Annotated in this window: 101 protein-coding genes and 1 pseudogene (2 of these 102 running past the window's edge); 12 read left to right on the top strand and 90 right to left on the bottom strand. The window is 48.4% G+C overall.

Annotated features, from left to right (window positions below):
* Positions 1-921, top strand: the 3' portion of a protein-coding gene (locus tag HP399_RS08310; RefSeq protein WP_173618758.1) for an AraC family transcriptional regulator. The gene continues 726 nt to the left of window position 1, outside the view; 921 of the gene's 1,647 nt are visible here — the last part of the coding sequence; its start codon lies beyond the left edge, outside the window; it ends in the stop codon at positions 919-921.
* 50 nt (positions 922-971) lie between these two features.
* Here HP399_RS08310 and HP399_RS08305 read toward each other — a convergent pair whose 3' ends face one another.
* The 7 genes from HP399_RS08305 to HP399_RS08275 are packed head-to-tail and all read right to left on the bottom strand — an operon-like array spanning position 972 to position 8,740.
* Complete coding sequence (locus tag HP399_RS08305; RefSeq protein ID WP_173618759.1) at positions 972-1,760, bottom strand: DeoR/GlpR family DNA-binding transcription regulator; 789 nt, start codon at positions 1,758-1,760, stop codon at positions 972-974.
* A gap of 25 nt (positions 1,761-1,785) precedes the next feature.
* Entirely contained in the window at positions 1,786-2,949 is a 1,164-nt protein-coding gene (locus HP399_RS08300) for a saccharopine dehydrogenase family protein (protein ID WP_173618855.1), read from the bottom strand.
* Between the two features lie 19 nt (positions 2,950-2,968).
* Positions 2,969-4,087, bottom strand: coding sequence for a 2-aminoethylphosphonate--pyruvate transaminase (phnW, locus tag HP399_RS08295; protein ID WP_173618760.1), 1,119 nt, complete (start codon positions 4,085-4,087; stop codon positions 2,969-2,971).
* A complete protein-coding gene (phnX, locus tag HP399_RS08290) occupies positions 4,084-4,878 on the bottom strand; it encodes a phosphonoacetaldehyde hydrolase (protein ID WP_173618761.1) in 795 nt (264 codons plus the stop codon). The genes phnW and phnX overlap by 4 nt, the downstream gene beginning before the upstream one ends.
* A 3-nt stretch (positions 4,879-4,881) precedes the next feature.
* On the bottom strand, positions 4,882-6,591 hold the full coding sequence (locus HP399_RS08285) for a putative 2-aminoethylphosphonate ABC transporter permease subunit (RefSeq protein ID WP_173618762.1): 1,710 nt from the start codon (positions 6,589-6,591) through the stop codon (positions 4,882-4,884).
* 5 nt (positions 6,592-6,596) lie between these two features.
* Positions 6,597-7,646 (bottom strand): putative 2-aminoethylphosphonate ABC transporter ATP-binding protein, encoded by a 1,050-nt coding sequence (locus HP399_RS08280; protein WP_173618763.1) that lies wholly within the window; start codon positions 7,644-7,646, stop codon positions 6,597-6,599.
* Between the two features lie 17 nt (positions 7,647-7,663).
* The gene (locus HP399_RS08275) at positions 7,664-8,740 is read right to left on the bottom strand and encodes a putative 2-aminoethylphosphonate ABC transporter substrate-binding protein (protein ID WP_173618764.1); all 1,077 of its coding nucleotides are present in this window, start codon (positions 8,738-8,740) and stop codon (positions 7,664-7,666) included.
* A gap of 231 nt (positions 8,741-8,971) precedes the next feature.
* Between HP399_RS08275 and HP399_RS08270 the strand changes: the two genes are divergently transcribed.
* Positions 8,972-9,310: a pentapeptide repeat-containing protein gene (locus HP399_RS08270; protein WP_173618765.1), complete on the top strand. Its 339-nt coding sequence runs from the start codon at positions 8,972-8,974 to the stop codon at positions 9,308-9,310.
* A gap of 88 nt (positions 9,311-9,398) precedes the next feature.
* On the opposite strand, the gene HP399_RS08265 is transcribed toward HP399_RS08270, so the two are convergent.
* From HP399_RS08265 to HP399_RS08175, 20 genes are all read right to left on the bottom strand, one after another.
* Positions 9,399-10,091 (bottom strand): aspartate/glutamate racemase family protein, encoded by a 693-nt coding sequence (locus tag HP399_RS08265; protein WP_173618766.1) that lies wholly within the window; start codon positions 10,089-10,091, stop codon positions 9,399-9,401.
* Positions 10,092-10,097: 6 nt separating this feature from the next.
* Positions 10,098-10,985, bottom strand: a complete 888-nt coding sequence (locus tag HP399_RS08260) for a sugar nucleotide-binding protein (RefSeq protein ID WP_173618767.1) — start codon at positions 10,983-10,985, stop codon at positions 10,098-10,100.
* Positions 10,986-11,136: 151 nt separating this feature from the next.
* Positions 11,137-11,664, bottom strand: coding sequence for a hypothetical protein (locus tag HP399_RS08255; protein ID WP_173618768.1), 528 nt, complete (start codon positions 11,662-11,664; stop codon positions 11,137-11,139).
* Positions 11,665-11,826: 162 nt separating this feature from the next.
* On the bottom strand, positions 11,827-12,114 hold the full coding sequence (locus HP399_RS08250; RefSeq protein ID WP_173618769.1) for a barstar family protein: 288 nt from the start codon (positions 12,112-12,114) through the stop codon (positions 11,827-11,829).
* Positions 12,115-12,231: 117 nt separating this feature from the next.
* Positions 12,232-12,555 carry a YxiJ family protein gene (locus HP399_RS08245; protein WP_173618770.1) on the bottom strand — a complete coding sequence of 108 codons (324 nt, stop codon included), beginning with the start codon at positions 12,553-12,555 and terminating at the stop codon, positions 12,232-12,234.
* Positions 12,556-12,627: 72 nt separating this feature from the next.
* Positions 12,628-12,795 carry a hypothetical protein gene (locus HP399_RS08240; RefSeq protein ID WP_173618771.1) on the bottom strand — a complete coding sequence of 56 codons (168 nt, stop codon included), beginning with the start codon at positions 12,793-12,795 and terminating at the stop codon, positions 12,628-12,630.
* 361 nt (positions 12,796-13,156) lie between these two features.
* A complete protein-coding gene (locus HP399_RS08235) occupies positions 13,157-13,642 on the bottom strand; it encodes a hypothetical protein (protein WP_173618772.1) in 486 nt (161 codons plus the stop codon).
* A gap of 14 nt (positions 13,643-13,656) precedes the next feature.
* Positions 13,657-19,227: a polymorphic toxin-type HINT domain-containing protein gene (locus HP399_RS08230; protein WP_228088482.1), complete on the bottom strand. Its 5,571-nt coding sequence runs from the start codon at positions 19,225-19,227 to the stop codon at positions 13,657-13,659.
* A 738-nt stretch (positions 19,228-19,965) separates the two neighbouring features.
* Entirely contained in the window at positions 19,966-20,526 is a 561-nt protein-coding gene (locus HP399_RS08225) for an SLOG family protein (protein ID WP_173618773.1), read from the bottom strand.
* Positions 20,527-21,162: 636 nt separating this feature from the next.
* Positions 21,163-22,116: an MBL fold metallo-hydrolase gene (locus tag HP399_RS08220; protein WP_228088481.1), complete on the bottom strand. Its 954-nt coding sequence runs from the start codon at positions 22,114-22,116 to the stop codon at positions 21,163-21,165.
* A 38-nt stretch (positions 22,117-22,154) separates the two neighbouring features.
* Positions 22,155-22,439: an arginase family protein gene (locus HP399_RS08215; RefSeq protein ID WP_228088480.1), complete on the bottom strand. Its 285-nt coding sequence runs from the start codon at positions 22,437-22,439 to the stop codon at positions 22,155-22,157.
* A gap of 87 nt (positions 22,440-22,526) precedes the next feature.
* Positions 22,527-23,285: an amino acid ABC transporter ATP-binding protein gene (locus HP399_RS08210; RefSeq protein ID WP_173618775.1), complete on the bottom strand. Its 759-nt coding sequence runs from the start codon at positions 23,283-23,285 to the stop codon at positions 22,527-22,529.
* Entirely contained in the window at positions 23,285-23,959 is a 675-nt protein-coding gene (locus HP399_RS08205; RefSeq protein WP_173618776.1) for an amino acid ABC transporter permease, read from the bottom strand. The genes HP399_RS08210 and HP399_RS08205 overlap by 1 nt, the downstream gene beginning before the upstream one ends.
* A 20-nt stretch (positions 23,960-23,979) precedes the next feature.
* Positions 23,980-24,810 carry a transporter substrate-binding domain-containing protein gene (locus tag HP399_RS08200; protein ID WP_173618777.1) on the bottom strand — a complete coding sequence of 277 codons (831 nt, stop codon included), beginning with the start codon at positions 24,808-24,810 and terminating at the stop codon, positions 23,980-23,982.
* A gap of 233 nt (positions 24,811-25,043) precedes the next feature.
* Positions 25,044-26,414, bottom strand: a complete 1,371-nt coding sequence (locus HP399_RS08195) for a sigma-54-dependent transcriptional regulator (protein ID WP_173618778.1) — start codon at positions 26,412-26,414, stop codon at positions 25,044-25,046.
* Entirely contained in the window at positions 26,392-28,428 is a 2,037-nt protein-coding gene (locus HP399_RS08190; RefSeq protein WP_173618857.1) for a transporter substrate-binding domain-containing protein, read from the bottom strand. Before HP399_RS08190 ends, HP399_RS08195 begins: the two co-directional genes overlap by 23 nt.
* Before the next feature lie 349 nt (positions 28,429-28,777).
* On the bottom strand, positions 28,778-29,152 hold the full coding sequence (locus tag HP399_RS08185; protein ID WP_255653941.1) for a DUF2272 domain-containing protein: 375 nt from the start codon (positions 29,150-29,152) through the stop codon (positions 28,778-28,780).
* Positions 29,079-29,234, bottom strand: a complete 156-nt coding sequence (locus HP399_RS31120) for a DUF2272 domain-containing protein (protein ID WP_370642734.1) — start codon at positions 29,232-29,234, stop codon at positions 29,079-29,081. The genes HP399_RS08185 and HP399_RS31120 overlap by 74 nt, the downstream gene beginning before the upstream one ends.
* 2 nt (positions 29,235-29,236) lie before the next feature.
* The gene (locus HP399_RS08180; protein ID WP_228088479.1) at positions 29,237-29,398 is read right to left on the bottom strand and encodes a hypothetical protein; all 162 of its coding nucleotides are present in this window, start codon (positions 29,396-29,398) and stop codon (positions 29,237-29,239) included.
* A 256-nt stretch (positions 29,399-29,654) separates the two neighbouring features.
* Positions 29,655-31,574, bottom strand: coding sequence for an endonuclease/exonuclease/phosphatase family protein (locus HP399_RS08175; protein ID WP_173618779.1), 1,920 nt, complete (start codon positions 31,572-31,574; stop codon positions 29,655-29,657).
* 483 nt (positions 31,575-32,057) lie between these two features.
* Between HP399_RS08175 and HP399_RS08170 the strand changes: the two are divergent.
* Positions 32,058-32,246 (top strand): annotated as a pseudogene (locus HP399_RS08170) (tyrosine-type recombinase/integrase); the annotation flags it as partial.
* A gap of 362 nt (positions 32,247-32,608) precedes the next feature.
* On the opposite strand, the gene HP399_RS08165 reads toward HP399_RS08170, so the two are convergent.
* From HP399_RS08165 to HP399_RS08135, 7 genes are all read right to left on the bottom strand, one after another.
* Positions 32,609-33,061, bottom strand: coding sequence for a nucleoside deaminase (locus HP399_RS08165; RefSeq protein ID WP_173618780.1), 453 nt, complete (start codon positions 33,059-33,061; stop codon positions 32,609-32,611).
* A 27-nt stretch (positions 33,062-33,088) separates the two neighbouring features.
* Entirely contained in the window at positions 33,089-34,039 is a 951-nt protein-coding gene (gene arcC / locus HP399_RS08160; RefSeq protein ID WP_106655556.1) for a carbamate kinase, read from the bottom strand.
* An 18-nt stretch (positions 34,040-34,057) separates the two neighbouring features.
* On the bottom strand, positions 34,058-35,539 hold the full coding sequence (locus HP399_RS08155) for a cytosine permease (RefSeq protein ID WP_173618858.1): 1,482 nt from the start codon (positions 35,537-35,539) through the stop codon (positions 34,058-34,060).
* Between the two features lie 81 nt (positions 35,540-35,620).
* On the bottom strand, positions 35,621-37,045 hold the full coding sequence (locus HP399_RS08150) for a YlbE family protein (RefSeq protein WP_007726589.1): 1,425 nt from the start codon (positions 37,043-37,045) through the stop codon (positions 35,621-35,623).
* A 2-nt stretch (positions 37,046-37,047) separates the two neighbouring features.
* Positions 37,048-38,592, bottom strand: coding sequence for an acyl-CoA synthetase FdrA (gene fdrA / locus HP399_RS08145; protein ID WP_173618781.1), 1,545 nt, complete (start codon positions 38,590-38,592; stop codon positions 37,048-37,050).
* Positions 38,574-39,485 carry an oxamate carbamoyltransferase subunit AllH family protein gene (locus HP399_RS08140; protein WP_173618782.1) on the bottom strand — a complete coding sequence of 304 codons (912 nt, stop codon included), beginning with the start codon at positions 39,483-39,485 and terminating at the stop codon, positions 38,574-38,576. The genes fdrA and HP399_RS08140 overlap by 19 nt, the downstream gene beginning before the upstream one ends.
* Positions 39,486-39,493: 8 nt before the next feature.
* Positions 39,494-40,102, bottom strand: a complete 609-nt coding sequence (locus HP399_RS08135) for an ankyrin repeat domain-containing protein (protein WP_064202704.1) — start codon at positions 40,100-40,102, stop codon at positions 39,494-39,496.
* Positions 40,103-40,318: 216 nt separating this feature from the next.
* Between HP399_RS08135 and HP399_RS08130 the strand changes: the two genes are divergently transcribed.
* A complete protein-coding gene (locus tag HP399_RS08130) occupies positions 40,319-42,013 on the top strand; it encodes a PucR family transcriptional regulator (RefSeq protein ID WP_173618783.1) in 1,695 nt (564 codons plus the stop codon).
* A gap of 117 nt (positions 42,014-42,130) precedes the next feature.
* Here the strand turns inward: HP399_RS08130 and HP399_RS08125 are convergent, their stop codons facing one another.
* The 4 genes from HP399_RS08125 to HP399_RS08110 all read right to left on the bottom strand — a co-directional run bounded on the left by HP399_RS08125 (position 42,131) and on the right by HP399_RS08110 (position 44,165).
* The gene (locus tag HP399_RS08125) at positions 42,131-42,745 is read right to left on the bottom strand and encodes a PH domain-containing protein (protein ID WP_173618784.1); all 615 of its coding nucleotides are present in this window, start codon (positions 42,743-42,745) and stop codon (positions 42,131-42,133) included.
* 78 nt (positions 42,746-42,823) lie between these two features.
* A complete protein-coding gene (locus tag HP399_RS08120) occupies positions 42,824-43,171 on the bottom strand; it encodes a DUF1801 domain-containing protein (protein WP_173618785.1) in 348 nt (115 codons plus the stop codon).
* A gap of 97 nt (positions 43,172-43,268) precedes the next feature.
* Complete coding sequence (locus HP399_RS08115) at positions 43,269-43,826, bottom strand: nitroreductase family protein (RefSeq protein WP_173618786.1); 558 nt, start codon at positions 43,824-43,826, stop codon at positions 43,269-43,271.
* 81 nt (positions 43,827-43,907) lie between these two features.
* The gene (locus HP399_RS08110; protein ID WP_173618787.1) at positions 43,908-44,165 is read right to left on the bottom strand and encodes a hypothetical protein; all 258 of its coding nucleotides are present in this window, start codon (positions 44,163-44,165) and stop codon (positions 43,908-43,910) included.
* Between the two features lie 70 nt (positions 44,166-44,235).
* Here HP399_RS08110 and HP399_RS08105 point away from each other — a divergent pair, with 70 nt between their 5' ends.
* Positions 44,236-44,616 (top strand): RidA family protein, encoded by a 381-nt coding sequence (locus HP399_RS08105; RefSeq protein ID WP_007726574.1) that lies wholly within the window; start codon positions 44,236-44,238, stop codon positions 44,614-44,616.
* 61 nt (positions 44,617-44,677) lie between these two features.
* Here HP399_RS08105 and HP399_RS08100 read toward each other — a convergent pair whose 3' ends face one another.
* From HP399_RS08100 to HP399_RS08050, 11 genes are all read right to left on the bottom strand, one after another.
* Positions 44,678-47,203, bottom strand: coding sequence for an SEL1-like repeat protein (locus tag HP399_RS08100; RefSeq protein WP_173618788.1), 2,526 nt, complete (start codon positions 47,201-47,203; stop codon positions 44,678-44,680).
* A 142-nt stretch (positions 47,204-47,345) separates the two neighbouring features.
* On the bottom strand, positions 47,346-48,083 hold the full coding sequence (locus HP399_RS08095; RefSeq protein WP_173618789.1) for a PIG-L deacetylase family protein: 738 nt from the start codon (positions 48,081-48,083) through the stop codon (positions 47,346-47,348).
* Positions 48,084-48,093: 10 nt separating this feature from the next.
* A complete protein-coding gene (locus tag HP399_RS08090; protein ID WP_173618790.1) occupies positions 48,094-49,110 on the bottom strand; it encodes an N-acetylglucosamine kinase in 1,017 nt (338 codons plus the stop codon).
* Complete coding sequence (gene argH, locus HP399_RS08085; protein WP_173618791.1) at positions 49,110-50,618, bottom strand: argininosuccinate lyase; 1,509 nt, start codon at positions 50,616-50,618, stop codon at positions 49,110-49,112. Before argH ends, HP399_RS08090 begins: the two co-directional genes overlap by 1 nt.
* A 110-nt stretch (positions 50,619-50,728) precedes the next feature.
* Positions 50,729-53,260, bottom strand: a complete 2,532-nt coding sequence (locus HP399_RS08080; RefSeq protein WP_173618792.1) for an NEW3 domain-containing protein — start codon at positions 53,258-53,260, stop codon at positions 50,729-50,731.
* A 120-nt stretch (positions 53,261-53,380) separates the two neighbouring features.
* Positions 53,381-55,900, bottom strand: a complete 2,520-nt coding sequence (locus tag HP399_RS08075; protein ID WP_217367667.1) for an NEW3 domain-containing protein — start codon at positions 55,898-55,900, stop codon at positions 53,381-53,383.
* 53 nt (positions 55,901-55,953) lie between these two features.
* Complete coding sequence (locus tag HP399_RS08070) at positions 55,954-57,681, bottom strand: ABC transporter permease (RefSeq protein WP_173618794.1); 1,728 nt, start codon at positions 57,679-57,681, stop codon at positions 55,954-55,956.
* 14 nt (positions 57,682-57,695) lie between these two features.
* Positions 57,696-58,772, bottom strand: a complete 1,077-nt coding sequence (locus HP399_RS08065) for an ABC transporter ATP-binding protein (RefSeq protein WP_017252161.1) — start codon at positions 58,770-58,772, stop codon at positions 57,696-57,698.
* 123 nt (positions 58,773-58,895) lie between these two features.
* Positions 58,896-60,020, bottom strand: a complete 1,125-nt coding sequence (locus HP399_RS08060) for an extracellular solute-binding protein (protein ID WP_173618795.1) — start codon at positions 60,018-60,020, stop codon at positions 58,896-58,898.
* 24 nt (positions 60,021-60,044) lie between these two features.
* Positions 60,045-61,223 (bottom strand): ROK family protein, encoded by a 1,179-nt coding sequence (locus HP399_RS08055; protein ID WP_173618796.1) that lies wholly within the window; start codon positions 61,221-61,223, stop codon positions 60,045-60,047.
* A gap of 813 nt (positions 61,224-62,036) precedes the next feature.
* Positions 62,037-62,315 carry a hypothetical protein gene (locus HP399_RS08050; protein ID WP_173618797.1) on the bottom strand — a complete coding sequence of 93 codons (279 nt, stop codon included), beginning with the start codon at positions 62,313-62,315 and terminating at the stop codon, positions 62,037-62,039.
* Positions 62,316-63,412: 1,097 nt separating this feature from the next.
* On the opposite strand from HP399_RS08050, the gene HP399_RS08045 reads away from it, so the two are divergent.
* Positions 63,413-64,483, top strand: coding sequence for an SDR family oxidoreductase (locus tag HP399_RS08045; RefSeq protein WP_173618798.1), 1,071 nt, complete (start codon positions 63,413-63,415; stop codon positions 64,481-64,483).
* Positions 64,484-64,548: 65 nt separating this feature from the next.
* Here the strand turns inward: HP399_RS08045 and HP399_RS08040 are convergent, their stop codons facing one another.
* The 11 genes from HP399_RS08040 to HP399_RS07990 form a co-directional block, all read right to left on the bottom strand.
* Positions 64,549-64,920, bottom strand: coding sequence for a winged helix-turn-helix transcriptional regulator (locus tag HP399_RS08040; protein WP_173618799.1), 372 nt, complete (start codon positions 64,918-64,920; stop codon positions 64,549-64,551).
* A 176-nt stretch (positions 64,921-65,096) separates the two neighbouring features.
* Positions 65,097-65,978, bottom strand: coding sequence for a LysR family transcriptional regulator (locus tag HP399_RS08035; protein WP_173618800.1), 882 nt, complete (start codon positions 65,976-65,978; stop codon positions 65,097-65,099).
* A 130-nt stretch (positions 65,979-66,108) separates the two neighbouring features.
* Complete coding sequence (locus HP399_RS08030; protein WP_173618801.1) at positions 66,109-67,077, bottom strand: threonine ammonia-lyase; 969 nt, start codon at positions 67,075-67,077, stop codon at positions 66,109-66,111.
* Positions 67,078-67,093: 16 nt separating this feature from the next.
* On the bottom strand, positions 67,094-68,239 hold the full coding sequence (locus HP399_RS08025; RefSeq protein WP_173618802.1) for a M20 metallopeptidase family protein: 1,146 nt from the start codon (positions 68,237-68,239) through the stop codon (positions 67,094-67,096).
* Between the two features lie 16 nt (positions 68,240-68,255).
* Entirely contained in the window at positions 68,256-69,671 is a 1,416-nt protein-coding gene (locus HP399_RS08020) for a YfcC family protein (protein ID WP_173618803.1), read from the bottom strand.
* Between the two features lie 111 nt (positions 69,672-69,782).
* Positions 69,783-70,904: an aminotransferase gene (locus HP399_RS08015; protein ID WP_173618804.1), complete on the bottom strand. Its 1,122-nt coding sequence runs from the start codon at positions 70,902-70,904 to the stop codon at positions 69,783-69,785.
* Positions 70,905-70,939: 35 nt separating this feature from the next.
* Positions 70,940-71,989, bottom strand: coding sequence for an ornithine cyclodeaminase family protein (locus tag HP399_RS08010; RefSeq protein WP_173618805.1), 1,050 nt, complete (start codon positions 71,987-71,989; stop codon positions 70,940-70,942).
* Between the two features lie 130 nt (positions 71,990-72,119).
* Positions 72,120-72,851 carry an IclR family transcriptional regulator gene (locus HP399_RS08005; RefSeq protein WP_173618806.1) on the bottom strand — a complete coding sequence of 244 codons (732 nt, stop codon included), beginning with the start codon at positions 72,849-72,851 and terminating at the stop codon, positions 72,120-72,122.
* A 27-nt stretch (positions 72,852-72,878) separates the two neighbouring features.
* Positions 72,879-73,568 carry an amino acid ABC transporter permease gene (locus tag HP399_RS08000; RefSeq protein WP_173618807.1) on the bottom strand — a complete coding sequence of 230 codons (690 nt, stop codon included), beginning with the start codon at positions 73,566-73,568 and terminating at the stop codon, positions 72,879-72,881.
* A gap of 64 nt (positions 73,569-73,632) precedes the next feature.
* Positions 73,633-74,445 carry an ABC transporter substrate-binding protein gene (locus HP399_RS07995; RefSeq protein WP_173618808.1) on the bottom strand — a complete coding sequence of 271 codons (813 nt, stop codon included), beginning with the start codon at positions 74,443-74,445 and terminating at the stop codon, positions 73,633-73,635.
* Between the two features lie 41 nt (positions 74,446-74,486).
* Positions 74,487-75,209, bottom strand: a complete 723-nt coding sequence (locus HP399_RS07990; RefSeq protein ID WP_173618809.1) for an amino acid ABC transporter ATP-binding protein — start codon at positions 75,207-75,209, stop codon at positions 74,487-74,489.
* 213 nt (positions 75,210-75,422) lie between these two features.
* Here HP399_RS07990 and HP399_RS07985 point away from each other — a divergent pair, with 213 nt between their 5' ends.
* Positions 75,423-76,022, top strand: coding sequence for a hypothetical protein (locus tag HP399_RS07985; RefSeq protein ID WP_173618810.1), 600 nt, complete (start codon positions 75,423-75,425; stop codon positions 76,020-76,022).
* A gap of 140 nt (positions 76,023-76,162) precedes the next feature.
* On the opposite strand, the gene HP399_RS07980 is transcribed toward HP399_RS07985, so the two are convergent.
* From HP399_RS07980 to HP399_RS07955, 6 genes are all read right to left on the bottom strand, one after another.
* Entirely contained in the window at positions 76,163-76,714 is a 552-nt protein-coding gene (locus tag HP399_RS07980; RefSeq protein WP_173618811.1) for a riboflavin biosynthesis intermediates N-glycosidase, read from the bottom strand.
* Between the two features lie 21 nt (positions 76,715-76,735).
* Complete coding sequence (locus HP399_RS07975; protein WP_173618812.1) at positions 76,736-77,479, bottom strand: YwqG family protein; 744 nt, start codon at positions 77,477-77,479, stop codon at positions 76,736-76,738.
* Between the two features lie 85 nt (positions 77,480-77,564).
* A complete protein-coding gene (locus tag HP399_RS07970) occupies positions 77,565-77,915 on the bottom strand; it encodes a DUF6463 family protein (RefSeq protein WP_173618813.1) in 351 nt (116 codons plus the stop codon).
* Positions 77,916-77,940: 25 nt separating this feature from the next.
* On the bottom strand, positions 77,941-78,135 hold the full coding sequence (locus HP399_RS07965; RefSeq protein ID WP_173618814.1) for a hypothetical protein: 195 nt from the start codon (positions 78,133-78,135) through the stop codon (positions 77,941-77,943).
* Complete coding sequence (locus HP399_RS07960; protein ID WP_173618815.1) at positions 78,132-79,316, bottom strand: ArsA family ATPase; 1,185 nt, start codon at positions 79,314-79,316, stop codon at positions 78,132-78,134. Before HP399_RS07960 ends, HP399_RS07965 begins: the two co-directional genes overlap by 4 nt.
* A gap of 76 nt (positions 79,317-79,392) precedes the next feature.
* Positions 79,393-79,869, bottom strand: coding sequence for a MarR family winged helix-turn-helix transcriptional regulator (locus tag HP399_RS07955; RefSeq protein ID WP_173618816.1), 477 nt, complete (start codon positions 79,867-79,869; stop codon positions 79,393-79,395).
* A 145-nt stretch (positions 79,870-80,014) separates the two neighbouring features.
* On the opposite strand from HP399_RS07955, the gene HP399_RS07950 reads away from it, so the two are divergent.
* On the top strand, positions 80,015-80,203 hold the full coding sequence (locus HP399_RS07950; RefSeq protein WP_173618817.1) for an H-type small acid-soluble spore protein: 189 nt from the start codon (positions 80,015-80,017) through the stop codon (positions 80,201-80,203).
* A 62-nt stretch (positions 80,204-80,265) separates the two neighbouring features.
* On the opposite strand, the gene HP399_RS07945 is transcribed toward HP399_RS07950, so the two are convergent.
* The 17 genes from HP399_RS07945 to HP399_RS07865 all read right to left on the bottom strand — a co-directional run bounded on the left by HP399_RS07945 (position 80,266) and on the right by HP399_RS07865 (position 104,031).
* The gene (locus tag HP399_RS07945; RefSeq protein WP_173618818.1) at positions 80,266-82,449 is read right to left on the bottom strand and encodes a polysaccharide pyruvyl transferase family protein; all 2,184 of its coding nucleotides are present in this window, start codon (positions 82,447-82,449) and stop codon (positions 80,266-80,268) included.
* A gap of 4 nt (positions 82,450-82,453) precedes the next feature.
* Entirely contained in the window at positions 82,454-83,161 is a 708-nt protein-coding gene (locus tag HP399_RS07940; RefSeq protein WP_173618819.1) for a glycosyltransferase family 2 protein, read from the bottom strand.
* Positions 83,162-83,207: 46 nt separating this feature from the next.
* Complete coding sequence (locus HP399_RS07935) at positions 83,208-84,686, bottom strand: glycosyltransferase (RefSeq protein ID WP_228088478.1); 1,479 nt, start codon at positions 84,684-84,686, stop codon at positions 83,208-83,210.
* A 29-nt stretch (positions 84,687-84,715) separates the two neighbouring features.
* Entirely contained in the window at positions 84,716-84,913 is a 198-nt protein-coding gene (locus tag HP399_RS07930; RefSeq protein ID WP_007715825.1) for a hypothetical protein, read from the bottom strand.
* 14 nt (positions 84,914-84,927) lie between these two features.
* Positions 84,928-85,302, bottom strand: a complete 375-nt coding sequence (locus HP399_RS07925) for a DUF2642 domain-containing protein (RefSeq protein ID WP_173618820.1) — start codon at positions 85,300-85,302, stop codon at positions 84,928-84,930.
* Positions 85,303-85,528: 226 nt separating this feature from the next.
* The gene (locus tag HP399_RS07920) at positions 85,529-86,497 is read right to left on the bottom strand and encodes an aromatic acid exporter family protein (RefSeq protein ID WP_304502545.1); all 969 of its coding nucleotides are present in this window, start codon (positions 86,495-86,497) and stop codon (positions 85,529-85,531) included.
* 173 nt (positions 86,498-86,670) lie between these two features.
* Positions 86,671-88,332, bottom strand: a complete 1,662-nt coding sequence (locus tag HP399_RS07915) for a YcdB/YcdC domain-containing protein (RefSeq protein WP_228088477.1) — start codon at positions 88,330-88,332, stop codon at positions 86,671-86,673.
* A 126-nt stretch (positions 88,333-88,458) separates the two neighbouring features.
* A complete protein-coding gene (gene hemQ, locus HP399_RS07910) occupies positions 88,459-89,211 on the bottom strand; it encodes a hydrogen peroxide-dependent heme synthase (RefSeq protein WP_173618821.1) in 753 nt (250 codons plus the stop codon).
* 121 nt (positions 89,212-89,332) lie between these two features.
* Positions 89,333-90,097 carry a glucosamine-6-phosphate deaminase gene (nagB, locus tag HP399_RS07905; RefSeq protein WP_173618822.1) on the bottom strand — a complete coding sequence of 255 codons (765 nt, stop codon included), beginning with the start codon at positions 90,095-90,097 and terminating at the stop codon, positions 89,333-89,335.
* 29 nt (positions 90,098-90,126) lie between these two features.
* Entirely contained in the window at positions 90,127-91,020 is an 894-nt protein-coding gene (locus HP399_RS07900) for a MurR/RpiR family transcriptional regulator (RefSeq protein ID WP_069848228.1), read from the bottom strand.
* Positions 91,021-91,164: 144 nt separating this feature from the next.
* Positions 91,165-97,719, bottom strand: a complete 6,555-nt coding sequence (locus tag HP399_RS07895) for a carboxypeptidase regulatory-like domain-containing protein (protein ID WP_173618823.1) — start codon at positions 97,717-97,719, stop codon at positions 91,165-91,167.
* Between the two features lie 159 nt (positions 97,720-97,878).
* Positions 97,879-98,244: a YisL family protein gene (locus HP399_RS07890; protein ID WP_007715853.1), complete on the bottom strand. Its 366-nt coding sequence runs from the start codon at positions 98,242-98,244 to the stop codon at positions 97,879-97,881.
* Positions 98,245-98,397: 153 nt separating this feature from the next.
* Positions 98,398-99,402, bottom strand: a complete 1,005-nt coding sequence (locus tag HP399_RS07885; RefSeq protein ID WP_173618824.1) for a proline racemase family protein — start codon at positions 99,400-99,402, stop codon at positions 98,398-98,400.
* A 43-nt stretch (positions 99,403-99,445) separates the two neighbouring features.
* On the bottom strand, positions 99,446-100,885 hold the full coding sequence (locus HP399_RS07880) for an aldehyde dehydrogenase family protein (protein ID WP_173618825.1): 1,440 nt from the start codon (positions 100,883-100,885) through the stop codon (positions 99,446-99,448).
* A 14-nt stretch (positions 100,886-100,899) separates the two neighbouring features.
* The gene (locus HP399_RS07875; protein WP_173618826.1) at positions 100,900-101,784 is read right to left on the bottom strand and encodes a dihydrodipicolinate synthase family protein; all 885 of its coding nucleotides are present in this window, start codon (positions 101,782-101,784) and stop codon (positions 100,900-100,902) included.
* A 31-nt stretch (positions 101,785-101,815) separates the two neighbouring features.
* On the bottom strand, positions 101,816-102,841 hold the full coding sequence (locus HP399_RS07870) for a 4-hydroxyproline epimerase (protein ID WP_173618827.1): 1,026 nt from the start codon (positions 102,839-102,841) through the stop codon (positions 101,816-101,818).
* Entirely contained in the window at positions 102,838-104,031 is a 1,194-nt protein-coding gene (locus HP399_RS07865; protein ID WP_173618828.1) for an NAD(P)/FAD-dependent oxidoreductase, read from the bottom strand. The genes HP399_RS07870 and HP399_RS07865 overlap by 4 nt, the downstream gene beginning before the upstream one ends.
* Positions 104,032-104,166: 135 nt before the next feature.
* On the opposite strand from HP399_RS07865, the gene HP399_RS07860 reads away from it, so the two are divergent.
* Positions 104,167-105,927, top strand: a complete 1,761-nt coding sequence (locus HP399_RS07860; protein WP_173618829.1) for a sigma-54 interaction domain-containing protein — start codon at positions 104,167-104,169, stop codon at positions 105,925-105,927.
* 611 nt (positions 105,928-106,538) lie between these two features.
* Here HP399_RS07860 and HP399_RS07855 read toward each other — a convergent pair.
* From HP399_RS07855 to HP399_RS07825, 7 genes are all read right to left on the bottom strand, one after another.
* Entirely contained in the window at positions 106,539-107,255 is a 717-nt protein-coding gene (locus HP399_RS07855) for an ABC transporter ATP-binding protein (protein WP_173618830.1), read from the bottom strand.
* Positions 107,252-108,028: an ABC transporter ATP-binding protein gene (locus HP399_RS07850; RefSeq protein ID WP_173618831.1), complete on the bottom strand. Its 777-nt coding sequence runs from the start codon at positions 108,026-108,028 to the stop codon at positions 107,252-107,254. The genes HP399_RS07855 and HP399_RS07850 overlap by 4 nt, the downstream gene beginning before the upstream one ends.
* On the bottom strand, positions 107,991-108,998 hold the full coding sequence (locus HP399_RS07845; protein ID WP_173618832.1) for a branched-chain amino acid ABC transporter permease: 1,008 nt from the start codon (positions 108,996-108,998) through the stop codon (positions 107,991-107,993). The genes HP399_RS07850 and HP399_RS07845 overlap by 38 nt, the downstream gene beginning before the upstream one ends.
* A 3-nt stretch (positions 108,999-109,001) precedes the next feature.
* Positions 109,002-109,904, bottom strand: coding sequence for a branched-chain amino acid ABC transporter permease (locus HP399_RS07840; RefSeq protein ID WP_173618833.1), 903 nt, complete (start codon positions 109,902-109,904; stop codon positions 109,002-109,004).
* 41 nt (positions 109,905-109,945) lie between these two features.
* Positions 109,946-111,091 (bottom strand): branched-chain amino acid ABC transporter substrate-binding protein, encoded by a 1,146-nt coding sequence (locus HP399_RS07835; protein ID WP_173618834.1) that lies wholly within the window; start codon positions 111,089-111,091, stop codon positions 109,946-109,948.
* Between the two features lie 21 nt (positions 111,092-111,112).
* Positions 111,113-112,780 (bottom strand): peptide ABC transporter substrate-binding protein, encoded by a 1,668-nt coding sequence (locus tag HP399_RS07830; RefSeq protein ID WP_173618835.1) that lies wholly within the window; start codon positions 112,778-112,780, stop codon positions 111,113-111,115.
* A 222-nt stretch (positions 112,781-113,002) separates the two neighbouring features.
* Positions 113,003-114,070, bottom strand: coding sequence for a M24 family metallopeptidase (locus tag HP399_RS07825; RefSeq protein WP_173618836.1), 1,068 nt, complete (start codon positions 114,068-114,070; stop codon positions 113,003-113,005).
* Between the two features lie 148 nt (positions 114,071-114,218).
* Here HP399_RS07825 and HP399_RS07820 point away from each other — a divergent pair, with 148 nt between their 5' ends.
* The 3 genes in view from HP399_RS07820 to HP399_RS07810 are tightly spaced (each overlapping or abutting the next) and all read left to right on the top strand, a layout consistent with a single transcriptional unit that may run on beyond the window.
* The gene (locus HP399_RS07820) at positions 114,219-114,491 is read left to right on the top strand and encodes a (2Fe-2S)-binding protein (protein ID WP_173618837.1); all 273 of its coding nucleotides are present in this window, start codon (positions 114,219-114,221) and stop codon (positions 114,489-114,491) included.
* Entirely contained in the window at positions 114,488-114,823 is a 336-nt protein-coding gene (locus tag HP399_RS07815; protein WP_106655494.1) for a (2Fe-2S)-binding protein, read from the top strand. Before HP399_RS07820 ends, HP399_RS07815 begins: the two co-directional genes overlap by 4 nt.
* Positions 114,820-115,343, top strand: the 5' end (the start) of a protein-coding gene (locus HP399_RS07810; protein WP_173618838.1) for an NAD(P)/FAD-dependent oxidoreductase. The gene runs 682 nt beyond the window's last position; the window shows 524 of its 1,206 coding nt (coding positions 1-524); it begins with the start codon at positions 114,820-114,822; the stop codon falls past the right edge of the window. The genes HP399_RS07815 and HP399_RS07810 overlap by 4 nt, the downstream gene beginning before the upstream one ends.

Genomic DNA, 115,343 nt, shown 5'->3' with positions numbered 1-115,343 from the left:
TTCACGGATGAGTATTACTTCAATCGTCGGTTTCGAAAGACGACCGGTTACACGCCAAGGCAATATTCCAGGCTGACTCACCGCATGGAGCTCGTGCAGGACTGGACAGGGCATGAGGTAGAGATCCCTCTTCAGCCACAACGCATCATTTATATTGGGGAGACGTTTAATGATTTGCTCGCGCTCCATGTTGAAAATATCGTCGGCGGGAATTTTACCTGGATGGAACGAACGATCTATCGAGACAGGGTGAGACACATGCACGATATCTCCTTTCCTGTTGACTATGATCATTTGACGACATTGAAGCCAGATCTGATCATTTTCGCAAACGCAGAAGAAGACAAATACAAGCAGATGAGCCAGATTGCCCCAACACTCACGTTTAATTCATTTGCTTCGCTGGAGGAACGGTTGCATACACTGGGAGACTGGCTGGGGAAAAAGAACGAGGCGCGAGAATGGCTCAGGAAATACCACACGAATGCTACCGCTATGTGGAATCAGCTCTGTTCCGAGCTTGTGCCGGGTGAGACTGCATCTGTCTTTATCCATGGGCAAGGCGGGCGACTGTTTGTAATGGGCACTTCAGGACTTTCCTCCGCCCTCTACCATCCAAACGGTTTTTCTCCTGTGGATAAAATTCAAGAAGTATTGCAAGCTGGCTACGGCTTTATTGAAATTCGAGAGGAGGACATCCCCCTGTACGCAGGCGATCGGATCTTTATACTGCTGTCCGAAGACCCCGAATCGCGTCAGGCTACCATCGCATTCATGCAAAGTGATAGGTGGCACAGTCTGCCTGCCGTTCAGAACGGCTATGTCTATGTTGTAGAAGCGCAAAAATGGAATTATGGCGCTGCCCTTACCAGAGAGAGATTGCTGCATATGCTGCCACTTTTGCTGCGCCATTCTTCCTAAAGCCAACAGGCCAGCTTCCCTGTCGTGGGGAATCGCTGGCCTGCTTACTACTACTCCTCTGCTACCATCCATGCTACATTTTTTGCTTGGAGTCCTTTATTCCATTCTGCTGGTGCTGCCGTATCGCTGATCACGATGTCGACCTCTCCCAAGTCTGCGATCTTGCACAATGTGCTTACCCCGATCTTGGAGTGGTCCGCTAGCACAATACTTTCATTGGCATTTTCGATGAAACAACGGGCGAGTTCCGTTCGATCCGGCTCATAGCAGGTCAAGCCTTTATGGAGCAAGATGCCGTCTGCCGCGATAAACGCCTTGTCCACATAAAATTGTTTCATCATCTTCTCTGCATAGGTCCCGCTTACCCGATGATGCTTGGCGCTCACCTTTCCACCTAGGAAATAGATGTCTGCCGCAAGCATTCCATTGTTTTGGTACTCGATTAATCGATTCAGCGCTGTGATCGAGCTAGTGAGGATCGTCAAATCTTTTTTCGTCACGAGAAAGCTGATCATTTTCAAAGGCGTTGTCCCTTCATCGATGACAATGGTATCGCTGTCTTGCACCAAGTCTGCAGCCAACCGTCCAATCCGTTTCTTTTCTTCCGCTCGCAAGACTTCACGGGCAAAATGAGAAGGCTCAGAGCGCTCCACTGTCAGCTTTACGGCTCCGCCATAAACCCGCTTCAGCTTTTTCTCCGCTTCCAGCTCTTCCAAATACCTGCGGATCGACTCAGACGAGACTTGCAGCTTTTCGACCAGTTCATTGGTCCGCACCTTGCCATTGGAATTGATCAACTGCAAAATGATTTGCTTACGCTCTTCCCCGAACAACGACACGACGAATGTCCCCCTATATCGTACTTTACGTCATTTCGATCTTCTCTCCATGGATGTAAATCTGACGTTTTGCCAGCTCGTGAAAAATCACAGCCGGATCAAATGCTTCTTCTGGAGTTATGACGCCAATAGCTTTTACGTTTCCTTTTGCGATCTGCTCAGTCGCAATCGCCAGCGGGATTCCTACGTTGCGGGTATAGGCGCGCAGCCCAGCCCAGTCAGCTACAGAGCCGTCAGATGCCGGATGTGTATGGTACAGGATGTGTCCTACTTTGCAACCGTCCTTGGTACCTGTCACCTCGACATGAAGAGAATACCCGTATAATTCCGTCTCTTTTCCCTCCCTAGAATTGTAGAGGTATTGGGAGATACAATCAAGGATTCCTACCTTTGTTTCGCCTACCGTGATGGGATCGTTCCGTAAAAAGCCATAATCATAGAGGGCTTTGACCAGCTCCATGTTTTGCTTCGGCCATGTTCCCCGCACCTCGATCAGCTTTACCCCTTTTGGAGACAAAGCCTGTGCGAGCGTTTTTGTCTCTGCATGAGGAATGATGTACTGAATGGTTTTTCCATACGGCTCGGGAAGCTTTATTTCGCGTGGGCGAGCAAATGGCGGGACTTGAATGAATGCGCCATTTTCATAGACGACGCGCCCTGGCAAATCTGGATCATACTCATAGGTCGTCGTCTCTGTGATCGATTTGGAAAAGGCAATCGGGCGAAAGGAACCGTGGCTGACGCGGACTTCGTCGACTTCATCGAGCTGGTTCGCTGCATGCATCGCCATCATTTGGGTCAGTCCAGGCGTCATGCCAAAGCCTGGCAGACAAGTCTTCCCATGGTCGCGAAAGATCGCATCCGATGCGTTTTCTTCCCCAAAACCGTTCAAATTGATGCCATGGCAGCCAGCCTCCGCAATCGCAGCAGTAGACAGGCCGTTCAGCGTGATCGTGGTTCCGTCCATGACGATGTCGTAACCGCGCATTTTTTGGACCGTATCCGCATGATCGCGTACATTTACCGGAACAAAATCTACGCGTGGATCGTTCAGCCACTCGACTACCTTGCGACCTTCTTCTTCATTAAAATCGCCGATCGTGATCTGCTCAAAATCCGAATGCATCACGAGATCGAGCACAGCTTCTCGACAAATATTTCCCGCTCCACCCAAGCAAAACACTTTCATCACGATAGCCTCCCTTTATTTACTCCAGCCAGAAACGATTGTTTTCCATAGCAGCGATTAATCTCTCGATATCCTCTGGGTAAACCTCTCCGATATTGCCAATCCGAAACGTGTCCGCTTGCGAGATTTTGCCCGGATAAATGACGAAGCCTGCCTGCTTTAACCGCTCATACAGCTGTGCAAAGGTGAATGCTTCGCTTTCGGGATAATAAAAGGAAGTGATGAAGGGCGATTGCGATTCTTTTGGCAACAGGATGCGAAAACCAATGCGCTCCATGCCTTCTGCGAGTAGCTGCTGATTTCGCTGGTAACGCTCGTAGCGTTTTTCAACTCCCCCTTCTGCCTCAAGCTCTATCAGTGCTTGATAAAAAGCTCGCACGACATGAGTCGGAGAAGTATAGCGCCACTTTCCGTTTTGCTCCTCCATCGTCTTCCACTGGCTGTACAAATCGAGGGACAACGTACGGGCAATCCCTTTGCATTTGATGAGCGCAGAAGTTTTGGCAATGACAAAACCAAAGCCAGGCACACCTTGGATGCATTTGTTTGCGCTTGAGATCAGGAAGTCGATCGAGAGCTCTGCTGCATCCATCGGAATGCCACCGAAGCTGCTCATCGCATCTACGATATAGACTTTTCCGTACTTCTTGGCGACTTCACCGATTTCTTTGATGGGATTGAGCATGCCGGTAGTCGTTTCTGAATGCACGACAGCCACATGCGTGATCGTTGCATCCGCTGCTAGTTTCTGCTCCACTGCCTCTACATCGGCTTTTGTCACTTCGCCAAAATCAATTACCTCCGTCGCGATTCCATGGACTTGTGCCATTTCCACGATCCGATCCCCATATGCGCCATTCGTCAGGACGAGCAGCTTGCCGTCTGCGGGAATCGCACTGCTCACCACCGCTTCCACACAAAAGGTCCCGCTGCCTTGCACCAAAACGCTCGTATACTCCTCTACCTGCGAGGTTGCCAATCGGACGAGCTTTTGGCGGATTTCCTGTACCAGTTCATTGTAATCCCGATCCCAGGTGCACCAGTCCCGCAGCATTGCCTCGCGTACGGTTGATGAAGTGGTTAATGGTCCGGGGGTGAGCAACAAGTACGAATTGTCGGTTGGTCGTGTCTGATTCATGGTCTCTCTCCTCCTGCATGACGCATCTCGATGTTTTTTAGCACCTCATCCAAGCATCCGATCTCCTCGATCACGTAGTGCGCACCCGCCGCCATCAGTCGTTCTGTTGCGATAGCCAACCTTTTATCCAGCTCTTCCTGTGGCATACTCATCACTTCCTCCAAGGACAAGCCGAGCTCGCTTCCACCCTTCAGGACACCAACGGTCCACATCCCGGCGTTTCTTCCTTCTTTCATATCGCTTGTCGTATCACCGACTTTGACCATCTCGTTCATGGGATATACATCCAGCAGGATCGCATTTTGATAGCACATCCATGGATATGGACGTCCAGCAGGCACTTCACTCGGGGTGACCAGTGCGTCTGGCTCGTAGCCCTGTTGTTTAGCTGAGGCCGCTACGACGTTCATCATTTCTCTCGTGTAGCCTGTGGTCGAGCCGATTTTGATTCCTTGCTCGCGCAGTCGTCCTACCAATTCAATTGCTCCCGGAACAGGAGTGGCGTACTCGTGCAGCGTCGCCATCAGCATCGGTTCAAAGTCAGCGTACAATTCGTCCACATCCGCTTCATTCGGAAGTCGACCGTAACGCTCTTGCCAAAGCGCTGCTACCCGCTCCATTTTGCAAAGTGCCTGGATATGATCGCGCTTGAGCATCCCCATCGGTTCGCGCGCTTCTGCTGCTGTCAGCTCAATCCCCCGGTTTTTGAACACCTGCAAAAAGACAGCTAAAGGAGCGAAACATCCGTAATCTACCATCGTTCCTGCCCAATCAAATACTACTGCTTTCATGCTTTATGCCACCTGACCTTTCTCTTGGTAGGACCCTGTTGTCCGCTTGCGAAGTTTGGATGCGATCCATTCTGCGCCAGCACGTGCGATGATGTTGAGGAAAACGATCAATACCGACATCGCTGCTGCCGGAGCCACATCCCCTGCGTCATCCATGTTGATGATGGAGACAGATGCCAACTTGAAATCCGCTGCGTACAGAAAAACAACCGCCGAAATCGTCACCATCGAGTTGATGAAAAAGTACACCACCATTTCGACAATCGCCGGCATACAGACGGGAATCGTGACGCGCCACAATAGCTTTGTCTGCGAGATCCCCATGGACTCTGCCGCTTGCTCGAATTCGGGATCGAGCTTTTTCAACGCGCTCGTTGCTGTAATGAAGCCAACTGCGAAAAAATGAATGACGTTCGCCAAAATCAAAATCCAGATCGTTCCGTACATGCCGTGAAATGGATTTGATGGATTATTGAAGAAGAAAATGTACGCTAGTCCAATGACCATCCCCGGCAATGCCAAGGGGAGAATCGACAGGAAGTATCCAGCTTGGCGAAGCCCCTTCCACACTTGGGATTTTTCAATGGTGTAGGCGGTAATAAACGTGACCGCCGTCCCGATCACTGCCGTCAGCAAAGCGACCAGAATACTGTTCCACAGTGGCTCGATCCCTTCTCCGGCTACGTTGGAAAAGTCGTAATGATCCAAGCCGAAAGTCAGATTGTACGGCCATACTTTGATGAAAGAAGCCAGTACCACCGCAGCCATGAGAAGCAGCAAAAATCCGCTGACGCTCACACAGAGAATGAAATAAAATAAGTCGCGCAAACGATTTTCCTTGATTCGATACGGTTTGGACTTGGCTGTTACAGCCGCGTGTTGCTTCCGCTCAACAATCCGGTCCACGATAAACGCCACGAGAGCGGGAATGATCAAAAGCAGCCCAACCGTTGCTCCCATCGTCATATTTTGCTGACCGATGACCTGCTTGTAGACGTCTGTCGCCATTACGGAAAACTGTCCGCCGACAACCTTTGGTGCCCCGAAGTCAGTAAACGAGAGAGTAAAACAGACAAAGCAGGCGCTGACGATACCGTATTTCACGCTAGGAATCGTTACTACAAAAAATTTGCGCCAATGGTTCGCCCCGAGCGTATCCGCCGCTTCGTACAGCTGATAGTCGGCAAAAGCAAGGGAAACAGCGAGAATCAAATACGCTTGCGGGAAAACATAGACGATCTCCGCCAAAATAATCCCCACTTGGCCGTACAAATCGATGTCCCATTGAAACGGGAGCAACCCGAAGATCCCCGTCGTCACCAGCCCTTGATTCCCAAAGAGGTAGGTCAGGGCGATTCCGTGCATCATCGTGGGCGCAAACAGCGGCAACAGCGCGATCGCCCGAAAGACTCGTTTTCCGCGAATCCCGCTGCGCGTCAAGGCATACGCGAACAGAAAAGCGAGTGTGACTGCGATCAGCGTCGTCATCGCAGAAATGTACAAGGTATTATTCAGTGACCCTGCCAGTGCTGGGGTGGAAAAGTACGTAACGAAATTGTCCAGGCCGATGAACTGACCGTTCTTGTTATAGAATGCTTTGGAAAACAACTGGCCTAGTGGCAACAGAACACTCGCTGACAATCCAAGTACGACGAGAGCGATGAACCACTTTTGCATGGCTTTTCCATCGAAGAGCGATGTTATTTCCTTCATGCTGCTCACCCCTGTTCCTCTATGGCTGGCGCATGCTCAAAGGTCAGCAAATTCTCCAACGGAAACTCCAGCCACACCTTTTTGCCTCGGGCAATCCCAATTCTTTGTGCCTCGGCCGCTATCAAATCGATTGTCAGAAGCTCTTTTTTTATCTGGCCTTCCTCTTGCCACGCTAGAAAGATTCGGTAAAAAGCACCGCGAAATTCTATCTCGGAAATCGTCGCAGGTATGGCGCATTCGGATTCTTGCTGCAAAATCCGCACATGCTCCGGTCTGATCGCAAGTAAGCGATTCGGATCAGATTGCTCATTCTCAAAGCGACTGTACTCAAAAAAGTTGATCGCTCCGATAAAATCAGCAACAAACGGAGTGGCTGGGGTGTTATAGATCTCCTCGGGTGTGCCTACCTGAACGACCTCGCCGTGATCCATGACGACGATCTTGTCTGCCATGGTCAATGCCTCATCTTGGTCATGCGTGACCATCACTGTTGTCATGCCGTACTGCTCATGCAAACGCCGAATCTCCCGGCGCAGCTTTTGTCTTACTTTTGCATCCAATGCGGATAGTGGTTCATCTAAAAGCAAGACATCCGGCGATAGAGAAATCGCTCTCGCCAAGGCAATTCGCTGCTGTTGACCGCCTGAGAGCTGGCTGGGATATTTGGCGGCGGCATGAGACAAATCAACCATGTCTAGCGCCTCTTCTACTTTGGCTGCGATCTCTTTTTTCCCTAGCTTCTTTTCTTGCAGGCCAAAGGCAATATTTTCGGCAGCCGTCAAATTGGGAAACAATGCGTACGATTGGAACATCATCGCAATGTTTCGTTTTGCTGGTGGCAGGGAAGTAATCTCCCTGCCTCCCAGGATCATCTTGCCTGTCGTCGGCTGTTCCAATCCAGCCAGCATTCTCAGTAATGTCGTTTTACCGCAGCCACTGGGACCGAGTAGACAAACAAATTCATTCTCGTCAATTTCGATGGAAATGTGCTCCAATGCGGCAAACAAACCAAAGCGTTTACTGACCCCTTGAATGGATAGATAGGATTGTGTCATGCTGTTCTCCTCGCTGCTTACTTGGGTTCACTCTTGGTCCCGTATCGTTTTTCCCACTCCGCCAAGACGTTGTCACGATTTTGTGCGGCTTGATTCAGGTCGAGCTTGATTAATTGCTTGATCGGATCTACTGCGTAGCCTTCCGGGAGTGTCGCGCCTTCTTGCTTAACACTGACGATGGCGAAGTTTTGGTTATAGGCTTTCATGACTTCATCGGAGATGGCCCAGTCCAAGAACAGCTTGGATTCTGGCTTGATCTCACTCTTTTTGATCAAGGCATTCGCCTCTACATCCCAACCCGAGCCTTCTGTTGGGAAGACGACTTCAACGGGTGCGCCTTTTTTCTTCTCAGTAATCGAACGGTAGCCGAAGGAAATGCCGATTGGATATTCGCCGGATGCGGCCATTTTCGCTGGCTTCGAGCCGGAATGCGTGTAGATCGCCATATTTTCATGCAGCTTGTCGAGATACGCCCAGCCTTCTTGCTCCCCTTTCAGTTGCATGATTCCGTTGATGGTGAGAAGCCCAGTTCCAGAAGACGCCGGATTTGGCATCACGATCAATCCTTTGTACTCTGGCTTGATCAGGTCTTCATATGAGCGCGGGATCGGCAAATTGCGTTTTTCTAGCTCTTTTGTATTGACCGCGACCGCTGTCTCCCACGCGTCGATTCCTACCCAGCTTGCAGGTTCTTTGGAATCCTTAAACTCCGGGGATACCTTCTCGATTCCTTTCGGCGAATACCTTTCGAGCATGCCTTGCTGTTCGAGTACAAGCAGGCTTGTCGCTGCTGTTCCCCATACGACGTCTGCTTGTGGATTGTCTTTTTCCGCCAGTAGCTTTGCTGTGATGATTCCTGTAGAATCGCGGACGATATTGACCTTTACATCTGGATATTTCGCTTTGAAGGATTCCAAATAGGTTTTGATCTGGTCATCCTCCAGCGCCGTATAAACCGTAATCTCTCCTGAGGCGGTTGTACTTTCCTTTGTGGAAGTTTGTGTGTTTGGTTGTGACCCTGGTGCTTGTCCACATCCTGCTAAAAACGCGATTGATAGAACGGAAGCAAGTAAAGGATAATGCCATTTCTTCATGAGAACCTCTCCTCTTTGCGGAATGTTCATTTCTTGGTTCCTACGACACCAATCTTACGGGGAAAATATTAAGCGGATATGAACGCAACGTAAATTGATTGTTTTTATGTGTGTTTGGTTGCATTTTGTTGTTTTTTAACACGAATACAAAACAACTGGGTAATAAAGGAAAAACAAGGCGTATGTCGAAGTTAAAATACCTTCATTCATAATTCAAAGGGGGATATGAGGATGAACCTAAAGGTGGAGCCGTTGGATTTGCAAATGGCGGATATATCAGGTTCTAAATGGCAGGAGGTTAGAGCTGAGGAACTTGATATTGATAATGTCAGCTTGGCAAAGACCAAAATCAACAACGTAAATATGAGTCAAATGACTTTGAATGATGTGAATATGAGTGGAATCAAAATCTCCAACGCAAATTTGTCAGGCTTAGGCATTCAGCGCTGTAACCTTACTCATGGGCAATTCAGAAATTGTGATTTATCCAATGTGGAGATAACGGATTGCGACATTACTGGGTTGAAAATAAACGGTATCTTGATCTCGGATTTACTCAAGGACAAATAAAGGACATGCACGTTTGTACAAAAAAAAGACTCAGTCATCCATTCAAGTAGAAAATGGGATGAACTCAGTCTTTTATTTTTCCTATCATCTACCGCAAAGCAGCCTCTACAGCCGCCTCTGCATGAATCGCAGTCGTATCAAATACCGGAACCGTACAATCTTCGGCCGAGATCAGCAGACCGATTTCCGTACAGCCAAGGATAACTGCCTCTGCACCTTCCTTGACCAGTCTCTCAATAATCGCCTGGTAGGTACGTTTGGATTCCTCGCGAATAGTTCCGACGCAGAGCTCATGATAAATGATGTCATGGACGAGTTTTCGCTCTTGTTCATCCGGCAGCAGTACCTCCAATCCATGTACATCACGCAGACGCCCTATATAAAAATCCTGCTCCATCGTAAATCTCGTCGCAAGCAGTGCCACTCGTTTATGCCCGTGGTTTGCGATCGCTTGGGCAGTCGCATCCGCGATATGCAGAAATGGCAGGCTGGTCGCTTCCTCGATAGCATACGCTAGCTTGTGCATCGTATTTGTACAGAGAACGATCAGGTCGGCTCCTGCCGCTTCCAGACTTTTCGCCGCAAGCGCCATCCGCTCGCCGGCTTCTTCCCATCGTCCTTCTCGTTGCATTTCTTCGATCTCGGCAAAATCAACAGAATACAGGATGCTTTTTGCCGAATGCAAACCGCCCAGCCGCTCCTTGACGGTTTCATTGATCAAACGATAGTAGACCAAGGAGGACTCCCAGCTCATGCCGCCAATTAATCCGATTGTTTTCATTGTTCTCTACTCTCCTTTGTCGTTATCGTTCCCATACGCGTTTTTCCATCCCGCCTGACGAAAACGGGTCTGTAGCAATTCATGCGCCTTTTTCGTACGTAACGAAGTATCCAACGGAATCCCTCGTTCTAGCGCCTCCGCTTCTTTTAACAAGGTTTCTTTTACACCATCAGCATTCAGCCCTAATGCCAGAGCCATCTTTTTGAAAAAAGAATAATAACTCTCTTTCTTTGCTGGACCGAGATGAAGGGTTCCGAGGTAAGAGCCGTGCAGCAATTCGTGAATGGCCTTTCCCACGTCTTCCACATGGACAAACGTCTTGTACAAATTACCTGACCGGCTTACTTCTCTGCCAGCTTCCAAGTCTGCACACATCGAAGCGACGCGTTTATCCCATTGTCCAACCACATTGCGACCATAGATTGGGCCCACTCGCACGATGACATGGTTGGGATGCCGCTCGCGAATGCGTGCTTCCCCTCGTATTTTGGCATTCGAATAAGTTGCTATCGGGTTTCTCTCCTCTAATGGCTCAGGCGGATCTTCTTCCCGATAAGAGCCTGTTCCTCCTCCGAAAATACCGTCTGTGGAGATGAAGATGAATTTGCTCTTTTCCGGCAACTGAGAAAGCAGAACATCCAAGCCTTTTTCCATTAGCTCTCGTTCATCTGTTGCACTCATCAACGCCCAAATGACAACATGCGGCGAAAACTCTTGCAGTTTCGCTGAAAAAGAAGGGGTATCAGTCACATCGACCCGAAGTAATTGATGGACAGCTTGTGCAGAAAAGCATGTACCCATCAGATCAATGGCATTATCCCGCAAAAGCTCCTGATAGACTTGACTTCCCAAGTAGCCGCTAGCCCCGAGCAACAATACGCGGCGTTTCTCCATGGCATGTCCCCTCCAGCGCTTACCATTTTCATTATGATCTAATATACCACTATCTCCCATCTGGAGCGACACAGGCTGCACTGGCAGAACTTAAAATGTTATATCTCGTAACGATGGATGTCCTACGAAAATGTACTAGGCGAGTCCACAATCAAGGTCCTCTTCTCTGTTCAACTAAGTTTACATGAAATCGGTTCTTTAATTCTGACCATGTGGCGTTAAGAAATTCAACCTTGTTCGCAAACCCAATATAATGCTCAAAATTTTCTTCGTCAAAAGTTGCATAATATTCTTGTTGGAATATCACATTCGAGTAATTATTAAAGTCGTCGCCCTCCTTCACTACAACACATCGAAATAAACTGTCGATATCTATCGCTTTTATAATCTCGTCCTTTGTCTTTACTGAGAACCAAATAATATTTGGTGGTGTATTATTTGGTTGGTCCCAGTGAGGAATTGTTTCTTCCCACGGCAATACCCATTTGGAATTAGTAAATAGACGTCTTTCATTGATGAATTCTTGAATGTCAGTATCAACTAATGGCAAATTTCTTTCATAGAAAGAAAAAAGCAATAAAGAGTCTTTTTTAATGAATAGACTAAGCAAGTGAGCAACATCCTCAGGTGACGCACTATGCTTTAATATTCCATATGGTTCTTTCAGATTAATTTGCATATAGTAATCTCCTAATCTAAGCCATCTCTCCTGTTTGACCAGCTTTAGCCTATTTTACTATAATTCGAATCAATCGAACGACGGCCCCACCTGCAATTGAAAAAACCCTGAGATAACAAGCACCTCAAGGTCATTCATATTAATTCGAACTCAAACCAGTTGTCATTTTACTACCACTTTAAATCCTCTGCCATTTTTCTCTGCATTAGTAAAGACTTGGAGTAATTTTTCTGCATAATCACCTAGATATTCAACACTTTTCTCATAATTCAACCATTCAATCGTTAGAGGTAATTCAATCCATGCAGTTAAACATTCCCATAACGAATCGAGATTATTTCCCCAATACGTATGGTCATAATGTTCAGGTTCTACTAGTTTGCTTCTCAGGATGCTGTGTAAATTATCCCTAGAAGTAAATTCCTCACCGTTAATTTTTGTGATCTTCATTTTGGCATTCTACCTCCAAAACTTATTTAATGGCAGTTGGCTTTTATGCCATCAGCGTCAAATGGCTGCCAAATCACTACCACAAGCGAAGGATACTCGCTTGTGGTCGAATGAAGTTTATTCATTTTTTAAAAAATCCAATATCAATTTTCTCGCCTTCTCATGAGAAAGGTATTCATTAAAAAGAAGTGGGTAATGAATTAATCTTTCCTCAAGGAAGCTATAGTGTTCAAATCGTTCAAAGAATCCCTTGTGTAATAAATCTACCTGCCTTTCAGGTATGCCCCCTGCATTATTGTTTATGACATAGGTAATCGATCCTGCAATGACCGAACAATAATCATTAAAATCGGCACTAAAACTATCATCGATTCGAGAGAAGTCCTCTTTGAAATCCTCCATCATCTTAGCAATGTCTTCATAAGGAAATAGATTACTCATTTGTGTCTTAAATAGTTCTGAGAAGATCCCTTTATTATTCAGTAGAAGCTCCTCCTTTCAAGGCTTAAACTATTAGGTTCTGCCGAACGAAACAATTGTACCGTCAGGGGCAATATCAACATATTTCCCATTCTTTTTGTAGCGAATAGTTCCTTCTACTGCTCCTGAAACTGGGCTTTTAGTAGAACCTTTTCTCGCAGTTCTAGCGAATTCCCAAGCTTTTCTTACATACTGTTCCAACGTTTCCGCCCCTACAGATGCGCCGTTTTTTTGAAATGATATTCAGCCGAATCTTCGCCGTTGTCAAAGCTCCCTTTGTTCGAACCTGTAATATGTAACACTAATGCGTTAAAATTCAAGCATTTATGTGCGTACAGGCATATTAAAGGAACATCATACGGGGGTGATTAGGGTTAAGTTCATTCAGTACGTGCCGCCTAATTTATTCGGCACTGGGTAGTTCATTTTGCTCAAAAAGAACCACCCTACGCCGGTTAAGGCGCAGAGTGGCGCTAAGTTAATAGATCCTAATGACAGTAGAAGGAGTTTTGAATTTGTTATTTCCGAAACAAACCAAAGAAAAGATTAGTTACCTGCAATGTTAAATTAATGATTCATATGAAACTTTATTATCTTTCATAACCTTTTCCATTTTTGGGAATACTTCAGATAAAAAGCTACCTCTCGCCTTTTCAGAGATGTATAAGCATATACCTTCATCGGTCTCTTCTAGCGTCATAGCAAAACTATAATTGTTAATATTTTCATTTCCAGATTCAGTGACAATACATGCACAAAAAACCTTTATCTCGTTCAAGATTTCCAAATTATTTTTTGGCTTAAACCAAAGAATTTCCCTAGTTAACTTTGGCCACCAAAACCATGTATCAATTGAACCAATTAATACCTTGCGCTCTTCTATAAATTTCATATACTCTCTATCTGTTGTTTTTACTGGCCCAGCAAATAACAAAAATTCGTCTTTATCTAGAAAGCAATTAAATATTTCGAAATATAATTCTGCTCGGAAAGGTAAAATAGAATCTTCAATTAGAAAATACGGTCTAGATTCCTTAAAGTATATCATTTGTCACCCCTCCATTAGTAGTAATGGTTATTATCGATACTATTTCCTTGTGAATCTGTATAGTGAAAATGTTGTGGATCATATTTCCCAGGGGCTCCTGTATTATTCAGTTGATTTGTATGAAGTTGTGCATAATTACCTTTGCCATCCTCGTACTTATCAATGATAAGTCCATTACCTCGCACCTCTCTCCCAACAAACTTAAACCCTTGTTCTTTTAATGTTCCCTTAGGACCATTCTTTGTTTTTGTCCAACTATTCAATTTAGAAACATCTCTGAAAGTACATTTTGTATTATGCACCCAAATGCCCAAATCCGATACATAATACGTATGGAATTCAGCAACCGTAAAGTTGTAAACCGTAACTGGTTCATCTAGCTTAACGAACTCAACCTTGTCAATCGTCAGTTTGCTTCCGTCAGCCTTTTCGAGTTTGTCGCCTATCTGAAGTTCATCTGCGAAGACCCACCCTTTACCAACTACCCAAAACGGATGGTTGTCTGTGGTCTCGATGATTTGCTTCCCAACATGTAACTTAATAATATCGTCACGTTCGTTGCGATATAAAGCTGTTACTTCTTTGAAAGCCAACTCTCCATCAGGGTTATTCTCATACTTGGCGAGAACCATATCACCGACTTCAATGTCTTCGATATTTTTCTCCCCATCATCTGTTAGAACCTTTGTTCCAGCAGTAAAACAATTGCATTCACTCATCTCGATGGCTTCATCAATTAGTTCCTTTGCGGTTTTACTTAGTTTGACAGTGATGGTAGACCCGACACGCATGACACGTGCGGCCGCCCCTCCTGCAAGCGAAAAGATGATTGCATCGCCTTCCAGCATAAACTCAATTCTTGCCCCCGAGTAGTCTCGGTGTTCGTCTTTAATAGAATTGCTAACCAATCTCTTCGTTATTTTTCCTCTTTCAGTAATAGGTTCATAGTATGTTCCTTTATTTTTTGCATCCATTTCTTGTTGGGCAACTAATCCGCTCCATCTGTTGGTAACTACCTCATACATAATTACGGACATCAGTAAATCTTTATCGTAAGAGCCTGTTTGTTTGCCATGATACATTTTCATGTTTTTAAGCGTTCTTTGCATCGTTTTAATGTCTTCGGTAGATACTTCCCCATTGTATTTCTCAACTAGTTCATCAATATTAAGAGTTTCTGTATCTTTTGCACTGACCAGTCTAAACCATGAATCAATTGTATACCTTTCTGCAACGTCTTTTGCTCGAATTTTTACAATGTAAGTTCCATTTTTTAAGATTGGCTGGGTAGTCGGCATATTGATGGAACCATCCCACGTAAAGGTATGCTTCACATTCTTCGCCAAAAACCTTCTCGTTTCTAGGTAAACTACATGAGTTGGATTATCTTTAGGTGCTACCGTAATGACCGTTTCCTGATGATCTTCGTAGTATTGCCATGAAATCGTTCCGACAATGTTTAAGGCTGGATCTATAGCCATATACCCCGTATCCCGTACTACTTTATGAAACTTTGTATGGTAGATGGGAGTTGGAGCAGTCTGTAACGAGCGTAGAGCCGCTCTTTTCTCTTTCCTTGGATTTTGCTTCCATACTTTCGCATAAAATACGCCTATGTCGCCTGGAATAAATAACACGTCTTCCTGATTCGCATAAAACGTCTGGAGCTCATTTCCGTCTTTATCTTCTAACGTTAGAATGTTGTTGTCGACATATAAATTCATATCGGCAATCTCATCTAGCGTAAGCTTGAAATAATCAACATCGTATGGTGAAGACAAACGGTCGGAATAAATCCCATCCCATTCCGCTGCCGTAGCTGTTTCACGAGAATTGTCGAAATCTGACTCTACTGTCATTCTGGTCAATAAATTTGCATGTGCCTTTGCTGTAAGCTTTACATAATACGTCGTATTCGGCGCAAGCTTTGCTTCCACCATGGAGAATAGCGAACCGAAAGGGCCATCATGATCATCATTTTGCACAATCACATTCTGCATGGCAGAATCGCTGTACAAGGTAAGAACCGTGTCTACCTCTCCACCGTTCTCTTGATACGGAGATGTAAACAAGCGATGCAATCCCTCTTTTTCTGTGGTGAACTGATAGATGACCTCTTTTGTATTCTTCGTCACATCTACAAAAGTGTTCACCGCTACATTCTCAATGATCGGGACTGGATCTGAAGTTACGACAAAATGCTCATAGGCCCCATAAAAAGTAATGGGATTATCATTGATGACTGTCGCGGTAAAGGTATGACCAGCCCTAATTGTTTCACTCTTTGACGTGCTTTTATCATCATCATCCGTGATCTTACCGTCTGGACTCTTCACTTCATAACGATAGGGATCATAACGTGTAGCAGTTGTTTTGATTTTCGAACTTTTTTTACTCTGATTTAGAATGCTTACACTTTCATTCTTTAAAAGAGTTCGTTTTAACAAGGCGGGTTGCAAACTTTCACTTCTTGCTATAGTGCTTTCAAATCCGCTGAACGTCACTGGAGAAGCCGAAGTAACAGTTACAACTACCTTTCCACCCGCTGGAATTTCAAGTATATCTTTAGAGAAATCACGTTCTAGACTATGACTGGTTCCATCTACTTCGTACATGGCATAATCAAATTTATTCCCAGACTCATATGTAACATTCGTCTTTATTTCTCGTGTTACATCACTTTTGTTTACAAAAACATAAGATTGACCTTGTTGTACTTGTTGGTTAAATGTTAAAGAAACCGCTGACTCTTCTTTTAAGATGTCATAGTAACCTGCGAACGTAACCGGCAGGTCAGTGGTCACTGTTGCTGTCAGCTTACCCCCTGGAGGCACGGATACTTGGAGCTGGGAAGTGTCGTTGGCCTCCATAGCAATAGAACCGTCACTCTTCATTACTTGATAGGTAAATTGATTTTTGTTGTAGGTTGCATCTGTTAGAACTTGTACGGTATCTTGACTTGTATTCCGAATCCCAATTGTTTCGTTTTTTACCGCTGTTCGTTTGAAAAGAGCAGGGGTAGGACTCACTCTTGCTTCCAATCCATCTTTAAAACCTTCGAATGTCACAGGTTTTAAAGATATGACGGTGACCACTACTCTACTGCCCGGAGGCATTGAAATTTGTCTTCCATTATCACTTGCAGACTGACGTGTTGGAAGTCCTTGATAGTACAAGGTATAATCGTATTTCTTATCCTGAGAGGAATAAGCATCTGTATCTATATACTGGTATTTGTCCGTACTCGTGTTTGTGAATACATAAGACTCGCCTTGGTTCAGCTGTAATTTAAATCGTATCGAACTAGAACCATCTTCTTTAAAGAAGTCATAATATCCATAAAAGGTAACGCTCTGATCGGAGGGAATGGTAACCGTCAGCTTTCCACCTGCTGGTATCTCCAAGCTTGTCGCAGTTGCATCGTTTTGCTGTTTGACGACAGAACCAGTATTTGAGGCAATCTGATAACTGTATTTATTCCTACTTGACGCATTCGTTTCAATCTTCAATTCTTTCGTGCTCGTGTTTAAAAAGCTTGCCGTCTCACCATTAAACACTTGGCGCTTAAATAGTGCAGGATTTGCGCTGGGGCTTCTTTTTACACCTTTCTCAAATCCTTGGAAGGTCACAGGTATGGAAGACGTGACCGTAACGACCATTTTTCCACCGACTGGAATATACTTCGATCTCAAAGTTGTATCCAGGGCATACGAATTGCCAGTGCCGTCGCTATTATAAACGGTGTATTCAAATCGTTTTCCATTTGAAGAAGAAGCATCTGTTTCAATCTCTTGAATCTTTCCACTAACATTCGTAAAGATATAAGATTCGCCTTGTTTGACTTCTTGTTTGAATAGAAGATCTTCTACCTGTTCTTCTTTAAAATGATCAAAATATCCGTGAAATGTTACCGGATTATCTTTGGTTACTGTTGCAGTCAACGTCGCACCAGCTGGAACAGGTATGCTTCTTAAGGAGGAATTGTCCTGTTGGCTCACGATAGACCCATCACGACTTGTAACTTGGTAAGTAAATACTTTATTTGGGCCAGCATCTGTTAGAGCTTTAAGGTCGAATGAGCTTGTATTTCTCACACTGACTGTTTCATTTTTGGCAACAGTTCTTTCCCAAAGAGCAGGATCAACACTTGGGGTTCCGACAAAGATAGGATCATATACTTGGAACGTGATCGGCGTACTAGACTTAACCGTTACGACTATCTCTCCACCCGCGGAGACAGCGTTCGATCTTGCATATGAATTAGCAGCCTGGGAATGTACTGTGCCATCGCTTTTGTAAATAGCAAAATCAAATCTCGTATCTGTCGAATACGCAGCATCGGTATCTAACCTTAATGTCTTTTCACTATTATTGACAAAACGATAGGACTCGCCTTGATTCAGTTTGTGACTGATGACAGTTCCATCGGAGGTATCCTCTTCTTTGAAGATGTCATAATAACCACCAAATGTTACAGGATCATCAGATGTCGAAGTGGCTACAAACTTTCCACCTGCTGGAACGGAATAGGAAACTGTCGACGTATCGACAGCCTGTTTGTAGACCGAACCATCACTGTTGAATATATGGTAACTGAATTTCTTTTTCGTAGCACCAGTGTATTGAATGGACTCACTTTGTGAGCTTGTATTTACTGCAATAAACGTTTCATCTTTGCTCAACGTTTTTTTAAATAAAGCGGGTTCTGATGCAGAATAATAGGTTGTCTTTTCTACATCTCCCGTAAAAGTTACAGGAAATCCAGTAACCGTAACAACAAGCCTTCCATTTAGCGGGATCGACCTCGAAGTAGCGATGGAGTCTAGGTCATGAGCAACGCCCTGTCCCTCTGCATTGTACGCAGCAAAGTCATACGTCCTACCATCACTTCTCGAAGTATCGGCCTTCAACGAAGAACTTGATTTAGGATTACTATTTTCAAAAACATAAGTCTCACCTTCGGAAATGGTTAGCTCGAATGTTTCCCCCGCAACTCGGCTCATCAGCTTGGGGATTTCCTCTTCTATTTCGTCGGTTTGTGATTCATCGGTTAATTCATCTACAGCAGGCTCTTCTGAAGAAGCATCTACCACTTCAACATTCACTTTCGTCACTTTGTCTTTGTAAGTAGCAGTGAGCGTGGTTTTGCCCAGAGCTTGAGCAATGACCTTGCCTTCTTCGATACGAATCAATTCTTCGTTCTCGATTTCCCACGTGACAGATTGGGTTACATCTTCAACAACCTTATTTGTCCACATTGCCTTAACAAGTAATGCAACAGATTCATCTACTCCCATTTGAATTCCATCTGGAAGGATCGATAACTCTACTATTTCGTTTCCTGCTTCTAATTCTTCCTCGTTTTCTTGCTTTCCCTCGCCTAAGGGTAACTTACTATCTATAGATCCTTCGCCTTCTATTTCTGTTGTACTCGTTACACCTTCTGAAGATGTATTTTCATTTGTTTCCGCTGTGTTCATTTGATTATCTAGATTCGTAGATGCATATGAAAGGGGTACTACCATATTCAATAGCACACTCAGCACTAGAAGCACGGACAAATATCTTTTCATGTTAATGTTCACTTTGCTCTCCTCATTGGTTAGGTTTCTACTACAGCGCTTAGTAGAAAGAGTCACTATTTCAGTAAAATACTTCGAAATTTTATAAACCCAAACTGAAACAATGATAGCTCCACGATCAATATTCAAATTCACCTACTCGAATATGTAACTTCGCTGTAATGTACCCTCTTACCAAATCAATTTGTTAGGCCTTTTGTTACAACTGAATCTACTGTCTACCCGAATTGAGCAGCACTGACTAATGCCTAAAAACACAGGATTCACTATTGTTGTTAACCAAATGCGATTCTCTTCACAATTACTGCCTCACTTTCCATATTTTATTATGAGTAAACATGATATCATTACTTGCTAATATCACGAATGGGAATAATGGCATATTTTCCGTATTGAACAATTAGGTATTTAGTCTATAACTTAATAAAAACAATACTCTTCATAACTTAATTGCAATTAATCTTTGAACGTGTAATATGAACACATTGGTCAGCATTTGAGCAAAGAAATTTGAGTAGAAGTGACTTGTCTTATGTAATTGATCGAGGAAAAATAAGTAGGAATTCCAAGTGGTTGACAGCGGATAATTTGGCTTTCTGGCATCTATCTGGAATAACAAAAGGGACCCCGACAGGTCCCCTTTTGTTGATAGGTTGTGGCATAAATATGATTGTTTGACAAACGGGAGCGACCATCCAAGAATAAAAACCAGCTTTTCATAGCTAGCTTCTTTGTTTAAAACTAGTCATTGTATAATTCTTGCTGCTGTTCCTCTGCAATGGTCTGTAAGTCATATGCGTTAATTCGAAATAACTGATAATCGCCCATATCCGTTTTTTTTGCGGCGAGCTTACTTAGAAATTTCGGTGAGCCTTCGTTTTCTTCATCGTAAACTAACAAGATACCGTCTGAATTGGATAACAAGAATTTGTCTTTCTCTCCAAGCTGCCAAACTCCCTGGTAAGGTGTTTGATAGACACTATTGATATAGTCGGCTTGCATCACAATATTTCGGTAGTAATCCTGGGTCTCTTCTTTCCACTTTTCCTCTTGATTCAAAAACGGAGTAATAATCGCCAGTTTTAGGTGTGGATACTCCTTTTTCAATTCCAGAACAATTTCGGCTGCCCACATTTCTACCCCGAGTTGACCTGATACGATGACCCATTCCAATTCTTCCTCAAGGAATCTTACGAGTTCCCGCTTCAGTGCTTTCTTAATAATGGCTAACCCCGGATTTTTTTCATTGAAAATGCCAAGTTCGTGAGCCTTGTATCCTGAAACAAATAAACGTTTTAACATGATGCCACCTCTAGTTTAAAAGAAGCTCTAGCAGAAAATAGATTTCTTTTCACTTGCTGTCTAGTCATTAGTATTACGTCTTATATTTTTCTTATATTATCACAAATTTGAATGACTCAGGATAAATCGGATGATTCGTTTCTCTTTCCACTACCCACGGTGCCCCACAATGCTCTCAAGAAAGATATCTTGTCCTGGTTTGTTACATCAACTATTTTGATATGTCGCGAAATGAAAATGAGACTCTGTGTTTGCTCCTTCTTTACAAACGACTTTGCAGCAACTTGGAGTATGGAAACCAGCTACAAATTTGAGCATGAAAAAACCCATAATTCAATAAGATTTACGGGTCACGAACGAAATCAAATGGCCTAACTACTTGTGTATGGCTTAACCAGCCGTTGGTTATAGGAAACACATCTGCAATTCCGTATCTATTATCAGTTTGTACAATATTGCTAATAATATACCTTACTATCAATTTACCCCTACGCTAGCATAAATAGAATTTTTATTTTGGATTAGCTTTACCCCCTTAGTTTCGAATACCGTCAGGACATTGCACGTATTCGGCTATGCAAAAAACCGCAGCTTCACGGTGTCGATCTTCGCCGTGAAGTTGCGGTTGTAGGGGTTTTAGTAGGTATCGGATCCTTGGTAGGCAGCCCCGACCATGAACCATTCGAGAGCTTCTGAAAATTCACGAGGAAGCTCTGACACCTGGAGGAAGGTACACATCTCGCTTACGATCCGTTCTCTGTTTTGCCCGTATTGCTCTGTGAGCAGAGCTAGCTTCTCCCAATCACTGAGCTCTTTTTGAAAGGCAGCTCGATCCAATGGCCGGCCGTGCGATTCCACGAAAAGGATTGCTTCAGACTGGTACGCTTGCTTCAACACGCGCAGAAAACGGGAGGCTGTATAACTGCGCGGCCCGCCATAGACAGAGGGACCCAAGGCATCTCCCAGGAACAGCGTTTGATCCTCTTTTACGTACACATAGCACGAATCTTCCGAATGATCTCCTCCGACAAGGTTCACCTGACATGTCACGCCACCAAGGTCGATCGTGATCGATTCATCGAATAGGATATCCGGCTCGACTATTCGGATCAAGTCCCGGTTCATTCCGTACTCTTTTTTGATGTTCGCCATCGTGCTGGCATTGATGATCTTCTCCTTACAGAGCTGTTCCATGACTTCATCCGACCATTCCAGCCCCATCAGTTTGCTCAATGAATGTGCGGTTTTTGCCTGCGCGATAGTAGGTAGATCCCATGCTGACATTCCGAATGTATGATCCCAGTGCCAATGAGTCAGTATGAGCAGATCTGGAAGACGAACGCCTAGCCTTTGCAACTCCTGACGAAACAACGCGGCATGCGCCGGTGAATTTCCAGCATCAATCAAGAGGGTTTTTCTTGCCCCCGTAATGGCTGCTAGGATGGGGCGATCCGTGTCATGACTTGCATGCATAATCAAGATATGCTCGGTAATCTGTTCGATCGTGGACATTTCCTTCTCCCCTTCCCAAATACGCCAATGTAATTTTTTCTCTACAGAATGACTCAGCAATATTTCCCATGTTATCACACAACACTTCCCCCTCGCACAAATCACCAACGCCCGTGTTACCAGGCGTTGGTGATTTCCTCGAGAGCGGATTCGATGTTTTTCTGGCAGCAGGCAATGTGAGTAACATGCATGGCGACATCGCCAAGATCGACAGCACGCGTGCTGGATAGATCGATATCCTCATCATTGTAGGTGGTAAATGAGCTATGCAGCTGCCGGAATAGCAGCGGGTGGGCATGCGCTCCGGAAAAGCTGATGGAGCTTTTCGAGAGAGGTACTCCAATGACCGCAAAATCATAGGCTTCGCCCGGTTGAAAGGTCTGCTCGACCCATTCAAACAAACGGGTGACATAGGGGTATCCTTTTCCCTGGGTAAACCGGAATGGAGGTTGGGTCAATTACGAAAGCATGTAGAGTCCTCCTTTTGTCTAGTGCGATAAGACCTTGCTCAGGAATGCCTGTGTTCGAGGTTGGTCAGGTGAGGAGAAGATCTTCTCCGGTGGCCCGTCTTCAATCAACGTACCGCCGTCCATCACGACTACGCGATCAGCTACCTCTCGGGCAAAGCTCATCTCGTGAGTGACGACCACCATGGTCATCCCTTCTGCAGCCAGCTGTTTCATGACGGCCAGCACTTCCCCTACCAATTCAGGATCGAGGGCTGAGGTAGGCTCGTCAAACAGCATTACTTTCGGCTTCATTGCCAAGGCGCGAGCGATGGCCACACGCTGTTTTTGTCCGCCTGACAATTGGTCCGGATACATATCTGCCTTTTCAGCAAGTCCGACCTTGCGCAGCAGCTCGCGTGCCTGTTTCTCGATTTCCTCCCGCTTTGTTTTTTTCACAGTCATCGGGGCCATCATGACGTTCTCAAGCACGTTCACATGAGGGAACAAATTGAAGTTTTGAAACACCATACCTACCTCAGCGCGAACCTTGTCCAGCTCTTTCTGGGGCATTTCCACGAGCTTTCCGTCCTTTTGAATCAATCCGATCGGCTTTCCTTCGATCTCAATCGAGCCTTCTTGAATCTGCTCCAGGTAATTCATGCAGCGCAGCAACGTGCTTTTTCCAGAACCGCTTGGCCCGATCATTACCACGACTTCGCCTTGACTAACATTGAGGCTCACATCTTTTAGGACATGCAGGCTTCCATACGATTTGTGGATTCGTTTGACGGATATCATCAGGCACGCGCCCCCTCTACACTCAATTTGCGTTCCAGACGGCCGATGCCGACCGAGATGGAGTAGTTGACGAGGAAGTACAGAAGAGCGATGCCGATGTAGATCTCAAAGTAACGGAAATTGTTCGATACGATCAGATTGCCTGCGCGCATCAATTCAGACACCGTAATGACGGACAGAAGCGAAGAGTTCTTGGTCAACGCGATGAATTCATTGCACAGCGGCGGCAGCATGCGGCGTACAGCTTGCGGCAAAATAACCTTCACCATGGTGTGGAAATGACTCATCCCGAGAGAGCGTCCTGCTTCCATTTGTCCTTTATCAATCGATTGAATCGCTCCGCGCACGATTTCCGATACGTAAGCGGCGCTGTACATCCCGAGTCCCAGCACCCCGGCTACAGATGCACTCAAATCCACTTGCAAGCCGATCGCCAAGCCATAGTAGAGAATCATGAGCTGCACCAACAGCGGAGTTCCGCGAAACCATGCCAGATAAAAGGAGCAGAGTATAGATATCCATTTTTGCTTGGACATCCTTCCGAGACCAATGATCAGACCCAGAACCGCACTTAGAATCAGTGCCATGAAAGTCATCGAAACCGTAACCCATAGCCCTTCCAGAAGCGCATATAAATTGTTGTCTTCAAAAATTACCATAAAATCAAGCGCCATTGGTGCACCTCCTGATGTTGTTATTCACCAAACCATTTTTTAACGATTTCTTCCTGCTTGCCGTTTTCTTTCAAGGTTTTCAGTGCCTTGTCGAGAGCAGCTACAAATTCTTTGTTTTCCTTGCGTACACCGTAACCGTAGTATTCTTGCGTCAGCTCAACATCGAGAACTTTTACCTTTTGGCTCTGCTTTGCGTACACCTTGGCAGCAGGCATTCCAGTAACAACAGCGTCTACGCGATTGCTTTCCAGCTCGAGGAACATTTCTACGTTTTTCTCGACTTCCACGAGTTTTACTTCTGGGTATTTCTCTTTCAGGAATTTGGCAGACTTGGTACCGATTTGGACGGCTACTTTTTTGCCTTTCAAATCATCAGCACCTTTGATCGTGTCATTTCCGTTTTGCACCATGATAGTCAAACCGCCTGGATAATACGGCTGGGAGAAGTCGATGGTTTGTTTGCGCTCATCCGTGATGTACATCGCGGATACGATCATATCGAACTTCTTGCCTTGCAGTCCTGGAATCAGGCCTTTGAAGTCGGTGTCTACGAATTCGACTTTCTCCGCGCCCAGCTCAGATGCGATCGCTTTCACAAGTTCGATGTCAAAGCCTTCATATTCGTTCTGTGCATTCTTGTATTCGAACGGCTGGAAAGTAGCGTCCGTTCCTACCAACAAGGTTTTGGTGTCTTTGATCTTTTGCAGCACTTCATCTGTTGGTGCTGCAGCTTGACTACCATTGCCCGACGCAGCTGTCTGCTCTGTAGGCTTGGCACCACAGCCAGCGATCAAAGCCCCGGTGACCAGCAGTGCACACAGAGAGAACAGTCCCTTACGAAATCCCTTCATGTTGTAGACCCCCTATTAAATATATTTTTAGTAATTTCGAATATTATCTATATTCAAATATCGTGCCAAGTGAGAAATCGAAGAGGAAAAGTAGAAGCAATAGCAAACGAGGGCTGTCTAACGCCATTCTCAGGTCGTTTGCTATGAGTTACGAGAGTCTTTTGTAAATACAAAAAAGGCGGCAAAATCCGCCGCCCTGCGAAAATTGCCGCCGGCCATTTCTGCCGCCTCGTCTATTCCTCTACTTGTTCATCTTGGTATTTTTTCAGCTTATCCCGCAAGGTTCGCTCGCCCATATCCAGCATTTGCGCTGTTTTACGGCGATTTCCTTCCTGATTGGCGAGGGTGTGCAGGATGACCCTTTTTTCGATCTGCTCCAGCGTATCCCCCACATAGACAGGGATCAGCTTTTGCTTGCTCGTGACCTGCTTAGGCTGCGTCCCTTGTAGTTCCTTTGGTAAATCTCGCTTTTCGATCAGGGATGAGCTCGTCAAGGCAATCGCCCGTTCTACGATGTTTTGTAGCTCTCTGATGTTGCCGGGAAAATCGTAGCTTTCCATCACTTGCAGCGCTTCCTGCGAGATACCGTCGATCGGCTTGCCCATTCGTTCGCTAATTTTTTTGATAAAGGAATGCACGAGCAGCGGCACGTCCCCTTCTCGTTCGCGCAGAGGAGCGAGCTGGATCGGGATGACGTTGAGCCGATAGTACAAGTCCTCGCGAAAACGGTTTGCTTTGACTTCCTTCCAAAGGTCTCGATTGGTCGCCGCGATGATCCGCACGTCGATTGATTTCTCTTCCAGGCCTCCCAGCGGGGTCACGGTTCGTTCCTGGATGACCCGCAGTAGCTTGCTTTGCAGGGACATATCCATTTCCCCGATTTCATCGAGAAAGATCGTGCCGCCATCAGCTAGCACGAACTGCCCAGGCTTGCTCTGCATAGCTCCGGTAAAAGCCCCTTTTTCATATCCAAACAGCTCGGATTCCAACAAATTATCGGGAATAGCTGCGCAGTTGACTGCCTGAAACCGCTTGTTTCTGCGTGGTCCTTGGTAGTGGATCGCGCGGGCGACCAGCTCCTTGCCTGTTCCGCTTTCGCCGTTGATTAACACACTGGAGTCAATGTCTTTGACCTTGTCGATCAGATCAAGGATTTGTTGCATGGCTTTGCTGTTTCCGATTAGACCGTAGCTGTCGGACAGCTTATCCAGCTCTTCGCTTAGCCATTTGACACGCGTTTGCAGCTGGTACAATTCTTCTGCTTTGGATAGCAAAATGTCCAGCTCGTCCATCATCAAGGGTTTGGTCAAATAGTAGAAGGCACCGTGCCGCATGGCTTCCACGGACGAAGAGATGCTTCCGAAGGCAGTCATCATGATCACTACGGTATCCGGTGACAGCCGTTTGATTTCCTTGAGCACTTCTGTTCCGTCATGAGCCCCGATTTTTAAATCGAGTAGGACGAGAGCGATCTCTACCTGCTGGAGGAAAGGCATCGCCGCTTCTGGGTCAGTGAAGGTATTGACGAGATACTTTTCCTCCAAGGCAAATTCAAGTGACTGACAGATGGCAGGTTCATCATCAATGACTAACAGATGGTGCATAAGAGTCCTTCCCTTCTGTTTCTTGCTGTGGCATCGGCAAGCGAATAATCATGGTGGTGCCGAGACCAGGCTGACTGTGCAGGTCGATGGCCCCTCCATTTTCTTTGACTAATTGATAGGTGATCGAGAGTCCGAGACCTACCCCATTTGCTTTGGTACTGAAGAAGGGCTCGAAAATGCGGTACTTGTCTTCGGGTGACATGCCATGCCCATTGTCTTCTACTTCGACGACGACCATCTGCCCCTCTGTAAATCCGCGAATATTCAATTTGCCTTGCGCGTCCATCGATTCTATGGCGTTGAGCACGACATTGATCCAAATCTGCTTGGTTTGGTTGACGTCAGCCTCGATACACAAGTGAGGGGGAAGGCTGAGTGACACCTGAACCTTTTTCTCTTTGATCTTCTGGCTGCACAGCGCAAGGACCGCTTCCATCAGGTCAGCGACACGGAAACGGGCTGGATGCGGCGGTTTTGGCCGGGCGTACTCCAACAGATCATTCACGAGATCATTCAGGCGCAGGATTTCGCCAGGCACCTGCTGCGCGAAGAAATTCCGAAATTTCGGGTTATCAAATTTGGTCGGCAAAAGCTGGGTATAGGTGAGAATAGAGGTCAGGGGGTTGCGGATTTCGTGTGCAATCCCCAAAATCAATTGCCCTAACGAACGCAATCTGTTTTCGCTCTCCAGCTTCTTTTCCATGTCCTTTTGCTTGGTCACGTCATGAAAGTTGATGATGGCTCCTGTGATTTCCTTTGCAGGAGAAATAATCGGAAAAATATTGTAGCGGATAATCAGCCGCTGGCCTTGCCCGTCTCGTTCCCTTTCCCAAACGATCTCCTGCTCCAGATACGTACTGCCCTGCATTAGGACATCCTCGACCTGATTATTGGGAATAAACTCTGCAAGAATCGTTTCGCTCAGGGGAAGGCCAGTTAAATGGTGATCGACGTCGAGAAAGTCGACTGCTTTTCGATTCATCAAAAAAATGCGGCCGTGCTGGGTGAGTGTGACATAAAAGCTGTAGGTGCTGTTGAGCAGCTGCTGTTGAAATTGCAGATTCTCCTCGAGCAGCGCCATTTTTTCTTTCAGCTCCCGATTGATTTCGTGGATCTGGGAGGTTCTTCTCTGCACTTCCTTTTTCAACATGCGATTCCACCATAATATCCCGAGGACGATCAGTAGGCCAATGCCGGAGCCCCACTCTAGATAGAGGCGAAGGCGCTCCAAGTTAGGCGTGTTGGGTCTGATGTACTGTCCGAACCATTTTCGTTCGATTTTGTCATATGTTCCGTTTTGTTTGATCTTGGTGATAGCCTTGTTGATCTCAGTCAGTAGCTGCACGTTATTAGGAAGAACCGCGACTCCGTAATCAGTTGGATCGATCGGGTCGCCTACGATTTTGATTTGGGATTGCTGGTTGTTTTTTTGCAGGAAGTACTGCCCCGTGATGCGATTCCCGACAAACGCGTCTACCTTTCCATCGAGGAGCAATTGCACAGCTTCTTCCTGACTGTCTGTCTCGATGAAGCTGGTATTTTGAAGCTCAAGGAAAAGATCAGCCGCGATGTCTGCTTTTTGGATGGCGACCCTCCGACCAGTCAGGTCTCCGATCCCGAAGATGTGCACATTGTCTGTTCGCACGAATATCCCCTGGGAGCTTAAAAAGTATGGAGCTGAGAAATCGTACAGCTTGTCACGCGCAGGACTGTATTTCATTCCTTGCACGGCATCGACATGTCCGTTTCGCAAGGCATCGAGAGCTACATTCCAGGGCAAGGGCACGAATTCAATTCGCATCCCCGTCTCAATCGAAATGGCGTTTATGATGTCTACATTAAAGCCGCTGTAAACGCCAGTCTGGGCAAAATACTCGAAGGGCGGAAAATTATTGTCCCCTGCGATGCGAATGACTTTTTCCTGATGTACCTCGCTGGGGATCGACATGCCAATAGTCATGAGCAGAATCACTCCGAGCATCAGCCCGATCCCTATTTTCTTTCCGCCAATCATGCTATGCACCGCCGTTCACCGTCTTGTTGTTGAAAAGGATAAAGTGTTGTTGATCGAAATTCAAGCGCGTATTGTTCCGTGAAAATAAAGTTGTAGACTATGAATTAAAGTATTAGACCGATTTAGAGTAAAAACTAACTAACACTACGCCATATAGTGTTAACCGTAAATATTCTGTAGAAAATAATCATTGTTTATTATCCATAATTATCATTATGTAGAATTAGTTGGCTTAATAAAAATAGGAACCAGTATGGTCCCTTTTTAGGCCTCCAGTAATTATCCTGTTATTCAGGCGCGATCCAGCAAAGTACAAAAATAGTTGAACCTCCTGAGAACCACTGACCAGCTATACATTGATCCGGACAATTGCGAAATGAGAGTTTGCTCCACCCGTTGAATTGACAAATCCATTATCATTGAGAGGGAAAGTTTTTTGCTTAACAGTATCTGATACGTTTCCGCCGATGACTGTTATATCAGTAGGGCTCACATCAATGACAATGTCACCATGCGTCTCTTTAGAAATAAAGTCGTTCCACGTCGCACCGCTGCCATTTCTACTCTTTACTACAATATCACCTTCTTGCGGTGTCACCTCATCAATAGCGAAAGCCAAGAAGGGATTAATTGCACTACTCGTTTGTCGGTTAATTGGCGGGCGCAGTATAGCGCCAATGAGCGGCCGGCTTGTCGAATTCATTCCGATAATTTGGTTCGTCATGCACCTTGCCAAAACGATCGCCTCCGCCTGCCTGAGTGACAACCCACGAGATAAAGGTAGCACTCCAAGCGCTTCCTGGGATTGTTATATATTCTGAACCGATACACTTTTATAAACGCCTTGTTGCCAATATTCACGTATCCGAGCATGCATATCATTTTCCTTTTTAGTCCCTTTATTCCACGTCACTTCGAATTCCTGCTTTGCAATACTAATCATTTGCTGCCTTACGTTTTCCCAGCTCATGCTTATCAACTCCTAACTACTTCTAAGTAATTCCAAACGTCCAGCAACGACTCCCAGTCATCCTTGGAAAGGTGCTTCGTGTTACTTAAACCTTTGCCGGACTATTATCCCTACGCTAGTGAAGTCAAGTAGTAGGCGCATGTATGTGCATGCGCCTACTCTATTCTTACATTCAATGAACAAGGACGGCCTTTATCTGGAATATATTAGATTGCTTACATTACGAAAGGCAATATATCTATACCCTCCTCGTCGATCAGTGGAGCAGGTCGATCTTAACTAGGACAGGGTCGTGGTCGCTTGCCCGTCCGTGCTCTTCCGTAAATTCGGAGTTGATGTTCACGATATCGACCTTCGTGTTGTCGACCAGATGACGACTGACGAGGATGTGGTCCAGGGCCTGCGAGTTGCCATCGTACACGTAGGTGTATTGCTCCCTTGCAGGCAGTTGTTCCACCATGTTGACCAGTACTTCTTCCTTTAGTGTAAGGATCGGCTTGGAGAAGGAGAAGTCGTTCAGGTCCCCAAGTACCACCACGTTGGCGTCCGGGTCGGCAGCCTTGATTTCCCTGACGAATCCATTTACCTCCTGGGCGATTTTCACACGTTGCGCCTCGCTGGTCAGCACAGGGGGCTGTTGGGAACCGAAAAGGCCGCTATCTCCTCCTTTGGAATTGAAGTGGTTGGCAATCACGATCACCTGTTTGCCGCGGAACAAAAACTCAGCGGCGAGCGGCTTGCGGCTTTTTTCGAACGCCACGTTGCCCGGGTCAATTCGTCCTGGATTGTGGGATAGATGAGCTACGCCTTGCTCTGTTACTACATGAACGGCGGTATTTGCATTCCCGGCAGGACGGTCCGCCAGACGGACACGCTCTGGATTGTAAAGGAATCCGACACGGATGTTGCCCCCCAGCTGTCCTCCGTCGTTGTTGTTCACGGGAGCGATGTCCACATAGCGGTAGGCGGGGCCTCCTTGCCGGGACACTTCATCGATCAACACCTGCGCGGACAGTCTGGCATCCGTCACGCCTGTGTCCGCCGGACCGTCATTGTCCTGCATCTCAATCACTCCGACGATGTCGGGCTTCTTCAGGTTGTGTACCAAAGAGGCGGCGATTCGCTTAACCTTTTCCAAATCGGAGACCCTTGAAAAATTCTCGATGTTATAGGACGCGATCGTCAATTGATCTGTCGCGGGTTCAATCGTTGTCTCAAACGGTTGGTATCCTCCGTCGATCAGCTGCAGCGGCTTGGTGTTGTAAAGCTTGTAGTTGGCAATGCTGTAATCGATCACACCCACAACTGGTTCTGCCAGCCTGTCGCCAACTTTTGCGATAGGCGCCTCGCCCGTCAGTTTGTTGGCAACGGTTATGCGCTCCGGATTGTAGTTGTCTTCCGCAATGATGATGCCTCCTGATGGGGTACGTACCTTTCCCGGATTCGCCTGGTCGTCAATGATGACAAACTCCACACTGGGCGGGTTGGCAAACCTCTTCGATTCCCCCACCACTCGCGGGTTTTTTACTTGCACCAGCATCCCTTCCACGCTTTCCCAGAAATCGATTCCGTCTTCTTCGGGATCAAAACGGGCAAATCTGTCATTATCAATCACGGTCGAGGGGTAGCGGTACGCTCCTTCACCCAGAACGAGAGGTGCTGGAAGAGGCTGGCCATTCACCGTGACGCTGATTGCTGACGCATCAATCTCGGTCAGTGTGAGATCCGTCGCTTGCCTGTTACTGCTCACGTATTCCTTCACGGTGCCCGATACCTTTACCCTGTCACCCTCGTTCACCTGGACATTTGGTTCATAGACAAAGATCCCTTCCGACGTGCGGGGATCGCTGTCCGGCTGGGTGTCCTGCATGTAAAAGCCTGTTACGCTGTTTCCGTTCTTCACCACTGCTGTCACGATACCTTCCACGTTGCTCACCGCGGCCCCTTCAAGCGGCGATCGGTGAGCCGCACCCTGGATGTCATGAATACGGACCGTGTCCGCCATCAGCGTCACGTCTCCGGGAGTGTTCCGGTCTGGTTCGGGCAGGCTTAGTCGATTTTGCGGCGCCAAGCCCCCCTGGCGCAGAAACACAACCAGAGCGACGGAAGCGACAAGCACCAAAAATGCCAGCGCCGGCTTTTGCCAGCGTCTGTTGTTCCTACTCGATGTTCCCATACTCCTATTACCACCTTTTCACTTATGTTAATCACTCCGTATCGAAAACAACCTGACCCGCAAGTCAGCGCAGCTTGCGGTTCAGGCTTTGCAGAAACCTCCTCTGTCATTTCCCGCAAGTCACAGCGATAAACACATCTTCCACAGAGTTGTTACCCTGATAAATGTTTAGCGTTGAATTCTGTGGATGACGGAATCGGGACCATCGCTAGTTTACTCTTTAACAGATTGACTCCTTCGTTCTTGTTCTCCAAAAAGAGGGTCAAGTTATCTTTGTTACCGGAACGATCAGCATTTGCACTGATTTCGATGCTATTTTCCACGCTTTGGGCATAAATATCCTTTATCGTTGAAGGAAATCTGTATGTGATGACGTCCTTAGAACCGTGGTTCAGGACATGACATTACTATTTCCAAAAGGTTGCGGCTCTATGCGCCTTCGGGCAACCGAGCTGCCACAATGTTCCGTCGGTTGTTCGCCATTGTTTGGAAGCTGGCTACGACATCGGGGCAGTTCAAGAGTTGCTAGGACACAGGGACGTGAAGACAACGGTTGTGTATACCCATGTGTCAGCCTCTGTTTTAAAATTGAGGAAGGATCCAAACACGGCCGTCAGGATGCACGGAAAATTCAAAGGGGCTGCCTCGCTGTACAAACAAATACGCGGGTAGCTACGGAAGCTTGCGGCTCAAGCACAAACAGATGATTAGTCCTCGCATGACGTGCGACATAACGGGATCGATATCTCAATATAAAACAGCGGCAGACTAAGACTTTATTTTCAAGTCTGATATGCTCCCCATACGGTAGACAGGCGAAATAATAAAAAGCTTGCTATTGTGAGGGGAGCTTTTTCATGTCTAGAGGTAAATATAATGCTTTCGAGAAACTCGCCATTCGTCGAAGAGGGGGTAGTAGCTTTGTTCAACTACTGTTGAATTTAGGGAAAATAACAAAGAGAAAAAGGGCCCATATAAGGCCCTTTTTTCATGCTCCGAACTTCCGTGTTTCTTGTCTGCTATTTAGTTACCTACTACTCTTTGTTCAGCCTGTGAAAGTGCGTAAACAACTGATCGCAGTCCTCACGCTTCTCGACCTTGATCATGTTCAAAACACTCTGATCCTTACCGGAAAAAAAGTCGCGAAGATGCTTATCCGAAAAACCGTTCTCATGCGCATCCTCTGCAGTCGAGCAGTAATGAACGACCTTGATGCCGGACCAGATGATAGCGCCCACGCACATCGGGCAAGGCTCGCATGTCGCGTAAATTTCGCAGCCTGTCAGGTCCATCGTGCCCAGCGTCTTGCACGCTTCGCGAATGGCTACCATCTCTGCGTGCTGGGACGGGTCCATATCTGCCATCATGCGATTGCTGCATACGGCGATGATTTCGTCCCCTTTCACGACAGCTGCTCCAAAAGGTCCCCCGAGCTTGTTGTTCATGCCTTCCATCGTTTTTTCCACTGCCAGCTTCATGTAATCCATCGACTTGCATCCTCCCTCAAGAGGCGTTTATTTTACGATGTGTGTCCCTGCTTTGTTCGTAATCGCATCCTTTAAGCTCTCCGGGTTCGTAATGATCACGCTTGACCCGTTTTTCTCCAAGAAGCTCAGGCTTGCCTCGATTTTTGGCAGCATGCTGCCTTTTGCGAAGTGCTCTTCACGAACGTATTGCTTCGTTTCCTCTACCGTGATGCGCTCCAACGCCTTTTGATTCGGCTTGCCGAAGTTAATGCATACCTGCGGAACACCTGTCGTAATGATCAATGTCTGTGCATCGATTTGCTCTGCCAGCAAGCTGGTGGCAAAATCTTTGTCGATGACAGCATCAATCCCATCGTACGTATTTTCGCCCGTTTTCACAACCGGAATACCACCGCCGCCAACAGCGACTACCACATATCCCGCTTCGATCAACGATTTGATTGCGTCTTTTTCCACGATGTCGATTGGCTTAGGGGAAGGAACCACTCTTCTGTAGCCGCGACCGGAATCCTCGATAAATACCCAATCCGGATGCTCTTTGCGCATCTCTTCCGCCTGCTCTAGCGTGAAGAAGGAGCCGACTGGCTTCGTTGGATTTTCGAAGTTCGGATCATCCTTGCTGACTTCTACCTGTGTGATGACGCTCGCCACTTTTTTGTTGATTCCTCTTTTGGCGAATTCGTTAGTGAGTGCCTGCTGAATTTGGTAGCCGATTCCCCCCTGTGTATCCGCCACGCAATTGACCAGCGGGATCGTGGGCATTCCGGACACTTCATTGGCGATTTCGCATCTTTGCAAAGCAAATCCAACCTGCGGTCCATTGCCATGAGTAACGACAACGTTGTAACCTTCTTGCACCATATCTGCTATATTTGCCGCGGTTTCACATACCGCTTCATACTGGTCTTGAATCGTGTTACGACCATTATCCTTCACTAATGAGTTGCCGCCGATAGCAACAATAACGAGTTTTTCCACTGGGCACTTCTCCCTTTGTTAAGATACTTTTGCAGCTGTTTCACTCTGCGTGATCGTGCTTGGTTTGTTCCATTTATAGCACAGCGCATATAAAACGCCGGATATGATCGACCCGCTGAGGAATGCTGACTTGCTGATGTTTGCCAATAGTGGCACATTTGGCAAGAAAGAGCCGGATAGCGTAATCAAGAAGCTGACGATCAATACGCCGCATGCCACCATATTAAAGCCGTTTTTGTATTCTCCGTTTTCACCTGGTTTTACGTAGATGCCAGATAAATCCAGCTTTCTTTTTCTTTCAATGAAGAAGCTAACCAGCATAATCCCTGTGATAGGACCGTACATGGAGCCGATAAAGCTATAGAACATATACAGTGCTGCTGTGCCATTCACCAGCTTCCAAGGTAAAATGACAGTCCCCAATACAGCTGTTAAGATAGCCGCTGATTTCACTGTAAACATTTTCGGAAGAAGTGCTGTCATTTGCAATCCAGATGGAAGCAAATTCCCAAACACAACATAGCTCGTCGAACCTATATTCAGTGCCAGCAACAAGATAATGACGGCAACAGGATTCCCAATTTGATTAATGGCAACGACTACATTAAAGTCTGTGATGCCAAACGCGATTTGCGTTCCAACCAACAATCCTACACACGTAATTCCAAACAGGATGTAGGATGCAATCATTCCAAGCGGCAGACCAATCATCGGAGCCTTCGGGTGTTTTGCCCGTTGCGTAAGGTCTGCAATATTTACAATCGGGCCACCCCAGTTCGATACCAATGCACTTACACATGCGATAAACACAAGCCAATTTTCCATCGGTTTGGCAGGAGTATAGGCAAAAATCGGACCAAATCCGCCAGCAACACTGATCGCCCAAATCGCTGCACCCACGATAAAAATATAGATGATCGGTGAAGACCATTTACTAAACAGACTGAGAATTTTCATTCCACCTAAAAACAATCCAACCGTAATGACCCAAAGGATCACATAAGAAAGCATCGTCGGGAAATCTAATCCGAGAAAATCAAAGCCTGGAACCATATTCATATAGCCAGGGAAGATTTTCTCAAAAATGACATTGAAGGATTGTGCGCCAATAATTGTTTTTGTCCCAAAAAACACAACCCCAGCGATAAGCCCACGACATATAGCAGGAATGATCGAGCCTTTTACACCAAAGGAGCTGCGCAACAGCATCGAATAGCCAATCCCATACTTCTGTCCCGCATAGCCATTCAACACATAGCCCGCCGAGACAATCAAGGCAGCAATCATGACTGCCCACAAGACTTGCGGAACGGATAATCCAAGGACAAAGAATCCGGCTACCGTCATGTATGACATGAGATTATGCACAGCGCCCATCCACACAGTTACGTAGTTAAAGGTGCCCCAATCTCGATTTTCGGAAGTCTTTGGCAAAATATCGTCCGCGTATCCATAGGACTTGAATTCTTCATATGATTCCTTTACGTTTGCCTGTCCCATGTTCATTCACCTTCCTCATTCAACCCAGCTTTCGCAACCTTCATTTGCTGCGAAAGCTGAGTCACCTAGGATGAAAAGCTATTAGCTAATCGTTTCTGTCACTGCGAGCAATGCCTTTTCAAAAGCTTCCATTGGCGGATACGTAATACCCGCACCGATCATGCCGATACCTGCGTCTTTATGCGCAATCGCTGTGTTGATAATCGGCAGAATACCTGTTTGGATCACCTGTCGAATATCGATTCCTGTTGCGACACCTTGGAAGTCCAGGAGAGGAATCGTGACGTTTGGATTTTCTGCTGTCGTAATTTCCTTCATCGTGGTGGAGAATCCGATGGCTTCTTCAACTGTTCCACCTACGAGTGCAACAATCGCTGGAGCTGCCGCCATCGCGAAGCCACCGATCCCATATGTTTCGGTGATCGCACTGTCTCCGATATCCAAACCGGAATCCTCTGGCTTGTAGCCTGCAAACATCGGACCGATAACCTTTTGTGCTGGTCCAGTAAACCATGTGTTGCCAGCCATACCGCTTACACGGATACCGAACTCAACGCCATTACGCGCCATCGTGGTGACAATTGTGCTGTTCTCGATTCCGTGCGCTGCGTCAAGTGCGCATTTGCACAGAGCCATCCATGTCGGGCCGGAGAAGTAGTCGCTGCTTGCGACGAAGTCGAATACTTCGCGCTTCTGTTCTTTTGTGAAATCTGTCTCCAAAATGTACGGAGTCAGCGCTTGAATCAACAGGCTCGTTCCTGCGTTATTGCGGTTGTGGCATTCATCACCCATGTGCAGCGCTTGCGCCAGCATGAGACGCAGATCGATTTCGCCAGCAATTTTCATCGCATCACGCAGCATTGGTCCCAATACATCGCGCATCCAGTTCAGACGGGCGATGACGCTTTCATCGTTGGCACCCATGCGCAAAATTTTAGCCATTTGCTCACTGAGGTTGGTGTAAGCGACGTTTCCGTACGTCTTGTTTTTCACCACATGCATGAACATCGAAGCGGATGTCACACCTGCCATGGAGCCTACGCAGTTGTGTTCGTGGCATGGAGAGAACGTGATTGCGCCAGAAGCAGCTACCTGTTCAGCTTCCTCGATGTCTTTTGCCAAGCCCTCGAATACGATTGCTCCAGTTACAGCACCTTTCATTGAGCCGCACATTTTGTCCCAAGTGATCGGCGGACCAGCGTGCAGAATCGTCGTTTTCGTCATGCCTGGTACCACATTGATCGCTTGGTCGAAGCCGACGAGCATCGGCTGGGAGTTGATGATGCGCTCTACCGCCAGCTTGTTTGCCGCAGCAATTTTCTCTGCAACAGCAGCGTTTTCCAGTCTGTCGAGAGCGTTGATCAGCTCAGGCTTTCCGCCGCCTGGTGGCTTCCAATCCAGATGAGAAGCATTGGCATTTTGCTTGATGATATCGTCTTTGAAAAACTCGATCCCTACGTTGATCGCATGAATTTTTCCGTTAAACAGCTCGTTGATTTTGCTCATGATTATTCCCCTTTCGCGACAAATTCTCTAGCCAGAAGACCTGCGTTCGTACTGCTGCTCGCAATCGTTACGCCTGCATCCATCAGCTTCTTCACTTGCTCATCGAAGTTCGGTGTATCGAGGTCGGTACCCAGCACGTAACCCAGGATTTCCAAATGTCTGCCTTCTTTGGCAGCCCGTGCTTTTGCTTCCATGATTGCAGGCAGCATCACGCCTACTGGATCTTCGTGGGAACCAAAGCCCAGGATGAAGTCCATGAGAATGACGCCGACGGAAGGATCTTTTGCTTCTTCCAAAAATCTCGCGATGCGCGTGGAAGGATCGATCATCGGGTGCGGCTTGCCATTTGTAAAGTCGTCATCACCCATGTCGAGGAAAGTGTGAGCCTTGCTCTCATGGATGTTTTTCAGCTTGTAGTCCGCTTTCTTTTGGATGTTGCTGTATACGTCTTCATACTTGTCCATCGCGAGGTACATTGCTTCGTCGCACAGCGTACCGCCGCAGAACAGCCCGCGAACGTATTTTTGTTCAGGTGTCAGCTTTGCCCGCACTTCTTCAATCAGCGGCCAGTTGAGTGCGCGCTTGTTAAGCTCGTCTTCGTTGGTACCAGCCAGCACAACTGCTTTGATGGCTGCTTCCTTGCTCGTCTTGGCAAAATGTCCGCCTGCTTCCAGAACTGGCGTTTCTTCTCCACCAATGAAGTACACAACCACAGGTTTTTTGCAGCTTTTCACTTGCGCCAACACTTTTTTCTGTACACTTGGTGCTGGTGGCTTGGAAATGAGCACGATGACCTTTGTCGCATCATCCTCTTCCAGTGCTTTGATTCCGTCGAGCATCATGATGCCGCCGACTTGCTCGGAGAGGTCGCGACCACCTGTACCGATCAGCTGCGTGATACCGCCGCCGAAGTCGTGAATACGCACGCTCACCTCTTGGCTACCTGTACCAGATGCACCTACGATCCCGATGTTGCCTTTTCTCACAGCGTTTCCGAAGCACAGTGCCACATTGCCGATAATCGCTGTACCGCAGTCAGGTCCCATCATCAACAGACCTTTTTCATGCGCGAATTGTTTGAGGGCGATCTCTTCCTCGATGCTCACGTTGTCGCTGAACAGCATGACGTGCAGATCGTTTTCCAATGCTTTTCTCGCTTCTCTCGCTGCGAATGCACCGTTTACCGAGATGACAGCGAGGTTTGCCTCTGGAATGCTAGCTGCCGCTGAATCAATCGTGGAGTATTTGATCTCTGTTGCAGATTTGCTGCCGCCTTTTTTCTTGAACAGTTCTTCGATGGCGATGAGAGCGCTCTCGCACAGCTCGTCTGTCGCCGCCTTCACCACGATCATCAAGTCGCTCGTTTTCGCTGCTTCCAGCTCAGGTGTGAGCAAACCAACGTTTTTCAATACCTCTTTGTTCATGTCGGTGCCCATCGCGATAACCGCTTGTTCGACACCTTCAATTTGATTCGCTTTTGTAGATAGAGACATCAGGGATACCGAGTCAAAATACGTGCTTTGCTTGATTACGACTTTGGTAGACATACATTACCTCCAGCTTCTAGATTTCGTTCCAAACCACATAGGATGCCAAGCAGGATATCCGTCCCCGACGACGAGCCGATCCCGATGATTTTGTCTAAAGCAGGGACAAGCTCTGCCATGGAGCCGGACACCATGCATGAAAGTAAGTCATTTAGCGACTCTCTTACTTGTCCATGGGCTGCTTTTTTCAGCGTGATCGCACTGATTTCGTTCGTTAATGCTTGAGACGAACGGACGATTTCATCGAAAAATGGGCATGACAAACAAGAGGAAATGTTTTGCATTTTGTATACACTGCACAATCCCACTAAAAAATCGTCGCCTGAGGGTGTTAACCCCGGCCCCAGTCCGATAAGACTTATCGCATGCTGAGTAGCTGACTCTATGCGGTTGTTCGCCAGATCGTCGGATAGCATGCCTGCACGCTGGATCAGCATACGGGACATCTCTTTCTCAAACGGACTGGCAGGTTGGGAGGACATTTTCATGCCCCCCATCTTGCCGTATACGTCCACGTAGTTTTTCGTGAACGCCACATTTCTGCGCAATACATCTACGCCTTCTATGTCACAAGGATAGGAAGGAAGCTCACCTTCCCACTTTGTTGCTTGCTGAGTCCATATTCGCAAATCCGCTCCAATAACGAGCGTGCTATCTTCCGTAATGACCGGAGCGTTAACGAACAGCCCCAGCTCTGAAAAGCCCTTTACATCAATGATGAGCGTGTTCGGTGCATTGTCTAGCTGATGGTTGCCAATGGTGTACAATTCCCCGTTTTCGCTGCATGTCAGATTGATCGTTCGCTCAAAAATACTGTGTACGGTCCCGCTAAAGTTTGCTCTTGCCAAACGCTCAAGGAAACCAGCATCGCCAGACAACGCCTGGATGTACATGGGACGTTTTACTTTGCTCCTGCTTCCAGCAAAATGTTTTCGATCTCGGTGTAGCCTTTTCTTCTCGCAAGCTCAAGCGGTGTTACGCCGTATTTATCTACCATGTGCACATTGCAGCCATGCTCAATCAACAGCTTGATGATCGTTTGTTGCTTTTCACCGCCATCACCTAAGATGATTGCTTCGATGAGTGGTGTCCAGCCCACAAAGTTGGTATGGTTTACATTGATGTCAGTCGTCGTTACGAGCTCACGTACGATGTCCACATGACCTTTTTCGGACGCTGGGGTAATCCCTACTCCACCAAAACGAGTCAACAGCTCCAGATTTGTTCCTGCCTTGATCATCATTTTGACGAGCTCCAGCTTGCCGTTGATGCAACCGAACAAGAACGGGTTGAAGCATGTCTCATCCTGCAAATCTACATCTGCACCCGCTTCTACCAAAAACGATACCGCTTCCAATTTGTCGTTCATGGCAGCAGTCAGAATCGCTGTACGCTTTTGTCTGTTTCTTGCGTTAATATCTACGCCCTGCTCCAGATGCTTTTTCAGTGCTTCGATATTCCCCTCAGCCGCTGCCTCGAGAAATGCTTGTACTACGCTTTTGTCTGTCATAGTAAGCCCTCCATGATCTCGTGATTGAACAACACGCCAAGATTGGCTCGGTGCTTGCTCTTTTAAAAAACAATTAGACAAGCACCACGTACTTACATCATTATTTTAGACAGGGTGGATGGAATCGTCATTGTGTATGGAAACTAAAAAAATTGAGGTTCACTTGTGCACATTGCACAATTAGAGGAATCCCTTTGTGGCAAAGGAGTGAACAGGGTGCTGACCATCAAAGATTTGCTTACCATTCAATCCATAGACGGCATCAAAATCATCGCCGGAGAGCAAGGCATCAACAACATTATCTCCATCGTCAATATTATGGAAAACCCGGATGCTTTTGACTGGCTGTCTTCCAACGAATTGCTGCTCTCCACCGGGTATATTTTCAAAGACAATCCTGAATTACAAAATAAAATCATCAAAGAACTGGCGGAAATCAACTGCTCCGGGCTCGTTATCAAGATGCATCGCTATTTCGATCAAATCCCGCAAAACATGATTGATCATGCCAACAAGTATGGGCTCCCGCTTTTGGCCCTACCTTTTGAATACACGTTGTCTAAAGTGATTGCCATTATTAACGAAAAAGCCTCTGGGCGTTATGATTTGTTGAACCGCAAAACATTGGACATGCACAACGCCCTGTTTCGCATTGCACTGGAAGGTGGCGGACTGGATCGCATTGCCTCCGAGCTGTCTGAGACGATCAACAATCCGATCCTTATTCTGGATCAGGACTGGCATCTGCTTCATTACACGGAAATCTGGCACAATCCGATTCCGCTTGACTCCTGCCTGACCTTAAGCAAAAACAGACCTGTTTTTACCCGGGACTTCACCGAGTCCGTCCCGAAAAATATTAGCCAGATCAAAAAATCGATCAAGCGTATCTACCATGCGAAAGATTATGAGGTTAAATGCAGGATTCTACCCGTTGCTGTGGCCAATCACATCTACGGATACATCGTCGTCTGGCAAACCATTTGGGAGCTTACTGAATTTGACTACATTGTGTTGGAACAGGCGTCCACCATCGTGGCGCTGGAGCGGATCAAGGCGAGGGAAATCGAGGAAGTGAAGCTGAAGATCAGACAAGACTTTTTCGATGACTTACTCACAGGTAAAATCACTTCGGCTGACTCTCTGCAAACCTTATGTGATCTGCACGGACTGCAATCGAGCTACATGTATTTTTGTATGGTTATTAATATCGAGCCGGTTGAGCTGGAAAATTTGGAGGATATAATTGATCGCAAGTATGAGCTGGATCGGATCGCAAAAAAATGCGTCGATCTCGTCTATGACCATTCGAGCAAAGCCCCTGGAGAAATCACCTGCTTTTATCGGAACAATCGGATCATCATTCTCATTGGACAAAATGAACATCGCCCTGTGGTGTCTGTAAGTGAAGCGAAGCAATTCGCCAATGAGCTGTACAGCGCTCTCGTGGATAAAATCAAGAAAACCTTGTTCTTTATTGGGGTCGGTCGTCAGTATAAAAACATCGCTTCGCTGCATAAGAGTTTTTCCGAAGCCCATGAAGCGATCCGCCTGATGCAGAAGTTCAACAGCAAGGGCGACGTCTCCCATTTCGATGATTACTCCGTCTATCATTTCCTGGATTCCAACATTAAGGACATTGAACTGGAAGACTTCTTTTTGAAGCGTCTGGGGAAGCTGTACGAGCATGATCAAGAGTTCGGCACGAGCCTCATGGTGACCTTGGACAATTACTTTCTGTACAATCAAAACGTCAGTGAAGCGGCGAAAGCGATGTTCATTCACCGCAATACGTTTATTTACCGGATCGAGAAGATCAAAGAGATTTTGAACATGGATTTGAAAAACTCGGAGGAGCTGCTTCAAATCCAGCTGGCGCTCAAGATCGGCAAGCTTTTGCACAAGGAGTAAAGCTCGATAGAGCTTAGTTAACTTGCTGTAGTGGTCGGGAGGAAGGCGTGCCAAAGATTTCGCTTGAATACAAAAAGAGCCTCTTTAAAGAGGCTCTTTTTTCTTCATTACTACTTTTTAGTTATGAATATATTTTTCAAAGACTTTACCAAAGTCTTTAACGACATACTTGTATCGAACGTCTTCCAGCCAATCGAAGGTGTATTGGTTGATGGACTTGAATTGTGAAGCTACGTCTGCTTGCTGGCCTGTTACGCGGCCGAGTGTGCTTTGGGCAACGTGGAGGCTTTCTTTTGCATGCTGAAGCGCAAGTTCGTTATCGTGCATAATCGATGCGATCTTCACAAGGGCTTTGTAGAGGTCTTTTAGCTCCTCCAAATGCTTTTTGTTGACATCGATCGAATAGTGCTCATTGCCCATGGTGAACTTGATTTCTACATCCAAATCGACGGTTCCGGCTGTTTCCAGATACACGTCAGAGATCGGGTGTGTATAGTAGGAATAGCGGCGCAGCATTCGTTTTTTGCTGGTGGCACTCGTTCCATCCAGATGAACCAGCCCCAGATTGGTGAAGCAGTACTCATCGGACTTTGATTTGATCAAAAAATAAATTTTCTCATGGTCCTCGTGCATGATGTAATCATCAGCGTCCACCTTATCGTAATCTGCTGGTTTTACCACGATTCCCACATTGCTCAAACCAAGTGCATCTGCCGCAAGCTTTCCAAACATAATGAAACAGCTCCCCTCGATATGTACGGTCTAACCTTACCCATTTATACGTGGATGGAGGGACTTAGTTGCAAACAACTACTGTGCTTCACCCAATTTTTTGAATAGGCCTGCAAGAACATCAAAATCAAATTCTTTTCCGTTCCGTATTTTGATGGACTTCCGGTCAGCATGATCAGACTTCTCAAAAAAGCCAGCTGGAGCATCCAAATTCGCCGCTTGAAACAGTGTTACGTTAATCCAGTCCTTTGCCGGAAAATACACACATGCCTGCTTGCCCTGAATGGAATAAAAAGCTTGTTTATACTTCACCTGCTCTTCTACATTCGGGATGTTTTCATGGATGAGCTGGCGAATCCGATTGCACACTTCTACCTGAGATCCATTGGTTATGTTTTGGATATAATCCGTTACTTGCTGATTCATCAATAGTCCTCCGCTTCCAAAAAGTGATGGTGCTTCTTGACTTTATGATAAAGGACAGATGTAATAGGAGGCTTCTTCTGGATTGCTATGCTATCGATTATAACCAGGTCGTCTTTTCTTCCGCTGCTACCCGACTCGTCTCTGGAGCATCTGCCTCGGGATAGCCAATGAATAGTGTACCCACGACCTTTTTATTTTCAGGCGATCCGAGGAATTGCAGCAAGCGCTCGTCGCGAACCAAACCGATTCCTCTCGTGCGCCATACCATACCCAGTCCCAGTTCCTTCGCTGCCAGCCACATAGAGTGAATCGCGCAGCAAACCGCGTATTCGTTATCTTCTGAGGATGCTTCATCCCCTGGAATCACATCAGCAGTCGCGACAATGACGAGTGGTGTTTTTTCTAGGACAGCTAAGGAATCCTGCACGAGATTCGGCTTGGTCGGAAAACGCTCCAGCAAAAATTCCTTCGCGATTTCCTCGAACCGCAGCTTTGCTTCTCCTCTGATCACATAAAAATGCCACGGCTGACGCAAGCGGTCGTTCGGGGCTAGCACTGCGCAATCTAACAGCGCCTGGATCTTCTCTGTTTCTACTTCTTTTGGAATATAGTTACGCACGGCTCTTCTGCTTTTGAGTGCCTCTCTTACGATCATGCTGGTTCCTCCTCGGTTGTACCATTTTCTTACTAATCCCAATCATTATATAAGAGGTTGTCATGATCGTATAGGTATCCATCAACGGGAATGAATCGCCAAATGTGCTTGGTGTTCATCTTCTTTTGCCACGTAGATGTCATATTGCTTATTGTCTTCTTCTTGGGGAATCATCCCCATGTCTCCCCCTAAATGACGAAGCACATGAGAGTGAATACGTGTCCGAAAACGAATACCATGAGCCTCCAGTTTATATGCCGCACGCACGTATTCTTGATGACCAATCGCAGTGTGGATCAAGCACTTGTACTTGGAAAAAAGAGTGAGAAAAAAATTCATAAACCGCTCCACTCCCCTTCTTTTTTGTAGTATATTCCAATTATTGCGGAGATGAGAGGGGCTTTCTATTATGAATCGAAAGAAAATATTCACAGGTTCACCTTGGGAGCCTGTCGTGGGCTATTGCCGTGCAATCCGAATAGGAGACCGGATTGAAGTGGCTGGCACCACTGCTATGAAGGACGGAGAAGTCGTTGGTGTAGGCGATGCCTATGAACAAACAAGGTTTATCCTTGAGACGATTGAAAAAGCATTGCGAGAATTAGATGCTGATTTGTCTCATGTGGTCAGAACGCGGATGTTTGTAACGGATATCAGCAAGTGGGAAGAGATCGGAAAAGCACATGGGGAGTTTTTCCGCGAGATTCAGCCTGTCGCTACGATGGTTGAGGTCAAGGCACTGATTGACCCGCGTCTTCTCGTTGAAATTGAAGTGGAAGCTATTGTTTAGCATGCTGGTTAGTTGGAAGCGGACCGACGACTTTTTCTGTCGATCCGCTTTTTTGCTTTTTCTACGATTGTGTAAGCTCCTCAGGGATATCAAGACCTGCCTTTTCCGCTTCTTCGATGTGCTTTTTCGCCAGGAGCTCGTCCGCAAATTGTGCTTCGTTCCTATAAATACTTGCCAGCTCGAGATGCGCATGCGGGTAGTCTCTTTCCAAAGCAGCTTGAAAATAAGTAATGGCGGCGTCGATATTTTTGGCTGTGCCGTAGCCATTATAGTAGAAGATCCCTAAATTATAGGCGCTGATATCTCCGCCTGCTTCGTAATCTTGGTGATAATAATGCAGCGCCTTTTCGTAGTTTCCTTTTGAATCGTGCAGGTAGCCAAGCCAATCATAAACCGGCGAGCCCAATAACTCCCCCTGTTCATAATGCCAGAGAGCCTTGTCCAAATCTTGCGGCACCAGTTCCCCGTTATAATAGATGGCACCAAGATTGTTGTGAGCCAGCGCATGACCGTGTTCTGCCGCCTTGCCCATCCAGTACATTGCCTGATCGGCATCAGGCTCCGTGCCTATCCCGTGTCGATAGCAGCAACCCAAACCGTTCATAGCGTGGTGGTTGCCTGCCGTCGCCCCTACTTCGTACCAGTAAAAAGCTTTATCAACATCCTCGAATCCTTCTAGACTGTAATACATATGGGCAAGGTTGTTCATGGATGGGGGATAGCCCTTTTTAGCAGCAAGCGTATCGTACAGAATGGCTTTCTCATAATCCCCTGCTTCATATGCTTCCATGCCCAGGTTGTACAACGTTTCTACTGGCGTGTACTGATCTACGCTGTCAACATCGGATTGCTCCCCTTTGGCATAGACCAGCAGTCGCTTGCGAACCTCGGCATCAAAATAATAGCTGTAATAACGATCTTCTACATCCTCCAGAACGAGCGTTTTCTCTGCCCTCGACAGCCCGTACTCGCTTACTAAATAAACGTCGTGACCCTTGAAGGCATAAGCAAAACCCCCGACAAATGCCTTTTTCACCACCAGATCGAATTCAAAATCACTCCATCGCTTTTCCGGCGATAAGGCAATGCTCCATAATCCATTTTTCTTCAAAGCATGCGCATCCTTATGCAGCCGAAAAATATTCTCATAATCGTCTAAGGGGAATAACCATGCTGGCTGATCGGCATCTCCATAAAAAACGCCTAGCTTTCCATCTTTTTTCGCCAGCACCTGATTTCCCTGCCTTGCCTCCGTATAAACCTGTAAATCAATCAGTTCATCGTATTCGTACGGCAACAGAAGGCTCTCCTGCTGTTTGCCATAAGCAGCGTACTTCTTCCCCTTGCGTAGGACGAGCAAATTCGGAAAATGGGTTTGCCGATTCAGTTTATCGAAGCCGGATGCGCCGACAGTACCATCTTTTTTGTACAAGGTGCTATGACTTGTATCCTTGTGTGGTTTGACGAGGATAAGCCCTGCGTCAATCTGTTCTACCGCCGTCAGAGGGAATTCCCCGACGTATTTCCAATATTCGTTAAAGATTTTCTGATTTTTCCTGCCTTTGACCGCCGTATGGTAAAAGCCGTCCCCACACTTGAAAGCTTCTTCATGCTCAAAATCTATCGTTACTGAACCAGCTTCCCCCAGCACGCCCCATTTTCCGTCTTTCTTTGCCGTATAAAACCCTTGGTAATCGAGCGGTTCCAATTCTTCATAGTGGGTAGGGACAATTATTTTGCCTTCCAGATTGATCAGACCATATCGACCGTTTCGTTTGACAATGGCACCAACAGAGCCGTATTCAAAATCGTAGGCATCTTCCCACTCCAACGGAATGACGATTCTCCCGGATTTATGTACATAGCCATATTTGCCATCTCTAGAGACTACGGCGAGATCTTCGGAAGCGAAATCGTAAAAGGCATCGTACTGAGGGGCGAGCAATACGTTTCCCTCTGCATCCTTGAGACCAAGCAAGCCAGCTTCCTCAAATATCTCCACGTCGGGATGTTCTTCATAAGGCTGCCAGATGTGTCCCCAGCCGTATTGGTAGTCCTCATAATTGAGCAGCTCGGCAAATGAACGAAAGCCCGGGTTCACGTCCATCAATTCGGAGTAGTTCAGCAGCAAGATATCATCGTTGTCCATTGCCTTGGTTATGATCTCGTTGTTATGGGCAATATTGGCGCGCAAAGTTTCCGCCTGCTCGTCATGAGGAATGTCATCCATATTGAATACGTCCCAGGCATCGATGTGAAAATACGGAAGCTTTCGTTTTTCCAGATAGCTGAGAAGCTGATTTCTCGCTTCCAAAAATGCTTCTTTGTTTTGGATTAACCCTTCCTGTCTCTCTAGGAAATCGTAAAATCGCTTCACATTTTCGATGCCTGACTGCGCATCGTAATAGAGTCCGGAATTGTCCGGTTCGGTATGGTTGTTGTAATTGTTGCCGGCGATCGAACCACCTTCTATGAAAAGCGGTTGCAAGAGTAGAGGGACCTCATAGCCCCATTCCACCATCATCTTGTCGTTGTCTTGTGCTTGAGAAGGTTCACTGACGTTATATACATAGACTCTGTGTGACATGTCTTCTCTCCCTTTGATTTCCAATTGCACTTGATCACATTGTAAGCAAATCTAGTAGGACAAAACAATCCGACTGATGGGCTATCGAATGAAAAAGGCTGACCAGCAAAAATATGCTGGTCAGCCCTTTCTACTTTATATCCTACAGCTCAATGATAGGAATACTCCCACCCGCACTAACCGGCTCGATTGCCTTGCCCGCTGACCGCACCAAAGTATAGTACTCATAGCAGCCAATGACACCAAAGTCCCCATCGATAACACCCGGATAAGCGCGATTCACGGAATACTCTTGACTGAGGTGAGCCTTCAGTGCCTCTCCTTTTTGCATCCGATAGCCCGAAATATCGATCTTGCCTGTAATCGGAACCGCTGGCTTTGGACCATGATCGGGGCAATGATCGTAGTAGTGCGGGATCGAAACATAGTATAGATCAGGATATTCTGCCGGAGTCATGCTCGCTTCCGCTTGTTCGACCGCTCGCGTCGTTGCCTCGCACGTGACGATATGATCGGGATGACCCGTTACCCCGTCCGGCGGAAACGTAACGACTACATTGGGCTTCCATTCTTCTATCGCTTCCCGAATCTTACCCACCAGCTCATCCAGATCGGCATTTTGCAAGGAACCATCCGCGTACCGGAACAAGTCGAGACGACTGATTCCGAGCACTTCCGCTGCTGTTTTCAGCTCTATTTCTCGATGTTTTGCCAGCTTTTCTCGACAATCGATATCGAATGGACCGCTGCGTCCTTTGCAGCCGGAGGTAATGCACAAATAACACGTTTCATGTCCGGCGTCCTTGCACTTTGCCAACGTTCCCCCGCAGGCAAAAGACTCATCGTCCGGATGGGGAAAGACAACCATTACTTTTTTCATTACTGGCACCTCACTTGCCGCTCGATTGGCGTTCTAAATAAGCCAATCCTTTTGCTATGACACCGTAAATCGGATCGTTTTGCGCATTTTCGATGACGACTTGCGATGCGTACTCTCGGACGCGCTCTACGACAATTTCTCGCACGCGATCATCGTTTTGCAAAACGCCTCCCTGCATGATCATCTGAAACGGCTTGGCTTTCATTTGCAACGTATCTATGACAGCCCGAGCAGCATCGAAGAGCTCTTCGCCTGCGACCTGCAAAATAGCTACTGCCACTTTATCTCCGGCTAGTGCCGCTTGACTAACCAACGGCGACAGCTCTCCTACCTTCTCTACGGAATAATGCTCACTGTACGTCCAGTTAAACAATTCATCTACGCGTCCCAGTCCAACGTGCGGGAGGAGCAGCTCCTTCAATATGGTCGGCTCGCCGCGGCCATCTGCTGCTTTTAATACAGCCATAATCGCTTGCTTGCCGATCCAGTAGCCACTGCCCTCGTCACCGACCCGATGCCCCCAGCCCCCTGCTCGCGCCGTTTCCTGTTCATCGTTTACACCAAAGGCAATCGAGCCTGTGCCTGCGATGACCAAAATGCCGGGGGTGCCTCCGGTCGCACCGAGCAATGCCGCAAACCCGTCGTTTTCCACAATCAGCTGCTGGACGCGAATACCAAGCTGGTGCAGTACCTTGCTCACCATACGCGAGATTACCTGTCGATCATACTCCGTGTCCAGGCCAGCGATCCCGAACACCGCGCACTCAATTTCCCATTCGATTGGTCCAGCCAGTGTCGAAGTGCCGCTCATAAAGGGGGCAACTGTTTGACGAGCGATCGCATCGTTTATAGCTTGGCTGATCGCTGCAACCAACTCACGAGCTGCCGCTTCCTCCCCGATCCCTTGATAATTGCATGAACCGGAGCGTCCTGCACCGATTTCATTTCTGGAGCGGTCCACCAGTACCGCCAGACACTTGGTGCCCCCTCCGTCCACTGCCAGAAGAGGTATTCGCACCACTGCCATTACCCCACACTCCATTCAGCTGTCATCTGATCAAGCCCTTTCATCACATTCGCAATCTCCTGCTTTTTCTGTGCCAGCCATTCTGTTTCCTGCTGGAGAACAGCTTGGCGAACAGCGATCATGCGCTTCATTTCCTCTGGATTTGGTCCACCAGGAAGCTTGCGGATCATTACGAAATGAACAGGGTCAAGCGCCAGTCTGAGCTCTTCTGCTGTGAGCGACAGCTCTCGCCCGATTACTTCCATGGCTGCACGGTTTACCAGCTCCAAGCTGATTTGGTTCGCAGCGAGTTGCTCGCTCATCGCTTCTTTTACCACACGACTCACGATGTGATGAGATTTGCGGAACGAAAGCTGATCCGTGCGCACCAAAGTATCCGCCAGCTCTGTAACGGTCGCAAAGCTGCCCTTTGCCCGCTCCAAGAGGACATCCTTGTTCACTTCCATCGTACCAACAACACTCGCCATCAAGCGATACATCTGCTCGAGTACGCCCATACTCCGCCAGGCGTATGGCTGCATGTCATCCTCGGTATCCACGATATCGCCAAAAGGCGTATTGTGCATCATCGTAAGCACTGTCGTCGCATTTCCTGCTGCACTGGACAACAGAGAGCGCATATGTTCAAAGGAAACCGGATTGCGCTTTTGCGGCATGATGGAGCTAATCTGCACGTACGGACTCGCGACTTTTAACCCCGCGAACTCTTGTGTGCACCACAGCAGCATATCTTGAACCGTACGCCCCAAATTAATGGCTGCCAATTGTACGGCTGTCGCTACTTCCCCCAAATAATCCGCGCCGCAGACTGCATCATAGGAATTTTCCACCAGCTCATCAAATCCGAGCAATTCGCGCATCCGCTCCCGGCTGATTGCAAAGCCAGAAGTCGTCAAGGCCGCTGCCCCCATCGGTGAACGATTGACTGTGTGATAGGCTTGGATCAGTCGCTTGATATCACGGCTGAGCATGTCAGTAGCCGCCATGATGTAATGCGCCATTGTCGTCGGCTGTGCCTGCTGTGTGTGCGTGTAGCCAATCATAATCGTATCCACATGCTCATTTGCAAAGAGGAGCAAATGCTCTTTCAGATAGAGGGCAGAAGCCAAGGTCACCAATAATTTTTCACGCAGCACCATGCGGTATATGGTAATCCCCATGTCGTTGCGGCTGCGAGCCAGATGCAGATTTCCTGCCACATCAGGAGCCAGTTCCAGCAAACGGCTCTCTACCTGAAAGAACAAATCTTCAAACTGCCCGGTGTAATGCGATTGGCGCAGCTCTTCCATTTCGATCCCACACAGTGCACCAGCAATTCTTTTGGCCTCATCGTCTGTGAGCAATTCTTGTTCACGAAGCATGATCAAATGTGCCTTGCTGATCGCCATCATTGGATGCAGCAGATGGTGCTTCGCTTCGTTAAATGCAGGCTCCAAAACCGCCTCCACGTATGTCTTGCCAGGGAAACTGGCTCCCTCCTGTTGAAAAATCCGATCTCTGTAATTCATCTTTCTTGCATCTCCTTCCCTACCCATTCGTAAACTGCTTCTATTTTTGCGTCTGATCTTCTTTTAGGAGGGAGGCGACCGCCGAACGATCGCCTTCCCTTCTATTATGATTACTGCTGTGGGCTGATCATGTTGACAAACAATCGGATCGCACCCGGTACGAGTGACGGAATTTCGCGATACCACACGAGCGAGCTGTAGGTATACGTTCCTTTTCCATACTTGGCAGTGAGGTACGTACCCGTAAATTCCTTCTCGCCTTCGTCTCCATTGGAGATTAGCTCTGTGTATTCCTTGCCCCACTCGGATGGATTGTAAGCGGAACGATCCTGAATCCAGTTGTCCCAATCTTCCTCCGTGATTTTGTTTGGCGAATGGAATAATGCATGATCAGGCGCCAGTACTGTTACTTTGGAGTTTTCGTCTGTGACACGCCATTGAATCAGCGGAGCACCGATTTTGATCGGATAAGGAGCCAGCTCTGGCTTCCATTTATCCTCTGGCTTGTGGTATTGCACGACCAGATTTCCGCCGTTTTCTACGTATTTCAGTAAGCGGGCATTTGAAGGAATCAGCTCAGGTCGGAAACCATAAGCGCGAATGCCCAGCACGATCGTATCGTATTGATCCAGATCGCCAGACTCGATGTCTTTTGCCGACAGATTGGTCACATTGACTCCCAATTGGGACAAATACTGATCGATATTGTCAAAGCCACTGGACACGTAACCGACCTTCAAGCCTTCCGGGACCTTCAGGTCAAACGCCTGGATCGCAAGCGTTGCAGGTTGGACAAAATATGTCGTGCCAATATGCGGGTAACGGATCACTTGTGCTCCGTGTCGGCTCTCTTTACCACTGCCAGACGCTACTGCTGTCACCGTATACTTATCCGGTTGGACCGAAGCATCTGCTTTGACCGTAAAGGCAACCGACTTCGTTTCTCCCTTGGCCTCAAAGGCGAGCGCTGTTGCTTGTGGTTCTACGCTCCAGCCTTTTGGTACATCGAGAGAGATGTTGGTTTTCGCTGCACCTGGATTGTAGTTTTTCACTGTAACCTTGACCGGGATTGGCTCCTCTGGCTTCTGCGTATTCAAAACCGTCGCACTTGGACTCAGCACCATAGAAAAAGATGGAAGAACTGCAATGGCATCTGCTGGTGTCACATGGCTATTCGCCGTCGAGCCTGCAAAGTTGTAGCTGACGTCTGCCGTAATGGCTGGAGCGGCATACGGTTGGAACAGAGCGGCATCAGAAGGAACTGTGACATCAAATGTCGTTTTCACCGTCTGATTGTAGCCGAGCGATGAGAAGCTGGTGGTCGTTTGCGGCTTGGCTTGCCAGCCTTTTGGTACATTCAGCGCGAGATTGATCTTCCCGACTTTTGCTTGGCCGCCGTTGTAAGCCGTAACCGTTACTTTCGTTGTTTGGCCAGCTACCAACTCAGTTGTCTCAGGCTTTACTTTGGTTACGAGCGAGAGCGCTTCGGCACTCGCTTTGTTCAGCTGAGATTTCTTCACTCCCAAACGATGGCGCAAGTCTGTTTTCGTGTCAGCTGGCAAGGAGGATGATTCAACTGCTGCCGTCGTTTTTTCCACATCCGCCAGCATTTCATGCGCTTCCTTGGCTACTGAGGCAAAGCTTGGGTACGCAGCAATGACCTCTGTGGCATCCTTTTGCAGCTTTTTCAGTTCACTCGCGACTTTTCCCCCGCCAGACTGGCTGGCCACTTCTTTGGCTAAATCGTCAAATGAATAGGCAATTCCCCCAAAAAAGTCTGCCTCTTTGTCTTTTGTCTCTACGATGGCTTGATCGAGCTTGTAATAATTGAAGCTTGGCCCTTCGTCATAGTGACGTCCCATGCCCTGGCTCTTGTGCATGAAACGGGATTCTTCGCCGAGTTGAACGTAAGAGGCACCATAAATTTCGTCATAGTCGCCAACAGGCACCTTGACCGAGTAATCCTGTTCCTTTGCAGGCAAATACAGTTTTTTCACCTGCCAAGGAGCCAAGCCTTCTTTTGCATGCTGTGGAAAAACGTTTGGATCTGCGGCATCCTTGAATGCCCGTACCGTAATGACATTAATCGCGCGATGATGACCGTGAGTCGAAGGTTCGTTCAAAAATGCGGGAATCACGACATCGGGTCTCAGTGTCCGGATACGGCGGATGAGCTTTTCATACGCGACATCCTCGCCCCATTTTTGCAGGGTTTCATCCGGGCTTTTGGAAAAGCCGAAGTCAAAAATAGGGTCATCGATTTTTTCACTGAGGTTCTCCAGATGGATGTTCGTGATTTTGGAAGCTTCCTGCAATTCGCGGGTACGAATGATCCCCAGCGCATTACCTAGCTCGCTGCCTATCTCGTTCTGTCCTCCCTCGCCTCGGTTCGCAATGACACTGGATGTGTCCACCCCTTTGCCAAGCGACAAGTACGCGAGCATTGAACTGTGCTCATCGTCCGGATGTGCTCCGGTGTTCATCGCACTGGCAATCGTGGTGAGCGGCTTGATGGCTTTCCACAGGTCGACAACCCCGCGGTCTGCATGGGCCGTCTCGGGTGCTACCGGCATAATCAGACTCGTAGCCAGCACCGCTGCAGTCGTAATCGTGTACAGCTTGGCAAGTTTCCCCTTACTCAATGAACGTTCCTCCATTCCATTTTCAGATTGATGTCTATATCAATCATGGCGGTCTGTACGTTTGCATTTCATTGATGTAGCCATGGATCGACCCACGGTTGGCCCGGAGTGGATGGGGCATTACTGCTTCTGACTGATCATGTTGACGAACAAGCGAAAAGCGCCAGGGACTAGCTGTGGAATCTCGCGGAACCAGGCAAGCGAGCTGTAGGTGTACGTCCCTTTTCCATAGTGCGCCGTGAGGAAAATGCCGCGGAACTCCGGTTCGCCTGGATCACTTGTCGCAATCAGCTCGGTATACTCGCTCCCCCAGCGAGAAGGATTGTAAATGGAGCGCTCCTGCACCCATCCATCCCAGTCTGCTTGGGTAATCACGTTTGGCTCCTGAAACATCGGATGGTCAGGGGCCAGCATACGGACGTCTGATTGCTCATTGGTCACCCGCCAATCGATCAGCGATTCGCCGATAAAAATAGGGTAAGGTGCCAAGTGCGGCTTCCATTTGTCCTCCGGCTTGTGATATTGAACGACGAGATTTCCGCCGTTTTCTACATAATGCAAAAGACGCTGGTTGCTCTCAATTAATTCGCGGCGGAATCCGTATGCGCGAATACCGAGAACAATCGTGTCGTAGCGGGACAAATCGCCCGATTGTATTTCGTTTGCGTCCAGATTGAGGCAATTCACCCCAACCGCGCGCAAGTATTTATCCATATTGTCAAAGCCGCTGGATACGTAGCCGATCCGTTGATTTTTCGGGATGGCTAAGTCAAAGGCTTGAACAGTCAGCGTAGCGGGCCGGATGAAATACGTGCGACCGACATGCGGGTATTCTATGACCTGCACATCTTGCGCGATCTCTGTCACACCGTCTGTCCCCGTTACCGTAGCGCTAATCTGATATTTGCCATTCGTCACCTGCGGTGTGGTATGAACAGTAAAAGCGATCGTTTTCGTCTCGCTGCGGAAAGAAAACGGAACATCGACAAAGGCTGGCTCCGCTGTCCAGCCTGCCGGGACAACGAGAGCGACCTTGGCTGTAGAGCTTCCCGGACGGTATTGTTTCAGTGTTACCTTAACCGGGATCGTCTCATCCGTATGCAGCGTGTTCCGAACCACATCTGAGGGGGTCAGCGTCACGGCATACGGCGGAAGAACAGCTACACGGCTATCCGGCTCCACGCGAATCGTACTGGCTGTCTCAAATGCGAAATAGAGCACCTCGACATCGAGCACGGGCGGCTTGTAAGGATGGAACAGCTCCGTCTGAGCAGGAATCGATACCTCAAATACGGTGCACACCGTCTGATTGTAAGCAAGTCGCGGAAACGCAGTTGGCGTGAGCGGTTTCGCCGTCCATCCAGCGGGAACACGCATACGCAGCTGCACATGCTCAACCTCAAGCGAGCCGCCGTTGTAAGCCGTTACGGTAACGGTTGTCGTCTGGCCTGCCACCCACTCGCCCGTCTCCGGCTTGATTTTCACCACCAAAGACAGAGCCTCCGCACTGGCACGGTTTAGCTGCGCTTCCTTGAGTCCTAGCCGATACATCAAATCAATCTTTGTTTCTTCATCGAGTAGGGCCTTGCGTACTTCTTGTTGTGCAGTCGCAAGCAAAGCCTTCATGCGGTTAACCCTTTGTGCCACCTCAGCAAAACGCGGGTAGGCATTCAATACATCTGTAGCCGCATCGTGCATACGGTGAAGCCCTTCGGCGAGTTCTTGCCCGCCTTTTGCAGCGATGCTCTGCGCCAGATCAGCAAAACTGACGGGCAGTCCGGAAAAAAAGTCGCGCTCTTTTTCCGGTGCCGGAGAAACAGAAGCATCCAATCGGTAGTAATTGTAGGTCGGGCCTTCGTCGTAATGAACACCCATGCCCTGTGTCTTATGCATAAACCTCGATCGCTCACCAAGCTGAACATAGGATGAGCCGTAGATTTGGTCATATTCCCCAACGGGTACAGCAACGTGATAATCATCGTTGTCCATGATAGGCAAATACAGCTTTTTCATTTGCCACGGCAAAAGTCCAGCCTGCCTATGCTCCGGAAAGATCTGTGGATCGGCTGCTTCGTGGAAAGCTCGCTGTGTCAGTAATGTAATCGCCCGGTGATGTCCGTGTGTCGTCGGTTCATTTTCAAAGCAAGCAATGACGACATCGGGGCGCAGCTCCCTGATTTTTCGAATCAATCGCTCGTACACGACCTCTTCGCCCCATTTGCGGAAGGTTTCTTCGGCGCATTTGGAGAACCCGAAATCATGGATGGGATCATCCAGCTCTTCGCTTAAGATGCCAAGCGTCACATTGCCGAGAGATGATGCTTCTTCCAACTCGCGCGTGCGGATAATCCCAAGTGCGGTACCTTGCTCGCAGCCGATTTCGTTTTGGCCGCCTTCCCCTCTCGTCGCGATCACACTCGTGGTATACACGCCTCTCCCCAGCGCCAAGTAAGCGAGCATAGCACTGTGCTCATCGTCTGGATGGGCACCTGTGTTCATGGCACTGGCAATGGTAGCGAGCGGCTTAATCGCTTTCCATAGATCGAGCAGTCCGTGTTCCCCCTGCATGGTGCGAACAGATACGGGAATTGGCGGGCAGGGCAATTTAGTCGGCTGTACCATCGGTGATTTCTTGTCCATCGATTCACTGACATCCACGAGAAGCTCCTCCTTTTTCACGAAGGCATCCAGCTTTACACGGCAGTTCCCGCTTTATCTCCGGTCAGTTTTCTGGAGATGAACAACACGATGATGATGACCACGATTTGCAAGACTCCATAGGCGCAAGCGGTGCCAAATTCATTACTGTACATGCGTTGGAATACCGCGACAGACAATGGTGTTGTCTTCGGTGTGAAGATCAGAATCGAAGCCACGAACTCCCCGATACACTGAACGAATGCCAAAAGCGTACCTGCGAGAATTCCACCCCAAGCCATCGGGAACACGACACGTCTGAAGCTGTACCACCAAGAAGCACCAAGATTCCGCGCAGCCTCCTCGACAGATGGGTCCATCTGCATCAAAGTCGCATTGGTAGAGCGAAACACAAGTGGTAGATGTCGGACAAAATACGCCAACGGGATAATCCAGAATGTTCCGATCAAAACCTGACCAAAGCTGAATGCATTCGGCTCACTGAACGCTGCAATCAGGTTGATCGCCACAACTGTCCCTGGCAATGCCCATGGCAGCATGATCAACACATCAAGAAGCGTTTTCCCGCGAAACTTGAGGCGAACCATGGCATATGCCGCAGCTACACCGAAAATGACGATCCCGATTACCGCGATAGCAGACAACTGCAAGCTGTTGAGAATCGGACGCCATGTCTTGCTATCTGTGAACAAATCCATGTAATGCGAAAGGGTATACTCCGGAGGTAATATTTGCACCGTCCAGGTACCATCCACCGAGAAGGAGATGAGTACCAATACGAGAATTGGCAGCATCAGAATGACTGTACCGATAAAAGACAGCACAATCGTGGTGTAGCGTCCTGCTTTGCTCTTGATCTCGGTACGATGCACGCTGACCCCTTTGCTCAAGTTCTGGTAATTGCGCGCACCTTGGTACCAACGCATGATCAAAAGAAAAGCCACGGAAACAATCGAAAGAATCGTAGACTGCGTCGCAGCCATGTCCAAATCTCCATTGGTGCGAGACAGATAGATTTGCATCGTCATCGTCCGGTCAATTCCGAAAATGAGTGGCGCCGTATAAGAAGCCATCGAAATCATGAAAACCAACAGAGAAGACGCGACCATGGCTGGCGTGAGCATCGGCAAAATAATGCGCCGCCAAACGGTAAAGCGATTCGCTCCAAGACTGGCTGCCGCCTCTTCCAAGGACGGGTCGAGTCCCTTGATTGCTGCTGTTGCGGTCATGAAGAAATAGGTGTACATCGTAAACGTATGAACGACGACCACACCCCAAATTCCTTTTAACGAGAAAGGAACCTGGGCAAGCCCGAACAGCTCTTTGATCGCTCGTGGAATGATTCCGCTTTCTCCGTACAAAAAGGTAAACGAGAGAACACCAATGAGTGGAGGCAACGCCATCGGAACCAAAGCCAGCACAGAAAGTATTTTTCGTCCAGGAAAATCATAGCGTTCCAATAAAAACGCCATCGCGACGCCAACAATTCCGCACGTAATAACACTCAAAACCGATATGTAGACACTGTTCCACAACGCTTCCAGATTGGCGGTATGCTCTAGGCTGAAGAAGCGAATGTAGTTTTTCCACGTAATTTCCTCATCGATTTTGATACTCGCAACGAATGTTTCGAACAATGGATAAACGACATAAGCCAACAATATTAAAAAGAGTGGCGATACCAGCACGTAGACGAAGGCGGGTGAAGCGGTGATGGACTTTCGTCTGGCTGCTGTCGGCGCTTGCTGCAACTCTGCTCTCAAAAGCTTCTTCCCCCTTATCCGGCAAAATAAATGCTCTCTTTCGGTATATGTAGGCCGATGGCATCACCGCGCTGTTTAATCGGTCGTCCCAGGTTGATGGACATGCTGCGCAGGCTCTCCGTTCCTACTTCCGTGACGTAATTGACACACGCCCCTGTAAATTCAGACATGACAACAGAGCCTGTCACTACATTTTGTCCCTCATTGCCTGTACTCTCCAGAACGGATTCAGGCCGGATGGACATGGTCACTTTCTCCCCGACAGACAGCTGTGCACGTGGAGAAGCATTTTTCTTAAATCCGCTAAGCATTTGTCCAGAAGCCGTGCGAACCAGCACTTCATCGCCGTCAAACCCGGTAACTGTCCCTTCCCACAGATTCGTCTCGCCAATAAAAGAAGCGACAAAACGGTTTACAGGACGATGGTAAATCTCATGCGGTGTGCCGATCTGCTGCACTTCACCGCTCTGCATAACCATGATCCGATCTGACATGGACATCGCTTCTGCCTGATCGTGTGTAACGTAAATCGTCGTAATCCCCAACTCCAACTGGAGTCTCTTGATCTCGAAGCGTGTCTCTTCTCGAAGCTTCGCATCCAGATTGGACAGCGGCTCATCCAACAGCAGAATCTGCGGCTCGATGACCAGCGCCCGTGCCAGTGCTACCCGTTGCTGTTGTCCCCCGGAAAGCTGATCAATGCGGCGTTCGCCATAGCCTTCCAGACGCACCAGCTTCATGATCCGTTCTACGCGCTCTTTGGCATCGGTTTTGTTCACTTTCCGAACCTGCAAGCCAAACGCGATATTTTCAAAAACAGTCATGTGTGGGAACAACGCGTAATTTTGGAATACCATCCCGGTATTGCGCTTATGGGGAGGAAGAGATGTAACCTCCTGTGATCCAAAGCGGATATGGCCATCCGTTGGATAATAAAAGCCGGCAATCATGCGCAGGGTAGTCGTTTTGCCGCAGCCACTCGGACCGAGAAAAGTAAAAAACTCTCCTGATTCGATATGAATGTGAACATCTTCGACCCCTTTTGCTTGGCCAAACCTTTTGTGAACGTGATCAAGTGTTACGCTGCTCATCGGGTTGTGTTTCCTCCTTCATCGCAAGTCATTTCAAGCTGCGTCCGTTTCCAAACAACTTCTATAAGTGACTAGACGGAAAGGACAACGCCTTCCCGCCTAGCTGCTTGGAAAAAACCTTCCTTACTTCTTGCCTTTCCCCTTGATGTTTTCATCCCAATGCTGCATCCACTCTTTTTCTTTTGCAGCCATGACAGCCCAATCGAGTTCCATTGGCTTCAGCTCGAGATTTTTCATGAAGTCTGGCAGTTCGTCCTTGCTGATGTCTGTACGAGATGGGAACTGGAAGCGCTCCTTCGCCAGTTGGGCAGCCATTTCAGGACTCATCAAGAATTCCATGAACTTTTTCGCTGCCTCTAGGTTTTTCGCGCCTTTTACCAGAGCTACGCCGTCTACGAGAATCGGTGCCCCGCTTTTCGGATAAATGAAGTCATACGGATGGTTGTTCTTTTTGCTTTGGATCAGAACGTCTTGGAGGTTCCACAAGGAGATGACGCCCTCTTGACGATCCAGCTTCAGATACAGATTTGTCGGGTCTTGCGTGTACTCTTTTGTATTAGCATCGAGCTTGGTCAGCCATTCAAAACCTTTTTCAGGAGTATCCGCCCCTTGACGGAAGATCATTGCGGAATAAATGGTACGCATCGTGCCGGATGGCAGTACGTTTCGGATCACGATCTTGTCTTTGAATTTCGGATCGATCAATTCGTCCCAATCTTGCGGTGCTTCTTCTGGCTTCAGCACCTGCGAGTTGTACATGATGACCTCTGGCAAAAGCATTTCGCCGTACCAGCGATCTTGCGGATCTTTGTACAAATCTGGAACCTTGTCTGCAAAAGTTGGCTTGTAAGGCTCCAGCAGATCTTCATTGGCTGCTGTCGCTAGAGCAGATTGAGTACCGCCCCACCAAAAGTCAGCCTGCGGGTTTGCCTTCTCTGCACGAACGCGCTCCAAAATTTGTTGGGCACCCATTTCGAGTGTTTCCACTTCAATGTTCGGGTACTTTTCTTTGAATTTTGGCAACACGATTTCAAAAATGTTTTTGTCCCGTCCGGTGTAAATCACCAGTCTTTGTGGGTCACCCGATGAATCAGCAGGTTGAGCAGCCGGTTGCGTGCCTGATTGGCCTCCGTTGTCTGCAGGCTTTGCTTCCTGTCCTCCACTGCCGCACGCAGCCACAGTCAGAGCCAAGGAGCTGACAAATACGCCCTTCATCCATGTTTTCAGCTTGCTAGTTGTCTTCTTCAAAACGAACTCCCCCTCTTGTTCTTCTCACTCTTTGTCAAGCAGTCGCATGAAAGGAAACGCTTCCAAAACACTATGGACAGCACCAATTAAACCAGCTCGCTCCCCCAGACTCGCTTTTTCGAGATTAGGCACCTCGGGCACCCATTCTCTCAGCCATTCGTGAATTTGCTTCACCCCTTCACCATCGACGTGGACCATCTCCCCGCTCAGGATCAATATTTCCGGGTTCAAAATACTGATGATGTTCGCCATTCCGTACGCCCAATGTCGATACACATCTGCAAGAAGCTCCTTTGCTTCTGCATTTTGTTTGGCGTGCCGGATCAGCTCTTCTATGACACTCGACCCTTCCTGAAGGTCAGAGAGAAATCCCTTAGCCTGCTCTTGGATGCCCGGAATCGAATAATGCGTCTCAAACACCCCTGACGCGCCATTCGGGCGATTATGTACCGGGCCGATCATCATGAAGCCGATCTCTCCTGCTGCCTCACGACTCCCCCGATAAAACTGTCCATCCAAAATGATCCCGGCCCCAATCCCCGTTCCTACGTACATGTAGACGACGTTGGTATGGCCGACCCCTGCTCCACGAACGTACTCACCCAGTGTCATCATATTCACGTCATTGTCGATAATGACGGGCAGTCCGAGTCGCGCTTCGATTGTCTGCTGAATCGGTGAACCCATCCACCCCGTGCTGGGTGAAAAGCTGACGGTTCCACTGCCACGCTGTGTGACGCCTTGCAAACCGACGCCCATGCCGAGCAGGCGCTCTCGCGGGATGCCGCTTTCACGCAACAAGCGATCCAGTCCGGCTGCCAAATCTTCAATGACGGTTTCGCCATTCGCTGGTTGTGCCAGCCGTTTGCGATAGCGAGCTAAGAACTCGCCTTTCATATCTGCGATGGCCATGTCCAGTGTAGATCCTTCAAAAATCGCTCCGGCAATGGCGTAGGCCTGGTAGTTGTACTCCAACAAGATCGGCTTGCGGCCGCCTTTGGAATCGCCCATTCCTACTTCTTGCAGGAGTCCTTCCTGGATCATTTCATCTACGAGGGCGGAAACACACGGACGGCTGAGCTGTGTCTGTTTGGAGATATCCGCGCGTGAAATTTGCCCGTGCTGGACGACCTGTTGCAATACTTCTTCTTTATTCAGTTTTTTCACGAGTTTGCTATTACCTGTTTTTTTGGGAGCTTGCACGCTTCATCGATCACCGCCACACAGTTAGTTAACATTACTAACAAAGATAACCAAATTATAGACACGGCGACTACTAATAGTCAAACAATTTACATTTGTCTTTCAGATATTTTTTGGATTTTTTAGTGTATATATCCCTTGTTAAAAAATACTAAAAATTAAGTCGTCACGCTGTTGTGGTGAAGAGGAAACAGGAGAAAACGCTCAGCTTCTTGTCCCACCCGCTGGGGGATTCACTGCCCGACTCCATGCAAAAAGCGAAACCGCGTCCAAAGTGGTCCATTCAGGATGTGTTTCAGAGGTGGACGCTTAAGAGCGTGTTTCGCTTTTTGCATGGAGTCTCGGTCGGTGTACCAAAGATCTTCGCTTATTTCTCCTGTTTCCTCTACGAGCTTCCAGTGTTAAACGGGTTTTAGAAGCCTTAAAAGATGGAAGAATGTGTTCAGTTACGCCAGAGAAGAATATTTCCAGACGTAGCGACTTGTGGAGTCCTACCGAGCGGAGAAGGGATTAGCGGGCAAAAGAAATGCAACCGTGCCCGCGCGACGAAGCGGCTACCACTTTTGCATTTCCCCGCTAATCCCTTCGGAGCGGGCAGTCCATGCTTCCCTGAGGGACGGAGCACTGAGCCTAGTCTGGAAATATTCTTCTCCCCACCGCAGCCACTGTCTTTCAGATATTTTTTGGATTTTTTATCATGATTACCCTTTATTGTTGTGGTTTTTAAATAGAGTAAAAAAAGCACATCACCCTCTACAGGGGAAATGTGCTTGGAACACTACTCTTCTTTTCCTGATAACCAGACGTCCTATATTAGTCTATGTATCCAGCGATTCCTTTTTTAATCAAGTATTCCATCTCTACATCCAGAATCTTCTCGACGGTGATCTCATCCAGCTTCACATCTGACTTACCCATGATGTAATCTACGAGATCATCAAAATCAACGTCGACATCACCTTTTGCATCTGCCTTCGCACTGTTCATGTACGCTTGCTCATGCTTGAGTACGATCATGATTTTTTGCGGGTCTACTTTTGTTTTGGAAGCTAAATGCAAAACGAGTTCGGTTTCGTTTACTTGCTTACTCATTTGTTGTCATCTCCTATTTCTCTTACCTTCTGTCATTTTACAATATCATTGCCGTTCCACACAAAAATGAAAGAAATAAAAATTATATCACGCAAACAACCCTCGCTCTAGAGGTTCAGGAAGAAAATATTGTTTCCAAGAGACAATTTGCCCCTACATTCAGTTCTTATGTTTTCCAACTTGCTATTGGGAATATCATGTTTATGCAAAGTAAATAATTATCCTGACTTTATGGGCTACCACCAACATTTTAACGAAAAATATACGCTAAGCACGTTCAGGCGCATTAAAAGCAGATTTATCCTACTCTAAGCGGAATGTCCACTAAACATCATTAGCAGTCATCAAGCTGTTGAAAGTAGGCTTGTTATGTCCGCTAATGCTAAGCGTATCAAACAGTTACATGTTGGATCTACCCCTATATAAAGGAGATGAATTCATTGGAAAATAACAACAACAGCAATAACAGCGGCTCGGGGAAACCGGATCCAAAGTCAGAGCCTTCGACAGGGTCTACGACACCTCCGTCACCGGAGCCTGGAGGAGGTACAATACCGACACCGCCTCGATAATAGTCCACAGATGAACAAAACACGCTTTTTGTTCATTTGTAACCGTTCTAAGCATGAAAGGAGCCTCTGGGGGCTCCTTTCATTATTTAATCCATATTCTTCCGACTGGCGAACATCAAAGCGTTCGTAAATGTAGTCTCGAAATAGCCCCAATTTGGTCTTACCCCTGTCCAGTAGACAGTTTGAAACAAACCATCCTCTAGGTGTTCGTTGAAAAATAAGTTATAGACTAAGCCTAATACATGAAACAGCGACGACTTAAGACCTGAAAATAAAGTCTTAGACTCGCCGCTGTTTTTATGTTTAGTCGCCGTAAAACTTACCATTACTGATCTACTGTTCTCCTCGCTGTCTGTAACGGCAAGCTTTAGAGGCGAATTCGGCAGGAATCGCTTTTGGCCCACCATGTCTTAATTTCAAGTCCTATGTTACTTTCAAGTGCGTATATGAGTTCAAAGTGCGTACTTCTTAATTCCCCTCTTCTATCTCATAATAATCGTCAGAGGAAGAGGAGGAGAAAGCCCTATGAAACCAGATAAAACCGAAGCAATAAAAACCGCTCTTGTCGTTGGAGCCAATGGTGTGATCGGACGGAATCTCATCGATTATCTGATGACGCTCCCTGAGTGGAATATCATTGGAGTGTCAAGACGTGGCGGAGAAGACTCCCACAAGTTGCGATATGTAGCGGTCGATTTGCTTAATGAAAAGGAAGCCCACGAGAAGCTGGGCAATCTAACCGAAGTCACCCATATTTTCTACGCTGCATATCAAGACCGCCCTACGTGGGCAGAACTGGTTACTCCCAACCTGTCCATGCTCGTAAACGTGGTCAATGCGATCGAAACGGCCGCCCCAAACCTGCAACATGTCAGTCTTATGCAAGGCTACAAAGTGTACGGCGCGCATCTTGGTCCTTTCAAGACGCCCGCACGGGAAACCGACGCCAATCATATGCCTCCCGAGTTCAACATTGACCAGCAGCAGTTCCTCGAACGTCGACAACCGGGAAGCAGTTGGACTTGGTCGGCCCTACGTCCGTCGGTCGTTTGCGGGTTTGCTTTGGGCAATCCAATGAATCTGGCGATGGTTATTGCGATTTATGCTTCCATGTCTAAGGAACTCGGCTTGCCACTCCGCTTTCCCGGGAAACCGGGAGCTTACCATAGCCTGCTGGAAATGACTGATGCAAGCTTGCTAGCTCGTGCGACGGTCTGGGCGGCAACTGACGCACGCTGCGCGAATCAGGCTTTTAATATCACGAACGGTGACCTTTTCCGATGGAACGAGCTTTGGCCGAAGATCGCCGCTTTTTTTGAAATTGAGACTGCCCCGCCATTACCGATGTCTTTAGAAGTCGTCATGGCAGACAAGGAAGCGCTGTGGTGTTCCATGGTGGAGAAATATGACTTGGTGAATAACAGCTATAAGGACGTTTCTTCTTGGCGGTTCGGGGATTTCGTGTTCGCTTGGGATTACGACTTTTTTGCCGACGGCTCGAAAGCACGCCGTTTCGGCTTCCATGACTTCGTTGATACGGAGAAGATGTTTATGGATATCTTTGAAGACTTCCGCCAGCGCAAGGTGATTCCTTAATAATTTCAGGACGATACCCATACCCAACATGCCGGTTCCTCATATGCAGGGATCGGTTTTTTACCTTATGTGTCCGATTGCGGCGGCTTGAAAAGGACCATGCCCTTATCGCCGTATACCCTTTCAATATGCGTATCGCCCCATCTGCACATGAGATGAAGGATGTCTTTCAGGCTCCAGCCATAGTCCGTCAACTCATACTCGACCTTCGGCGGCACCTGGTTATAAGAAATACGGGCCACGATTCCATCCTCCACTAGTTCCCCTAACTGCTGGGTCAGCACTTTTTGCGTTACGGCAGGAATCAGGTGCATCAACTCACCATTACGCTTCTTGCCGAACGTGAGGTGAAACAAAATGACTGGCTTCCACTTGCCTCCAATCACTTCAAGAATCGCTTCAACGGCGGTGTTGTAGATTTTAATCGGTTCTTGCATGGCCTCGGACCCGCCTCCCTATGGTTCACTGTGCTTGATGTTAAACGAAACTGCCCGTTACTTCAACGGAAAACGACAGCCGATCGTCTTGCGGCTGCCGTCATTTGGAAAAAACGAAACCGTTTTTCCCAGCTTCTTTACTTTTGAGGGACTTCTTAGACAGCCCCTTGTCATGACTACTCTTCTCTTACCGATAACCAAACGTCTTTGACCAGTTCCATGAAGGTCTGGATCGCAGGCTCTTCTCTTCGGCGTTCCAAACAGACTAGCGATGTTTCTGCTTTCTTGGAAAAGCGGAACAACTCGATCAGTTCGCCTGTTTGCAGTTCTTTTTCCACGAGAACCTTACTGAGCAGGGCTATGCCTGTTTGATTCAGGACTGATCGTTTGATGGTTTCTTCACTGCTGCATTTAATGACAGAGGGTGGGATGTAGTTTAATTCCAACAGGCATTGGGTAATAAATTCATCGAGATTGCACCCCTCCTGATAGGACAAAAAGGGGAAGGTCACAAGTGCGTCTGCCAATGTTTTGTCCTTCATCAAATCAGGAGAAGCAATCAGGGTGAATTGTTCTAAGTCTACCATGCTCGAGTGGATACCCGGTTGCAAAGTGGTGCCCGCAATGATCCCAATATCTGCCTCGTGGTCCTGAATTTTCTTCAACGTCTCCTGACTGGTACAAGAAATTACCTGCAGATTTACCTGTGGGTGTGTTTCCACATACACCTTCAGAATTTGGGGCATGTATTGGATGCAATAAAATTCTGGGGCCGCCACGACCAGCGGTCCTACAGGCATGTCTAAGTGATTAAGTCCCTCCGCCATGTGCTGGAGAACGTAGAACAGCTGATCCGTATGCTGCTTCACAATTTTTCCGGCCGGTGTCAAAAACGTGCGCTTGCCTACCCGATTGAGCAAAGGATGACCCAGCTCACGCTCCAACGCTTGAATCTGGAGCGTAATCGTAGGCTGGCTGTATCCGAGTTGCTCTGCAGCTTTCGTCAAGTTCAAATGCTCGGCAACGACCTGAAATGTCTTCAGATTGCGTAACTCCATAATTGATTTTCCACTCCCTCACCGAACGACACCGTTTCCTCGTGTATGTGCATGTTCAAAAAGACGACTTATTGAACAAACTTTGTTAGAAAAAGTGTAGCCGAGAGTGGCTCTATGTTCAACCGATTCCCTATGCGTGCTTCCCTATGATCCCCGCCAGCTTGCCAGCATCTACATTACTGCCGCTCACAATCGTCAGCACCTTTTTCCCTACCAGATCGGGTACCGTTCCCTGCATGAGTGCAGCGATACCTACCGCCCCTGAGCCTTCCACCATCAGGTGATGCTCTTTTGCCAGCCAGCTCATCGCTTGCGCAACATGTTCTTCCTCCACGAGCAGGAAGTCATCGACGATTTGCAGAGCCAAGTCCAGGTTACCTTGGGTGATTCCCCCATGAAGACCGTCCGCAAGCGAATCACTGTATACCACATCCGCCAAGCGCTTTTCGCGGAACGAATAATACCATGGTGGAGACGCATGTGTCTGAATCCCAATCACCATCACATCCGGATTGATTGCCTTTGCTGCGAGCGCGACTCCACAAATTAACCCTCCGCCGCCAGCAGGTACGAGAATGACGTCAAAATCCGGCTCTTCCAAAAGAGCTTCCAGGGCTGCCGTTCCTTGCCCTGCTATGATCGCATTGTCTTCAAAGGCGTGAACGAACGTGCGCCCTGTTTCTTTCGCCAGCTCATAGGCATGGCTTTCTGCGTCATCATAGCTGTCTCCATACACGACCAACTCCGCACCGTAGCGCTTGATGCCCGCTTTTTTGGTCTCGGGAGCTGTTTTTGGCACGACGATCAGGGCCGACGCGCCTTTTAACGAAGCCGCATACGCGACACCTTGTGCATGATTTCCTGCTGAAGCGGTAATAACGCCCCGAGCCAGCTCCTCTTCCGTCAAAGATGCGATTTTGTTAAGCGCACCGCGCGCCTTGAATGATCCTGTTTTCTGCTGGCATTCCAGCTTCATCCATACATCAGCATCTGCGATGGCAGACAGCGCGGGTGATGAAATTAACGGGGTATGGATAACCTGTCCCTTGAGATTCTTGTGAGCTTTTACAATATCGAGAAAGGATACAGACAACGACATGAACTACTCCCCCTTGTTAAAATCTTTTCACTAATTGAATCAATAGTTCAACAGCAGTCGGAATAACATCCTCATCAATGTCAAACCGCGGATGATGGTGGGGATAGCTGCTCTTTTCTCCACGCATTCCTATAAAAATAAAACTGCCAGGCTTGCGCTCCAAATAGTAAGAAAAGTCCTCACCACCCATAACCGGCTCCACATCAGCAAGACTGCTCTCGCCAAATTGCTCGGCTACGACGTCAGCAACGAATCGGCTCATCCGCTCATCGTTGACAACAGGCGGCGTCCCCCAATCTACCATGACTTCGGCAGCTGCGCCCCATGCCGAACACAATGCTCCAATCGTCTGCTTCAGCTCGCGAGCCAAGAGTTGCCTCGTCTTTTCTGACTGCGCCCGCAGTGTTCCATATAAAACGGCCTGATTCGGGATGATATTATAGGTAGAGCCAGCTTCCATCCGGCAGATGGAAATCACCGCAGGTTCGATCGGATTGACACAGCGCGCTATGATTCCTTGTACCGCGTTAATCACCTGACTGGCCACATAGATCGGATCGACTGTTTCGTGCGGCATCGAGCCGTGTCCTCCACGTCCGGTTATGACAATGCGCAGGTCATCAGCTGACGCCATCATCGCGCCCATACTGATTCCGATCTTTCCTTTCTCAAGAGGCTGCCATAGATGCAGCCCAAAGACAGCGTCCACATCATCAATCGTACCTTGACGGACGATAGCTTGCGCTCCACTAGGGAGCATTTCTTCTGAGGATTGAAATAGAAAAAGCACATTTGGTGCTACGTCCGCGCGGTTTTCCGAGAGCCATTTGGCTGCTGCTAGCAAAATGGCCGTATGTCCATCATGACCGCATACATGAGCGACACCTTCATTTTTCGAGAGATACGGCTTCTCTCCACCTTCAACGATCGGTAGTGCATCCATATCCGCCCTTAACGCAATGGTTTTCTTTCCATCCGTCCCCCGCAAAATGCCGACCACATTCGGCGGCTCACATGGGATCAGTTCAATTTTCCATTCCTGTAAATACTTCCGAACATAGGCCGCTGTCTGATACTCCTGACCAGACAGCTCTGGATATTGATGCAAGTATCGCCGTTCACTGATGGCCCATTTTGCAAGAATTGGTGTGCAAAGTGCCATTCATGATCTCCTCCCGTCAATATGGTCCATAACCAATCAGATGCGCAACTACGACAGCGACTGTCGCAATCCCGTATTGCATCACAATCAGCGGCATAATCCATTTCATCCAACGCAACCACGGGATACCAGCCAAGGCCAAACCAGCCATGAAATAGCCTGATGTCGGAATAAAAATATTGGATATGCCATCTCCGAACTGATAGGCAAGAACCGCGGTTTGACGCGTAACGCCAACTAATTCTGCCAAAGGCGCCATGATCGGCATGGTCAAAGCAGCCATTCCACTGCCGGACGGAACAATAAAGCTGATCACGCTTTGGAGGATGAGCATGCCAAACGCTGTAAGTGCACTAGGCAATTGATTCAAGACACCAGCAGAATAGTAAAGAATCGTATCTAGTATGTGACCGTCATTAAGCACCACAACAACTGCCCGTGCAACTCCAATGACCAAGGCCCCGGCTATCAGGCCAGCAGCACCTTTCATGAAGTTGTCTACCATTTCGTTGATGCCGAGTCTTCCCACGATTCCGATGATGATGCCCAGCAATAGAAAGATTCCGGATAGCTCAGTAAGATACCAGCCATATTGAATGACACCAAAGACCAACACGACAAAGTTGAGAACAAAGCAAGCCAAGATTCCTTTATGTCTAGCCGTCAACTTCAAATCTTCACGCAAAAGCTCCGCCGTGTTTTTCCCTTCAAACAATCCGAAGAAGCCCTGCGAACGGTCTTTTTTGACTTTCAACGCATACCGCAGGACGAATGCAGTCGATACGAAGTACATCACGACAAAAACAGTAATTCGATAACCCATTCCCGAAAAAGTGGGCAGCTCGGCGATGCCTTGGGCAACCCCCACCGTAAACGGATTCATTAGTGCAGATGTAAAACCGACCGACGCTCCTACCAGTACAATGGCAGCACCAGTCATTGCATCAAAACCAAGAGCAATCGCCAGCGGAATCATGATCGCAATGTAGGGTAATGTTTCTTCAGCCATTCCCATGAGCGAGCCTCCTGCCGCAAAAAACAGCATCATGATTGGAATCAGCCACTTCTCTTGATTCCTGAGTAGACGCGATAGTGTGACTATGAGAGCTTCAATCGCGCCAGTAGCCGTTAAAATACCGAATGTTCCGCCAATTGTTAATACAAAAAAGATAATGCCTGAGGCTTCCACCAAACCGGTATGCACGCTGTTTACCAGTCCGAGTGGCTTGACTGGAGATGATTCGATCCACTGAAACGACTGTGGATCAATGACACTCCTGCCGTTTACCTCGACTCGTCCGTATTCTCCAGCAGGCAAAATGTACGTCAGGATGACCGCAATCGCAATCACGGCAAAAAGTAACGCGAACACATTGACTTCCCACAGCTTCCTCTGTTTTTTCGACTGCAAATCCACATTAAGCTGACTCATGATATCCCCCCAGTTAGGTATCGTGATCAGAAATGCCAGAATGCTAGAATACTAGGATAAGAGTGCCTCTTTTCTTCCACCGAAGAGACACTCCCTCTCCCACTTTATCCCTTATTTGCGTGACTCCAAAAACTCCGATACTTTTGATAGACCTACTTGAAGCACTTCCGTCGAGCAGGCGTACCCGATTCGTAACCACCCTTCCATGTCGAAGCAACTGCCTGGTGTCAAAAACGCCCCTGTCGTTTTAAACAGGTCAATGCAAAACGCTTCCGAAGGGATATCCAGCTCGTACTTCAGCATTGCGGTTGTTCCTGCCTGCGGCTTGACGTAAGAGACCAGCGGCTCCTTCGCTACCCACTCATCGAGAATCTGTAGATTGTCCCGCACGATCTTTAGGTTGCGCTCCATAATCTTGTCACGGTTTTTCAGTGCATGGACAGCCAGCATGTCATCCAGCATTCCGCAGCTGATGGTGGTGTAATCGCGGTGCTGGAAGCAGCTCTTGATCACATCCTGAGGCGCTGCAATCCATCCCAGACGCAAGCCCGCCAATGAAAATACTTTGGACATGCTACTTGTCGCAATCCCTTTTTCGTACAAGTCGACGATAGATGGCACCACAACCTCCAGGTCTTGGTGCAAATTTCGATACACCTCGTCACACAGCAGGTAGGCATCAACGGAGCGGGCGATTTCTACGATTTCTCGCAGCAACCCTTCACCCATCAAAGCTCCGGATGGATTGTTCGGATTGTTGATACAGATCAGCTTGGTCTTGTCTGTAACGAGCGAGCGCAGCTCATCCAGATCAGGCAGAAAATCATTTTCCGGTAAAAGTCTGAGCAGCTTGACATGCGCTCCGAACGACTCCGGTACCGAATAAATTTGCTGATACGTCGGATGAACGGTAATGACTTCGTCACCAGGCGCAACGAGCGAGAACAAGGTAAGAAAATTCGCTCCGATTGCCCCGTTCATCGCCAAAATATTGTCCGGCTTCATCGTCTGATACATACTCGCGACGAGGCTACGGAATTCCGGCGAACCCTCGATATGACCGTACGTTAGCTTCTTCTGGGCGATCTCGCGGAAAAAATCTTCCGGCTCATCGGAAAGGCGAATCAACTCTTCTACCGTCAGCGAATCGACGCATGTTTCGGCAATGTTGTAAACGGCCTCCATCTCGTAGGCATTCATCCATTCTTCTACTTTAAAGGGTGCAATTCTCATAGGTCGTTCCTCTCCTTATGTTCTAGCTTTCTTTTCTACAGATCGACAATCGTACCTACGCCCCGCTTATCCGCTACTTTCAAAATGTGGTTAGCCGTCAGCAAATCCTGGAGCGCGATACCCGTGCTATCAAAAATCGTGATCTCTTCTGTGCTCTGTCTTCCACCTGCAAGTCCGAGGATCACATTGCCGATCTCCGCTTCAATATCGCTCTCTGCTATCAACCCTTTTTTTACAGCTACCTTCGTCTCTCCCACACGTACTGCCTGCCCGATATCATCCACAAAGACGCGCGCTTTTGTAAAAAGCCGTTCATCGATCTCCTGTTTTCCTTCCATATCTGCCCCGATGCAGGTGATATGCGTCCCCGGCTTCACCCACTCCTCTTGGATCATTGGTTCACGTGAAGGGGTTGCCGTAATAATGATGTCTGCTTGCCTTGTCGCTTCTTCGAGGTTGTCCACCGAGATAAACTTCACGTCACAACGGCTTGCATACCCCTCGTACTCTTCTCCCGTATACTTGGAGACGAATTTGGTTATCAACTTATCTTTGATTTTGGCGGCAAAGCTTTGCGCCTTTTCTGGTGATCGCGGATTGCAAATGTACACCCGCTTGATCTGCTTCATCGTCATCAAGGTCGCCATGATTTGAAAAGGAGCCTGGTGCCCCGTCCCTACTATCAACAGGTTCTCTGATTCAGGGTGTGCCAAATATTTTGCACCGATACCACCTGCGGCTCCCGTGCGCATGCAAGTAATGTGCTCTCCACTCAAAATCCCCTGCGGTACGCCAGTTTGGCTGTCCAATACCATCACCGTACCAACTAATTGCGGCAGGCCTTTCTTGTCATTGTCACCGAACCACGAGACGAGCTTGAGTCCAAATATATCGGCTTGTGGCAAATGACCGGATTTGATATCCATGTCGGCTCTACCTTCTACGAACTCATGAAAAATGAGCGGAAACAACGTCGCCTGCTGACTCGATTTCATTTGATAGGCTTGCTCGACCACTTCAATCACGCTGGCCATATCCAGCACATCTTCCGTGGTTTCCTGATTTATGACGCGAAATGGAAACATGTCTATCTCCCCTCTCCACTGTTTCTTTCACACTAACACAGTTCTTCAGGGCGAAAAAATTGAAAGATCCAATGGTTACTATTAAAAAAAGCAAACCCTCCACCAACAGATGCTGGAATGGAGGGTTTGCTTATGCTCCGCCGATTCTTGCCGAAATCGTCGTAGCTTGGCGTTTCACTTTTTCGATGAGTAGGGGCAATCGATCTTCTGTCACCCGAAAGCACGGGGCGTTGATCGAGAGCGCTCCGACGAGTTGATTTCCGTAGCCGATGATCGGAGCAGCGACTGCCATGGTGCCTTCCGTCTTCTCCTCGTAGCTGATCGCATAGCCACTTTTCTTGGCTTCGCTCAGCTGCTCCAAAAATGACGGCTGCTTGTCTGGCGCAAGCTGGGCGGAAACGACTCTTGTAATCGCATCCTGCTTTAAATACGCGAGAATGATTTTGCTAGGGGCACCGATTGTGAGAGGAATCCGCTCCCCTAGGTTCTCGTCTATGCGTATTTTCAGTGGACTTTCTACTTTTTCGATCGGCATCGAATCCGCTCCCGCCAATACGTTGAGGAAGATACTCTCCTCGACTTCATTTGCCAGCTCCTCCATGAAAGGTCTCGCTACAGCCCGCAGATTCAGCTTTTCATGCAGGATAAATCCGATTTCCATCCACGTATATCCCGGCTTGTAATGCTTGGTGACTGGGTCCTGCTCAACCAATCCGAACTGGATCATGGATTCGAGAAAACGGTGGAGCGTACTGATTGGTAGACCCGTTGCGCTCGCCAGCTCCGAAATCGGCCAAGCATGTTTTTCGTCTGAAATCAGTACCCGAATAATTTTCATCGCCCGTTCGACTGATTGAACCATCCTTCTTTCGTCCTCCATGACAAAAAGTTACGCTGCCACGCTACTATTGTCTTTCGTTTGTTTTTTGGGGGCTTTTCCTGTAGCCAGCCGCGCTTCCAGCTTGTTAACAAAATACGAGAAGATCATGATCAGTACGAGATAGTACAAACCGACAACCATGTACGTCTCGAGCTGCTTGTAGTTGGAAGCTGCTTCACCGAGACCGGTTCCCCATAAATCTTGCATCCCTACGTAGGCGACCAACGATGAATCCTTCAATCCGATAATAAATTGATTGCCAAGCGATGGGATCGCCCGACGGAACGCCTGCGGTAAAATGATTCTGCGCATCGCCAACGGGTACGACATTCCGAGTGACCTAGACGCTTCCATTTGCCCGCGGTCGATTGACTGGATGGAGCCGCGGAAGATTTCCGCAATATACGCACCGTTATGAACGGCCAGCGCGATGGCCCCTGCCCAAAACTGCGACAGCGTGACCATATTCGCCAAGCCAAAGTACAGAATACAAATTTGTACGATCAATGGCGTTCCGCGAATGACGGTAATGTAGGTGTGCGCGATGTAGTTCAATGCTTTGGAATCGGATATCCGGAAAAAGGCGATGACAAGACCTACCACACAACCGAGCATCAGGGCAACTGCCGTTAACTGAACCGTGAGCCATGTCGCTTTAAGAAAAAGGGGATAACTGGATAGGAAAATATCAATGATCACGTTCAATCCTCCTCACATGAAGCGTTAAAAGGGGGGCGTCCATCACGGACACCCCGTTGCCCACTTACTGTTTTTGCAGGATATTGCGACCAAACCATTTTTGGCTGATCTTCTCATAGGTGCCGTCTTTGACAATCTCATCCATCGCCTTGTTAATCCGATCCACTGCCTCCTGGTCACCCAAGCGCACAGCAATCGCTTGCTCGTCAAAGCTGAGCGGTTCACCTACATCAATCACTTTTCCGCCGCCTTCTTTAATGAATCGCAAGCCAACTACCTGGTCCGTAATAACCGCATCGAGACGTCCTGTCGGCAGATCGAGCAAAGCGGTGATATCGCTATCATATTGAGTGATTTTGTCTTCATCGGTCAGCTTTTTCGCCCAATCCAAGTAGTTGGATGCTTTCACGACGCCGATCTTTTTGCCCTTCAAATCCTCTTTGCCCTTGATCGTTGTATTACCCTCTTGCACGAAAATTTGTGAACCGGAACGATAGTATGGATTGGTGAACAGAACGGCTTTTTGACGTTCTGGTGTGACGGTCAAGCTCCCAATGACAGCGTCGTATTTTTTCGCGTCCAGACCAGGGATGATCGTTTCGAATGGATTGGTGATCGGCATTGCGTTCATGCCCATTTTCTCTGCCAGCGCTTGTCCGATCTCTACATCAAAGCCAGTCAGTTGCCCGTTTTCCTTGAAGCTAAACGGCTTGTACACACCACTCATCGCGTACGTAAAATCTTTCTTTCCCCCGTCTCCAGAAGCTTGTCCACCTGTTGCCGGTGCACTTTCCTGTGATCCACAAGCAGAGAGCAACAACGAGCCTACTAGAACAGTGGACAACAAAATTCCGGACCATTTCGCACGTTTTTTCATTGGTGATTCCCCCTGTTTTTCATCTCTATATTTAGCGGATTTTACCGGATGCTGCCTAAAAACTGCTTGGTACGATCATGCTGCGGGTTTTCAAAGAATTCTCTCGGCGGTCCTTGCTCCAGGATTTGCCCATCGTGCATGAACACTGCCCGATCTGCTACTTCACGAGCGAACCCCATTTCATGCGTCACTACGATCATCGTCATTCCTTCTTTGGCGAGCTGCTTCATGACCTGTAGCACTTCACCAACAAGCTCGGGATCGAGTGCGGAGGTAGGCTCATCAAATAGCATGATTTTCGGTTTCATTGCCAGTGCCCGGGCGATGGCAACCCGCTGCTTTTGTCCACCGGAGAGCATGTCCGGGTAGACATCGGCCTTATCCTGCATATTCACTTTTTTCAGGAGCTCGTACGCTAATTGTTTGGCTTCTGCTGCATTCATCCCTTTGACGTGAACAGGTGCCTCGATCAAGTTTTCCAAAACGGTCTTGTGCGGAAACAGATTGAAGTGCTGAAAAACCATGCCGACCTCGGCGCGGAACTGATTCAGATTCGTCTTGTGTGGATCAATCTGCTGACCACCGATTCGAATTTCTCCGCTGTCATAAAATTCCAGAAAATTCAAACATCGGAGCAAAGTACTTTTACCTGAACCACTGGCTCCAAGCAAGACGACAACTTCCTTTTCTTCCACCGTGAGCGTAACGCCCTTCAACACGGTTAACGGGCCAAAAGATTTGACAAGCTGCTTAACCTCAATCATCCTGCTATCCCCCATTTATGTCCCGGATGAATTGCGTATTAGTTTTTCCGAATACCGGAAATGATTTCTGATTTAAATTATAATTATATATTTTCTGATATTCAAGAAAAATATGTTTTATTGAATAAATATTCATGATAGGAATATGGAATAGTTTTCCTTCCCGCGTGGAATGAATAAACGGGAGTGTTTTATACATCAAGGAGGACCGTGATGAAAGTAGCAACATACTTCTATGTAGGTCTCATCATTATTTTTCTGCTCTCCGCCTGTTCGCTGCCAGGTCCACAAGCAGCACCACTACCACAGCAAGCGGCTCCATCTGACCCTGAGCCGGAAGTGAAAAGACCGACAACCGATGAGATCAAAGGTCGAACCATAAACAATCAGTTCAAGGTGCCGATCCCGATCACCGAGACATTTTCGTTTACCATTCCTCCCTCTTGGACAGGAAATTACATCGTGGAGGAGTTCTCATCGACGACGAAGCGTCCCCCTCGCCAACAGCCACTGGAGGGCAAGCTGGATGTGCCGACGAAATACGAAGCGCATTTTATGTTCGCTCCTAATCAGCGAAAGGAAGGGCAATCCTCAATCCTCACCATTTTTGTCATGACGGTACCACATTGGAATCACCTGTCCAAAATGGAAGGACCTCCGCTGGGTGATGTACTAGCACAAACACATGGGCTCGTCTACGCTGTCTCCTTGCCCCAGTCCAATCCGTATGACCCCGCAACTCCAGACGGCAAGCTGTATGGGCAAATGGTCATGTCGCTTGATCAGGTAAAAAAAGCATTTTCCGTTCAGTAATAGAAAAAAGTGGTTGGCAGCGCAACGTCTGCTCAACCACTTTTTCGCGTAAAGACAAATAACTTCCCATCCGCGTTCAGCACTTGTGTCCCTATAGGAAACCTGCTCGACGGGTTCTTCTCCGATTTTGGTAATCTGGATCACGAACGCAGCTGCTCCCTGACTGCCATCAATGCAAAACCGAGCAAGTTTTCTCCCCGCCACTTTTCGGGCTGTTCTGCATGCGGATGATCTTGGGCCATCCCGATCCCCCATACCCGATCATAAGGACTCGCTTCGACAATAATGCGGTCACCTGTGTCCAAGAGGTAAGCTTTCAAATCGGCATGCTGGCTGAATTTTAATAGGTTTGCCTGGCGTACAATCGCCGTCTTGTTCGCATTCCACACAGTATCGTCAAAGGAATGAACCTTTCGTCCCAATTCCTTCGCTTGTTTTGGATGGTTCTTTCTGAGTATTTCATCACGGATGGCAAGATCACCGAACAGTTCAGCCTTTTTCGCCATCATGTAATGCTCAGCGGTCAAGTACGTGATGCCATCCTCTACAAAAGCAGCCGGATACCATTGGCTGAAGCATGATTTGTCGATAGTACCTGTCTCCTTCTGTGAATGTCCCCAAAAGAACAAGTATTTCACTCTGGTCTTTTGCGATTCTTTGAGTAAGCTTTGGACGTCATGTATGTGCTCCATCGTTGTATCCCCATCTTTCTTTTATAGACAATCCCATGTATACGAAACCTTTGAAAAATCCAGCCGAAGCAGATCCTCCCTGCGAACGAAGAAGTTGCCCACTCCGCTATCTCCCCACGAGACATAGTAATCGTAATTGTCGCCTTCCATATCAAGTTGAAGGAGCAGCTCCCAGCCATTCTGATTCACTTTTCCTTGGGTAAAGTAGGGATATCCTCCGATCCGAGACCCGCTTGCATCGGCGAGGTCCCAATATTTCGAGTAGGCCACTTCATCCTCGTCGGTAGGTAGCTGAAAATTCACCGCCTGTGGATCTCGATGAGGGACGTACTGCGACTCTAGCTTTCCTCTCAGTTTGTATGGCCCACCTAGTACCGGACTGTACACGTCAGGGTCCTCTGGTTGAAATGGGTCTATTTCCTGTGTGTCAATGACCTCTTCAAAATGAAGCACTTGAAAGGATTGGTCCATCAATCCGAACGTGTCATCCTCCTTGACAAAAAAACTGGTCAATCCACTAGCGGGGTAGCCATCGAGGCGTGGCATTTGCGCCCAGTTGATTTGTGCGATAAACAAGTAGTCGTTCCCATCTTCATCCTGTGGGTATGGCATTTGTGGCGGCAGCCAAGGCTTTCCGCCTACCTTGCTATCCGTTAAGGTAGCCGCTTCTTTCGTCAGTGTGAGCTTGATGGATGATTTTGCGGATGTTTGGATGTGTTCCAAAAACTCTGGGGTCCATTGGTTATTTGCATCTAAAAAGTTCATGAAAATCACCTCGGATATTGAAACATATGGAAAATGGTTACATTCATTTTATCTGAACCATCTACCTATCCGCAAATTTCTTACATCACTTGCGCAGCAGGATGCCTGCCTGTGGTAAGGCTAGCCAGAAGCCCGATACAGGCATGGCAATCACCCCGACCACGCATATGCCAAGAATCGTCCACCCGAAGGTAGCCGGCGGCTCCATTCCCTTCTTTTTCATCAGCCAATCCGCCATATATCCGAGCAAAATCAACAAAAAGCCAAACATCATAAACCAGAAAGCAGCATCTTCTTCCTGACCTACCGCATTCCAAAAGCCGTTTGCGACGATCTGCTGAAGTGGCTCCGCGTAGAAAAAGAGACCGACAACCGTATGCAGCAGTCCTGTCAGGATAAGAGTGAAACCCATTTGGCGCTTGATCCCACTTACCATTTCATTTCTCTCCTCTCAAGTTGGCTTATTCTTTAGAAATGTTGATTTTATGAGCTCTCGGACGGTCTTGTTCATCCTGTAACGCATCAATCACGCTGTCGATCACTGACCGCGATGCGAGTAACCATTCTTTGTAGGCATTTTTCACATGTCGCTTGGTTCCGTGCTGTTCCATGTTCCCGAGAATCGTCAGCACCTTATTCAATCCAGTACGTCTCAATGCTGGACAGCCCCTTCCCTTGCGCTAAAACGAATGATCAGTCGATCTTCCGCATATTTCGCTCCCGTAACCTGTCGTCCCATTAACACTCGTGGCAAGATGACTTTTCGCTTGTAGGCACCCGCATTTACGGTCAATTCATCCCCTGTTTGTGTTAAATCCAAGGTATCTTTATCCACAAAAGGAATCATCAGCTCCAAATGTAGCTCGCCGTCCACTTCTCGAATCAGTTCCGTCCTGCCCTGATAAAGCATGGCGGATGGGTCTTCTGTTCCAAAAACGATATCAGCCAATTCTTCTAGAATGGGTAGCCTAATCACTTCTTTTGGCATCATCGGTGCTTTCAAAATCGGCAACGGCTGAAAGTTTTCCACGATTTCGTTCTCATACTTTCGTTGCAGCTCTCGCCAGTGGGCAAAAAATCCCTCTCCCGCTTCATCCGGAAGCACCCGATTCACGATGATGGCATCGGTATTAAACCCGAACAGATTCAAGTACGTAAACGAGCGCTTTGCTTCCGCAAGCACCATTTTTTCTGGGTTTACTACGATCCTCACTGATGTAATCTCCGGGTCCAAAACAATTCGTTGCATTTCCTCTAGCCCTCGAGCGAGCTGCTCGACACTGTCTAGTACATCATCAGAAGGAAGTTCTACTTTGTTGACGATCTTGGCCACTGGGCGAACGAGTTTGATCAGCTTGCGCTCCGTCGGAAAAATTTTCTCCAACCACCAATTCAATACGTTCGGATAACTGAGCAGACGCAGTGTTTCCCCAGTGGGGGCACAATCCACTACCAGGACGTCGAACTGCCCGCTCATGGCGTGTTCCTTGATCTGCAACAAACTGAACAATTCCTCCATGCCAGGAAAAACGAGCATTTCCTCCGTTGTTATATCAGTCAGCTGTGCTTTGTCGAGCAGTGTTGTCAGCCATCCCTGTACTGCCCCCCAGTTGCGCTCGGTTTCCCGCAAGCTGTTTACTTCTTGGCCCCATAAATTTTCGCTGATTGATACCGGGTCTGGTCCGATCACAGTCCCCAATGAATCAGCCAAACTGTGTGCGGCATCCGTACTGAGTACGAGCGTCCTCTTTCCCTGCTTTGCCAGCTTAACAGCTGTTGCTGCTGCAACACTCGTCTTCCCAACCCCACCTTTGCCGGTGTAGATGATGATTCTCATCTCGACTCTCCCCTTCACGATCCATTTAATACGATTTCGTAGTAATTAGACAAAAAAAGAAGCAGGCTCGAACGGACTATTCCTCAATGTTGATCTTGATGGAACGAGCCTTTGTTTCACGAGGCTTGACAGGGTCTCCCTCCTGAAATACCTTGGCTGCCTTGAGTAAAAGGGGAGTGAATTGCTCCATTTCTTCCGGTGTAAATGCTTCCTGAAGCCTGCCCAGCATCGTCAGCATCATTTGCTCCGATTCTTTTGCGAGCTGTTTGCCTGGTTGTGTCAGTGTGACGAGCTTCACCCGTTGATCCTCTACAGAGGTAGCCCTCGCGATGTATCCTTTGCGTTCAAGCCGTTTCGCGATGCTGGTCATCGAACTAAGCGGCGCCCCCATCTCTGCAGCCAGCTCTGACATGGTCAAATCTCCGCGGAACAGCAATATGAGGAGTGTCGACAAATCAGAGCGAGTCAGTTTTTCTTCCAGCTGCATCGTATCAGACATAAAGGCAAACGGGCGCAAACCGGTTTTCAGAAAGAGGTCGTATAGTTGCTGCATACCGGTGACTCCTTTTAGTACGATTTCGTAGTAATTTCCCCTTCAATTTATTACATATTTTAGGGAATGTCAACAGGCGCAAAAAGTATACCTTGCTGGGTTGACGTACATATTAATGCTGTTACGAATGACAGGAGGAATTAAAATGAATAAACAGCGCGCGAAAGAAATCGCCGCTTCACCCGTTATGGCGAATGTTACCTGCGATGGAATACCTGTATACATCCAGCACATCGATGATGACAACGACATGGCGAGGATTTACCCGCTCAACCAGCCGGATCAGGAGATGAGTGTGCCTGTAACCAGCTTGCGGGAGCACGGTGAGTACTGATTTTCATCCCTTTTCATGAATGAAGGAGGGGACCTGTAGCGAATCACAGGTCCCCTTTTGATTTACAGCAGACCTTGGATAAACGGCTGCTCCAAATTCTCCATCATCTTTTTTTGACTGGCTGCTATTTTTGCTGCGATCTGCTCCCTGCGTGCGATTGCTTCCCAGGTACAGATGAGAATTCGGTCGCCTAATTGTGGTTCGTCTGTTGAGACGAGGAGCTCTGGTAGATCCAAGGAGTAAGCGAAGTCGATACTTTTGATGCGATACGCTAAGCAGACGAACGGAACTCCGGCAGCGGCACTCAGCACATTGGCATGCAGCTTAAAGTTAATCGTCGCCTGAAAACCTTTCATCAGCTCCAGCATTTTTGAATGGTCGTGCAGCTCCAAGTCGAGGATCGTATGCGTCGGATCGCCGATTTTTTTGTGCAGTCTTTTTATGGCTTCCCGATCCGGTCCCCACATCGTCAGCAAATGAATATCGTAGCCTAACTTGATGAGCCTCTTGGCTGCATGCACCAGCGCATCCTCTACAGCGTTCTCGTTTTTCCCATAGATGCGATTATAGGATGTCCCCCAGTTGATACCAATGGTTAATCGCTTGCTTTTGTCTGCCTCTGCTGCTGATGATGCAGGGAGAAGCAGCATCCCCGGGTCTCCGCTGATCCATGCTTTGTCGCTTACTCCCGCTTGCTGAAGGTATTGAAGAGTAACCGGTCCTCTTACACCAAAGAACGTAGCGTGTTCGGCGATTTTTTTCAGCATCTGGCTCATCTTTTCGTTGCCTGTCATGAGCTTGGTAGTCAATGTGCCAGAGGAATCGAGCTGCACCTTATCCTGTGAGTCGAATCCGCTCCCCCAGATCCATAGCCGCTTTTTCTGTTCAACAGCACGATAAGCTACATCCACATAACCAGGAACGAGAAGCGAGCCTCCCCCCAAAACAACGGTGTCATATTCGCTTAAATCGTTGAGGTCAACCCCTGGCAGCGAAGGAATCACCTTGTATTTTGCTGGGTCGAGATATTTGCGGGACAAATCGTGAAAAGCATCCCACATCAGTTCGTCACCCAAATTTTTGAACCCTAGCCAACCTACATACAAAACTTTTTTCATACTCGTCTGACCTCCCCCACTCTTCACTTGAGTGTAGATGGTAAGCAAGGAGGCACATTTCTGCGTGATATGAAAATTAGATTGGACCCACGCTCTTCCTAGACCTCCTATTTCCTTCAGTTGACTCCGGTCGCGGCATGCTTGACGCAGAGCACTGTCGATCAACTGAGGAGACGGCTTCTGCACAGAGGAATGGTCGCCGAAGTAACAGTCCCAAGCCAAATCGTAAGACGAAGGCGCGACCAACCCAACGTAGCCATGATTTCCGATCGCAAGCACAGGCTTTTCGCACGCCATCGCTTCGAGTGCGACCCTGCCTGTTCCAATCACCAAATCACTGATTGCGTAATACGGTCGGACATCGGTTTGCTCCCCCACAATGTGGATATAGGGCTGCCCTGCTGCTTTATTCAACGCTTTTGCCAGCTCATGTACATGAATGGACTGAGCACCCGAGCCCACCACCACGATATGCAAATTGGGGATTTCACTGCGCAACGTTTTGGTTGCTCGCAATACCATGTTGCACACCGTCGCTTTTTGCCAAGCCAGCCTGCTGACATACGTAACCACTGTGGCATCAGACGGCAAGGAAGGCAGCTTCACCATTTTTGCAGAATCAGGCCGGAATTCATCCACATCAATCCCATTGGAAATGAGTGTGGTTTTCACCCCTAGCTTTTCCCAGAATAGTTGGACAGGTTTGCTCACACTGATGACAGCGGAACAGAGCTGCGCCACTTTTATCGCTTCATCCTTTGGATAGTACGTGCCATGCAAGGTAAATACGACGGGTATGCCCAACTCACTAGCGGCAGTAGCGGCGAGTAAACCTGAAGGAGTCTGATGCACATGGACGATGCTAATGCCATGCTTCTTTATAACCCCCTGGTAACTCTCGATCAAATGCTGCCTGCCTACCGAGAGGGGGTCCCGTGCGGATTCGATTCGTTCAACCAAAAAACCTGCATCGACAAACTCTTGATAGAGGGGGCCGTTCCCGCCAGCATAAAACAGTTGGGCGCCCTTTTTTTGCAACGCTTTGCCTATGCTGAGAACATGTGTCTCGGTTCCGCCTGTCCCCAAATTATCCAGCACCATCAAAATGCGATCATTACTGCTATTCAAATTTTCACACCCCCTTTTTCCGATAATATTGCGCCGAACGCTGCTCAGCGTGGATTCGGTAATAGTACAACGCTTCTTCGATATTGTTGACGCCTGCTCTCGCATTCAAGGCTTTGGCGATAAATTCGTAGTCTTCTGCACCATCGATCCGACGAGTTGGGCCACCAACCTGATCAAACAAGCGCCCCCAAAACATACAGGTTCCGTGACAGACACAGTGTCCGCCGCTCCCATATACCTTGCGAATGTCATCGCCGTACCTGATCCATGTTGCAAGCTCCTTTTGTTCCGGGTGATCGGACGAAAATGCGTAATAATTCGTACCGACCAAATCAATCTGGGGATGACTTTTTAAATACTCAACCTGCCGCGAAAGGCGCAGGACATGAGAGAAATCATCCGAGTCCTGATTTGCGATGAACTCACCTCGGCTCATGTAGTGTCCGATGTTGATGGCACCCGCAAAGCCAACATTACGAGGGAGCGCATGAATCAGCACCTGATTGTCTTCTGGAAAATACCTTTCATTTTGTTCCAGCCACTCTCTGGCGACTTCTACCGATTGATCCGTCGAAGCATCATCAATCAGGATCATTTCCCAATTTTCATAGGTTTGCTGAAGGATACTGTTCAGACACTCTCGTATATAAGCAGCCCTATTGAAATTGGTAATGACGACACTAACGAGACCCTCTATTCGCTGTTTTGCCACTTTCATTCCCTCCTTCCAGTCTTCTTGTTTTCACATCGCATCCTCGCTACCGTCCTTTCGCCAGAAATTGCAAGGCTTCCACGTGGTCACCCACAATCTGTTCGACGGCAGGGGGCATTCCGGAGCTAGCGAAGTGTTTTTCTGGCCGGAGTCGGTTGGAGGTGAAGCTGTTCACCTGATGAACCAATTCCATCTTTACACCTGCCTGTGCGTATGCTGCTTGTGCTTTTGGCGGGCAAAGCAGTATGTGCCACCCGAGCGGAGCAACCGCTTCCCTGCGTAAGGCAAAGGGGACTGTCACCATAGACCCGATCCCCAAATCCTTACGATTCAAAGCCAAGTTGAGAGCTTGGCGACAAGCCACAAAGACGTTGTCTGGGCAAGGGTGATTCAAAAATGCGGAAACATCATTCAGGGCCACATCCACGCCGCACTCGCACGCGAGAACAAATGGGTACAGATCATTGGCGGTCATGATCATATCCGCATCGACAAACAGCAGAATGTCGCCTTTCGACAGACTTGCCCCAATTGCTCGTCCTGTGTCAACGCCCAATGCATATGGGAACTCTACGGTCGTCGCGCCACATTCACGAGCAAGCTGTGCTGTTTGATCAACCGAGCCATTGACGACCACGATAATTTCAACTGGCTCCAGTCGAAGAACTTCACGGATCACTTGCTGGATCGTCGCTGCCTCGTTAAGGGCTGGAATGATCACGGATACCGTTTTCCCACCGTAAAGAGTTGTTTGTCGCAAGGGCCTTTTCCCTACCTGCGTAACAGGCATACCACTGTTTTTACCGCTCACATTCTCTGCTATATCTCTTCGCCTGCCTCCATCGGACAGTCCGCCGCGAAAAGGAAGACGCGAGACGAGATCAAGCTGTTCGGCAATCACCAGCTTTTCATACAAAGAGAGCTCTTTGAGCAACGAACCGTGAAGCTGGGGCAAAAACAACCGATCTTCCGTTCCCATTCCAATCGTTTGTGTTGTAATGGATAGCCCGCTCACAACCGCCCGCTTGTGCGCTTGGACAGGCTGTGCCAACTGTTCCACTCCGATTTTGGAAAGTGCCTCTCTGGTCATCGCGTGAGGTGTGTCCAGCAAGGAAGCTTCACGCAGGTCAGAGCGACCGAAGAGGTTATTTACCAGCAGGGAAAAACTGTGGATGGGCCGTGGTTTTGTCATCCTCCTGATCCGAGTATCATGCTGTGACAAAACGACCTGTGCATTTCCATATAAAACCGGGAACAAGAAGCGCTGCAATCCAGACAGCGAATCGATTTGCTCTTCGCCGAGAAAAAGTAGGACACTCCCTCTTGCATGCTTGGCAGCCTCTCTCCGCCATCCGAACAGATTCTCAACTGCTTCTGCAAGAACGACGCGAACACCTGAGCCAAGTTCCAGGGTCCTTTTCGAAATTACGATGATCTCCAGAGGTGCAAGCTGTTTACATGCGGCAATCAGCTTTGGCAGATGAGCTGTCCCAAGCATGGCAGGAATTAGAATGGATAGGGGCACTTGGCCCCTACTCCCATGCCTCCCCACCATTAGACGACGCGCACATACGTGATACGGTCCAGTTGAAATACCACTGTTTGACCACCGCCATAGCCTGGCTCACTTGCTGCACGCACGGTTAATGTCGAATTGGTCACGCCAAGCAACTCACCGGAGATCACATCGAATCCAATTACGACTTGTACACTATCGCCTATAAACGTTCTCAATTTCTGTACATAGTTCATTTGTCTTCTCCTCCTTACACCGCATGAACATAATTAATTTGTGTGAAACGAATCAGCACACGTGTGCCGCTTGACTCTATGATTTCGGCATAGTCCCGGCCAACCTCATCCAGGACCCCTGTAACACTCCCTGCATCTGTTCCCAGCTCGACTGTTTCATGCAAATAGCGCAGCAGCACTTTACGAAAAGAATCGCTTTGCAAATTACTGTGGTTTTCTTGCAGAAATGCGGCGAATTCCTCTGTGTACAGTTCTTTCCGTAGCGAACTCCGAATGGCATCTTCCTTGTCATTTCCGCATCCTTCGTCTGTTTGCTCCTTGCCCCAGACGAGACGCCGCAGTCCTTGAAAATACTCTTTCAACTCTTTTTCATTCACAATTAATTTCATCTGGTCACTCTCATCTCCTTGATCCTACTCTTTTGATTTATTTTTCGCCGCTTGTACACGGTATACAAGTAAGTTGAAAAACGTACTAGGACAACGGTGCAATTTTTTGATTTTAATGAAAAGTTCACGTGATTTTTACCGAAAAACAAAAAAAGACTGCGAAAAGTATTCGCAGCCCTTCCTTAGATATTCTACAACTCTTTCATTGTTACGTACTGTTGCTTGTCTAACTCTTCGCCGCCTGAGCCTTTTCGTCCCTGTTTTTGCCTAGCTCATGCTTGATGAACAAATAGCTCTCAATCTCTCGAAGGAGGTAGAACAGCGAAGCACGCGTCTCAAATTCCTCTCGCGTTCGCGGCAAATCTGCTTCCTTGATCTCCTCTTGCATCACACGCAGTTGGTCGATAAAGCGGTAGGCGGTATTACCCGGATGTACCGAGTCGCTGATTCGCGCAAGAAAATCTGCGATCCGATGGCTCTCTGCCACCTGATTGTCCAAAGAAGAGACAATCGGCATCATGCGTTCCAATAACTCGAACTGCTTTTGCCGCATCACAAAATACTCGTAGTACGAATCGTTACGACGGCCCAATCGATTGCCAACATCTCGTGAGGCTAAGCGAATCGCCGTTTCCAAGACACCAGCTGTTTCGATCAATTCTTTCCCGTCCCAATCACTTTCCCCGTGACGCAAGTAGTAGCAGAACTCCCGTAAGATTTTGCTGAACAGCTTCTCTACCTTTACTTGCATCCCTTTTAGCTCTTTATCGAGACTCGGCATGTACAGATTGACCAGTAGGGCTACGCCCACACCGATGACGAGCAATGCGACCTCATTTAGCAAAAGCATCCCATCGATTCTCTTTGAAGAATACAGGTGCATAAGCACAACCATGCTGTTGACGAAGCCTTCCTGAATGCCAAAACGAACCGCGAGCGGCAAGAAAAGCAAAATGAAAAGGAGAATGGCAATCGGCGTATAGCCCATAAGGGAAAACAGGCAGACACCCATTCCTAGACCCAATAAACTGGCCAGAATCCGATTCCACGCTGTCTGAAACGATTGCTTCACTGTTACCTGAATACACAAGATCGTAATGATCCCCGCAGAAGAAGCATACATCAAGCCTAACTGCTGGGCGATCAAAATAGCGATAGCCGTTCCAATGGCTGTTTTTAACGTACGATAACCAATTTTAAACTTGAGAAAGCCCAGTCTTGTTCCCCTCCGCTGTCAAAAATGCTTAGCTGTTTCATCTCACTATACTGTATCAAAAAGTATCGGGGAACCAAAGACAAGGTTTCGTTAATTTTCGCAGGAATGTCGGTGCGGGTACTCATGCGGTCTGGCTCGTGTCACCCACTGGGCTACTGCTTTCGTTCCCTGGTAAAACTGTGCCACTTGCCATCTGCTGTGACGAGTCCCTTCTCTCCAATATAACGATAGACGAGGAGCGGCTGTTCAAGCATCTTTTCTATTCCATAATTCCCATCAACTTTTGGTTGAAAGTAGGTGAGCATAAGCTTCTTGTTATCTTTGACCACTTTTTTCGCCGTATTCAGATCGATAACCTCTTCATTTTTTGGGGGAAGAGATGAATCACCCCAAGGTACATCGTTATACTCATAGTTATACAGATCCACTACTTCCCCTGACTCAGCGTCAACATCGACTTGAAAGATGGTATCATCTACCGGTATGCCGTTTATGAGATAGCCAAATTCGATTTCATACGGTTCATCGTTTTCCCAGATTTCTTTGATCCTTTTCTCTCGCGGAACGTAATCGACCGCATAAATTTTTCCTACCTGATCGGGGTAGAATGTTTGCACGAATTTTCGTGCACTCTCCTGTGCTTCTGACCAGGTAATACCCTTTTCTATTTTCTTGCTCGCTTCCTTGAATCTGATTTTTGCATTTAAACCGAAATAGACGAAACAGCCACTGTCGTCAATTATTATGTGTACAGTATCTGACTTTTTGCCATCCCCTGTTTGCAAAACATACTCGAAAAGCCAGCTCTTTTTATCCGATTCTGAACTTGATTCATTGATCTTGCCATTCAAATTGTATATTCCGGGGAGTTTTTTGATATGTTGCTCTGCTATTTTTTGCGCCTCGTCTTTCGTAATAAGCTTTCTTTCAGTGGTAGCTGGAGGAATCGTTTTCCCTAACGGCTCTATCTTCCTTTCTTTGGCAACCTGTCCGTACGAATCAAGCATTTTTCCTGTGATAGCATCGACAACTTGTGGGTCGATTCTCTGGAATTCATAAACGAGCTGGTATGATTCAGGTTCCTTACGAAAGCTGGACGCCATATTTTTGTACCAAAATGTTGGAAATGCCCCTTCATCCCATTTCTTTTCTGCTTCTGTTATCTCGATGACTTTCGAAGCATCTGGAAGTTTCCCCTCGGACCAGCGCCGCTCAAAATAGATCACTTCCCCATCATAGCCCACTATCAGTCGAAACCCATTTTCCAGAAAAGGAATCCCGTTTTCGATACGAGTAAAGTTGACATCTATTCCCGGTTTAGCACGCTTATAGAAGATGTCCGAATCTGGATATTCATTGGGCTTGGATAAACGGCTCCGTTCTTCTTCTGTCGCTACTTGCTTAAGAAATTGAGTCGCCACTTGGAACGCCTGATCTTCTGTAAGCTTTTTTTGATTTGCATCCAAGTCCCGTTCTTCCCCAATATACTCATATTTCCATATTTCCCCTGAAGTTGCATCCTGTTGCACACCAAAGCTTCTACCATTTTCTTTATTCCATCTGGTATACCATATTGATTTTCCCCATAACATTTCAATGCCGTCTACGAATTGGGCATCTCTCAGATTATACTCACCCAGAATCTTCAACTGCTTCTGGGCAAGTGCGATGGCTTCTTTTTCCGAAAGGGTCTTCTCAGCCGCATGTACAACTGGCGCCAGATTTCCTCCCCCTACTGGAGCAAATACAGTTGTCATCAAAAGGGTAGATGACACTCCTAGTGAAAGTCCCCACGATGTAGTACGTTTTATCACAAATCAACCTCTCCTCTCCAATTGCAAACAAACAACCTTATTTTACCATTTTTGAATAACATAGGCTCAAATAAAAAAAATCCGCCAATGCGACGATCTCGCACAGCGGATTTTTGGGGATGTTGATTATACTTCCAGCTTTTTCGCCAGTGTTTCTACGTTCAATACGTTTCCTACGAGGAAGTTGCCGAATTCACCGAAGCGCGCACTCACTTCGTCAAAGCGCATTTCATAGACGATATGCTTGAATTCCAGCGGATCGTTGGCAAACAGGGTAACGCCCCACTCCCAATCGTCGAAACCAACGGAGCCACCGATGATTTGCTTCACGCGGCCAGCGTAGGAGCGACCGATCAAGCCGTGGGAGCGCATCATTTCTTGGCGCTCCTGCATGGAGAGCATGTACCAGTTGTCTTGCAGATCACGCTTTTTGTTCATTGGATAGAAGCAGATATGCTCCCATTTTGGCAGGATCGGATAGAGGCGATCGCGCACGTGTGGATTCGCTTTTGGATCTTCACCTGGGTTATGTACATAGTTGCTGAGCTCTACTACGGATACATACGAATAAGGAGCTTCAGTATAGGCAGCAAAGCGGGTTTTATTGAACGCTGTTTTGATCTCATCGAGTTCTTGCATGGTTGGACGCAGGAACATGAACACGAGGTCTGCTTTGTGTCCGAGGATGGAGTAGACAGCCGTGCTGCCTTGGTTCTCGCCCTCATTCGCTTCCCATGTGCGGATCAATGCATTCAGCTCGTCCAACGCTTCTTGGCGTTCTGTTGCGGACGCTGCTTTCCACTTTTCCCAATTGATGGTGCGGAAATTATGATACGTATACCAACCTTCTAATGTAAGCAACGCTTCGTTTGCGCTCATTCTAAATCAGCTCCTTTGAAAAATCTGGTGACCTTCTTGCAACATTCCCAGTATAGCATAAGGAACAAGTGCGTATTCGGAACAGATTGGTGAACAAGAAAAATGAAAACCAAGCGGTGCATTAGCTGCCACTTGGTTTCGTTCCTGCCAGTACGGAGGTTGTCAGCTTTCTCGCTGCTTCCTGATCCACAATGACTGTTACATTTGGATGCAATTGCAATAAGGAAGCTGGTACATCTGCCGTAGACTCACCCTCCAGCATCAATCGCACTGCCTCTGCCTTTGCCTCTCCACTTGCGAGAAGTACGACTTTTTTAGCGCCGAGAATCGTCTTGATTCCCATGGAAACTGCCTGAGTCGGAACCTGGTCCACACTATCAAAATAGCGGGCATTTGCTTCGATCGTACTGTCAGTGAGCTGGACCACGCGTGTCAATGAGTCGGCAGGGGAGCCAGGCTCATTGAAGCCAATGTGGCCGTTATTGCCGATCCCCAGCACCTGGATGTCGATCCCACCTGCCAAACGAATCGATTCCTCATAGCGTGCACACTCTGCCACATGATCTGTCGTATTCCCAACTGGCACATGTGTTTTCTCCGCAGGAATGTTGATGTGATCGAACAAGTTTTCTTGCATATACGAGCGATAGCTTTGCGGATGAGACGAGGAAAGTCCGACGTATTCATCCAGATTGAAGCTGCTCGCTTGCGAAAAATCGATGCTCTCCGCTTGCGACAGCTTGATCAGCTCACGGTACATCCCTACTGGCGTGCCTCCGGTTGCAAGGCCAAAGACAGTCTTCGGATTTGCTTTTACTTCACTTACGAGCATTTCAGCAGCTTTTCTGCTGAGCTCTGTGTAATCTTTCACGATCACGAGCTTCATTTCCAACCACTCCTATCCAATATAAGCTTTTAGTATTTTCTCTCCAGTACAGCCTTCGCTGTTCTCTCTTTATATAAAAGGGCCTTTTCCTTGTTGCGCATCGTTATTGTCGTACTAATGACATCCAGTACATGCAGCTGTGCAATTTTTGCTGCGAGAGAGCCTCCCTGCAACGGTCCTTCTTGAGCTGCGGTCAGAAGCGTAATGTCCGCTACATTCGTAATCGGTGAGCGTCGATAGTGCGTCAGGCAAATGCAAGTTGCGCCTGCCTGCTTGGCGACTTTCAATGAATCGATAGTGTCTTTCGTACTGCCTGATACAGACAACCCGATCGCGACATCCCCCGGTCCCAGAGTCGCTGCAGCCATCGCTTGCAGATGCGATTCATTAAAAGCGTCCACTCGAAGCCCGATCCGCAAGAACGTGTACTTGGCATCCTGAGCTGTTACCGCTGACGTACCTACCCCATAAAAATGGATCGTGTTCGCTTTTTGCAAAAGGTCAACACAACGCTCCAGCTGTTCGATCTGAAACAGGGCCGAGGTATCCCCAATCGCCTGTTGATTGGTTGCGGTTACCTTGTGCGTGATGATGTCCAGCGAATCGTCTTCTCCTACTTCGCCATGCAAGTTTTTGACTGGATTGACCAATTCCTGCGCCAATGCCAGCTTGAATTCCTGATAGCCATGAAAGCCAATTTTCCTGCAAAATCGCAAAACGGTCGTCTCACCCACTCCCGCCTTTTCGGCAAGGTCAATCACTGATGAATAAATCACGCTGTCTGTCTGCTGTAAGACAATGTGGGCAACCTTTTGCTCCGATTTCGTAAAGGAGGGAAGGAGACTCTGAATATGCAAAAGCGTATTTGTCTTCGTGATGGTAGCTGTCAATGGATGGGACAGCTCCTCTTGCTGTTTCACCATATGGCTCGCTCCCCCTTGAATATAAGTCATGATTTCACAGTTGTTTTTACCCAAAACAAAATAGCTGTATTTCTACAGCTATTATATCAAAAAAGGAGTTATCCGCCATATTAATTATTTTTAGTGGAGCAATTCTCCAAAATGTCAAAATGGGGTAAACAAAATGGTCGGACATGCTGCGACCCGAAAAGTTCCGCTCATTGCTGCTGGAAGCAGAGCCAGATCGAGCGTCACGATCTCCCCTGCACCCAGCGTCACTGTCCCTCTCGCTTCTCCACTCCCCATCGCATTGGCTACAACCAAATAGGTGCCGGGAGCAAGACCAGTCACCTTGTACCTGCCGAAGCTGTCTGTTTGGACGACCACAGTCGTTCTGTTTGGTTGATTCACCGTTTGCACATACACGGTCGCTCCAGCAACTGGTAAACCTGTCAAACCGGATCGAACCGTTCCTTGTATCGTACCCGCTTGAGAAAGGCGGATGATGATAAAGGTTGTTTGGTTCGGCAAAACGACTGCTTCTGCCTGACCGGTACCAATGCCCGGGATGGTCCCGATAACGGTATAAGTACCGGGAGCCACATTGACAAAATGGAACGTTCCATCCGGCTCAGCCAGGATATTTTGCAGGCGAATCTGAGCTGAGTTGAATAGCGATAATTGAATATTGTTTCCGCTGGCTTGGGTTCCGTCTGGCAAGAGTACAATCCCGGATATCGTTCCCACGATTGGCAATAGCTCAACTGTCGCCACGGTCGTCTGCCCGCTTGCGACCATAACTGTACGGTAATGTGTACCGAAGCCATCTGCGCTTGCGATGACATTGTACTCTCCAGCCGTCAAGCCATTCACCTGGAATTGCCCACTCTGGTTCGTAACGGTGTTGGCAACAAACAAGCCGTTAGAAAACAGCTGAATCGCAACAGCCGCCCCTGTAATCGGGAGCCCCGTCAACTGATTGGTCACCTTCCCAAAGATGTTGCCTGGTAGAGGAGACATCGTGAGAATGACTCCGCTAATTGTCTGTCCAGCAGTCACGGTTATGTTACTGGTTGCCGCTGCATAGCTGTCTTCACTCGCGCTTATCACATACGTTCCAGGTGGCAGGTTACCGACAGAGAAATTGCCGAGGTCATCCGTGATCGCACTACCGAACAATGTTCCGTGTGAATCCTTCACCTGTATCAATGCATTGGGAACAACACCGCCACCAGCAGCCTGTACCTGACCTGTGACCGTAGCTGGAAACGGGGGAAGCCCCACGTCGATGACCGTCGTCTGACCAGAAAAAATCGTCGCGCCAACTGGCTGGGTGGCATAGTTAAGAGCACTGATCGCCAGCGTATAGGTTAAAGGTGCCAATCCGTCGATAGTAAACTGGCCGAGACCGTCTGTAATCGCCCGAGACAGCAGGTTATTTGTGCCCGGGAAAAAGATCAGAACCTCCGCTCCTACCAGAGGCGTCCCATCAAACGCATCTCTGACGGTCCCCTGCAAAATGCCTGGGTTTGGATTTAGCGGAATATTGACTGTAGCGGTTCCCCCTGGCGCTACATCAAAGGATACGTTTTCTCTCTGATAGTTATCGTTTCTTGCCAAAACAGTGTAGTTTCCTGCCGCAAATCCATCGATGAAGTAGATCCCCTGAGCGTCTGTCTGAGTAGCAAAGAGAATCGTATTATTGTTGCCTAACAAGCGGACGAGCGTGTTCGGTAAGGGTGTGTTAAGGAGGGCATCTGTAATTTCTCCCGTGACGCTCGCAGGTAGACTCGGCAAGGAAAAATCGAGACCTGTAGTCGCTCCCAATCCGACCATAACAGTTGAAGCCTCCGCCGCAAATCCCGAAGCAGTAGCGATCAGTGTATAACTCCCCGTAGGAAGTCCGCTTACCATATATTGACCTTGCTCATCAGCCTGAACAATGGTAAGAATCGTCCCAGATGGACTTCCCTGCCGAACCGTAATGACCGCGCCGGCAATCGGCAAAGCCGTTCCTTGCTCTCGCACTGTACCTACAATCGCACCGGGTAACCCTTGTAGTGCAAAGCTTAAGGTGGACATCGACCCAGCTTGAATTTGGGCACCTGCTACATCGCTCGCATACCCGGATGCATTTACATTGACGGTATACCCTCCGGGAGCCAGTCTGTCAAACGAATAGTTCCCTGTAGCACCTGTCAAGACAGACCCTACCGCTGCACGGGTGCTGTCGAAGACGATTACCGTTGCGCCAGTGATCGGCAAGCCCGTCTCCAGATCAGTCACAACGCCGGATAAACTGCCGGGATTAGGAACTAATGCCTGCTGAAAGTTGGTAGTAATGCCCCCTTGCAAAATAACCGACTGCGAGACAGATACAAAATTCGGCGCAGAAACAGTTACATTTACGACACCCGTCGGAAGCTTCTCTGCCAAAAAATTGCCTTGATCGTCTGTCAATAATTGAGCAAGCACAACACCATGGTTATCCGTAATGAGCACGGTGCTTCCTGGAATCCCGAATCCCGTCATCTGATTGGTCACCACACCTGAGATAGCCGCAGGCAAGTCAGGTAACGTGACGGTCGTTGAAGTTGGCGTATTGGCTGTCACGATCACGCCGATACTCCCTACTGCATAGCCAGGCGCTGAAGCGATGACTGTGTAAACGCCAGGAGCAACACTCGCAAAGAAAAACACGCCCGATTCATTCGCGAGCAAGCTCTGTATGACGGCTTGATTGCTATCCATCAGCTTGACGTTGATTTCGCTTCCCGTAACCGGTACACCCAAGCCGTTTATGACACTTCCCACGATGGACCCAGGCATTGGCAAGAGCGCCACACTAGCCCCCGTCGTTTCTCCACTGACTACATTGGCCCCTACTGATTGATCAGCATAGCTAGGCGCGCTTACCGTGACGGTATAAGCACCCGGCAACAGATGTTGAATCAAATAGCTGCCCGTCTGGTCGGTACTTGCTGTAGCCACTACATTTCCGTTACTTATAGAACGAATCAGTACAACGGCGCCTGCAATGAATACCGCGGGATTCGTTGCGTCCGTCACCTGTCCACTAATCCCGCCTGCATTCGCCTCAAGAGTAAAGTCTACTCCGGTCTTATTTTCACCGGGTCCAAGTGTAACACCAACCGAGCCTGTAACATATTCAGGGGCACTTGCCACCACGATGAATGATCCAGCAGGCACGTTGCCAATTGTATAGGCCCCGTTTGAATCCGTATAGCCAAAGCCAATTGTCGTCTCATTCAAATCCAGAATACGGACAACGGCATTGACAATCGGCTGCATACCCGTGTCTTGCACCGTTCCAGAAATACTACCCGGACTCGGGATAAGCGTAAATGAAACGTTGGCCGTCTGCCCAGGCTGTACGATCGCCCCAACAGATTGAACAGCGTAGCCAGAAGCGGTAGCTATAAGGATATAAGAGCCTGGTGCGACCCCTGAAAATGAAAATGCCCCGTTCCCATCTGCGATGACAGTACCGATCAACAAGTTATTGATATCAAACAATTGAATGGTGGTTCCCGGTACGACAGGTGCTACTGTACCACTAATAAAACCGAAATCCTGATTGAGCTGAAGCTGGACAGGTGTAGTTGTATTCGCGAGCACAATGGCTCCGACATGATTGGACTGAAAGCCATCCGCAGAAGCACTGATAACGTATTGACCTTTCGCCAAGCCGGTGATAACAAAGCTACCTTGACTATCGCTGTATACTGAATGCACGACGGAGCCATTGAAATCGAGTGCATTTACTTGTGCACCAGCAATCGGCTGTAACGTCCCTGCAGCAAGCACCTGTCCTTGGATCTCGCCAGGACTCGCAAACAACGCCAAGCTGACAGGCGTATTTGTGTTGGCAAGTACAGTAGCGGAAGCACTGTTCGTTTCATAATTGGTTGCACGGGCGGTAATCGTATAAACTCCGGGTGTAAGCCCTGTGATCCCGTAATTTCCCGACAGATCGCTATTTGCATGGCCGACGATTGCCCCTGCTTGGTTCAACACGCTAACCTCTATCGAAGCACCTGTTATCGGCAGTCCCGAGGTAGCATCAAAAATCGAACCTGAAATGCTTCCCGGCAAGTCTGCCAGCTGTACATTCACCGTTGTTGCCGTCAATGAGTTGACGATTGCCCCTGTGATCACTGTCGTTTTATCTGGAGCAGATACGATGACGACGTACGCCTGTGGCAGCAGATCAGGTACCACATACTGTCCGTTCCCATCAGTCAATACAGTAGCGACAACTGCACCTGCTGCCGTATTTTCCCTAATGATGACAGTGGCACCCTGAATCGGCTGATTGCCGCTGTCTACCACCTGTCCTGCGATTGATCCCGGAGAAGCTTGAAGGACAAAAGCAAGGGACGATATTTCCTGAGGCTGCACAGTTGCCCCCAACACAACAGTGGAATAACCAGAAGCCGAAGCGGTTACGGTATATGTGCCTGGGGCCAAGTGCGGGAAGGAAAAGGTGCCAGCGCTGTCGGTGATGGTCTGCGCGACAGGAACAATTCCCTTCATAACAATGACAGTGGCATTACCAAGCGGATTGCCCCCTGTGTCCGAGACAGTCCCATTCAATACTCCTGCCAGTTTTTCCAATTGGAGGTCAACCGGTGTAGTTGCTCCAGCAATGATTCCTATCCCCACTGTTTGGCCCGCATACCCCTCTGTAGCAGCCGTAAGGATATAGGTTTCCGGCCCTAGCAAGGATAAAGAGTAGTCTCCATTCGCGTCGGTTAATGTCTCTCCTACAGCAATTCCTGAACGAGTTACCACCTTGATGCTCGCATTCGGGATTCCCTCACCCGTTTGCGCATCGGAAATGGTTCCACTTACCGTTCCAAATGCAGTCGTCAAAGAAAAATCAAGTACTTTGGCATCGCCCGCTTGCAGGCTGATTCCAGCTAATTGTGTGGAAAAGCCTACGGCACTGACACGGATTTGATAAACACCTTCTGCGAGCTTGGTCAGCAGATACGTGCCAGCCCCATCTGTTGTCGTTTCCGTCAGCGTAATACCTGTCTGGTTCAGCACTTCCACCAATGCCCCGGCAATCGGTATGCCACCCGGCCCTGTCACCAGACCAGATAGCTGAGCAACTGATGTTTGGAGCACTACATTTTGTGTAGTCGTCTGTGCTCGAATGACATTGATCGCGACTGTGGCTGGCTGGAATGTATCCGCACTGACTGCAAGTGTGTAGGCACCCGGCACGACATTGGTAAACTGATAAGTCCCCCCTCCCCCTGTCACTGTCTGGTTTATGGTCACACCTGTCGTATTAATGAGCTTTACCACTGCCCCGGATATGGGTGCTAATCCGGTATCTGTTATCGTCCCATTCACTTGACCCGGACTCGGAGGAAGCAAAATGTCTGATCTTGTGGTTTGCCCTGCTAAAACGGACACGAATTGGATTTTGGGGTCATAAGTTGGCGCGGTCACCGACACAGAATACAGACCAGGAGCCAATCCAGTAAACGAATAGGCACCATCTGTGTCCGTTGTCGTCGTACCGATTAGTACGGGAATCGAATCATACAGCTCGACATGCGCACCTGCCACAGGCAAGTTCGTGGACTGGTCAAGCACTACGCCAGCAACACTTCCAGCCAAGTTAACCGTGATGACAATATTATCCTGAACAGGAGAAAGCATTCCGCCAGAAAAGCTGTCTACGCCAGTGACTGTCGCTGTGTTTAACCGCCGCGTTCCGCCTGGAGAGACCGCGAAAACCCCATTGACCGTAAATGACAAGCTGGCAGTAGAACCAGCGGCCAAATTGCCAATCGTCCAGCTGAGTACCTTTGTGAGGGGATTGTAGATGACAGAGCCGACACTTGCTACGTTTACTGTAAAAGCTGTTACCTGATCCAGCTCGATCAAATCGTTGACAACGACTGTCGTTGCCTGGCTCTTCCCGGTATTAGTGACTGTGATCGATCCTGTCCATTGCGATAGTTGTCCTGTGGTAACGACGGCTGGTCCTGCTGTTACTTGCTTGTCGATGGCAAGGCTAGCCCGAACGTCTCCTGTCGCTACCGTAGTCGTATTGCTCAAGGAATTTTCAAAGCTAAAGCCCTCACTGGTCCGCAGAGAGTCTTTGTTGTAATTGTTGTCATTTGTAGAGGTAAAAGGCAGGAATTGAAGGGAAGTAAGGGAGGTAACACCGATCATTGAAAAAAAAGTAGCAGCTGGCATCACGAGATCAATGAAATAATCAGGATTGCCGCTAAAATTAGAGCCGTCATTCGTCAGCCGCACACGAGCCGTGTCAAAATTGATAATCGGCGCTTGCCAGTTTGGTGCTCCACTGCCGTTTGTGCCTTCTGCCGGATCGTTCCAGGAGTTAAATTCAACAATGGTGTTTTGAATCAAGGCAATGCGGTTGCGCAAGCCTTGCACGCCCAACATCCATTGGTATGTGCCAGCCACTCCGGTTGTATTGATTAAATATCCCCAGACAAAATTTTGAAAGCCTGTTTTCTGCGAATTTCTTGGATCTTCGTTGACTCTCATCCGAAAGTAAAGATTCGTTCCATCATACGCCAAAAAGACAACGGGAAACGTAGAGTTTCCTACCATGTCGGCAGAGCCGGGACTTTCATCGTTTGGGACGTCTCCGAATGGACTTCCCCCGAGCATAAACGGGATGAATTGACTGTCAGAAGGATAGGCCATTTTTCCTCACCTCTCCCCTCTAACATATGTGCATAGAGTGATATGGCCCCGGCCCTCCCTTTGCTAATTGGCTTGTCCGTGCCCGTCCCAACAAAAAAAGGGCTTTCGCCCGCAAATATTTCTTGCGAGGAAACCCTCTTCCTTCCTGTATTGCCTATCTTACATAAATACGCGATAGCCAAGCAGAATAACCAGCACCAAAACGACAATACAGCCGATGAAGAAGCCGATGCTGCCTTCTTGTCGCTTTGCTTTGCCCAGGGACATTTCCATCAAACCGAAGGCGATAACCGCGATAATGCCCTTCACGTAGTAATAGAAATCTGTTGCGTGACCCACGAAAAGCATCCAAGCTCCCGATACAAGAATGATGACCATCATGAGTCTGAGCAGCATATGTACGATCTTGCCTGCTTTTGCTTTACCCACGCGATACAGGATGTAGGCAACGATCAAGAGCACGAATGCGACTTCCCAGCTACCCACATGCGCTTCAATTAACGCTTTGTACGGCAAAAAATTCAACCCCTTTACTCCTAAATTCAATCTTGTCCATTATACCAGAAGAAGGGGAAAAATGCTGATGTCCCAATGCGTGGCAGTATTGTGACCAGGCTTTTTGGGGGATGAAAAAGAGGCTGCCTGTGATCGGCAACCTCTTTTTTCTTGCAAACGATCCTAACGCAGTAAAAATCCGTCTTTCAGCGGGTCCGTAGGGTCAACGACAAATTGATGCAGACCTGTGATGAACGCCTTGCCTTCTATGCTCGGAATGACAGCCGGATAACTCCCCACCTGTGTGGTTGCTACCACTTTGCCGATAAACTGGCTCCCTACAATTCCTTCATGGACAAACGATTCTCCAGCAGCCAGCTTGCCTCGCGCATGCAAGGTGGCTACGCGAGCCGCAGTACCTGTACCACATGGTGAGCGATCGATCTGCTTGTCGGCGAAAATCGTCACGTTGCGTAGGTCTGATCCTTCCACTCTCGGCTTATCCGAGATAATCACCCCGTAAATTCCTTTGAGCTCAGGCTCCAACGGATGAACAACCTCCATTTTCGCCTCGATTTGTTCCTTGATTCGCTGGCCCCACTCTTGCAACTCGGCCAATTGTTCAATTTCTACCTGAACCCCGATATCGTCTGCCTGTACAACTGCATAGAATGCTCCGCCAAAAGAAATGTCTACTGAAAAAGTACGTCCTCCCCACTCAATGGGAACGTCTTGTGCCAAAACAAAGGAGGGGACATTTTCAAACGAGACGGAATGGACAAGCGATTCTTCTACAGTGGCGTGTGCAATGATTCTTCCTGCCGGACTGTCAATCACAATCCGCTCTGTTGGATCTCCCAGCCGAAGTATCCCGGTCTCAATGGCAGCCGTCACAACCGCAATGATTCCATGCCCACACATGGTACTGTAGCCCTCGTTATGCATGAACAGCACGCCAAATGCCGCATCTGGGCTGACGGGCTCTGTCATGACACAGCCGTACATACCATGATGCCCGCGCGGTTCATACATGAGTACCCGCCGGATATGGTCCAGCTCCTCCCGAAAGTATCGTCGCTTCTCCAAAATCGTCTCGCCCACGATCGGTGGGATCCCGCCTGTTATGATGCGGAGCGGCTCCCCTCCGGTATGGGCCTCGATCGTCGTAAACAACTGATTGATGTGCATGACATCCTCACCTTTTTATGCGATTAGCGAAAAGCTTGATGGATCACCACGCGTATTTGATCGCGCATGTTTTCGTCGTACTGTAGAAATCAAGCGCCGCCTGACCCTGCTCCCGTGTATGTGAACTGGACAGCTTCATGCCACCAAATGGAGCCTGGTATTCCACACCTGCCGTCTCCTGATTGACCCGAACCATCCCCGCCTGCGCCACATCCAAAAAGCGATGGGCACTCGCCAAGTCTCGGGTGAACAGTGAAGCACTCAGTCCGTACACAGACTGGTTGCACAGCTCCACAGCCTCGTCAAATCCGTCTGCTGTCAAAAGCACAGCCAATGGTCCGAACACTTCCTCCTGAACGAGGCGATGATTGGCAGCGACACCCTCGACAATTTGGGGACGGATATAATAGCCTTGCTCCTCTTTTGCATATGATGGGCTTTGGGCAATGACTGTTGCTTCAGCGTTAGCCAATGCGATGTATTGCCCAACCGTCTCATATTGTGCAGCCGAGGCAACAGGACCCAAATACGCTTCCAGATCACTGGCATCTCCTACTCGGCACGTCTCCATAGCCGATTGCAATCGCTCGACCAGTGGCTGGTAGATCGCTTTTTCTACAATGATCCTGCTGGTAGCCGTACATTTTTGACCAGCCGATCGAAACGCGCCGCTGAGCAAAATCGGAACCGTTTTATCCAGATCAGCATCAGCCAAAACGACTGCCACATTTTTTCCGCCCATTTCGGTTTGATATTTAATATTGCGACCCGCGCACGCGATGGCAATCTGTTTGCCCGTTTCCGATGAGCCTGTAAAGCTGACCGCATCGATTTCAGCTTCATTCGTGAGTGTATTGCCGATCTCTCGGCCCTTGCCAATCACCAGATTCAGAACACCCGCAGGCAGCTTTGTTTCCGCAAATATTTCAGCTAGTCGTGTCGCTGTGAGCGAGCCATTTTCCGCTGGCTTCCAGATGACCGTGTTCCCGCAAATGAGGGCAGGGGCGATCTTCCAGATGGGGATCGCAACGGGGAAGTTCCATGGTGTGATGGCCGCCACAACTCCGAGCGGTACACGACGGCTGTATTGCAGGACATTCGTATCTGAAGAAGGAATCAGGTTGCCGTTGGAACGCATCCCTTCTCCGGCATAATAGCGCAACAGACTGACCCCGCGCGCCACTTCTCCGCGCATCTCGCCAAGCTGTTTGCCCATTTCTCGGCTTGCCAGCTGTGCCAAGCTGTCTGCATTTGCCTCCAGTGCCGCAGCCATTTGAAAAAGGATTTCGCCACGAGCTGCACCCGTTTGTTTTGCCCAGCCGATCTGTGCCGCACGCGCTGCCTGTTCAGCGGCAAAAACATGTGACCGATCAGACAGATGCAGAACGCCGACTTCTTCTGTGATACGCGACGGGTTTTTGACCGTTAGTTCCTTCCCTGACGGCGTCATCCATTCGCCGCCAATCCAGTTTTTGCTGTGCATTCTAGCCGTCCCCCTTATCGTCCACTTGCAGCGCCGACAGCGTAGTCAAACGCCTTTTTTATGCCTGCGTAGTATTCTTCAGACAGCGGCAGACGCGGCGGACGAGTCGGTCCTACTGGGAAATTCGCCAGCTCCATCATGTATTTGATCGACTGTACCAATTGTGGACTCGCATCGTAGTGGAACAGTGGCAACAAGCGGCGATAAAGCGCTTGTGCTTCGCTGAGCTTGCCTGCCCGTGCCAGACGGAACAGCTCCACTCCTTCTTTTGGCAGCGCATTTGGCACACCCGAAATCCAACCTGTCGCCCCGATCAAGCCGCCCTCCATGACGAGATCGTCTACACCGACCATAACTTCCAAATCCGTCTGCGCGAGAATATCCTGCATGCGGCGTACGTCACCGGAGAATTCTTTCACAGCGACGATATTTTCGAACTTCGCCAGTCTTGCCAAAATGTCCGGTGTCAGGTCGATTTTGTAGTCGTGAGGATTGTTATAGGCAATAATCGGCAGCCCGACAGTGTTCAGTGCCTCGTAGTGGGCAAACACTTCATTTTCCAATGGCTTGTAGTTAATCGGAGGCAAGGCCATCACCCCTGCTGCTCCCGCATCCTTGGAGAATTGCACCCATTCCACTGCTTGACGGGTAGACGGAGCAGCAGAACCTACGACCACCGGAACTCGACCTTTTGCGGCAGCGATCACGGTTTGAATGACTTTTGCCCGCTCTTCCCCTGTCATTGTCGCGTATTCTCCCAGCGAACCGGACGGAACCAGTCCATCTACGCCCTCCTGAATCAACCAGTCACACAATTCTGCCAAACGTTTGTAATCCACCTCATAATCGTTAGTAAACGGCGTGACAATCGCCACGTACACTCCTTCAAATCTTGCCATTTTCATTCTCCTCTCACATTTGGGTTTTGTTTTAATGATCCGTTGCGGCTGGTATGAGCAAAAAGCCATTCGCCAGCTCGTCTTCCGGATTGTAAAAAATCGTATGCTTGCCCATCAGCCAGGCCGAGCCTGCAATTCGGGTGATGACAGCAGGTAGCCCCCCTTCCTCCGTCACCTGCAGCACTCTTCCTGTAAACAGAGAACCGACGATGCTCTCATGCACAAACGGTTCGTCTATCCCGATCTCCCCTTTGGCAAACAAGACTGCCAGCTTGGCGGAAGTGCCTGTTCCACATGGCGATCGGTCTATTCCGCCCGGTGGTACGACGACGGTATTTTTCACATCCGCTCCCGGATTGTCAGGGGCCGTATAGAACTCCACATGGGTCAGTCCGCGAATAAACGGCTTCTCCGGATGAACGATCTCCATGGCCTGATTAATCGCTTTTCGAATCGTGACGGCCGTATCGACAATGGTGGATGCATGGGCTGGCGTCAGTTCGAGATTGAGCTTGCGTGCATCTGTGATGGCATAAAAGTTTCCACCGTACGCAATATCGCAGGTCACCGCTCCAATCCCTTCTACTTCTACAGTCACATCTTGCTGATAGAGGAAGGCTGGAATGTTCACAAATGATACTTCCTTGGCTTTCCCTCCCTCTACCTGTACGGCTACCTCGACCAAGCCTGCTGGCGTATCGAGCGTTAGCTTTGTCACCGGCTCGGTCACGGGGATCATGCCTGTCTCCACCAGCGCGGTACATAGACCGATCGTATCGTGGCCACACATCGGCAAGTATCCGCCTGTCTCGATATAGATCACCCCTACATCTGCATCAGGATGGCATGGATCAACGATCAAGGCCCCGGACATCACATCATGCCCCCGCGGCTCATACATCAAAAACGAGCGAATCCAGTCGTACTCGGCCTTCATCTGGAGCATTTTTTCTCCCATCGTGGCTCCGGTAAGCTTTGGCAGACCACTGATTACCGTGCGGGTAGGGTTTCCCCCGGTATGCGTGTCAATGGTGGTAAACACCCTCGTTGCTTTCATGGATGCAACACTCCTTTTTTCGTAAACCGTTCCAAGCGTAGCGGCTCTGTCGGAATGATGGTGTCTGTCTGATCGACTAGCATCTCGGACACCAGCTTGCCTGTGACGGCAGCCAGACTGATTCCATCTCCTTCATGACCAGCCGCGATAAAGTAACCGGGAACTTCTTCTACGCGAGAAATAATCGGCAAGTGATCCTCTGTCCATGGGCGCAAACCGCAATACGTGCGGATGATGGCAAAGTCGGCGATCTTCGGATAAAAGCGCAGCGCTCTTCTCGCCATGCACCTGACGACATTCAGATCAATCCGCGTATCGAAGCCTATAAACTGACGACTGGAGCCAATCAAGAAGTTCTGGCTCTCTGTCGGTTCAAATACGAGCGCGACTCCATACTTCTCTGTCTCTTCGTCTACTTGTCGCACTCCACCAAACTTCGAGATGAGATAGCCAAACTCCATCACCTTACGCACGCCGACCGGCATCTGCCGCGAGGCGACGATCAAGTGACCTTTGCGCGGAACGATCGGAATATCCACCCCGACCATTTTGCCAATGACTGGTGCCCACACCCCCGCGGCGTTGACGACCTGCTTAGCTGTCATGCTGCCGGTACCAAGCCCGATGTGAAACGTTCCCGTCGCCTGATCACGTCTAAGCGACTTGACCTCTGTACGGCGCATGATCCTCGCTCCATGCTTTTTCGCTCCTTCAAACAAGGCAAAGGTCAGCATGTACGGATTGACGGTAGAATCGGTGGCGCACTCCAAGCCTCCCAGCAAGTCGTCCGCAAAGTAAGGCGACTCCTGCCGAATATCCGCTCGGTCCAGCATCCGAAACGGCAGTCCGGCTTCCTTTTGCCGTCGCACCCATTCATGGGCGGCTTCCATCTCGGCCTCTGATTCGCAGACGAGAATGCTCCCCGGTGCCCGATATTCAAACGTATGGTCCAGCTCCCGGCTAAGCTGATCAACGAGCATCTGGCTTTTCAGGGACATCTGACTGTCAAAGCCGGGGTCCTTGTCGATCGCCAAAATATTCCCGTCACAGCGCGAGGACGTCCCTGATGCCAGCTCGCCTTTTTCCAGGACAACGACATCCAATCCAGCCTTTGCAGCGTAATACGCAATCGCCGCACCGATGATGCCACCGCCGATTACCGCAATCTGCGCATGAGTTTGTACTGTCATGCTGATTCTCCTCAAATGCGTATTCTGCTACTCTCTTACTCTTTTTTTGCAAAAGCCATGCCAATCGTTCCAAGCGTGGTTTCCAAAATATTTCGTCTAAATTCTTTGACAACCGAAAGAGCGAATGTATAATAAATGAGAAAATGTTCAAAATTTTATACACTTGAACTACCTCTTTTAAAAGGGATGATCGAGTTGAATCACAAACTTCCTGCCTTAACCGAGTTGATACAGACAAACATGCGGATTTTCAACGATCAAGAGCTTCTCCCTCCTCCGTTGGACGAAACCATTCCTGTATTTGCCAAGCATCAAACCAGCTGGTATGTCGCCGATTCCTTCCATTTAAGCGTCAACTTGACGATCGATTGCACACAAGCCCCTTGGGAACCAGCTGCTGTGATGACACTGGATTCAACATTGGCCGACGCCATTCACCTGCTAGCTACTCACAACTATCTCCTGATTGAAAAACAGCCCGGAGTCCCTGTCGGCTACCTTCATCGAGGTGCCGTCATACAAGCCATTTTTTCCTCGTATGAGATCTTGGAAGCGTATTTCGAGACGATGATTAAGACCATGGATGCATCCATATCCGTCATCGATGAAAAAGCACGTGTGATGGTTTGGACAGAAGGTGCTGAACGAATCTTTTCCTTGAAAGCAAAAGAAACGATTGGTCGCCCGATCACCGAATTTTTCCCGCTCGAAATGCTCGAAACAATCAAATCGCTCCAAAGTGGACAGTCTCTCTACCGTCATCAGCATCAGCCGCGAGAGGATCTCGTTGTGCTCATCAATACCAATCCGATCTATTTGCATGACAAAATCATCGGTGCTGTCGCGGCGGAAACCGATATCACGAGCCAGGTCCGACTGAACCAGGAGCTGTTGAACGCCAATAAAAAAGTGAATCATTTGCAGCAGGAAATGGCAAAGCTCAGTCCGACCCCTGATCCATTTGCACAGATCAAGGGAACGAGTCTCCCCATTCGCCATATCAAGTCCATGATCCAAAAGCTCAGCGCTACACAAGCAACCGTCTTGATCACAGGGGAAAGCGGCGTCGGTAAGGAGCTTTTCGCCAAAGCCGTACATGATGTGCGGGAAGGCTCCAATGCGCCCTTTATCGCCATCAACTGCGGTGCGATTTCGCCTACTTTGTTTGAAAGCGAGCTGTTCGGGTACGAGAAAGGTGCTTTCTCTGGTGCGGATCAAAAAGGGAAAAAAGGAATGATTGAGCTGGCACGTGGCGGAACGCTGTTTCTCGACGAGGTAGGAGAAATGCCGCTCGATATGCAAGTGAAGCTGCTTCGCGTGCTTCAAGAGAAAAAGTATTATTCGGTCGGAGGGACCAAGCAGATTGAGGCGGACTTCCGCGTAGTTGCCGCCACGAATAAAAATTTGGAGGAGTTAGTGAAGGAAGGGAAGTTTCGCCAAGACCTGTTCTATCGGCTCAATGTCGTGACGCTGAAAATTCCTCCGCTTCGAGAACGCATTGAAGATACGATTGAACTCGCCCACTTTTTTCTCTATGAATTCTCTTTACGTTACAACCGTCCCATTCATGCTATCTCACAAAATGTAATGCAAAACCTGCTCCAATACGACTGGCCAGGCAACATTCGCGAGCTGCGAAATGCCATTGAACGATTGGTGGTATTTGCGACGGACGGTATTATCAAAGAAGAGGATTTGCCGTATTCCTTGCAAGGTCAGGCGAAACAGGTACCGATTGAGCTCCCTCCCGATCTCTTTTCCCTGCAAGAAGAAATCGAAGCGCATGAGCGACGCGTCATATTGCGAGCCATCGAGCTGGAAAACGGCAACAAGCAGGCCGCTGCCAAAAGACTTGGCATATCGCGTGCCACGCTCTATAACAAATTGGGGAAGTAAAAAAACGTTGTCCTTCAACGGTAGTGCATGGGGGAGCCCTGCCACATGTTTTCCAGTCGCCTGTATCCTCTCTACGTTCGGGCGGTCTCCTTACAAACTTGTGATAGGGCTTTCGAGCTGTTAGGTGTTCATCGAGCTTTTCAAACCGTTTTTGGGGTTGGTCAAGGTAGATTTCTTGTGCTAGCTGATCATCTTGAGTTATCGAATTACGACTGTGAAGCATTTGTGGTTCGTTTTACGACTCAATGATTGCGCGTTACCTGCTTGGATCGACTTACAATCATGTTTTACAAAAGCCGCGTAGGAATGAATGGCGGGGAATTTCAGCTTCACTTATGGAATCCCTCTTCGAAACTTCTACGTTTGAAGCGCTCCCGCCATTCATTCCGGAGCGGACAGTCCTCTCCCCCTTGCGGGGCATAGGCCGAAGCGTAGACTGGAAATCCGCTTCTTCCCTCCACTACAGCTTCTTTTTAAATATCGTACGCCACCTCGAGCAAAAATCAGGAAACCTTCGCCCCTCTTTGGGAGGCAATACCTCAGACAAAATACGGATCAATTCCATGGTTGATTCCTCCTTTGTCGTCGGGCACGTAAGCAGTGCATGCGGCCTACGCGCCCAAATACGCCTTGACGATCGAATCATCGGCCCTGAGAACGTCTGCCCTATTTTCCATGACGATGCGCCCTGTCTCCATTACATAGCCGCGATGAGCAAGCTTCAACGCTGCCTTGGCATTTTGTTCGATCAAAAGAATCGTCGTGCCTTGCCTGTTTATTTCTCTGATTATATTCATGATCTCAACCACAATAATCGGGGCAAGCCCCATCGACGGCTCATCTAGCATCAAGAGCTTTGGACGTGCCATGAGACCGCGGCAGATTGCGAGCATTTGCTGCTCGCCTCCGCTCAGCGTTCCTCCCATTTGTTCACTCCGCTCCTTCAATCGAGGGAACAGCGCGAATGCCTGCTCAATCCCCTCTGCGATGGCCGCCTTCTCTTTTCTCTGTGTAAAACCACCTAGCTCCAAATTTTCACGCACAGTCAAGCCAGAAAATATCCGCCTGCCTTCTGGTACATGGATGATGCCAGCCTCGACAATCTGGTGAGGAGCCCAGCCTACGAGACTCTTTCCATGAAGCAAGACATCTCCACTGCTTGGTCGAACGATTCCAGAAATCGTTTTGAGTGTCGTGCTCTTGCCTGCACCATTGCTGCCTAGCAATGCGACAATCTCTCCTTCATGCACATGCAGGTCGATACCTTTGAGCGCTTCAATTTTTCCGTAAAACGAATGAATGCCGCTGATCGTCAAAAGTGGTGTCATATTGCCTCCTCCTCCTTTCCGAGGTAGGCCTCTACGACACGCGGATTACTGAGTACATCCTCGGGAGTTCCCTCTGCGATCTTCTGTCCGTAGTCGAGGACGATTACTTTTTCCGATATTTTTTTGATCAAACCCATATCGTGCTCGATGATCAGCACTGTCAACTCGTAATGGGTGCGGATTCGCTTGATCAAAGCAATCAGGTCTTCCTTCTCCTCATAATTCAGCCCCGCAGCAGGCTCATCGAGGAGCAATACTCGCGGCTTGGTAGCTAAGGCCCGCGCGATTTCCAAATAACGCTGAGCACCATACGGCAAGTTTTTGGCAATGCGCCAACAACTGTCTTCCATCCCCAAGAAGCGAAGGCAGTCTCTTGCCGTATCCTCGATCAACTGTTCCTCTCGTCGCTGTGCCCTAGTCTGCCATAGTGCTCCCCAGACGGTTTGGCTCGTGCGGCTGTGCATGCCTGATTTGACATTATCCAAGACCGTCAAATTCGGAAACAGCCGCAAGTTTTGAAACGTTCGCGCCATGCCGAGTTGTGTGATTTGGCTTGGCTTTTTTCCCACGAGCTGGTTGCCTTCAAGGTTGATCTGCCCCGCTGTCGGACGGTAGAATCCGGTGATCATGTTAAAAACGGATGTTTTCCCCGCTCCATTCGGGCCAATGATACTGCTGATCGAGCCTGGGCTGATAGCAAAAGACAAATCGTTTACCGCAGTCAGACCGCCGAATTTAAGCGTTACATTTTTCACTGTCAAGCTTGACGTCATTACCGCTGCCCCCTTCCGTAGCCTCCTCGGTCTCGCCATGTCTAGCGCCTCGTTTCATCTCATAGCGGGCAGGCCACAGTCCTTGGGGGCGAAACAGCATCATCGCGACCAGCGCGGCGCCGAAGATCAAATACCGCCAATCTTCCACTGAGCGCAGCAGCTCCGGCAAAGCAATGACCAGCACGGCGCCCAAGACGACGCCAGGAATGCTGCCCAAGCCTCCCAATACCACTGCCAGAAGTATCATGATGGACTGGGTAAAGCTAAAGCTGAGCGGCGCAATCGCACTCATTTTGACAGCAAAAACAGAACCAGCCAAACTCCCGATGACAGCTCCGATCGAATACGCCATCAGCTTCATATTAATCCGGTTAATGCCCATCGCTTCGGCAGCATCCTCGTCCTCGCGGATATACATCCACGCCCTCCCGATGCGTGATGTGCCCAACCGTTTTACAGCCACGACCGCCAAAACAGCAATGATCAAGATCAAATAGTAAAAGTCGATCTGGCCGCCAAGAACATAGCCCCCAATAGAAGGACGCTGGATTCCGTAAATGCCTGAAGCTGATCCGGTAATCGTAAGATTAATCGCTAAAATACGAATGATTTCCCCAAAGCCGAGGGTGACGATTGCCAGGTAGTCACTGCGTAGCCGAAGTGTCGGCGCCCCGATAATCACACCCACAATAGCCGCAAATACCATGGCCACAGGCAAGGTCAGCCAAAACGACCATTGATAGACCGTCATTAGAATGCCTGTCGTATAAGCGCCTACGGCAAAAAATGCAGCGTAGCCCAAGTCGAGTAATCCGGCAAAGCCGACTACCACATTCAGCCCCTGGGCCAAGACAACGTAGAACAAGGCAAGTGTCGCAACATCCAGCCAGTAGTTATTGGACAGAAACGGCAGTACACACGCGACGGCGAGCAACAGGACAACAGCGATTTTTTTTCGAGATGGATTCATCCGCTACATCCTCTCTGTCACTTTCTCACCCATGATGCCCGTTGGCTTTAATACGAGAATCAGGATCAACAGGGAAAACGCCACGACGTCCTTCCATGAACCGCCGAAAATAAATGTTCCGGCTGTCTCCATCATCCCGAGCAGCAGCCCGCCCAGCATCGCTCCCGGAATGCTGCCAATTCCGCCCAAAACCGCCGCCGTAAATGCCTTGAGTCCAATGATAAAGCCCATCATGAAATTGACGGTTCCGTAATAAGCACCTGCCATCGTGCCTGCACCTGCTGCCAATGAAGCACCGATGAAAAAGGTCAAGCCAATGACTTTATGCACATGGATGCCCATTAAATGACAAGCCGTCTGGTCGAGCGCAATCGCCCGCATAGCCTTGCCGTACAGCGAGTGATTGATGAATAGATGCAAGCTCAGCATTAAAAGTGCCGAGATGACGACAAGCCCGATTTGGACATATGTGATTTTGGCCCCTAGCAGGCTAATGCCGTCGTGAGAAAGCTGCAAGGGATACACTTGATACTGCGCTCCCCAAACAATCATCGAGCCGTTTTCCAAAAAAAGAGAGACACCAATTGCCGTAATCAGGATCGAGAGACGTGGAGCCAACAAGAGGGGCCGATAAGCCACCCTCTCAATCCCCATCCCGATGACGCCGACAATCACCATCGTCAGCAATAAGACAATCAATATTCCCATCAAGCCTGCCCCAGAAGAGTCTCCGCCGAGCACGCTGAGCAAGGTATAACCGACAAATGCACCGAGCATGTACAAATCGCCATGCGCGAAGTTAAGCAGCTTGATAATGCCAAAAACCATCGTGTAACCCAATGCGATCAAACTGTAAAAAGCACCGATGACCAATCCGTCCGCCAGTGTTTGGACGAGAATATCCATTCCTCCACCATCCTTATTTGAGGCAATGATTGACGTATGCCCTACTTCGCTAATGTGAACTTGCCACTCGTCACTTTCAAAACGGCGAAGTTGGAGGTATCCAGCGTATTTTGGGCGTTGAACGAGATCGTTTGTCCGAGCGCCTTGAAATCCTTTGTTTCTTTGATCGCTTTTTTGATGGCGTCACGATCAGTCGAGTTCGCCCGCCCAATCGCATCTGCCAGCAGATTGACCGCATTGTAGCTCAACGCTGAGAAAGGCCCCGGTGCCAAGTTGTTGTACGTCTGCTTGTACTCAGAAGTGAACGCTTCTGCCCCCTCGATGAATTCCGATGTAGGGGTCGCGGTAATCAAAAGCCCTTCCGCATTGTCTGTGCCTGCAATCTTGATGACGTCCTCACTAAATGAGCCATCGCCTGCGAAGAACAGACCGGAAACGCCTTTTTGCTTGAATTGCTTGACCATGAGTCCGCCAGCCGCATAATAGCCGGTAAAATACGTCGCGTCAGGCTGGAGACCTTTTATTTTTGTGACCAGCGCACTGAAATCTTTTTCTTCGGGGTTGATCGCTTCGTACGCAATGACGCTTCCGCCGGATTTCTCAACGGACGCTTTGGCAAAATCGGCCAGGTCTTTGGCGTAGGCAGAATTGTCATGGATGAGCACGACTTTTTTCGCCTGGTTCGCTGCCATGTAATCTGCTGCGGTTTGTGCTTGATCTGGGGTTAGGCCATTGATCAAAAAGAGGGTGTCATAGCCTTGAGCGGGTAATTTGGCTGAGTTGGCTGCGGGAACGATCATGGGAATGTTGGCGTTTTTGAATACACCCGATGAGGGCAATGTCGCACCTGAGCAGTAGCCACCGACGACAGCTACTACGTTTTGAGAGACCAGCTTATTGGCTGCTGTCGTCGCCATTTGTGGATCGCAGCCATCATCAGCTACTTCGATCTTCAATTTTTTTCCAACAACTCCGCCGCTGTCGTTTATTTTTTTGACAGCCATTTCGATGGCGTTTTGCATGTCTTTTCCATCCGTTGCATTATTACCAGTTATTGGTAAAATCACACCGACGAGTATCTCGCTAGCGTCTGCACCTCCAGTAGAAGCTCCTTGATTGGCACATCCCGCTACAGCAAGCGTTAGAGTCAACATCGCTGCAACTATCACGCTTCCCCACTTTTTCATAGCCCATCCCCCATTCGAATATTATTCGATTGATGCCCATTTCCAGTCGATTGCGCCTAGACCATCCTGGAAGATTCCTTTTACCTTGTCATTCTTCACCCATGTATGCGTATAGAAGTAGATCGGCATAATCGGCATTTCATCCATCATGATTTGCTCGGCTTCACGCAGAATCGCCTTGCGCTTTTCCGGATCACTCTCGGTGGCGGACTGATTCAGCAGCTCTTTGAATCTCGGATTCTCCCAGCGCGTGTCATTGTTTCCCCCGTCCTTTTCCTTGAACAGCTCCAGGAAGTTGATCGGATCGTTGAAATCACCCGACCAGCCGAGACGCCCGACCTGATAGTTGCCCTCGTGCATGGTCTCGAGGTACACCTTCCATTCCTGATTTTCCAGCTTCACTTCTGCACCAAGGTTTTGACGCCATTGGTCCTGAATCGCTTCTGCGATCTTTTTATGCCCTTCCGACGTGTTGTAGCTGAGTTTGATCGGCGGCAGTTTAGAGATGCCCAGCTCTTTCATTCCTTCTTCTAACAGCTTGTTGGCCGTTTCTTGATCATTGTCTTTGAAATAGCCGCCCGTATTGAGTCCCATTGTCGGAGGAACTGCTGCCATCGCTGGCTGCTGATTCGCTTGGAGTACGTTGTCGATCAAGATTTGACGGTTAATGACGTAGGCAAAAGCTTTACGAATCTTCACGTTATTGAACGGAGGTTTCTCTGTATTGAACTTGTACCAGTAGGTAGCACCGACCGGCTTCACTTGCAGCTTTCCGCTGTCTTTAAGCGCTGGCATCGCATCTGTTGGCAGCGAGCTTAACGGACTGCCTGCCCAGTCAATCTCGCCATTTTCGAACATGGACAGCTCTGTGTTTTCATCCTCCACCATCGAGAACTCGATCTTGTCCAGTTTGACACTATCTTTGTCCCAGTAGTTGTCGTTTTTCACGAGTACCATTTTGCTTTTGTGTTCCCAAGACGCCATTTTGAATGGACCATTTCCTACATGTGTTTTGGCTTCTCCGGCCCACTTTTCATCTGCCTCGATTCCCTTTTTATTTACCGGGAAATAAGTTTGGAAGGCGGTTAGCTCCAGAAAAAACGGGGTTGGATTCGTCAATTCTACTTGGAGGGTTTTGTCATCCAATGCTTTTACGCCGACATCATCCAAGCTGCCAGTCCCTTTGTTCGCATTTTCCGCATTCTTGATGTAATAGAGCTGGTAGGCGTAATTGGACGCTGTCTTCGGATCGAGAGCTCGCTTCCACGCGTATTCGAAATCGTGCGCTGTTACTGGTTCTCCGTTGCTCCACTTGGAGTCTCTCAGCTTGAAGGTGTATGTTTTCATATCACTCGATACTTCAATCTTCTCGGCTACTGCTTCCTCTGGCTTGCCCGAGGGCCCGATGCGTGTCAGTCCATCAAAGACTGCTTTGACGATAGCAGCAGAAGTCGTGTCTTCCGCAAGTCCAGGATCACCTGTAGGTGGTTCGGAGTGAAGATTCCAGCGTAGGACTTGGGCTTTTCCTGGTTCTTTAGCCGTGGTGGCAGGTGCTGGCTGCGTACTCGACTGTCCACTCTGTGATGCTTGCTCGGCTGGCTTTGCTGCTGGCTGTCCTCCTCCACATCCTGCTAACGCTAATCCCATGACTGCTAGGCTACTCATTACCGCGAACATACTTTTTTTCATTTGATCAACCCCCATTGTTCAGTCGTCATGTGTTAGTTTTCAGAATTATCAGAATGCAAGAAATGTGCCAAAAATGAAGGCGGCAGTGGCTTCGTTCTAGAGTTGGTTGTTGTACACTTTTTTGTACACTGTATTGCTTATTGTGTTTCAAATTTTAGACACCGCTGGTAGACAAAAAAAAGCCTCAGCCCACTTACTCGGCCAAGGCTTTTGTCTCTCGATTTACAAAATGATCAATTCACGCGGTGAATGTGTCAGCACCTCATTGCCACTCTCTGTGACAACCAGATCGTCTTCGATACGGACCCCACCAAGCTCTGAGATATAAATCCCCGGCTCCACGGTCAAAATCATGCCTTCTTGGAGAACAGCGGTGCAACGTGTGGACATAAATGGCTCCTCATGAATATCGAGGCCCACTCCATGCCCCATTCCATGTCCAAATCGCTCGCCATAGCCGTGCTCCGTGATGTAGTCCCGTGCGAAGGCGTCTGCCTCTTTCCCGGTAATGCCAGGACGAATGCCTGCAACAGCCCGATTGCGTGCTTCCAAAACGATCTCGTAGATGGCTTTGAGCTGTTCATCAGGAGTGCCAACAGCAACCGTACGGGTAATATCAGAGCGATACCCTTGATACAATGCGCCAAAGTCCAGCGTGACCATATCCCCGGCTTCAATCATTTTTTCGCTCGCTACACCATGAGGAAGTGCGGAACGATAACCAGAAGCAACAATGATGTCAAAAGCAGAGCCCGACGCCCCTTCCTTTCGCATGAACATTTCCAATTCATTAGACACCGCAAGCTCTGTGATACCAGGACGCAGGTAGGAAGTAATATGGGAAAATGCCGCATCGGCGATTTGCGCAGCCGTTCGGATGATCGCCAGTTCTTCCTTTGTCTTAATCATCCGCAATCCCTCAATAACACCTGACGTCGGAATGAATGCTGTTTGGACGGCCTCGCTGTATTTACGATGCAAAGCAAATGAGACATTCTCCTCCTCAAAGCCGAGATGGTTGATCCCCATCGCTTCCGCCTGGCGCGCCACTTCACTGTAAACGGATTCTTTTGTCGGCAAATAAACGATCTCAAAACCTGTTGCTTGTGCTTGCGCTTGGGCTGTGTAACGGAAATCTGTGAAGAGCTTGGCCTGTTCCCTAGAAATGAGGACAACTCCGTATGTACCTGTAAAGTTTGTGAGGTATCGGCGGTTTTGTCCATTGGTGATCAAAATCCCGTCAATCCCAAGTGAATCGAATTGCTCACGCAGTCTTGTTACTTTTTCCATCTCTGTCATCCCTCTTTTGTTTGTCGTGATTGGGCTCGTTCTTTGAGAATATTCAGCAAGTATTGTGCCAGCCAGGACGATCTCTCTCGCTTTCCCATGGCATGACACTTGCATTTTTCATCAAACAAGAATGAAAGGAGGCTTCATCATGGAATCGCATCCATTGATTATTTGCCGTTGTGAAGAAGTAACTCTCGCTGAATTGGTAGAGATCGCCCAAACCTATCAATGTACCGCACGCGAGCTGAAGCTACGGACCAGAGCCGGCATGGGCTGCTGCGGTGGGAGAACCTGCCGTACATTGATCGATCAGGTCATTCAACAAGTAACTGGCCAAGCGCCTTCACATACTGTACCTCTTGGATACCAACCGCCCATCCGTCCTGTCTCATTTCAAACGCTTGGGGGGCAACGGGCATGAGTCAACGAATTGATCACCATCCGGTCCTCGGTTCACTCGGTGACAGAAAACAGCTACCTTTTTATTATAACGGCTCTGTCTATACGGCTTACGAAGGTGAGACGATTGCGGGAGCCCTATTGGCTGCAGGGGTCCGTACGCTTCGGGTGCATGAGGAAAAAGGAACTCCGCGAGGAATTTACTGCAATATCGGTCACTGTTATGAATGTCGCGTCCATGTAGATGGTGTCCCTACCGTGCGTGCTTGTATGACGCTTGTGCAGGAAGGTATGCAAGTGAATGCTGGGTCTCTCCTTCCTACTCCCTTGAAAAAAGGAGGGCATGGTGCATGATCGACCTTCTCATCATCGGGGCTGGACCTGCGGGCTTATCTGCAGCAATTGCAAGTGCTAGGCAGGGATTGGCTGTTCGTGTAGTCGATGAGTTTTATCGCCCTGGGGGCCGCTTGCTTGGACAGCTTCACGAAGAACCGGACGGTGTGTGGTGGAATGGGCTGGATGAGGCAGCCCGACTCACGGAGGAAGCGAAACATCTCGGTGTAGAGATCTGTTGCGGCGTCTCTGTCTTTCATTTGACGCAATCCCAGAATGGCTGGGTCGTCTCTACGACACAGGGGGAAATGACAGTCCCATTGCTCCTGATCGCAACGGGTGCTTCTGAAGCAGCCGTACCCGTGCCAGGGTGGACGTTACCTGGCGTGATGTCCATCGGAGCTGCTCAAGTCATGACAAATGTACAGCGCGTGCGAGTAGGACAACGTGGGATAGTCATTGGAATCAATATCTTATCGGTAGCCATATCCCGGGAATTGCAGTTAGCTGGAATTCCCGTGGATCGAATGATTCTCCCATC

The sequence above is a fragment of the Brevibacillus sp. DP1.3A genome, assembly GCF_013284245.2.
GTDB lineage: Bacteria > Bacillota > Bacilli > Brevibacillales > Brevibacillaceae > Brevibacillus.
This window is presented reverse-complemented; position numbering and strand designations above follow the sequence as displayed.

What these genes read in the sequence shown, in the direction of transcription:
- HP399_RS08300 (WP_173618855.1), bottom strand. Translation starts at nt 2,949, where the DNA reads ATGAAAGTGTTTTGCTTGGGTGGAGCGGGAAATATTTGTCGAGAAGCT.
- phnW (WP_173618760.1), bottom strand. Translation starts at nt 4,087, where the DNA reads ATGAATCAGACACGACCAACCGACAATTCGTACTTGTTGCTCACCCCC.
- phnX (WP_173618761.1), bottom strand. Translation starts at nt 4,878, where the DNA reads ATGAAAGCAGTAGTATTTGATTGGGCAGGAACGATGGTAGATTACGGA.
- HP399_RS08285 (WP_173618762.1), bottom strand. Translation starts at nt 6,591, where the DNA reads ATGAAGGAAATAACATCGCTCTTCGATGGAAAAGCCATGCAAAAGTGG.
- HP399_RS08280 (WP_173618763.1), bottom strand. Translation starts at nt 7,646, where the DNA reads ATGACACAATCCTATCTATCCATTCAAGGGGTCAGTAAACGCTTTGGT.
- HP399_RS08275 (WP_173618764.1), bottom strand. Translation starts at nt 8,740, where the DNA reads ATGAAGAAATGGCATTATCCTTTACTTGCTTCCGTTCTATCAATCGCG.
- HP399_RS08270 (WP_173618765.1), top strand. Translation starts at nt 8,972, where the DNA reads ATGAACCTAAAGGTGGAGCCGTTGGATTTGCAAATGGCGGATATATCA.
- HP399_RS08265 (WP_173618766.1), bottom strand. Translation starts at nt 10,091, where the DNA reads ATGAAAACAATCGGATTAATTGGCGGCATGAGCTGGGAGTCCTCCTTG.
- HP399_RS08260 (WP_173618767.1), bottom strand. Translation starts at nt 10,985, where the DNA reads ATGGAGAAACGCCGCGTATTGTTGCTCGGGGCTAGCGGCTACTTGGGA.
- HP399_RS08255 (WP_173618768.1), bottom strand. Translation starts at nt 11,664, where the DNA reads ATGCAAATTAATCTGAAAGAACCATATGGAATATTAAAGCATAGTGCG.
- HP399_RS08250 (WP_173618769.1), bottom strand. Translation starts at nt 12,114, where the DNA reads ATGAAGATCACAAAAATTAACGGTGAGGAATTTACTTCTAGGGATAAT.
- HP399_RS08245 (WP_173618770.1), bottom strand. Translation starts at nt 12,555, where the DNA reads ATGAGTAATCTATTTCCTTATGAAGACATTGCTAAGATGATGGAGGAT.
- HP399_RS08235 (WP_173618772.1), bottom strand. Translation starts at nt 13,642, where the DNA reads ATGATATACTTTAAGGAATCTAGACCGTATTTTCTAATTGAAGATTCT.
- HP399_RS08225 (WP_173618773.1), bottom strand. Translation starts at nt 20,526, where the DNA reads ATGTTAAAACGTTTATTTGTTTCAGGATACAAGGCTCACGAACTTGGC.
- HP399_RS08210 (WP_173618775.1), bottom strand. Translation starts at nt 23,285, where the DNA reads ATGATATCCGTCAAACGAATCCACAAATCGTATGGAAGCCTGCATGTC.
- HP399_RS08205 (WP_173618776.1), bottom strand. Translation starts at nt 23,959, where the DNA reads ATGGCGCTTGATTTTATGGTAATTTTTGAAGACAACAATTTATATGCG.
- HP399_RS08200 (WP_173618777.1), bottom strand. Translation starts at nt 24,810, where the DNA reads ATGAAGGGATTTCGTAAGGGACTGTTCTCTCTGTGTGCACTGCTGGTC.
- HP399_RS08195 (WP_173618778.1), bottom strand. Translation starts at nt 26,414, where the DNA reads ATGCACCATCTGTTAGTCATTGATGATGAACCTGCCATCTGTCAGTCA.
- HP399_RS08190 (WP_173618857.1), bottom strand. Translation starts at nt 28,428, where the DNA reads ATGATTGGCGGAAAGAAAATAGGGATCGGGCTGATGCTCGGAGTGATT.
- HP399_RS08185 (WP_255653941.1), bottom strand. Translation starts at nt 29,152, where the DNA reads ATGACGAACCAAATTATCGGAATGAATTCGACAAGCCGGCCGCTCATT.
- HP399_RS08180 (WP_228088479.1), bottom strand. Translation starts at nt 29,398, where the DNA reads ATGAGCTGGGAAAACGTAAGGCAGCAAATGATTAGTATTGCAAAGCAG.
- HP399_RS08175 (WP_173618779.1), bottom strand. Translation starts at nt 31,574, where the DNA reads ATGGGAACATCGAGTAGGAACAACAGACGCTGGCAAAAGCCGGCGCTG.
- HP399_RS08165 (WP_173618780.1), bottom strand. Translation starts at nt 33,061, where the DNA reads ATGGATTACATGAAGCTGGCAGTGGAAAAAACGATGGAAGGCATGAAC.
- HP399_RS08155 (WP_173618858.1), bottom strand. Translation starts at nt 35,539, where the DNA reads ATGGGACAGGCAAACGTAAAGGAATCATATGAAGAATTCAAGTCCTAT.
- HP399_RS08150 (WP_007726589.1), bottom strand. Translation starts at nt 37,045, where the DNA reads ATGAGCAAAATCAACGAGCTGTTTAACGGAAAAATTCATGCGATCAAC.
- fdrA (WP_173618781.1), bottom strand. Translation starts at nt 38,592, where the DNA reads ATGTCTACCAAAGTCGTAATCAAGCAAAGCACGTATTTTGACTCGGTA.
- HP399_RS08140 (WP_173618782.1), bottom strand. Translation starts at nt 39,485, where the DNA reads ATGTACATCCAGGCGTTGTCTGGCGATGCTGGTTTCCTTGAGCGTTTG.
- HP399_RS08135 (WP_064202704.1), bottom strand. Translation starts at nt 40,102, where the DNA reads ATGACAGACAAAAGCGTAGTACAAGCATTTCTCGAGGCAGCGGCTGAG.
- HP399_RS08125 (WP_173618784.1), bottom strand. Translation starts at nt 42,745, where the DNA reads ATGTTTGGAAAGCTTGCGGCAGATGCACTTGGTTTGAGCAATGTGGGA.
- HP399_RS08120 (WP_173618785.1), bottom strand. Translation starts at nt 43,171, where the DNA reads ATGAATCAGCAAGTAACGGATTATATCCAAAACATAACCAATGGATCT.
- HP399_RS08115 (WP_173618786.1), bottom strand. Translation starts at nt 43,826, where the DNA reads ATGATCGTAAGAGAGGCACTCAAAAGCAGAAGAGCCGTGCGTAACTAT.
- HP399_RS08110 (WP_173618787.1), bottom strand. Translation starts at nt 44,165, where the DNA reads ATGAATTTTTTTCTCACTCTTTTTTCCAAGTACAAGTGCTTGATCCAC.
- HP399_RS08105 (WP_007726574.1), top strand. Translation starts at nt 44,236, where the DNA reads ATGAATCGAAAGAAAATATTCACAGGTTCACCTTGGGAGCCTGTCGTG.
- HP399_RS08100 (WP_173618788.1), bottom strand. Translation starts at nt 47,203, where the DNA reads ATGTCACACAGAGTCTATGTATATAACGTCAGTGAACCTTCTCAAGCA.
- HP399_RS08095 (WP_173618789.1), bottom strand. Translation starts at nt 48,083, where the DNA reads ATGAAAAAAGTAATGGTTGTCTTTCCCCATCCGGACGATGAGTCTTTT.
- HP399_RS08090 (WP_173618790.1), bottom strand. Translation starts at nt 49,110, where the DNA reads ATGGCAGTGGTGCGAATACCTCTTCTGGCAGTGGACGGAGGGGGCACC.
- argH (WP_173618791.1), bottom strand. Translation starts at nt 50,618, where the DNA reads ATGAATTACAGAGATCGGATTTTTCAACAGGAGGGAGCCAGTTTCCCT.
- HP399_RS08075 (WP_217367667.1), bottom strand. Translation starts at nt 55,900, where the DNA reads ATGGACAAGAAATCACCGATGGTACAGCCGACTAAATTGCCCTGCCCG.
- HP399_RS08065 (WP_017252161.1), bottom strand. Translation starts at nt 58,772, where the DNA reads ATGAGCAGCGTAACACTTGATCACGTTCACAAAAGGTTTGGCCAAGCA.
- HP399_RS08050 (WP_173618797.1), bottom strand. Translation starts at nt 62,315, where the DNA reads ATGAGTAAGCAAGTAAACGAAACCGAACTCGTTTTGCATTTAGCTTCC.
- HP399_RS08045 (WP_173618798.1), top strand. Translation starts at nt 63,413, where the DNA reads ATGAAACCAGATAAAACCGAAGCAATAAAAACCGCTCTTGTCGTTGGA.
- HP399_RS08040 (WP_173618799.1), bottom strand. Translation starts at nt 64,920, where the DNA reads ATGCAAGAACCGATTAAAATCTACAACACCGCCGTTGAAGCGATTCTT.
- HP399_RS08035 (WP_173618800.1), bottom strand. Translation starts at nt 65,978, where the DNA reads ATGGAGTTACGCAATCTGAAGACATTTCAGGTCGTTGCCGAGCATTTG.
- HP399_RS08030 (WP_173618801.1), bottom strand. Translation starts at nt 67,077, where the DNA reads ATGTCGTTGTCTGTATCCTTTCTCGATATTGTAAAAGCTCACAAGAAT.
- HP399_RS08025 (WP_173618802.1), bottom strand. Translation starts at nt 68,239, where the DNA reads ATGGCACTTTGCACACCAATTCTTGCAAAATGGGCCATCAGTGAACGG.
- HP399_RS08020 (WP_173618803.1), bottom strand. Translation starts at nt 69,671, where the DNA reads ATGAGTCAGCTTAATGTGGATTTGCAGTCGAAAAAACAGAGGAAGCTG.
- HP399_RS08015 (WP_173618804.1), bottom strand. Translation starts at nt 70,904, where the DNA reads ATGAGAATTGCACCCTTTAAAGTAGAAGAATGGATGAATGCCTACGAG.
- HP399_RS08010 (WP_173618805.1), bottom strand. Translation starts at nt 71,989, where the DNA reads ATGTTTCCATTTCGCGTCATAAATCAGGAAACCACGGAAGATGTGCTG.
- HP399_RS08005 (WP_173618806.1), bottom strand. Translation starts at nt 72,851, where the DNA reads ATGGTTCAATCAGTCGAACGGGCGATGAAAATTATTCGGGTACTGATT.
- HP399_RS07995 (WP_173618808.1), bottom strand. Translation starts at nt 74,445, where the DNA reads ATGAAAAAACGTGCGAAATGGTCCGGAATTTTGTTGTCCACTGTTCTA.
- HP399_RS07990 (WP_173618809.1), bottom strand. Translation starts at nt 75,209, where the DNA reads ATGATTGAGGTTAAGCAGCTTGTCAAATCTTTTGGCCCGTTAACCGTG.
- HP399_RS07985 (WP_173618810.1), top strand. Translation starts at nt 75,423, where the DNA reads ATGAAAGTAGCAACATACTTCTATGTAGGTCTCATCATTATTTTTCTG.
- HP399_RS07980 (WP_173618811.1), bottom strand. Translation starts at nt 76,714, where the DNA reads ATGGAGCACATACATGACGTCCAAAGCTTACTCAAAGAATCGCAAAAG.
- HP399_RS07975 (WP_173618812.1), bottom strand. Translation starts at nt 77,479, where the DNA reads ATGAACTTTTTAGATGCAAATAACCAATGGACCCCAGAGTTTTTGGAA.
- HP399_RS07970 (WP_173618813.1), bottom strand. Translation starts at nt 77,915, where the DNA reads ATGGTAAGTGGGATCAAGCGCCAAATGGGTTTCACTCTTATCCTGACA.
- HP399_RS07960 (WP_173618815.1), bottom strand. Translation starts at nt 79,316, where the DNA reads ATGAGAATCATCATCTACACCGGCAAAGGTGGGGTTGGGAAGACGAGT.
- HP399_RS07955 (WP_173618816.1), bottom strand. Translation starts at nt 79,869, where the DNA reads ATGCAGCAACTATACGACCTCTTTCTGAAAACCGGTTTGCGCCCGTTT.
- HP399_RS07950 (WP_173618817.1), top strand. Translation starts at nt 80,015, where the DNA reads ATGAATAAACAGCGCGCGAAAGAAATCGCCGCTTCACCCGTTATGGCG.
- HP399_RS07930 (WP_007715825.1), bottom strand. Translation starts at nt 84,913, where the DNA reads ATGAACTATGTACAGAAATTGAGAACGTTTATAGGCGATAGTGTACAA.
- HP399_RS07925 (WP_173618820.1), bottom strand. Translation starts at nt 85,302, where the DNA reads ATGAAATTAATTGTGAATGAAAAAGAGTTGAAAGAGTATTTTCAAGGA.
- hemQ (WP_173618821.1), bottom strand. Translation starts at nt 89,211, where the DNA reads ATGAGCGCAAACGAAGCGTTGCTTACATTAGAAGGTTGGTATACGTAT.
- nagB (WP_173618822.1), bottom strand. Translation starts at nt 90,097, where the DNA reads ATGAAGCTCGTGATCGTGAAAGATTACACAGAGCTCAGCAGAAAAGCT.
- HP399_RS07900 (WP_069848228.1), bottom strand. Translation starts at nt 91,020, where the DNA reads ATGGTGAAACAGCAAGAGGAGCTGTCCCATCCATTGACAGCTACCATC.
- HP399_RS07895 (WP_173618823.1), bottom strand. Translation starts at nt 97,719, where the DNA reads ATGGCCTATCCTTCTGACAGTCAATTCATCCCGTTTATGCTCGGGGGA.
- HP399_RS07885 (WP_173618824.1), bottom strand. Translation starts at nt 99,402, where the DNA reads ATGCACATCAATCAGTTGTTTACGACGATCGAGGCCCATACCGGAGGG.
- HP399_RS07880 (WP_173618825.1), bottom strand. Translation starts at nt 100,885, where the DNA reads ATGCACAGCAAAAACTGGATTGGCGGCGAATGGATGACGCCGTCAGGG.
- HP399_RS07875 (WP_173618826.1), bottom strand. Translation starts at nt 101,784, where the DNA reads ATGGCAAGATTTGAAGGAGTGTACGTGGCGATTGTCACGCCGTTTACT.
- HP399_RS07870 (WP_173618827.1), bottom strand. Translation starts at nt 102,841, where the DNA reads ATGAAAGCAACGAGGGTGTTTACCACCATTGACACGCATACCGGGGGA.
- HP399_RS07865 (WP_173618828.1), bottom strand. Translation starts at nt 104,031, where the DNA reads ATGACAGTACAAACTCATGCGCAGATTGCGGTAATCGGCGGTGGCATC.
- HP399_RS07860 (WP_173618829.1), top strand. Translation starts at nt 104,167, where the DNA reads ATGAGAAAATGTTCAAAATTTTATACACTTGAACTACCTCTTTTAAAA.
- HP399_RS07855 (WP_173618830.1), bottom strand. Translation starts at nt 107,255, where the DNA reads ATGACACCACTTTTGACGATCAGCGGCATTCATTCGTTTTACGGAAAA.
- HP399_RS07850 (WP_173618831.1), bottom strand. Translation starts at nt 108,028, where the DNA reads ATGACGTCAAGCTTGACAGTGAAAAATGTAACGCTTAAATTCGGCGGT.
- HP399_RS07845 (WP_173618832.1), bottom strand. Translation starts at nt 108,998, where the DNA reads ATGAATCCATCTCGAAAAAAAATCGCTGTTGTCCTGTTGCTCGCCGTC.
- HP399_RS07840 (WP_173618833.1), bottom strand. Translation starts at nt 109,904, where the DNA reads ATGGATATTCTCGTCCAAACACTGGCGGACGGATTGGTCATCGGTGCT.
- HP399_RS07835 (WP_173618834.1), bottom strand. Translation starts at nt 111,091, where the DNA reads ATGAAAAAGTGGGGAAGCGTGATAGTTGCAGCGATGTTGACTCTAACG.
- HP399_RS07830 (WP_173618835.1), bottom strand. Translation starts at nt 112,780, where the DNA reads ATGAAAAAAAGTATGTTCGCGGTAATGAGTAGCCTAGCAGTCATGGGA.
- HP399_RS07825 (WP_173618836.1), bottom strand. Translation starts at nt 114,070, where the DNA reads ATGGAAAAAGTAACAAGACTGCGTGAGCAATTCGATTCACTTGGGATT.
- HP399_RS07820 (WP_173618837.1), top strand. Translation starts at nt 114,219, where the DNA reads ATGGAATCGCATCCATTGATTATTTGCCGTTGTGAAGAAGTAACTCTC.
- HP399_RS07815 (WP_106655494.1), top strand. Translation starts at nt 114,488, where the DNA reads ATGAGTCAACGAATTGATCACCATCCGGTCCTCGGTTCACTCGGTGAC.